This window comes from Mesorhizobium sp. M0598 (assembly GCF_040320865.1).
In the GTDB taxonomy this organism is placed as follows: Bacteria; Pseudomonadota; Alphaproteobacteria; order Rhizobiales; family Rhizobiaceae; genus Mesorhizobium.
Genome location: NZ_JAMYQL010000001.1, coordinates 1 through 115,343 on the forward strand (window position 1 = coordinate 1; position 115,343 = coordinate 115,343).

The 115,343-nt window shown below is 63.2% G+C and carries 97 protein-coding genes, 1 tRNA gene and 2 pseudogenes (1 of these 100 running past the window's edge); 49 read left to right on the top strand and 51 right to left on the bottom strand.

Translation table 11 applies throughout. From position 1 onward, the window contains the following. Positions 1-235: 235 nt before the first annotated feature. The 3 genes from NKI59_RS00005 to NKI59_RS00015 all read right to left on the bottom strand — a co-directional run bounded on the left by NKI59_RS00005 (position 236) and on the right by NKI59_RS00015 (position 9,715). A complete protein-coding gene (locus NKI59_RS00005) occupies positions 236-1,735 on the bottom strand; it encodes a helicase HerA domain-containing protein (protein ID WP_352701615.1) in 1,500 nt (499 codons plus the stop codon). Between the two features lie 149 nt (positions 1,736-1,884). Beyond that, on the bottom strand, positions 1,885-3,951 hold the full coding sequence (locus tag NKI59_RS00010) for a PAS domain-containing hybrid sensor histidine kinase/response regulator (protein WP_352701617.1): 2,067 nt from the start codon (positions 3,949-3,951) through the stop codon (positions 1,885-1,887). Between the two features lie 52 nt (positions 3,952-4,003). Further along, on the bottom strand, positions 4,004-9,715 hold the full coding sequence (locus NKI59_RS00015; RefSeq protein ID WP_352702246.1) for a HAMP domain-containing protein: 5,712 nt from the start codon (positions 9,713-9,715) through the stop codon (positions 4,004-4,006). Between the two features lie 287 nt (positions 9,716-10,002). On the opposite strand from NKI59_RS00015, the gene NKI59_RS00020 reads away from it, so the two are divergent. Further along, a complete protein-coding gene (locus tag NKI59_RS00020) occupies positions 10,003-10,305 on the top strand; it encodes a hypothetical protein (RefSeq protein WP_352701619.1) in 303 nt (100 codons plus the stop codon). A 229-nt stretch (positions 10,306-10,534) separates the two neighbouring features. Here NKI59_RS00020 and NKI59_RS00025 read toward each other — a convergent pair. Further along, positions 10,535-10,610: transfer RNA gene (locus NKI59_RS00025), tRNA-Ala, on the bottom strand. A gap of 163 nt (positions 10,611-10,773) precedes the next feature. Further along, positions 10,774-11,163 carry a TIGR02300 family protein gene (locus NKI59_RS00030; protein WP_352701622.1) on the bottom strand — a complete coding sequence of 130 codons (390 nt, stop codon included), beginning with the start codon at positions 11,161-11,163 and terminating at the stop codon, positions 10,774-10,776. Positions 11,164-11,357: 194 nt separating this feature from the next. Here NKI59_RS00030 and aroA point away from each other — a divergent pair, with 194 nt between their 5' ends. From aroA to rpsA, 4 genes are all read left to right on the top strand, one after another. Then, the gene (gene aroA, locus NKI59_RS00035; protein WP_352701624.1) at positions 11,358-12,716 is read left to right on the top strand and encodes a 3-phosphoshikimate 1-carboxyvinyltransferase; all 1,359 of its coding nucleotides are present in this window, start codon (positions 11,358-11,360) and stop codon (positions 12,714-12,716) included. A 244-nt stretch (positions 12,717-12,960) separates the two neighbouring features. Continuing rightward, positions 12,961-13,890, top strand: coding sequence for an IS110 family RNA-guided transposase (locus NKI59_RS00040; RefSeq protein ID WP_352701626.1), 930 nt, complete (start codon positions 12,961-12,963; stop codon positions 13,888-13,890). Between the two features lie 223 nt (positions 13,891-14,113). Further along, positions 14,114-14,764, top strand: coding sequence for a (d)CMP kinase (gene cmk / locus NKI59_RS00045; RefSeq protein ID WP_352701628.1), 651 nt, complete (start codon positions 14,114-14,116; stop codon positions 14,762-14,764). Positions 14,765-14,969: 205 nt separating this feature from the next. Then, the gene (gene rpsA, locus NKI59_RS00050) at positions 14,970-16,667 is read left to right on the top strand and encodes a 30S ribosomal protein S1 (RefSeq protein ID WP_023676278.1); all 1,698 of its coding nucleotides are present in this window, start codon (positions 14,970-14,972) and stop codon (positions 16,665-16,667) included. A gap of 104 nt (positions 16,668-16,771) precedes the next feature. On the opposite strand, the gene NKI59_RS00055 is transcribed toward rpsA, so the two are convergent. From NKI59_RS00055 to NKI59_RS00065, 3 genes are read right to left on the bottom strand one after another with little or no spacing between them, the layout of a single operon-like run. Next, complete coding sequence (locus tag NKI59_RS00055; protein WP_352701630.1) at positions 16,772-17,479, bottom strand: SDR family NAD(P)-dependent oxidoreductase; 708 nt, start codon at positions 17,477-17,479, stop codon at positions 16,772-16,774. 57 nt (positions 17,480-17,536) lie between these two features. Continuing rightward, positions 17,537-19,117 carry a 5-guanidino-2-oxopentanoate decarboxylase gene (locus tag NKI59_RS00060; protein ID WP_352701632.1) on the bottom strand — a complete coding sequence of 527 codons (1,581 nt, stop codon included), beginning with the start codon at positions 19,115-19,117 and terminating at the stop codon, positions 17,537-17,539. After that, a complete protein-coding gene (locus NKI59_RS00065) occupies positions 19,114-19,962 on the bottom strand; it encodes a dimethylarginine dimethylaminohydrolase family protein (protein WP_352702248.1) in 849 nt (282 codons plus the stop codon). The genes NKI59_RS00060 and NKI59_RS00065 overlap by 4 nt, the downstream gene beginning before the upstream one ends. Before the next feature lie 217 nt (positions 19,963-20,179). Between NKI59_RS00065 and NKI59_RS00070 the strand changes: the two genes are divergently transcribed. From NKI59_RS00070 to NKI59_RS00090, 5 genes are all read left to right on the top strand, one after another. Further along, positions 20,180-20,989 (top strand): ABC transporter ATP-binding protein, encoded by an 810-nt coding sequence (locus NKI59_RS00070; protein ID WP_352701635.1) that lies wholly within the window; start codon positions 20,180-20,182, stop codon positions 20,987-20,989. A gap of 51 nt (positions 20,990-21,040) precedes the next feature. Then, the gene (locus NKI59_RS00075; protein WP_023676273.1) at positions 21,041-21,835 is read left to right on the top strand and encodes a transporter substrate-binding domain-containing protein; all 795 of its coding nucleotides are present in this window, start codon (positions 21,041-21,043) and stop codon (positions 21,833-21,835) included. 212 nt (positions 21,836-22,047) lie between these two features. Further along, entirely contained in the window at positions 22,048-22,713 is a 666-nt protein-coding gene (locus tag NKI59_RS00080; protein ID WP_352702250.1) for an ABC transporter permease, read from the top strand. A 14-nt stretch (positions 22,714-22,727) separates the two neighbouring features. Then, a complete protein-coding gene (locus NKI59_RS00085) occupies positions 22,728-23,534 on the top strand; it encodes an ABC transporter permease (RefSeq protein WP_352702253.1) in 807 nt (268 codons plus the stop codon). A gap of 92 nt (positions 23,535-23,626) precedes the next feature. Continuing rightward, the gene (locus NKI59_RS00090; RefSeq protein WP_352540382.1) at positions 23,627-24,628 is read left to right on the top strand and encodes an Ldh family oxidoreductase; all 1,002 of its coding nucleotides are present in this window, start codon (positions 23,627-23,629) and stop codon (positions 24,626-24,628) included. Positions 24,629-24,685: 57 nt separating this feature from the next. On the opposite strand, the gene NKI59_RS00095 is transcribed toward NKI59_RS00090, so the two are convergent. Then, positions 24,686-24,958: a hypothetical protein gene (locus NKI59_RS00095; protein ID WP_352701638.1), complete on the bottom strand. Its 273-nt coding sequence runs from the start codon at positions 24,956-24,958 to the stop codon at positions 24,686-24,688. A 243-nt stretch (positions 24,959-25,201) separates the two neighbouring features. Here NKI59_RS00095 and NKI59_RS00100 point away from each other — a divergent pair, with 243 nt between their 5' ends. Next, the gene (locus NKI59_RS00100) at positions 25,202-26,176 is read left to right on the top strand and encodes a complex I NDUFA9 subunit family protein (protein WP_352701641.1); all 975 of its coding nucleotides are present in this window, start codon (positions 25,202-25,204) and stop codon (positions 26,174-26,176) included. Positions 26,177-26,197: 21 nt separating this feature from the next. Here the strand turns inward: NKI59_RS00100 and NKI59_RS00105 are convergent, their stop codons facing one another. Beyond that, the gene (locus NKI59_RS00105) at positions 26,198-27,571 is read right to left on the bottom strand and encodes a cytochrome P450 (protein WP_352454722.1); all 1,374 of its coding nucleotides are present in this window, start codon (positions 27,569-27,571) and stop codon (positions 26,198-26,200) included. A 183-nt stretch (positions 27,572-27,754) separates the two neighbouring features. On the opposite strand from NKI59_RS00105, the gene NKI59_RS00110 reads away from it, so the two are divergent. The 4 genes from NKI59_RS00110 to NKI59_RS00125 all read left to right on the top strand — a co-directional run bounded on the left by NKI59_RS00110 (position 27,755) and on the right by NKI59_RS00125 (position 34,832). Next, the gene (locus NKI59_RS00110) at positions 27,755-28,324 is read left to right on the top strand and encodes an NADPH-dependent FMN reductase (protein WP_352454723.1); all 570 of its coding nucleotides are present in this window, start codon (positions 27,755-27,757) and stop codon (positions 28,322-28,324) included. 58 nt (positions 28,325-28,382) lie between these two features. Further along, the gene (locus NKI59_RS00115; protein ID WP_352701643.1) at positions 28,383-31,049 is read left to right on the top strand and encodes a caspase family protein; all 2,667 of its coding nucleotides are present in this window, start codon (positions 28,383-28,385) and stop codon (positions 31,047-31,049) included. A 146-nt stretch (positions 31,050-31,195) separates the two neighbouring features. Next, entirely contained in the window at positions 31,196-33,667 is a 2,472-nt protein-coding gene (gene gyrB / locus NKI59_RS00120) for a DNA topoisomerase (ATP-hydrolyzing) subunit B (RefSeq protein WP_352578576.1), read from the top strand. Between the two features lie 247 nt (positions 33,668-33,914). After that, complete coding sequence (locus tag NKI59_RS00125; RefSeq protein WP_352701644.1) at positions 33,915-34,832, top strand: hypothetical protein; 918 nt, start codon at positions 33,915-33,917, stop codon at positions 34,830-34,832. A 98-nt stretch (positions 34,833-34,930) separates the two neighbouring features. Here the strand turns inward: NKI59_RS00125 and NKI59_RS00130 are convergent, their stop codons facing one another. From NKI59_RS00130 to NKI59_RS00180, 11 genes are all read right to left on the bottom strand, one after another. Beyond that, a complete protein-coding gene (locus NKI59_RS00130) occupies positions 34,931-36,451 on the bottom strand; it encodes a hypothetical protein (RefSeq protein ID WP_352701646.1) in 1,521 nt (506 codons plus the stop codon). Positions 36,452-36,543: 92 nt separating this feature from the next. Next, the gene (locus NKI59_RS00135) at positions 36,544-37,941 is read right to left on the bottom strand and encodes an NAD(P)(+) transhydrogenase (Re/Si-specific) subunit beta (RefSeq protein ID WP_352454727.1); all 1,398 of its coding nucleotides are present in this window, start codon (positions 37,939-37,941) and stop codon (positions 36,544-36,546) included. Between the two features lie 6 nt (positions 37,942-37,947). Next, on the bottom strand, positions 37,948-38,370 hold the full coding sequence (locus NKI59_RS00140; protein ID WP_502901014.1) for an NAD(P) transhydrogenase subunit alpha part 2: 423 nt from the start codon (positions 38,368-38,370) through the stop codon (positions 37,948-37,950). Next, positions 38,370-39,644 (bottom strand): Re/Si-specific NAD(P)(+) transhydrogenase subunit alpha, encoded by a 1,275-nt coding sequence (locus NKI59_RS00145; protein ID WP_352701651.1) that lies wholly within the window; start codon positions 39,642-39,644, stop codon positions 38,370-38,372. The genes NKI59_RS00140 and NKI59_RS00145 overlap by 1 nt, the downstream gene beginning before the upstream one ends. An 81-nt stretch (positions 39,645-39,725) precedes the next feature. Next, complete coding sequence (locus NKI59_RS00150) at positions 39,726-39,950, bottom strand: aa3-type cytochrome c oxidase subunit IV (protein WP_023676259.1); 225 nt, start codon at positions 39,948-39,950, stop codon at positions 39,726-39,728. A 173-nt stretch (positions 39,951-40,123) separates the two neighbouring features. Then, entirely contained in the window at positions 40,124-40,273 is a 150-nt protein-coding gene (locus NKI59_RS00155; protein WP_013528205.1) for a DUF3096 domain-containing protein, read from the bottom strand. A gap of 119 nt (positions 40,274-40,392) precedes the next feature. Further along, entirely contained in the window at positions 40,393-41,175 is a 783-nt protein-coding gene (locus tag NKI59_RS00160) for an N-acyl amino acid synthase FeeM domain-containing protein (RefSeq protein WP_023676258.1), read from the bottom strand. A 150-nt stretch (positions 41,176-41,325) separates the two neighbouring features. Further along, entirely contained in the window at positions 41,326-43,647 is a 2,322-nt protein-coding gene (locus tag NKI59_RS00165) for a putative bifunctional diguanylate cyclase/phosphodiesterase (RefSeq protein WP_352701653.1), read from the bottom strand. A 152-nt stretch (positions 43,648-43,799) separates the two neighbouring features. Next, entirely contained in the window at positions 43,800-47,279 is a 3,480-nt protein-coding gene (locus NKI59_RS00170; RefSeq protein WP_352701656.1) for an indolepyruvate ferredoxin oxidoreductase family protein, read from the bottom strand. A 225-nt stretch (positions 47,280-47,504) separates the two neighbouring features. Further along, entirely contained in the window at positions 47,505-48,035 is a 531-nt protein-coding gene (locus NKI59_RS00175) for a hypothetical protein (protein WP_352452209.1), read from the bottom strand. Continuing rightward, positions 48,028-48,636: a CGNR zinc finger domain-containing protein gene (locus NKI59_RS00180; RefSeq protein ID WP_352701658.1), complete on the bottom strand. Its 609-nt coding sequence runs from the start codon at positions 48,634-48,636 to the stop codon at positions 48,028-48,030. The genes NKI59_RS00175 and NKI59_RS00180 overlap by 8 nt, the downstream gene beginning before the upstream one ends. A gap of 138 nt (positions 48,637-48,774) precedes the next feature. Here NKI59_RS00180 and NKI59_RS00185 point away from each other — a divergent pair, with 138 nt between their 5' ends. The 4 genes from NKI59_RS00185 to NKI59_RS00200 all read left to right on the top strand — a co-directional run bounded on the left by NKI59_RS00185 (position 48,775) and on the right by NKI59_RS00200 (position 53,289). Then, positions 48,775-49,680, top strand: coding sequence for a branched-chain amino acid ABC transporter permease (locus NKI59_RS00185; RefSeq protein ID WP_023676253.1), 906 nt, complete (start codon positions 48,775-48,777; stop codon positions 49,678-49,680). Positions 49,681-49,884: 204 nt separating this feature from the next. Continuing rightward, a complete protein-coding gene (locus tag NKI59_RS00190) occupies positions 49,885-50,469 on the top strand; it encodes a TRAP transporter small permease subunit (protein ID WP_023676252.1) in 585 nt (194 codons plus the stop codon). Continuing rightward, entirely contained in the window at positions 50,469-52,247 is a 1,779-nt protein-coding gene (locus NKI59_RS00195) for a TRAP transporter large permease (protein ID WP_352635057.1), read from the top strand. The genes NKI59_RS00190 and NKI59_RS00195 overlap by 1 nt, the downstream gene beginning before the upstream one ends. Positions 52,248-52,263: 16 nt before the next feature. Further along, positions 52,264-53,289, top strand: a complete 1,026-nt coding sequence (locus NKI59_RS00200) for a zinc-dependent alcohol dehydrogenase family protein (RefSeq protein ID WP_023676250.1) — start codon at positions 52,264-52,266, stop codon at positions 53,287-53,289. A 387-nt stretch (positions 53,290-53,676) separates the two neighbouring features. On the opposite strand, the gene NKI59_RS00205 is transcribed toward NKI59_RS00200, so the two are convergent. Continuing rightward, entirely contained in the window at positions 53,677-54,786 is a 1,110-nt protein-coding gene (locus NKI59_RS00205; protein WP_023676249.1) for a TRAP transporter substrate-binding protein, read from the bottom strand. Positions 54,787-55,070: 284 nt separating this feature from the next. Between NKI59_RS00205 and NKI59_RS00210 the strand changes: the two genes are divergently transcribed. After that, entirely contained in the window at positions 55,071-55,844 is a 774-nt protein-coding gene (locus tag NKI59_RS00210) for a gamma-glutamyl-gamma-aminobutyrate hydrolase family protein (protein WP_352701660.1), read from the top strand. 14 nt (positions 55,845-55,858) lie between these two features. On the opposite strand, the gene NKI59_RS00215 is transcribed toward NKI59_RS00210, so the two are convergent. From NKI59_RS00215 to NKI59_RS00235, 5 genes and pseudogenes are all read right to left on the bottom strand, one after another. Next, a complete protein-coding gene (locus NKI59_RS00215; RefSeq protein WP_031211664.1) occupies positions 55,859-56,254 on the bottom strand; it encodes a hypothetical protein in 396 nt (131 codons plus the stop codon). A 154-nt stretch (positions 56,255-56,408) separates the two neighbouring features. Further along, entirely contained in the window at positions 56,409-57,389 is a 981-nt protein-coding gene (locus NKI59_RS00220) for a 2-hydroxyacid dehydrogenase (RefSeq protein WP_023676246.1), read from the bottom strand. Beyond that, positions 57,386-58,408 (bottom strand): LacI family DNA-binding transcriptional regulator, encoded by a 1,023-nt coding sequence (locus NKI59_RS00225; protein ID WP_023676245.1) that lies wholly within the window; start codon positions 58,406-58,408, stop codon positions 57,386-57,388. The genes NKI59_RS00220 and NKI59_RS00225 overlap by 4 nt, the downstream gene beginning before the upstream one ends. Positions 58,409-58,476: 68 nt before the next feature. Then, positions 58,477-59,361 carry a DMT family transporter gene (locus tag NKI59_RS00230; RefSeq protein ID WP_036238364.1) on the bottom strand — a complete coding sequence of 295 codons (885 nt, stop codon included), beginning with the start codon at positions 59,359-59,361 and terminating at the stop codon, positions 58,477-58,479. Positions 59,362-59,558: 197 nt separating this feature from the next. Beyond that, a pseudogene (locus tag NKI59_RS00235) lies at positions 59,559-59,962 on the bottom strand (DUF2000 family protein). A gap of 52 nt (positions 59,963-60,014) precedes the next feature. Here NKI59_RS00235 and NKI59_RS00240 point away from each other — a divergent pair. Next, the gene (locus tag NKI59_RS00240) at positions 60,015-60,887 is read left to right on the top strand and encodes an AraC family transcriptional regulator (RefSeq protein ID WP_352691501.1); all 873 of its coding nucleotides are present in this window, start codon (positions 60,015-60,017) and stop codon (positions 60,885-60,887) included. A gap of 1 nt (position 60,888) precedes the next feature. Here NKI59_RS00240 and NKI59_RS00245 read toward each other — a convergent pair whose 3' ends face one another. Beyond that, complete coding sequence (locus NKI59_RS00245; protein ID WP_254816029.1) at positions 60,889-61,371, bottom strand: MarR family winged helix-turn-helix transcriptional regulator; 483 nt, start codon at positions 61,369-61,371, stop codon at positions 60,889-60,891. Between the two features lie 203 nt (positions 61,372-61,574). Further along, positions 61,575-62,297 (bottom strand): intradiol ring-cleavage dioxygenase, encoded by a 723-nt coding sequence (locus NKI59_RS00250; protein ID WP_352620710.1) that lies wholly within the window; start codon positions 62,295-62,297, stop codon positions 61,575-61,577. Positions 62,298-62,494: 197 nt separating this feature from the next. On the opposite strand from NKI59_RS00250, the gene NKI59_RS00255 reads away from it, so the two are divergent. Beyond that, positions 62,495-63,562 (top strand): CobW family GTP-binding protein, encoded by a 1,068-nt coding sequence (locus NKI59_RS00255; RefSeq protein WP_352590975.1) that lies wholly within the window; start codon positions 62,495-62,497, stop codon positions 63,560-63,562. A gap of 249 nt (positions 63,563-63,811) precedes the next feature. Further along, on the top strand, positions 63,812-64,786 hold the full coding sequence (locus NKI59_RS00260; RefSeq protein ID WP_352590972.1) for a WD40 repeat domain-containing protein: 975 nt from the start codon (positions 63,812-63,814) through the stop codon (positions 64,784-64,786). Between the two features lie 8 nt (positions 64,787-64,794). Here the strand turns inward: NKI59_RS00260 and NKI59_RS00265 are convergent, their stop codons facing one another. Continuing rightward, positions 64,795-65,250 (bottom strand): hypothetical protein, encoded by a 456-nt coding sequence (locus NKI59_RS00265; RefSeq protein WP_348625924.1) that lies wholly within the window; start codon positions 65,248-65,250, stop codon positions 64,795-64,797. Between the two features lie 157 nt (positions 65,251-65,407). On the opposite strand from NKI59_RS00265, the gene NKI59_RS00270 reads away from it, so the two are divergent. The 3 genes from NKI59_RS00270 (at position 65,408) to NKI59_RS00280 (ending at position 69,035) form a co-directional block, all read left to right on the top strand. Continuing rightward, entirely contained in the window at positions 65,408-66,790 is a 1,383-nt protein-coding gene (locus tag NKI59_RS00270) for an aspartate aminotransferase family protein (protein WP_352590969.1), read from the top strand. A 14-nt stretch (positions 66,791-66,804) separates the two neighbouring features. Next, complete coding sequence (locus tag NKI59_RS00275; protein ID WP_352590966.1) at positions 66,805-68,226, top strand: glutamine synthetase family protein; 1,422 nt, start codon at positions 66,805-66,807, stop codon at positions 68,224-68,226. Positions 68,227-68,312: 86 nt separating this feature from the next. Then, a complete protein-coding gene (locus tag NKI59_RS00280) occupies positions 68,313-69,035 on the top strand; it encodes a UdgX family uracil-DNA binding protein (RefSeq protein ID WP_352470171.1) in 723 nt (240 codons plus the stop codon). A 1-nt stretch (position 69,036) separates the two neighbouring features. Here the strand turns inward: NKI59_RS00280 and NKI59_RS00285 are convergent, their stop codons facing one another. From NKI59_RS00285 to NKI59_RS00300, 4 genes are all read right to left on the bottom strand, one after another. Next, the gene (locus NKI59_RS00285) at positions 69,037-70,302 is read right to left on the bottom strand and encodes a glycerate kinase type-2 family protein (RefSeq protein WP_352590963.1); all 1,266 of its coding nucleotides are present in this window, start codon (positions 70,300-70,302) and stop codon (positions 69,037-69,039) included. Between the two features lie 175 nt (positions 70,303-70,477). After that, entirely contained in the window at positions 70,478-70,984 is a 507-nt protein-coding gene (locus NKI59_RS00290) for a heme-degrading domain-containing protein (RefSeq protein ID WP_352590960.1), read from the bottom strand. A 74-nt stretch (positions 70,985-71,058) separates the two neighbouring features. After that, the gene (gene guaD / locus NKI59_RS00295) at positions 71,059-72,372 is read right to left on the bottom strand and encodes a guanine deaminase (protein WP_352590957.1); all 1,314 of its coding nucleotides are present in this window, start codon (positions 72,370-72,372) and stop codon (positions 71,059-71,061) included. After that, positions 72,369-73,586, bottom strand: a complete 1,218-nt coding sequence (locus NKI59_RS00300; RefSeq protein WP_352701662.1) for a urate hydroxylase PuuD — start codon at positions 73,584-73,586, stop codon at positions 72,369-72,371. Before NKI59_RS00300 ends, guaD begins: the two co-directional genes overlap by 4 nt. A gap of 141 nt (positions 73,587-73,727) precedes the next feature. Between NKI59_RS00300 and NKI59_RS00305 the strand changes: the two genes are divergently transcribed. The 4 genes and pseudogenes from NKI59_RS00305 to dps all read left to right on the top strand — a co-directional run bounded on the left by NKI59_RS00305 (position 73,728) and on the right by dps (position 77,621). Beyond that, positions 73,728-74,648 carry a LysR family transcriptional regulator gene (locus tag NKI59_RS00305; protein ID WP_352590951.1) on the top strand — a complete coding sequence of 307 codons (921 nt, stop codon included), beginning with the start codon at positions 73,728-73,730 and terminating at the stop codon, positions 74,646-74,648. Between the two features lie 75 nt (positions 74,649-74,723). Continuing rightward, positions 74,724-75,737 carry an LLM class flavin-dependent oxidoreductase gene (locus NKI59_RS00310; RefSeq protein ID WP_352590948.1) on the top strand — a complete coding sequence of 338 codons (1,014 nt, stop codon included), beginning with the start codon at positions 74,724-74,726 and terminating at the stop codon, positions 75,735-75,737. After that, positions 75,734-76,986 (top strand): annotated as a pseudogene (locus NKI59_RS00315) (LLM class flavin-dependent oxidoreductase). The gene NKI59_RS00310 and the pseudogene NKI59_RS00315 overlap by 4 nt, the downstream one beginning before the upstream one ends. A gap of 146 nt (positions 76,987-77,132) precedes the next feature. Further along, a complete protein-coding gene (gene dps / locus NKI59_RS00320) occupies positions 77,133-77,621 on the top strand; it encodes a DNA starvation/stationary phase protection protein Dps (protein WP_023676226.1) in 489 nt (162 codons plus the stop codon). Between the two features lie 43 nt (positions 77,622-77,664). Here the strand turns inward: dps and NKI59_RS00325 are convergent, their stop codons facing one another. The 5 genes from NKI59_RS00325 to uraH all read right to left on the bottom strand — a co-directional run bounded on the left by NKI59_RS00325 (position 77,665) and on the right by uraH (position 83,504). Next, positions 77,665-78,162, bottom strand: a complete 498-nt coding sequence (locus NKI59_RS00325; RefSeq protein WP_352634926.1) for a hypothetical protein — start codon at positions 78,160-78,162, stop codon at positions 77,665-77,667. 66 nt (positions 78,163-78,228) lie between these two features. Then, positions 78,229-79,233: a xanthine dehydrogenase accessory protein XdhC gene (gene xdhC / locus NKI59_RS00330; RefSeq protein WP_352702255.1), complete on the bottom strand. Its 1,005-nt coding sequence runs from the start codon at positions 79,231-79,233 to the stop codon at positions 78,229-78,231. A 62-nt stretch (positions 79,234-79,295) separates the two neighbouring features. After that, entirely contained in the window at positions 79,296-81,647 is a 2,352-nt protein-coding gene (xdhB, locus tag NKI59_RS00335) for a xanthine dehydrogenase molybdopterin binding subunit (RefSeq protein ID WP_352691496.1), read from the bottom strand. Then, the gene (gene xdhA, locus NKI59_RS00340; RefSeq protein WP_352634922.1) at positions 81,647-83,128 is read right to left on the bottom strand and encodes a xanthine dehydrogenase small subunit; all 1,482 of its coding nucleotides are present in this window, start codon (positions 83,126-83,128) and stop codon (positions 81,647-81,649) included. Before xdhA ends, xdhB begins: the two co-directional genes overlap by 1 nt. Before the next feature lies 1 nt (position 83,129). Beyond that, complete coding sequence (uraH, locus tag NKI59_RS00345) at positions 83,130-83,504, bottom strand: hydroxyisourate hydrolase (protein WP_352620696.1); 375 nt, start codon at positions 83,502-83,504, stop codon at positions 83,130-83,132. Between the two features lie 172 nt (positions 83,505-83,676). On the opposite strand from uraH, the gene puuE reads away from it, so the two are divergent. From puuE to NKI59_RS00410, 13 genes are all read left to right on the top strand, one after another. Next, the gene (puuE, locus tag NKI59_RS00350) at positions 83,677-85,110 is read left to right on the top strand and encodes an allantoinase PuuE (RefSeq protein ID WP_352701665.1); all 1,434 of its coding nucleotides are present in this window, start codon (positions 83,677-83,679) and stop codon (positions 85,108-85,110) included. 63 nt (positions 85,111-85,173) lie between these two features. After that, positions 85,174-86,022, top strand: a complete 849-nt coding sequence (locus NKI59_RS00355; protein WP_502897028.1) for a bifunctional allantoicase/(S)-ureidoglycine aminohydrolase — start codon at positions 85,174-85,176, stop codon at positions 86,020-86,022. Beyond that, positions 86,019-86,522, top strand: coding sequence for an ureidoglycolate lyase (locus NKI59_RS00360; RefSeq protein WP_023676220.1), 504 nt, complete (start codon positions 86,019-86,021; stop codon positions 86,520-86,522). Before NKI59_RS00355 ends, NKI59_RS00360 begins: the two co-directional genes overlap by 4 nt. Continuing rightward, positions 86,522-87,115 carry a nucleoside deaminase gene (locus NKI59_RS00365; protein WP_352454754.1) on the top strand — a complete coding sequence of 198 codons (594 nt, stop codon included), beginning with the start codon at positions 86,522-86,524 and terminating at the stop codon, positions 87,113-87,115. The genes NKI59_RS00360 and NKI59_RS00365 overlap by 1 nt, the downstream gene beginning before the upstream one ends. An 85-nt stretch (positions 87,116-87,200) precedes the next feature. Next, entirely contained in the window at positions 87,201-89,183 is a 1,983-nt protein-coding gene (locus tag NKI59_RS00370; protein WP_352701667.1) for a CocE/NonD family hydrolase, read from the top strand. Between the two features lie 154 nt (positions 89,184-89,337). Continuing rightward, on the top strand, positions 89,338-90,924 hold the full coding sequence (locus tag NKI59_RS00375; RefSeq protein WP_352701670.1) for an ABC transporter substrate-binding protein: 1,587 nt from the start codon (positions 89,338-89,340) through the stop codon (positions 90,922-90,924). A 16-nt stretch (positions 90,925-90,940) separates the two neighbouring features. Continuing rightward, complete coding sequence (locus NKI59_RS00380) at positions 90,941-91,900, top strand: ABC transporter permease (RefSeq protein WP_352681491.1); 960 nt, start codon at positions 90,941-90,943, stop codon at positions 91,898-91,900. 11 nt (positions 91,901-91,911) lie between these two features. Then, positions 91,912-92,739 carry an ABC transporter permease gene (locus tag NKI59_RS00385; protein ID WP_352452240.1) on the top strand — a complete coding sequence of 276 codons (828 nt, stop codon included), beginning with the start codon at positions 91,912-91,914 and terminating at the stop codon, positions 92,737-92,739. Then, positions 92,739-94,424, top strand: a complete 1,686-nt coding sequence (locus tag NKI59_RS00390) for an ABC transporter ATP-binding protein (RefSeq protein ID WP_352681493.1) — start codon at positions 92,739-92,741, stop codon at positions 94,422-94,424. The genes NKI59_RS00385 and NKI59_RS00390 overlap by 1 nt, the downstream gene beginning before the upstream one ends. Before the next feature lie 92 nt (positions 94,425-94,516). Then, positions 94,517-95,356 (top strand): alkaline phosphatase family protein, encoded by an 840-nt coding sequence (locus tag NKI59_RS00395; RefSeq protein WP_352681495.1) that lies wholly within the window; start codon positions 94,517-94,519, stop codon positions 95,354-95,356. Positions 95,357-95,489: 133 nt separating this feature from the next. Beyond that, positions 95,490-96,053, top strand: a complete 564-nt coding sequence (locus NKI59_RS00400; RefSeq protein ID WP_352452243.1) for a sigma-70 family RNA polymerase sigma factor — start codon at positions 95,490-95,492, stop codon at positions 96,051-96,053. Beyond that, on the top strand, positions 96,050-96,718 hold the full coding sequence (locus tag NKI59_RS00405; RefSeq protein WP_352590901.1) for an anti-sigma factor: 669 nt from the start codon (positions 96,050-96,052) through the stop codon (positions 96,716-96,718). The genes NKI59_RS00400 and NKI59_RS00405 overlap by 4 nt, the downstream gene beginning before the upstream one ends. Next, on the top strand, positions 96,708-98,147 hold the full coding sequence (locus tag NKI59_RS00410; RefSeq protein WP_352590898.1) for a S8 family serine peptidase: 1,440 nt from the start codon (positions 96,708-96,710) through the stop codon (positions 98,145-98,147). Before NKI59_RS00405 ends, NKI59_RS00410 begins: the two co-directional genes overlap by 11 nt. A gap of 5 nt (positions 98,148-98,152) precedes the next feature. Here the strand turns inward: NKI59_RS00410 and NKI59_RS00415 are convergent, their stop codons facing one another. Next, positions 98,153-98,647, bottom strand: a complete 495-nt coding sequence (locus NKI59_RS00415) for a DUF8737 domain-containing protein (protein ID WP_352701673.1) — start codon at positions 98,645-98,647, stop codon at positions 98,153-98,155. 81 nt (positions 98,648-98,728) lie between these two features. Here NKI59_RS00415 and NKI59_RS00420 point away from each other — a divergent pair, with 81 nt between their 5' ends. Beyond that, entirely contained in the window at positions 98,729-99,637 is a 909-nt protein-coding gene (locus tag NKI59_RS00420) for a LysR family transcriptional regulator (protein ID WP_352701676.1), read from the top strand. A gap of 72 nt (positions 99,638-99,709) precedes the next feature. Here the strand turns inward: NKI59_RS00420 and NKI59_RS00425 are convergent, their stop codons facing one another. Beyond that, positions 99,710-100,732 (bottom strand): substrate-binding domain-containing protein, encoded by a 1,023-nt coding sequence (locus tag NKI59_RS00425; RefSeq protein ID WP_031213013.1) that lies wholly within the window; start codon positions 100,730-100,732, stop codon positions 99,710-99,712. A 362-nt stretch (positions 100,733-101,094) separates the two neighbouring features. Here NKI59_RS00425 and NKI59_RS00430 point away from each other — a divergent pair, with 362 nt between their 5' ends. From NKI59_RS00430 to NKI59_RS00450, 5 genes are all read left to right on the top strand, one after another. Further along, positions 101,095-102,450 (top strand): ABC transporter substrate-binding protein, encoded by a 1,356-nt coding sequence (locus tag NKI59_RS00430; RefSeq protein ID WP_352452249.1) that lies wholly within the window; start codon positions 101,095-101,097, stop codon positions 102,448-102,450. Positions 102,451-102,677: 227 nt separating this feature from the next. Then, positions 102,678-103,691, top strand: coding sequence for a carbohydrate ABC transporter permease (locus NKI59_RS00435; protein WP_023680221.1), 1,014 nt, complete (start codon positions 102,678-102,680; stop codon positions 103,689-103,691). Between the two features lies 1 nt (position 103,692). Then, positions 103,693-104,847 (top strand): carbohydrate ABC transporter permease, encoded by a 1,155-nt coding sequence (locus tag NKI59_RS00440; protein WP_352701678.1) that lies wholly within the window; start codon positions 103,693-103,695, stop codon positions 104,845-104,847. Positions 104,848-104,851: 4 nt separating this feature from the next. Then, on the top strand, positions 104,852-106,516 hold the full coding sequence (gene bglA, locus NKI59_RS00445) for a beta-galactosidase BglA (protein WP_352697178.1): 1,665 nt from the start codon (positions 104,852-104,854) through the stop codon (positions 106,514-106,516). A 27-nt stretch (positions 106,517-106,543) separates the two neighbouring features. Further along, positions 106,544-107,656 carry an ABC transporter ATP-binding protein gene (locus NKI59_RS00450; protein ID WP_023680224.1) on the top strand — a complete coding sequence of 371 codons (1,113 nt, stop codon included), beginning with the start codon at positions 106,544-106,546 and terminating at the stop codon, positions 107,654-107,656. A gap of 180 nt (positions 107,657-107,836) precedes the next feature. Here the strand turns inward: NKI59_RS00450 and NKI59_RS00455 are convergent, their stop codons facing one another. From NKI59_RS00455 to NKI59_RS00500, 10 genes are all read right to left on the bottom strand, one after another. Then, entirely contained in the window at positions 107,837-108,076 is a 240-nt protein-coding gene (locus NKI59_RS00455) for a DUF680 domain-containing protein (RefSeq protein ID WP_023680225.1), read from the bottom strand. Between the two features lie 68 nt (positions 108,077-108,144). After that, positions 108,145-108,351, bottom strand: coding sequence for a DUF680 domain-containing protein (locus tag NKI59_RS00460; protein ID WP_023680226.1), 207 nt, complete (start codon positions 108,349-108,351; stop codon positions 108,145-108,147). A 71-nt stretch (positions 108,352-108,422) separates the two neighbouring features. Beyond that, entirely contained in the window at positions 108,423-108,626 is a 204-nt protein-coding gene (locus NKI59_RS00465; RefSeq protein WP_023680227.1) for a DUF680 domain-containing protein, read from the bottom strand. Between the two features lie 442 nt (positions 108,627-109,068). Further along, on the bottom strand, positions 109,069-109,815 hold the full coding sequence (locus tag NKI59_RS00470) for an FAD-binding oxidoreductase (RefSeq protein WP_023680228.1): 747 nt from the start codon (positions 109,813-109,815) through the stop codon (positions 109,069-109,071). Then, positions 109,812-110,423 (bottom strand): molybdopterin-dependent oxidoreductase, encoded by a 612-nt coding sequence (locus tag NKI59_RS00475; RefSeq protein WP_023680229.1) that lies wholly within the window; start codon positions 110,421-110,423, stop codon positions 109,812-109,814. The genes NKI59_RS00470 and NKI59_RS00475 overlap by 4 nt, the downstream gene beginning before the upstream one ends. Before the next feature lie 133 nt (positions 110,424-110,556). After that, on the bottom strand, positions 110,557-112,095 hold the full coding sequence (locus tag NKI59_RS00480; protein ID WP_023680230.1) for a DegQ family serine endoprotease: 1,539 nt from the start codon (positions 112,093-112,095) through the stop codon (positions 110,557-110,559). Between the two features lie 357 nt (positions 112,096-112,452). After that, positions 112,453-113,178 (bottom strand): MBL fold metallo-hydrolase, encoded by a 726-nt coding sequence (locus NKI59_RS00485; protein WP_352590860.1) that lies wholly within the window; start codon positions 113,176-113,178, stop codon positions 112,453-112,455. A gap of 16 nt (positions 113,179-113,194) precedes the next feature. Next, positions 113,195-114,361, bottom strand: coding sequence for a diphosphate--fructose-6-phosphate 1-phosphotransferase (locus NKI59_RS00490; RefSeq protein ID WP_023680232.1), 1,167 nt, complete (start codon positions 114,359-114,361; stop codon positions 113,195-113,197). A gap of 79 nt (positions 114,362-114,440) precedes the next feature. Beyond that, complete coding sequence (locus NKI59_RS00495; protein ID WP_023680233.1) at positions 114,441-114,761, bottom strand: putative quinol monooxygenase; 321 nt, start codon at positions 114,759-114,761, stop codon at positions 114,441-114,443. A gap of 218 nt (positions 114,762-114,979) precedes the next feature. Beyond that, a protein-coding gene (locus NKI59_RS00500; RefSeq protein ID WP_352701680.1) for a L,D-transpeptidase crosses the window boundary here: on the bottom strand, positions 114,980-115,343 show its final stretch. 401 nt of this gene lie beyond the right edge of the window; 364 of the gene's 765 nt are visible here — the last part of the coding sequence; its start codon lies beyond the right edge, outside the window; it ends in the stop codon at positions 114,980-114,982.

A 115,343-nucleotide genomic window follows, 5' to 3' on the forward strand; every position in this document is an offset into this window, starting at 1 on the left:
GATGGATGCGTAGGGACGGTCATCGGATGCTCCTCTCAAGCTGAAGGTTGACACTTCATGCTCGGAGGCCGATGGCCGTCCGTCACCCCTGATCGATTAAAGCCTCACCGACGCTGCCAACGAAGCTCACGCCTCAACCCCGCGCCCCTCCCGCGAGCGGGTTCGTTCCCTGGCGCAAAACAGACTTAGCCCCAGCCTGATGAGCGGTGCTTTCTCAGTGTGAGTTCGTCCCCGCTCACACCGCCACCCTCCCCTGCTCCGCCTCCGCCGCATTCGGATCGCCCGGCGCCGTCGCCCAGGCCAGCTCCACCAGCGTCACTGTCCGCCGTCCGACCCCGTCGAGCTGGCAGACGATCAGCCCCTGTTCCTCGATATAGCTCAGCAGGCGCCGGGCGCGGCGTAGCGAGTGCGAGCCGTAGGCGCGGGCGATTGCCGCGTCGCTCGGGCAGGGCCAGCCCTCCTTGGCGGCGCGAGCGATCATCATGAACACGCCTTGCATGTCCTCGGGCAGCAGCGAGGCGCGCGCCGAGACGTCCTGCCAGGCGTCGTCGCCTGCCATGTCGGAGCCGAGGCCGGCGCGGGCGCGGGTCAGCATGCGGCGGAACTCGGGCAGGTCCGGCACGACCGAGGCGAGGCCCTCGATGCGGCAGCGGACCACGAACTCCTGATAAAGCACGCCGATGACCCGGAAGCCGGCATCGGGTTGCGCCAGCGCGGCGCGCAGCACCCGGTCGACGCGCTCGCGCCGCTCCGCCAAATCCTCGGCGCTGATCGGCGGCTCCACCGGTTCGGGGCGGATTTCCAGCGCCGCCGATTTTGCTGCCATCAGCTGATCGAGCAGGTCCGGCGACGAGCGGCGCTGCGGCCGCACGGTTTCCGGCGGCGGCGCCGCCAGGATGATCGCGCGGGCATCCTCCAACGCCGCTTCCGGCAGCGGCATCAGGCGCGGGGTCGCATTGCGTGGACTCGTATCCGTCGGGCCGATGCGCAAGCCGAGCGGACGGCGCGACAGCGCCGGGCCGAGCGCCATGAATTGCCCGCGCTCCAGGTCGCGAAAAGCCTCGGCCTGGCGGCGCTCCATGCCGAGAAGGTCGGCGGCACGCGCCATGTCGATATCGAGAAAAGTCCGACCCATGAGGAAATTGGAAGCCTCGGCGGCGACGTTCTTGGCAAGCTTGGCCAGCCGCTGGGTGGCGATGATGCCGGCCAGCCCGCGTTTGCGGCCGCGGCACATCAGATTGGTCATGGCGCCGAGCGAGAGCTTGCGTGCCTCGTCCGAAACCTCGCCGGCGACGGCCGGCGCGAACAGCTGCGCCTCGTCCACCACCACCAGCATCGGGTACCAGTGGTCGCGGGCGACCTCGAAAAGCCCGCCGAGGAAGGCGGCGGCGCGCCGCATCTGGTTCTCGGCGTCGAGCCCCTCGAGATTGAGCACCGTGGAGACGCGGTGGATGCGCGCCCGCTCGCCGGCGCTCTGCAGGCCGCGCTCGGTATGCTCCTCGGCGTCGATCACCAGATGGCCAAAACGGTCGCCCAGCGTCACGAAGTCGCCTTCGGGGTCGATGATGGTCTGCTGCACCCAGGGCGCGCTCTGCTCCAAGAGCCGGCGCAGCAGGTGGGACTTGCCGGAGCCCGAATTGCCCTGCACCAGAAGCCGCGTCGCCAGCAGTTCCTCAAGATCCAGCGCCGCCGGGGCGCCTGCGCTCGTCTGGCCCATCTCGATCGCAACGGTCATGTCTCGACTCTCCTTGCGGAGAGGCTTATCAACCGCATCACAGCCCGTCGAGCGCGCCATGGCCGGCGCTCCGTGTTGCGCACAGGCTGGATGTCGCGGACGATCGAGGATACGGAACGTACCGTTTCGATTCGATGAGGCTTGTCTCTTCAGGTCGAAAACCGGTACCCGCCTTTCACCGGCTGGGCCTGCCTGGCTTTCTGCGAGCCGGCGCGCGCGGCCGCCGCTAGAATGCTCTCCACCAGATCCTTTTCGCGCAGCGGTTTGCCGAGCAGCGGCACGTCGGGGGGCCGGTCGGCGATCGCGTCGGCATCGGCATATCCCGTTATCATCACCGCCGGCCAATCGGCCCGCAGATTGCGGGCGAACCGAATGACCTCCAGGCCCGAGACGAGCGGCATGGCAAAATCGGTGACGATGACATCGAAATCGTACGGCGCCCGCTCGATCATCGCCAGCGCTTCCGCACCGCCCCCGGCACAGGTCACCGCAAAGCCGTGTTGGCGAAGCGATTGCGCCGTCAGTTCCCGTAGTACATTGCTGTCGTCGATCAGCAGGACCGATGGATAGTCCTCGCCGGCATTCACGACGGTGTCGTCGGCATCGGATTTCTCGGGGATTTCGACCGGGCGCTCGATTGAACGCGGCAGCCAGAGCTGGACGGATGTTCCACTGCCGACGGTGCTTTCAATGCGAAGCGTGCCGCCCGATTGCTTGACGAAACCATGCACCGTGCTCAGACCGAGGCCAGTGCCTTTGCCGACCGGTTTTGTGGTGAAGAACGGTTCGACGACCTTGGCGAGAATGTCAGCCGGTATGCCCGACCCCGTGTCCTTGACCGTGACCACGACATAGTCGCCCGCCGAAATATCCTCGGCTGCACTGCGTAGCGTTCGATTTTGCGCCTCCACGATTATCGTGCCGCCGGACGGCATGGCATCGCGCGCGTTGAAGACCAGGTTCATCAGCGCGAGCTCCAGCTGGCTGGCATCGACATGCGCCGGCCACACAGTGTCGTCGACAAGCCAATCGAAACGGATCAGGCCGCCCAGGACCGGGGCCACCAACCCGTTCATTGTATCGCCGAGCGCGGCGAGGCGCACGGCCTGCGGCCTCAGCGTCTGGCGGCGCGAGAAGGCAAGCATGCGGTTGACGAGCTCGGCGCCTTGTTTTGCCGACCGGCGTGTCAGTTCCAGAACCTGCCTGGTCTGTCCGTCGAACTCGGCATGGCGCTCGAGCAATCCCAATCCGCTGAGAATTGCGGCAAGCAGATTGTTGAAATCATGCGCCAGGCCGCCGGTAAGCTTGCCGATCGCGTCGAGGCGCTGCGACTGCAGCAGCTGGTCCTCAAGCTCGCGCCGCTCGGTAACGTCCAGCAATGTGCCGAGGATCTCGGGCTTCCGGCCGTCGGAGCCATTCGACAGGACGCCCTGGTCGAGAAAAATCCGGTAATTGCCGTCGGCGCATTGCCAGCGGAATTCGCAGGTGTAGGAGCCGGTGGCCTTGGCTGCGAGCAGGACCTCCCTCACTCTCGGCAGATCGTCGGGATGAACGCGGCTCAGGCCGAAGCCTGGATCGGCGGTCAGCCGTTCCGCAGGAAAGCCGGTCAGGCGTTCGACCCCTTCGGTGACAAAGCTGGCGCCGAACGGCGGCTCCGCCGCCCTTGCGTGGAAGCAGACCGGAAGAGAGCTCAAAATGGCATGCTGCCGCTCCTGTGCGCTGCGCAGCGCCCGCTCGGCCTCGAGCTTTTCCTTCTGCGCTTGCAGTGCCTGGGCCAGCAGCCGTTGCTCGGCAGCCGCCTTTTGCTGGATTTCGAGCGTCTTCTCATGAAGTTCCACGAACACGGCAACCTTGGAACGCAGCATGGCCGGGTCGAAAGGCTTGAACACGTAATCCACCGCGCCGGCGTCGTAGCCGCGCAGCATGTGCGCGTCTTCCTTGTTGATGGCGGTGAGAAAAATTATCGGCGTTCGCCTGGATTGCTCGCGCTGGCGGATCAATCCCGCGGTCTCGTAGCCATCCAGCCGGGGCATCAGCACGTCCAGCAGGATGACCGCGAAATCCTCCTTCAGCAGTGCGCGCAACGCCTCTTCGCCCGACTGCACGCAAACGACTTCACCGATAGGGGCCAGAACCTCGCCGATCGCCAGCAGATTGCGCTCATCGTCATCCACGGCCAGGATGCGCGCCTTTGCCGGCCCCGCTGCCGGCGCCATGACCTCCAGCTTCCTTGCTCCGTTTCTCGACAGCTTCTGCATCGAGCGGCCGTCAGTTCACTGCCATGAGCGTCTTTTCCGGACCATGGACACGGGATCGCGAACGGCCGATCCAGACACGCAGCAATGCCAACAGAAGATCGAGGTCGACAGGCTTGGCGATGTAGTCGGAGGCGCCGGCGTCGAGGCACTTCTGCCGGTCGCCCTTCATTGCCTTGGCTGTGACCGAGATCAACGGGATATGGGCGATCGCCGGCATGCTGCGGATCTGCCGCATCGTCTCGTAGCCATCCATTTCCGGCATCATGATATCGATCAGTGCCGCATCGATGTCCGGGCTCTGCTCCAGAAGCGCGATACCTTCCCGGCCGCGCTCCGCATGCAGCACCTGGATGTCATAGGTCTCGAGAACGCTGGTAAGCGAATAGATGTTGCGGATGTCGTCGTCGACGATGAGGACCTTTGCGCCGGCGAGGTCGAATTTGTCCGGCTGTTCGGCTGCCGCACCATCGTTTTCGTGGCCTCGCCCGGGGAGTGTTGCCGACATCAGGAGAGCCAGCTGCGCGAAATTCTCCGCCCGCGGAACATCCACCAATGCCGGATGCAAGGCGAGCGACTGTTGCAGCGCTTCCGGATGAGGCGCAAAGAACAGCAGTCGCGACACCGACTGCCCGAACAGGACGGCAATCTCATCCAGCATCTGCGCGTTGTCCTTGGCCGAGCGGCCAAAGCCGAGCACAACGGCATCATAGTTGGCGATGCCGATTTCGTCCGCATTCGCCGCGACGCGGCCGATCGCCGTAACCGAGGTGACGCCGTCGCGGATCACCTCGATCAGCGAAAGGCGGCGCTCGGGATCGGGATCGGCAATCAGGACGCGGCTCTGGACGCGGAGCTTTCTGGAATGAATATCCTGGAAGACCTTCATCAGTTCGTCCGACGATACAGGCTTGGTTGAAATGCTGGATGCCCCCTTGCGGGCAAGCACCTCGATGTCTTCGGCGCCCGAGATGACATGAACGGGAATGTCCTTGGTTTTCGGGTCATGGCGAAGCAGATCGAACAACACCCAGCCGTCGATATCCGATAGTCCGAGATCGAACGTAATCGCGTCGGGAACCAGCTTGCGTGCCAAAGCCAGCGTGCCGGAGCCCGCAGTCGACAGGACGCCTTTCAGCCCGGCCGAACGTGCAAGGCCGAGCAGCAAACCGCCGAAGGTCGGGTCGTCCTCGACGATCAGCACGACCCGATCTTCAGACGAGATCGTGTCGCGGTCATCGAGCAATTCGGAGGACGGGGGGCTCGGCTGCGCTGTCGTCGCGGCCACTTCCATCGCCGGCAGCAACGCCGCTTGCGGGGCCAAGGCCATCCGGGGTCCGTCGAATGGAATGACCAGAGTGAACGTCGAACCCTTGCCCGGCGTGCTCTCGACCCGCAATTCGCCGCCGAGCAGCCGGGCAATCTCCCGGCTGATCGAGAGCCCAAGCCCGGTGCCGCCATATTTGCGGCTTGTGGTGCCATCGGCCTGCTGGAAGGCCTCGAAAATCAGCTTCTGCTTGTCCTGCGGAATACCGATGCCGGTATCGCTGACCATGATCGCGAGCGCCTCCATCGGTTGCACCGAGCCGTTGTGACGGCCCGTCTTTTCGGCTCGGAAATTCAAGCGAACCTCGCCTTGCGAGGTGAACTTGAAGGCGTTCGACAAAAGGTTGAGCACGATCTGCTGCAAGCGCTTCTCGTCGGTGCGGACGGTCTCCGGAAGCTCGGGGTCGACATTGATGGTGAAGCCAAGTCCCTTGTCGGTCGCCAACTGCCGGAAGGTTCGCTCCATATGCTGGCGAAGATGCACCACTGGCATATCGTTGATATCGATCGAGACGGTGCCCGATTCGATCTTCGACAGGTCGAGGATGTCGTTGATGAGGCTCAAGAGGTCGGTGCCGGCCGAATTGATGGTGCGCGCGAACTCGACCTGCTTGTCGTTGAGATTGCCCTGCTGGTTGGTTGCGAGCAGGTTTGAAAGGATGAGCAGCGAGTTCAGCGGCGTGCGCAGTTCGTGGCTCATATTGGCGAGGAATTCCGACTTGTATTTCGAGGTAAGCGCCAGCTGCTCGGCTTTCTCCTCCAGCGCCCGCCGCGCCATCTCGATTTCCAGGTTCTTGTTCTCCACCTGCTTCTTTTCGTTCTCGAGCAGCTGCGCCTTTTCCTGCAGCTCCTCATTGGTGGCGTGCAGCTCCTCCTGCTTCTTGGTCAGTTCGGTCTGACGCGCCTGCAATTCCGAGGTCAGCAGCTGCGACTGCTTGAGCAGGCCTTCGGTGCGCATGGTGGCGGCGATGGTGTTGAGAACGATGCCGACGGATTCCATCAGCTGGTTGAGGAACGACTGGTGCGTGTCGCGGAATTCGCTGAACGAGGCGAGTTCGATGACGGCCTTCACCTCGTCCTCGAACAGAGCCGGAAGAATGATCACGTTCGCCGGCGCGGCATTGCCAAGGCCGGAGGTAACGCGCAGGAAATTCGGCGGCACATTGTCCAGCATGATGGCGCGCTTGTCGGCGGCACTCTGCCCGACAAGGCCTTCGCGCAGATCGAGGCGTTGCTTGATGTCCGCCTTGCTTTCGGCGCCATAGGAGGCGGCGAGCTCCAGATAGAATTCATCCTCGTCGCGGTTGGTCACGTAGAACACGCCATATTGCGCATTCACAAGCGGGGCGAGTTCGGACATGATGAGGCGCGAGATCGTGGCCAGGTCGCGCTCGCCCTGCAGCATGCGCGAGAAGCGGGCGAGATTGGTCTTCAGCCAGTCCTGCTCGGCATTCTTCAGCGTCTGGTCCTTCAAATTGCGGATCATCTCGTTGATGTTGTCTTTCAGCGCCGCCACCTCGCCGGAGGCCTGGACGCTGATCGAGCGGGTCAGATCGCCCTTGGTCACCGCCGTCGACACCTCGGCGATGGCGCGCACCTGGGTGGTCAGGTTGGCCGCGAGCTGATTGACATTGTCGGTCAGGTCGCGCCAAAGGCCGGCAGCGCCGGGCACCCGGGCCTGGCCGCCGAGCTTGCCTTCGATGCCCACTTCGCGGGCGACGTTGGTCACCTGGTCGGCGAAGGTCGCCAGCGTCTCGATCATGCCATTGATGGTGTCGGCGAGCGAGGCGATCTCGCCCTTGGCATCGACCGTCAGCTTGCGCTTGAGATTGCCTTGCGCGACCGCGGTCACGACATCGGCGATGCCGCGCACCTGGTTGGTCAGGTTCGTCGCCATCAAGTTGACGTTGTCGGTCAGGTCCTTCCAGGTGCCGGCAACGCCCTCGACCCGCGCCTGGCCGCCGAGCTTGCCCTCGGTGCCGACCTCGCGGGCGACACGCGTCACTTCGCCGGCAAAGGAGTTCAGCTGGTCGACCATGGTGTTGATCGTCGATTTCAGCTCCAGGATCTCGCCCTTGACGTCGACGGTGATCTTCTTCGACAGGTCGCCGCGCGCCACAGCGGTGGTCACCTCGGCGATGTTGCGGACCTGGCCGGTCAGGTTCTCGGCCATCGAATTCACATTGTCGGTCAGATCCTTCCAGGTGCCGGCAACGCCGCGCACCTGCGCTTGGCCGCCGAGCTTGCCTTCGGTGCCGACCTCGCGCGCAACGCGCGTCACCTCCGAGGCAAAGGAATTCAGCTGGTCGACCATCGTATTGATGGTGTCCTTGAGCTCGAGGATCTCGCCGCGCACATCGACCGTGATCTTCTTCGACAGGTCGCCCAGCGCCACCGCAGTCGTCACCTCGGCGATGTTGCGCACCTGGCCGGTCAGGTTGGCGGCCATCGCATTGACATTGTCGGTCAAGTCCTTCCAGGTGCCGGCAACGCCGCGCACCTGCGCCTGGCCGCCGAGCTTGCCGTCCGAACCGACCTCGCGCGCCACGCGCGTCACCTCGGAAGCGAAGGAATTCAGCTGGTCGACCATCGTGTTGATGACGTCCTTGATCTGCAGGATCTCGCCCAGCGCATCGACGGTGATCTTCTGGGTCAAATCGCCGGTCGCAATTGCCGTCGCCACCTTGGAGACGTCGCGCAACTGCACGGTCAGATTTCCGGCCATGGCGTTGACGTTGTCGGTCAGGTCCTTCCAGGTGCCGCCGACACCCTCGACATGCGCCTGGCCGCCGAGCTTGCCTTCCGACCCCACTTCGCGCGCCACACGCGTCACTTCCGAGGCGAAGGAATTGAGCTGGTCGACCATCGTGTTGACGGTATCCTTGAGCTCCAGGATTTCGCCCTTGACGTCGACGGTGATCTTCTTCGACAGGTCGCCGCGGGCAACGGCGGTCGTCACCTCGGCGATGTTGCGAACCTGGCCGGTCAGGTTGGCGGCCATCAGGTTGACGTTATCGGTCAGGTCTTTCCAGGTGCCGCCGACCCCTTTCACCTCGGCCTGGCCGCCGAGCTTGCCTTCGGTTCCGACCTCGCGCGCCACACGCGTCACTTCCGAAGCGAAGGAATTGAGCTGGTCGACCATCGTGTTGATGGTGTCCTTGAGCTCGAGGATTTCGCCCTGCACGGCGACAGTGATCTTCTTCGACAAGTCGCCCGAAGCGACGGCGGTCGTCACCTCGGCGATGTTGCGGACCTGGCCGGTCAGGTTCTCGGCCATCGAATTGACGTTGTCGGTCAGGTCCTTCCAGGTGCCGGCGACGCCGCGCACCTGAGCCTGGCCGCCGAGCTTGCCCTCAGTGCCGACTTCGCGGGCGACACGCGTCACCTCGCCGGCAAATGAGTTCAGCTGGTCGACCATGGTGTTGATGGTCGATTTCAGTTCGAGGATCTCGCCCTTGACGTCGACCGTGATCTTCTTCGACAGGTCGCCAAGCGCCACAGCCGTCGTCACCTCGGCTATATTGCGCACCTGGCCGGTCAGGTTCTCGGCCATCAGGTTGACGTTGTCGGTCAGGTCCTTCCAGGTGCCGCCGACACCTTCGACGCGCGCCTGGCCGCCGAGCTTGCCTTCTGTACCGACTTCGCGCGCGACGCGCGTCACTTCCGAGGCGAAGGAATTGAGCTGGTCGACCATCGTGTTGATGGTGTTCTTGAGTTCGAGGATTTCGCCTTTCACGTCGACGGTAATCTTCTTCGACAGGTCGCCGGAAGCGACGGCGGTCGTCACCTCGGCGATGTTGCGCACCTGCCCGGTCAGGTTCGTCGCCATGGCGTTGACGTTGTCGGTCAGGTCCTTCCAGGTCCCGGCCACACCTTTCACGCGGGCCTGGCCGCCGAGCTTGCCTTCGGTGCCGACCTCGCGCGCCACGCGCGTCACTTCCGAGGCGAAGGAGGCCAGTTGCCCGACCATGGTGTTGACGATCTTGCCGATGCGCAGAAACTCGCCGCGCAGCTGCCGGCCGTCGATTTCGACCATCATCATCTGCGACAGGTCGCCTTTGGCGACCGCGCCGATGACGCGCGCCACTTCGGCCGTCGGCTGAACCATGTCCTCGATCAGATCGTTGACGGAACGGACGCTCGATTCCCAGCTGCCGGTGGCGTTGCGGACACGGCCGCGTTCGCCGATCCGGCCATCCTTGCCGACGACCTTGCTGAGGCGTTCGAACTCGCGCGTGACCTGATCGTTGAGTTCTACGATTTCGTTGAAGGTGTCGGCGATCTCGGAATCAAGGCCGGCGTAGACATTGTCGATACGAACGGAGAAATCACCGCTCCGAAAAGCCTTCAGCGCGTTCAGTATTTGACGGTGGTCCAATTGCCTTGTGGATGCAAGCACGCTCACAGCGCCCCTCCCAGCTCACGGATTTCTTGAATGTCCTAGTGAAACTGTCCCCTGCGGCCGACACAACTCCCCGCAAGCGCAACAACGCGGCGTGCTCCATTTGGTTCCAGACGAAATTGCCGCGATGCGGCCCGAATTTCGCGGCCGAATTCATGAAACGACGAACAACAAAGATCCATAGTGATTGTATCGATCACTATTTCTGTCCAACGGAACATCTCGAAAAAACTCTCGTTGGTATAGATCGCGATAGAGCGATGCAACTCGATGGAGACACTAAGATGATGAAAATTCTCTCTGCATCCCTACTTGCTATCGGCCTGGCCACATCTGCCATGGCACAATCCATGGGCTCCGGGACCAATAACGACCCCAATACCGGCGTCAACACAGGCACTTCCGGCGGCAACACCGGGACCGGCAGCGCAACTACCCCGAACACGATCGATCCGAACGCAACGAACGCCACCACGCCGCAGACAAACGGTATGGAGGACCGCTGTAAGGATACGGCGAGCAGCGATACCGACAACAATACCCCCAGCGGCGCCATGACGTCGGATATGCAGAACTGCAATAAGTAACGGAGTTTTGCTCAGCCCTCATTTCAGCCCGCTGCCTGGTCCAGACCGGTGCTCGCGGTTCAAACCACAGCCAGAAACATGCACAGACCGGGCAGGGGCTCATTACTTCTGAATGGATCGGCGAGCCCAAGCCGGGCGGCCGATTAACTAGTCTCAGCTAGGTTCTGCGACAGGCGGCGGCCAGCCCGGACGGGCGGGCGGCCGTTCTGCTGATTTTCGCGGAGAGAACTGGTGGAGCCAATCGGAATCGAACCGACGACCTCTTGAATGCCATTCAAGCGCTCTCCCAACTGAGCTATGGCCCCACTCCGGCAGTTCACCGGCGCCGTTTCCGGCGAAGAGATCCGGCGCGGGTTCTAGACCGCGCCGTTAGTGAAGGCGGCTTCTAACCCCGCCTTCAGTCAATATCAAGCCTTCAAGAACCGCTTTTTCTAGGCAGCGCCGCGAAAGCCGGCGAATGCGGTTCGCTCAGACTTCGTCGTCGTCTTCGCCGACGCCGATCATGTCGGCAACGTCGTCGTCTTCTTCCTCCTCGTCGGCGAGGAACGTGTCATCCTCGTCATCGCCAAGGTCAACGTCGTCTTCGTCAGCGCCGAGATCGGGAAGCTCGTCGGCCTTCGCGTCCTCGTCCGCCTCTTCGAGCGAGACGACCTCGACGCCCTCTTCCTCCTCGGCGTCCACTTCCTTCTCGGCAACTTCCTCTTCCTCCTCGAGGGCGGCGATCTTGCCTTCCTCGAAATAGGAGCGCGGATAGCTCTTGCCCGTGTAAGGCGAGACGATCGGGTCCTTGTTCAAGTCATAGAATTTTCGACCCGTCTCCGGGTCGATGCGTTTGGTGCCAAGTTCGGGTTTTGCCACAGCAAGCCTCGTCGATGAAAGTTTGGTCCCCTTAACCAGAGTTTACGGCGCTGTCAAAGCGAAAAGCCGGCGTCCCAAAAAGCTTGAATTCGAAGGCCTTCATACCAAGGGGATGACCATTTCGGTACGCCATGATAGGAGACCCCGCAAACCAGCAGAAAATGGCCGGCCGCCGGCGTTTCCAGGAAAGAACCATGTCGCACACTGCCGCCCCGAAGCAGGCCACCGCCCGCAAATCATCTGGCCTTTCAGGCGCGGCACGGGTGCCGGGCGACAAGTCGATCTCGCACCGCTCGTTTATGTTCGGTGGCCTGGCCTCCGGCGAAACCCGCATCACCGGGCTGCTGGAAGGCGAGGATGTGATGCGTACGGGCGCTGCCATGAAGGCCATGGGCGCCCATATCGAGAAGCATGGCACTGAGTGGGTGATCCGCGGTACCGGCAACGGCGCGCTGCTGCAGCCGGAAGGCCCGCTCGATTTCGGCAATGCCGGCACGGGCTCACGCCTCACCATGGGCCTGGTCGGCACCTATGACATGGAAACCACCTTCATCGGCGACGCCTCGCTGTCCGGCCGGCCGATGGGCCGGGTGCTCGAACCGCTCCGCCAGATGGGCGTGCAGGTGCTGAAGGCGACGCCCGGCGACCGCATGCCGATCACGCTGCACGGGCCCAAGCACGCCGCGCCGATCACCTACCGCGTGCCGATGGCATCGGCACAGGTCAAGTCGGCGGTGCTGCTGGCTGGGCTGAACACGCCGGGCATCACCACCGTCATCGAGCCGGTTATGACGCGCGACCACACCGAAAAGATGCTCAAGGGGTTCGGCGCCAATCTGTCGGTCGAGACCGACGAGCGCGGCGTGCGCCACATTTTCATCGAAGGCCAGGGCAAGCTCACGGGACAGACGATCGCGGTGCCTAGCGACCCCTCCTCGGCCGGCTTCCCGCTGGTGGCGGCGCTGATCGTGCCGGGCTCGGACATTACAATCGAAAACGTGCTGATGAACCCGACCCGCACCGGACTTCTGTTGACGCTGCAGGAAATGGGCGCGCGCATCGACATAATCGACCCGCGCAACGAAGGCGGCGAGGATGTTGCCGATCTGCGCGTGCGTTACTCCGAGTTGAAAGGCGTCACCGTGCCGCCCGAACGGGCGCCGACCATGATCGACGAGTATCCGGTGCTTGCCGTGGCGGCCAGCTTCGCCGAGGGCGAAACGCTGATGCTTGGCCTGGAAGAGCTGCGGGTGAAGGAATCCGACCGGCTGTCGGCGGTCGCCAACGGGCTGAAGCTCAATGGCGTCGATTGCAGCGAAGGCGAGGCCTCGCTTGTCGTGCGCGGAAAACCCGGCGGCAAGGGCCTCGGCCAGCATCCCAACGGACAGGGCACTGTCGTCCAGACCCATCTCGACCACCGCATCGCCATGAGCTTCCTGGTGATGGGGCTGGCGACGGAAAAACCGGTAACCATCGACGACCAGGCGATGATCGCAACGAGCTTTCCGGAGTTCATGGGGCTGATGAAGGGGCTGGGTGCGGAGATCGAGTAACTTGATAGCAATCAATAGCCTTGGGGGTTGGGGCCAAACTGGAACGTCGGCGGGACAGCGCCCCCCTTGTAACTTGTTTCTTGCCGACTCTGCTATGAAGGCAGGTGCGGTGGCGGACGGGAGACCGGAGCATCTTTGGGTGATCGAGCCCGTGGGAGAGCAAGGGTCTTCGTCCGCCGTTCCATCGAACCCGAACAGTCGCCTGGGCCGCAAGCGAAGCCCGATTAGGCAAGGATGGGACAGGATGGAAATCATTGTTGGCATCGACGTTTCCAAGGATCGGCTCGACGTGCATGTTTTGCCGTCCGGCGAGGCGTTCTCGGTGGAGAATGACCACGCCGGGGTGGAGGATCTGGTTCGGCGGCTGGCAGCCCTTTCGCCGGCCGTTGTCGGATTGGAGTCGACAGGCAGCTTCGAGAGACTGGCGGTCGCCGCCTTGGCAGGCGCCGGCCTGGCGATTGTCGTGGTCAATCCGGCGCAGGTGCGCGCCTATGCCAATGCACTCGGCAAGCGGGCCAAGACCGACCCGATCGATGCCGCCGTCATTGCCGCTTTCATCGCCGCGACCAGGCCGCAATTGCGGCCATTGCGCGACGCCGAAACCGAGGCCCTGGCCGAGCTCGTCGCCCGCCGGCGTCAGATCGTGCAGATGATCGTAGCGGAGGAGAACCGTGCTCGCACGGTCATCGCGAAACAGGCGCAAAAGAGCATCCACCGGCTGCTCGTCGCGCTTCGGCGTGAGCTGGCGAGCCTCGATGGCGACATTGACGGTCATATCCGCAAGTCTCCAGTCTGGCGGGTCAATGAAAAGCTGCTCTCCTCCGTGCCGGGCGTCGGTCCTGTCGTTGCCCGCAGCCTGATTGCCGAAATGCCGGAACTGGGCAGCCTCGATCGCCGCCAGATCGCCGCGCTCGCCGGCCTTGCGCCATGGACGAGGCAGTCCGGCAAATGGCGCGGCAAGAGCTTCATCGGCGGCGGCAGGAGCCATGTGCGCGCCGTCCTCTTCATGGCCGCCCTCGTCGCCATCAGGCATAACCCCACGCTCAAGGCTTTCCGCGACCGCCTGATCAAGGCCGGCAAGCCGAAGATCGTCGCCGTCGTGGCCACAATGCGCAAGCTTCTCACGATCCTCAACGCAATCGTCCGGGACCAAAAACCATGGCAAACAGCTTGACAGCCAAGACAGTCGCTCTGTCCTGCCGGACATCTCCCCCACAAGGAGGGAGATTGGCAGCTTCGGCGCTCCGCTCAATCCTGCGACGTAGACAATTGGCGAAAGCCGCGATGGCCGCCGATCTCCCCCCAAGTGGGGGAGATGTCCGGCAGGACAGAGGAGGGCGCGAAGGATCGCCACGCCTATCTGGATCATTGCGCTTTTCGATTCCGGTGGGCGGCCAATGACCTCAACTTTCACCATCGCCATCGACGGCCCTGCCGGTGCCGGCAAAGGCACCCTCGCCCGGCGGCTCGCCGACCACTACCGGCTGAACCTGCTCGACACAGGCCTTACCTATCGCGCAGTGGCGCATGCGCTGCTTCGGCTCGGCCTGCCGCTCGACAATGTTTCGGCCGCTGAAACCGCGGCCCGGCAGGTCGATCTGGCAAAGCTCGACCGCGCCATGCTTTCGGCACACGCGGTCGGCGAGGCGGCTTCGAAAGTGGCAGTGATCCCGTCGGTGCGGCGCATCCTGGTCGAGAAACAGCGTGACTTCGCAAGAACACCGCCTGGTGCGGTGCTCGACGGCCGCGACATCGGCACCGTCGTCTGTCCCGATGCCGACGTAAAACTCTATGTCACGGCCAGCGCCGAGGTGCGGGCAAAGCGGCGGCTGGACGAAATCGAGAGCATCGGCGGCACTGCCAATTTCGACGAAATCCTTGCCGACATCGTGCGCCGCGACGAGCGCGACATGGGCCGCATGGACTCGCCCTTGAAGCCGGCGGCCGATGCGCACTTGCTCGACACGTCGGAAATGGCTATAGAAGCCGCGTTTCTGGCAGCTCAGGCGATCATCGACGATGTCCTGGCCAAGAGAAACGAAGCCTGAGCCGGGTTTTCCTGCCGCCGCCGATTGCCGGCGACAAAAAGACTTCCCATATCGGGTATGAACCAGCCTGCTAGCATTCTTCATGCGCCGGAATTGCCGCTCAAGGGCGGCCAAGGGCTTTTTGCCCGGAACGCCGGCAGGCCAACGCAACGCTAACCCACGGCGCCCGCCCCGCGACAGATTGCGGGGCATTCCAGGAGAAACTATGTCAGTTGCAAATCCCACTCGCGATGATTTCGCGAGCCTGCTCGAAGAATCATTTTCCGCCGGCCATTCCGGCGAAGGCCAGGTCGTCAAGGGCATCATCACCGCCATTGAGAAGGACATGGCCATCATCGACGTCGGCCTCAAGGTCGAAGGCCGCGTGCCGCTGAAGGAATTCGGCGTCAAGGGCAAGGACACGACGCTCAAGGTCGGCGACACGGTCGAGGTCTATGTCGAGCGTATCGAGAACGCGCTTGGCGAAGCCATGCTGTCGCGCGAAAAGGCCCGCCGCGAAGAGAGCTGGGTCCGTCTCGAAGAGAAGTTCACCAAGGGCGAACGCGTCGAAGGCGTCATCTTCAACCAGGTCAAGGGCGGCTTCACCGTCGACCTCGACGGTGCCGTGGCCTTCCTGCCGCGCAGCCAGGTCGACATCCGCCCGATCCGCGACGTCTCGCCGCTGATGCACAACCCGCAGCCCTTCGAGATCCTCAAGATGGATCGCCGCCGCGGCAACATCGTGGTGTCGCGCCGCACCGTGCTCGAGGAAAGCCGCGCCGAACAGCGTTCGGAAATCGTGCAGAACCTCGAAGAAGGCCAGGTGGTCGAAGGCGTCGTCAAGAACATCACCGACTATGGTGCGTTCGTCGACCTCGGCGGCATCGACGGCCTTCTGCACGTCACCGACATGGCATGGCGCCGCGTCAACCATCCGACCGAAATCCTCAATATCGGCCAGACGGTCAAGGTGCAGATCATCCGCATCAACCAGGAAACCCACCGCATCTCGCTCGGGATGAAGCAGCTCGAGAGCGATCCGTGGTCCGAGATCGGCACCAAGTTCCCGATCGGCAAGAAGATCAAGGGTACCGTCACCAACATCACCGACTACGGCGCGTTCGTCGAGCTGGAGCCGGGCATCGAAGGCCTCATCCACGTTTCGGAAATGTCGTGGACCAAGAAGAACGTGCATCCCGGCAAGATCCTGTCGACGACGCAGGAAGTCGACGTGGTGGTGCTCGAAGTCGATCCGGCCAAGCGCCGCATCTCGCTCGGCCTCAAGCAGACGCTGGAGAACCCGTGGGAGGCCTTCGCGCGCAGCCACCCGGTCGGCAGCCAGGTTGAGGGCGAGGTCAAGAACAAGACCGAGTTCGGCCTGTTCATCGGCCTCGAAGGCGACGTCGACGGCATGGTCCACCTTTCCGACCTCGACTGGACCCGTCCTGGCGAGCAGGTGATCGAGGAGTACAATCGCGGCGACATGGTCAAGGCGCAGGTGCTCGACGTCGACATCGACAAGGAACGCATCTCGCTCGGCATCAAGCAACTGGCCAAGGATACGGTCGGCGAAGCAGCGACGTCAGGCGAACTGCGCAAGAACGCAGTCGTCACCTGCGAGGTTATCGGCGTGAAGGATGGCGGTCTGGAAGTGCGGCTGGTCGACAGCGGCATCGAGACCTTCATCAAGCGCTCCGACCTCAGCCGTGACCGCGACGAGCAGCGCCCCGAGCGCTTCACCGTCGGCCAGAAAGTCGACGCCCGCGTCATCGCCTTCGACAAGAAGACCCGCAAGCTGCAGGTCTCGATCAAGGCGCTGGAAATCGCCGAAGAGAAGGAAGCGGTCGCCCAATACGGTTCGACCGACTCCGGCGCTTCGCTGGGCGACATCCTGGGTGCCGCGCTGAAGAAGCAGGGCAGCTAAGCCAAGACCGCGCCTCGCGCGGGTTATAAACGAAACAAAAAGCCCCGCCGGAACGATCCGGCGGGGCTTTTGCTTGTGACCTTTGCTTGCGACGGACCTCAGGCTCAGGCCCGGCCGTAGAGTGGCACCAGCGTGCCGCTGATCGCCATGTTGGCCGGCGAGGCAAGGTAGGCAATGGCCTCGGCCGCCGCTTCAAGGCTGACCCATCTGCTGAAATCTGCGTTCGGCATGTCAGCCCGGTTGGCCGGCGTGTCGAGTGTCGAAGGCGCCACGGCGTTGACCAGGATGCCGTTGCCCTTCAGCTCTTCGGCTATCGCCACGGTCATCGCGGCGACTGCCGCCTTGGCGGCGGCATAGGCCACCTTGCCGGAGCCGCGCCGCGGATCGAGCCCGGCTCGCGCGGTGACATTGACGATGCGGCCCGGCACGGAAGATCCCAGCATCGAGCGTATCGCCGCGCGGCAGCACAGAAAGGTGGTGCGGGCATTGGTGTCCATCATCTCGGCGAAGGAGGCGGGTTCGATCTTCTCGACCGGCGCCGCGGTGAAGCCGCCGGCAAGATGCACCGATGCCCATAAATTTGGAACGCTGGCATAGAAGGCGTCGACCTTGGCAGGGTCGGCAAGGTCGACATTGTGCGCCAGCCTGACGCGGTCATGCGCCGGAAAGGGAAAATGCGCAGGCGCGGCAGCGTGGGCATTGGGCACATGGCAGATCGCGCCCTGCTCCAGCAGTTTTCCTACGACCGCGCCGCCAAGGGCACCGGTGCCGCCGGTCACCACGATATGTCTGCCGTCCAGTGTTTCCGTCATATTCGACCGCTCCGTCATTGCGCGCCGCCGATGCGGAAGGTCGCGCCTTTCGCGCGATCACTCAACCGAAATCTCGATGACGTAAGGTCGTCCAGTCGCCCGCGCGCGCCCAAGCGCGTCCGCCAAGCCGCCGGTACCGGAAATCCGCTCGGCGGCAATGCCGTAGGCTTCGGCCAATTTGCAGAAATCCGGCGGTGCCGGGGAGACGCCGACCGGCTCGACGCCGACGTCGAGCATCGAGGTTTCGATCTCGCGGTAGCCACGATTGTTCCAGACTGTGAAGATCACCGGCGCCGCCGCGTCGAGCGCGGCGCCCAGTTCCGGCAGGGTGAACTGGAAGCCGCCGTCGCCGGTGAGGCAAACGACCGGCGCCTCAGGCCTGGCAAGGACGGCACCGATCGCCGCCGGCGGGCCATAGCCGAGCGCGCCGAAGCCGGTGGCGGCGTTGAACCAGCCGCCCGGCCGGTCATGATCGTAATAGAGGTTGGCGGCGTAGACCGGCTGGGTCGAATCGCCGACGATGATCGCGCCAGGCAGCGCATCGCGGATCGTCTCGACGGCGCGCAGTTGCGCCTGCATGGCCGGGCCAATCTCGGCAAAGGCCGCCTGCCGCGTCGCGGCGGCGCGGGCTGAACCATCATCCAATGGCGTCTCGTGCGTGCCGATTTCGGCAAGCAGCGCCTTGAGCGCCGCTCCGCAATCGGCTTGGATCGAAATCCGCGCAGGCCGGCGGGCAAGCTGGTCGGCGCCGATGTCGATGCGGATCAGGTTGGCGGGCAGGACAAAACCGCCGTCGCCATAGCCATCATAGTCGGTCGGACCGAATTCGGTGCCGGCCGCAATGACCAGGTCGGCATCGGCGATCAGCGCACGCACCGCCTTCAGGCTGGGGCTGGCCGGCACGCCAAGTGGATGACGATAGAGCAGGCCGCGCGCATTAGCGGTCTGGACGACCGGCGCTCCCAGCCTCTCGGCCAGGTGCTGCAACGGCGCTTCGGCGGCCTTGGCGCCGCCTCCGGCGAGGATAAGCGGCCGGCGGGCAGACGCGCACAGCCTTGCCGCCTCTGCAATCGCCACCACATCCGGCTCGGGCGGCGCTGAATTCCGCAGCAGCGGCACGATGCCGTTGGCCGGCATGGTCATGACATCGGTCGGGATCTCAATATGCACCGGACCCGGACGCGAGGATGAGAACAGCGCAAAGGCGCGGGCGAGCACGCCGGGCAGTTCGCCGGCCTCGGTGACACGGTGCGAAAACAGCGCCACCTTCTCCATCATGCCGCGCTGGTCCGGCAGTTCATGCAGATGGCCAAGGCCTTTGCCCAGCGTCGGTGTGGCGTTGACGCCCGAGATTACCAGCATCGGCACCGAATCGGCGCGCGCCTGACCCATGGCGGTGATGGTGTTGGTCAGCCCCGGCCCGGTGATGACGAACGCGATACCCGGCCTGCCGCTGGCGCGCGCGTAGCCGTCAGCCATGAAGCCGGCGCCCTGCTCGTGGCGCGGCGTGACGTGACGGATCTTCGATCGCGCAAGCCCGCGATAGAGCTCGACCGTGTGTACGCCGGGAATGCCGAAGACGGTGTCGACGCCGTGCGCTTCGAGCAAGGTGATGAGCGCTTCGCCGATGGTCGTCATTGTCTTAGCACCGGGCGCGTGAGGCACGTAGGGCCGCCCTCGCAGGCAATGCATAGCGCATCGGCCTCGAATGTCGAGACCGTACAGCCGGCGGCTTGCATGGCAGCCGCCGTCTTCGGAAAACCGGCAACGGCGATAACCTGGCGCGGCGCGGTCGGCAGCACGTTGAGGCTGAGCCCATTCGAGGCGAAGAATTCGTCGGCGTCGCCCTCGACCAGCCGAATGGCGCGTTCGCGCAGCATCTGGTGGAAGGCGACCGGCAGGAGGGGCGCATAGACCAGCGCCAGATCGTCTGCGAGCGGGCTGATCACCGACATCAGGTGCAGGCAGGCCTCCTCGCCCTGCCAGAGCGGCAGGTCGAAGCCATAGACCTGGATGCCCTTGGGTGAAAGCAGGTTGGAGAGCTGCTGGATGCCGTGCTGATTGGTGCGCACGCCGCGGCCAACCGCGAGCGTGTTTGCATCCACCCACACGCAGTCGCCGCCCTCGACCTGGCCGGGAGCCTCGATACGGCCGAGGATGGGGACGCCCATGCGCCGGTAGGCTGCCTCGTGCAGGCCGGGCTCTGGCCGGCGCAGCGCCTTGCCCATGGCAAGGATGACCGCGCCATGGTCGGTCATCAGCGACGGATCGTGGGTAAAGACCGAATCGGCAAGCCCGTCATCGGCGTCGCTCAGCCATTCGATTTCGGCGCCTGAGACAGAAATCAGCCTGGCCAGTGCATCATGCTGGGCCGCCGCTTTTTGCGGATCGAAGCCGGGGCCATAGTGCCACTCCAGCGCTTCGGCCCGACGCATGGCGCTGGCAGCGGAGCACATCAGCACGCGCTGCAGCGGCCCGGCCATCGACTGCGACCCGTATGCTTTGCCCACTAAGTTCTCCTGAAACGCGCCCCTCCTGCCAATAGCCACTCGGCAGGCCGTGATCAATGGTCCAAAAACTGCGGTTGACGGAGGCAAGCGGAACGGTCCATCTTGAGAATCGGAACGCAGTCCAGTGACGGGTAATGGGTAAAAAATTCCAGCAAGCACTGCCTCGGCTGCTACGCGGGGCGCCGCGACGATGACAGCGCCGGCCACCGCCCTGAAGCATACGGCGCAGAACGGCGCCGCCGAAGCCATCCACGTCGAGAACCTGCACAAGAATTTCGACAAGCTGCATGTATTGAAGGGCGTTTCGCTGTCGGCGCGCGATGGCGAGGTGATCGCCATCATCGGCGGCAGCGGCTCGGGCAAATCGACGCTGCTGCGCTGCATCAACTGCCTGGAGAACCCGACCAGCGGCATCATCCGGGTCAATGGCGAAGAGATAAAGCTGAAGGCCGACAGCTACGGCCACACCGTGCCCGCCGACCGCAAGCAGATCGAACGCATCCGCTCCAAGCTCGGCATGGTCTTCCAGAACTTCAATCTGTGGAGCCACATGACGTTGATCGAGAACGTCATCGAGGTTCCCGTGCATGTGCTCGGCGTCATGCGCGATGTGGCGATCGGCGAGGCGGAAAAATTGCTCGCCCGCGTCGGCCTGGCCGAAAAACGCGACGTCTATCCCGCTTATCTGTCGGGCGGCCAACAGCAGCGCGCCGCGATCGCCAGGGCGCTGGCCATCAATCCGCGCGTCATGCTGTTCGATGAGCCGACCTCGGCGCTCGACCCGGAGTTGGTCGGTGAGGTGCTGAAGGTGATCGGCGACCTGGCGCGCGAAGGCCGCACCATGGTGCTGGTTACCCATGAGATGAAGTTTGCCCGCGAGGTCGCGACGCATGTCGTCTACCTCCACAACGGGCTGGTCGAGGAAGAAGGGCCGCCGGAACAGATTTTCGGCGCGCCGAAATCCGAAAGGCTGAAGCAGTTCATCCGCAACATCAGTTAAACTGTGGGCGGACGAAAACCGGGAACAACAACAAAACTGGGAGTCATGACGATGAAGATTATTCTCAAGACCTTTGCCGCAGCGCTGCTGCTCGGCGTTGCCGCGATGGGCGTGGCCAAGGCCGATCCGGTCAAGATCGGCGTCGCCGCCGAACCCTATCCGCCCTTCGCCTCGCCGGACGCTTCCGGCAAATGGGTCGGCTGGGAGATCGAATTCATCGATGCCGTCTGCGCCGAGGAGAAGCTCGACTGCGTCATCACCCCCGTCGCCTGGGACGGCATCATTCCGGCGCTGACGACCAAGAAGATCGATCTTATCGCCGCCTCGATGTCGATCACCGCCGAGCGCGAGAAGACGATCGCCTTCTCGGACAAATATTACAACACCCCGACTGCGATCATCGGGCCGAAGGACCAGAAGTTCGGCTCAACACCGGAGGACCTCAAGGGCAAGATCATCGGCGTCCAAGTCTCGACCGTACACGCCGACTACGCCAAGAAGCACTTCGCCGACGCGGCGGAAATCAAGGAATACCAGACCCAGGACGAGGCCAACCAGGATCTTGCCGCCGGCCGGGTCGACGCGGTGCAGGCCGATTCCATTGCCCTCGACGCCTTCCTGAAATCGGACCAGGGCAAGCAATGCTGCGATCTGAAGGGCATGGTCGCGCCGGATCTGGCCATTCTCGGGCCCGGCGTCGGCGCCGGCGTCCGGAAGGAAGACACCGAGTTGAAGGAAAAGATCAACGCCGGCATCAAGGCCATCCGCGCCAATGGCAAATATGACGAGATTTCGAAGAAGTACTTCGACTTCGACATTTACGGCGCCGACACGCAGTCGAACTGACGACCTCATCCATGAGCGACTAACCACGCGGCCCCGATAGAGCCGCGTGGTTAGTCGAAATCCATCGACGCGTGCTTCCGCGGGCGGAGATCGCCGGCGGTTTTAGCGCCAGCAATTCGAGGGCGACGCTGATCGACGCATTTGTTCCGGCTTGGGCCGCCTCTGCCATCGCGCTTCTCTCGCCCACGCCACCGGGCTGGGGTGGAACGCTCATGGTCGGGCTGTTCCATACGATCGAGATCGCGGTCGGCGCCACCTGTCTCGGCCTTTTGATCGGCATCGGCGGCGCCTCCGGCAAGCTGTATGGTGGTCCGGTGGTGCGCGATCTCCTGGCAGTCTATACGACCGTCGTGCGCGCCGTGCCGGAGCTGGTGCTGATCCTTCTGCTCTATTACGCCGGCACCGACCTGATCAATCAGATGCTGACGGCAATGGGCTATCAGCGCATGGACATTAGCGGGCTGGCGGCCGGCATTGCCGTGCTCGGCTTCGTCCAGGGCGCCTATTCGACCGAGGTGATCCGCGGGGCGATCCTCGCCATTCCGCAGGGCCAGATCGAAGCCGCGCGCGCCTATGGCATGTCTCCCGGCCTGCTGCTGCGGCGCATCACGCTGCCGGCGATGCTGCCGTTCGCCATACCCGGTCTTGCCAATCTTTGGCTGATCGCCACCAAGGACACCGCCCTGCTGGCGGTCGTCGGCTTTTTCGAGCTGACATTGGCGACACGGCAGGCGGCCGGCGTCACCAAAGCCTATCTGACATTCTTTGTCGCCGCCGGCGCGATCTACCTTCTGTTGACGCTGGTCTCCAACCTGATCATCGGCCGCATCGAGAGCTGGGCCCGCCGCGGCATGCCGTCGCTCAAGGAGGCCCGTTGATGGCTGGCCCGGTGATGACTGGCGAAGCGGCCGTCGAGATAGCCGCACGCGCTTCGCTGTGGCTGAAGCCGCATCGTATCGCGCTGATCCTGATCGCGCTGGGGCTGGTTTTGGCGGCGGCCGTCTTCATGCGCTGGGACTGGCTGCCGAAATATTACGGGATGGGATTGCTCGGCATCTGGCGCGCGCTGTGGATTCTTGCCGTCACCTGCACGCTGGGCTTCCTGCTCGCCATGCCGCTCGGACTGGCACAAGCCGCAGGCTCTTTCTGGTTCGCGGCGCCCGCCAAGGCCTTCTGCACGGTCATCAGGGGAACGCCGCTGCTGCTGCAGCTCTGGTTGCTCTATTACGGGCTGGGCTCGCTGTTTCCACAATATCCATGGATTCGCGAGTCCTGGATGTGGCCCTATCTGAGGCAGGCATGGCCCTATGGCGTGCTCGGGCTGACGCTGTCCTTCGCCGGCTATGAGGGCGAGGTGATGCGAGGCGCTTTTGCCGGCGTACCGAAAGGCCAATTGGAAGCCGCCCGCGCCTTCGGCATGAGCCGCTGGAGGATTTTCCGGCGAATCTGGCTGCCGCAGGCCTTCTACCGCGCGCTTCCGACACTGACGGGCGAAATCGTGCTGCAGCTGAAATCGACGCCGCTGGTGGCGACCATCAGCGTGATCGACATATTCGCCGTCTCTTCAAAGGCGCGTCAGGATACCTACCTCACCTATGAACCCTTGCTGCTCCTGGCGTTGATCTATATGGCGATCACCGGCATTCTCGTCTTCACCCTGGGCAAGATCGAGGCGCGGATTCCGAACAAGATCGGTTAGCGAATAGGGAGTAGTGAATAGCGAATAGTTTTGCTGATTTCCCTACTCGCTACTCCCTATTCGCTACTCGCTGAAATTTCAGGGCAGCTACGATGCAACTCAGTCTCGACCAGGCGACAGGGCTGTGCCGGATGGCCGCACTTGGCGCTGGCGCCAACGAAGAGGCGGCGCAGTCGCTGGCTGCCTCGATCGTCGCGGCCGAGGCGGAAGGACTGTCGACCGTTGGGCTGTCGCACTTCATCGATTATCTCGAAGCGCTGGAAGCCGGCCGCATCGACGGCAACGCCGATCCGGTGATCACCAGGCCGGCGCTCGCGGTCTATCTCTCCGATGCGCGCGGCGGACTGGCGCATACCGGTTTCGACCGCACGATCGATGAACTCGCCAAGGCGGCGCGGCTGTTCGGCGTCGCGATTTTTTCGCAGAAGAATGCCTATACGTGCGGCGCGCTCGGCTATTTCACCGGAAGGCTGGCCGCGCAGGGATTGGTGTCGTTCGCCGCCACCAACGGCCCGGCCGTGCTTGCCGGCTCGGGCTCGGTCAAGCCGGTCTACTGCACCAACCCGATGTCCTTTGCGGCACCCGCCGCGGACGGGGCGGCGCTGGTCATCGACCAATCGTCGAGCGCCACCGCCTTCGTCAACATCCGCAAGGCGGCCGAGGACGGCAAGAAGATACCCGAAGGCTGGGCACTGGATGCGAGCGGCAATCCGACCACGGACCCGGCAGCTGCAATGAAGGGCGCCATGCTTGCCTTCGGCGGCCAGCGCGGCGCCAACATCGCGCTGATGGTCGAGGTGCTGGCTGCGGGCCTGTCGGGCGCCAACTGGTCGCTCGATGCGCCATGGTTCAGCGGCGGGCCGGACAGTCCGGGGACCGGCCTGTTCGTGCTTGCCGTCGAGCCCAAGCTGCTCGATCCGGACTTCGAAAAGCGGATGAAGGATCAGCTCGACCGGCTGCGGCGGCGCTATGGCGTGCATGTGCCGGGGCGTGCCCGGGCCGAGGCCGCGGAGAAGGCGGCGGCGCGCGGCATAAGCGCGCCGAAAGCCGTGGTGCAACGCATTTCCGAATTCGCCGCGCGCTATTCGTCCTGAAGAAATTCGTTTGTCCGATGAGCGGCTGACGAGGCCGGCCGATCCGGCAGCGCGAGCCTACTTCCCGCAATGATGATCGTTGATCGCGTTCACCGCATTCGCGTCCGGTCCTACCCTGTTGTAGGAGCAGGGTTCGGCGGCCGTCGTGAGCAGGTGGTTGTCATAGTAGCGCGGGCCACCGAACAGAATGTCGATGATGTCGCCGTTGGCAGGAACGTAGCGTTCGGGTTGCGCTTGGTGGTGATGCCGGTTTGCCGCGAATGCCGAGGCACCAATGCTGCAGCCTGTTGCGAAAGCCAGAGCGAAGATCGCAACGCGTTTTGTCGTCATCGGCAATATCCTCCATTCGGAATCAAATCATACATCTAAAATCGCCGACCGAACAAAGGTTCCTGTTCCTAATGGAGTTGCCGTAAAGCCGGGCCTCGGCGGCGTTTTCTGCCATTTCGAACGGATCCGGAAAATCATGCTTCAACACTGCCGGGCGACCGATGGTCGCCCTTTGCCTTTGGCGCGAAACCGACTATGAAACGGCTTCAATCAAGCCATCTGGATAGCCCGCCGGAGCCAGCCATGACCGAAATCCTTCAGACCCCAAAGCTCGTCGTCGTTTTCGGCGGCTCCGGCTTTGTCGGTCGTCATGTCGTGCGGGCGCTGGCCAAGCGCGGCTACCGCATCCGGGTTGCCTGCCGCCGGCCCGATCTCGCCGGTCATTTGCAACCGCTTGGCAATGTCGGGCAGATCCAGCCGGTGCAGGCCAATGTCCGGGTGCGCTGGTCGATCGACCGCGCCGTGCAAGGCGCCGACCATGTCGTCAATCTGGTTGCGATCGCGCATGAGGCCGGCCGGCAGAAATTTACTGCCGTCCACGAGTTCGGCGCGCGCGCTATTGCCGAAGCGGCGCGCGCCGTCGGCGCCGGCCTCACCCACATCTCGGCTCTGGGAGCGGACCTCCACGCGCAATCGGACTATGCGCGTACCAAGGCGCTCGGCGAAAAGGCCGTTCTTGAGACGGTCCAAGACGCCGTGATCTTGCGGCCATCGATCAATTTCGGGCCGGAGGACGGTTTCTTCAACCGCTTTGCCAACATGGCTCGCTTTTCCCCAGTGCTGCCGCTGATCGGCGGCGGGCAGACGAAATTCCAGCCGGTCTATGTCGGCGACGTCGCCGAAGCGGTGGCGCACTCGGTCGACGGCAAGGTCCAGGGCGGCCGGATCTATGAACTCGGCGGGCCGCAGGTGCTTACCTTCAAGGAATGCATGCAAGAGCTGCTTGTCATCATCGAACGCAAGCGGTTTTTGCTGCCCGTTCCATGGTGGCTGGCGAACCTCCAGGCATCAATTCTCGGACTGCTGCCCAATCCGTTGTTGACCAAGGACCAGGTCCTGCTGTTGCGCCAGCACAATGTGGTGTCGGATGCCGCCGTCAAGGACAACAGGACGCTCGCCGGCCTCGGTATCCAGCCGCGGTCGATCGGAACCATCCTGCCCAGCTATCTCTGGCGCTACCGCGCCGCCGGCCAGTTCCAACGCAAGTCCGCCGCATAACACGAACGGACGTCGGGTTGCCTACGCCGCGCGCCTGGTAACCTGCATAGGCAGCCCGCCTTGCGGCTGCGTCGTCAGCTTCTGCACCGGCCAGGGGCGGGTTTGCGCGGTGGTATCGAAACGATAGCGCGACAGCATGATCGCCAACGCGATGATTGCCTCCTGCATGGCAAAGCTGGCGCCGATGCAGACGCGAGGCCCGGCGCCGAACGGCAAATACTGGAAACGGTCGATCTTCTCGCGGTTTCCCGGATGGAAGCGTTCCGGCATGAAGGCGTCGGGCCTGTCCCACAGCTTGCGATGGCGGTGGACGACCCACGGCATCACCAGCACCGCGGCACGTCGCGGTATGTAGAGGCCGTTCCAGGTTTCGGGCTCGATCGGTTCGCGGTTGATCGATGGCGCCGGCGGATAGAGCCTGAGCGCCTCTTCGAAGGCGGCACGGGTGAGCGGCATAGCGTCGAGCCATTTCGTCGGGTCGGGCTCACGCGCCAGCACGGCATCGATCTCGTGCTCGATCTTTTCGCGCTCCCACGGCGCTTCGGCAAGGCAGTAGAGCGTCCAGCCGAGCGCCCTGGCCGTAGTCTCGTGGCCGGCGCCGATAAAGGTGATGATGTTGTCCTCGACCTCGGCCCGGGTCAGCCCGCCCGGTCCCTCCGCTTTCAACAGCAGCGTGAGAAAATCCTGCGGCACCGTGTCCGGATCACGCTTCAACCGCGCCTCGCGCATCTGCACCGTGTCGGTGACGATCTTGCGGAAGTAGGCCATGGTCTTGCGGCCGCGGATGCGGGTCAGACGCGGCAGCCAATCGGGTGCCCGCAACAGATCGAGCGGATCGACCCGACCCATGGTCTCGAACAGGCGGTCGATCTCCTTGGCAAAGCTGCCCGGCTCGCCTGAAATCTCACCGGAAAACAGCGTCTCGGCCAGGATGTCAAAGGTAAGCAGCGTCATGTCGTGAGCGATGTCGAACGTGCCGCCGCCCTCGTAGCGCGTGACGAACTCCCGCGTGCGCCTCAGCATCGGCTCGGCAAAACCGAAGATATGGCGCGGCGTGAACACCGGCGCCATGGCCTTGCGTGAACGCCTCCACACCTCGCCCTCGGCGGTCAGCAAGCCGTCGCGCAGGATCGGCCGCAGGATCAGCTGGCGAACCGTCGCCATCTTGTAGTTCTTGGCGTTATCGACCAGCACGTGGCGAATGAGACCGGGGTCGTTGGCGATGACCAGCGGCCCGCCGATGCCGGTCACCGAAATCCAGGGCTCGTTGTAGGTCGGCTCGCCCCACAGTTCGAGCGGATTGCGGTAGACGATGCGGATCATCTCCAGCGTCGAGGGCGGCGCGGTGCGCGGCTTCGGCGCCGGCGGGACGAAGGGGACGGGCTGACTGTCCATGACTTGCTCCGCTGACACCTCAATGTAGTGGCGGGCAAGGCAGGCGTCCATGTGAGCGGACGACAAGGTGATGCATCCGCTCTCTGGAATGTGACCCGGGCACCGGAAAGTGCCTGCTTGCTGTGTCCGGCTGCGTGTCTTAGGTGGCAGCACCACAGATGTCAGAACCGGCGGGAGCCTGCCTTGAAGCACCAGTTGAACGTCATCATCGGCAGCACGCGGCCGGGCCGCGCCGGACCCGCTTTCGCAAAGTGGCTGGAGAGCTTTGCGCGCGAGCATGGCAAATTCGAGCCGGTGCTCACTGACATCGCCGCATTCAACCTGCCGGTGCTGGACGAGCCGCATCATCCGAGACTCGGCAAATACGAAAACAGCCACACGAAAGCCTGGTCGAAAGCAATCGACGCCGCCGACGCATTCGTCTTCGTGGCGCCGGAGTACAATTATTTCACCGCTCCCGCGATCGTCAACGCGGTCGACTACCTGCTCAGGGAATGGCGATACAAGCCGGCCGCCATCCTCAGCTACGGCGGTGTCTCCGGCGGCTTACGAGCGGCGCAGGCGGTCAAACCGTTGCTGACCGCCGTCGGTGTCATGCCGATTCCGGAAGGCGTGGCGCTGCCGATGTACCAGAAGCTGCTCGACGAGACCGGCGCCTTCCTGCCCAGCGAGCAGGTGCTCGGCGGGGCCAGGACCATGCTGGACGAGCTGTTCCGCTGGAGCGAAGCGCTGAAGCCGATGCGGGTTGGCTGACAACGCGAACGGCCCGGCTTGCCGATGCCGTAACTTGCTCATGCCATAAAGAGATGGAATGCTCCGGCAAATGACCGGGCCGGGGCGGTTCGATTTGCGTTTTCTGTTTGCCTTGCTGCTGATCCTCTCGACGGCCTCCGCTGCAATGGCGGAGCGGCGCGCTGCGCTGGTCATCGCCGAGAACGACTACCGGCTGATCCGGCCGCTCGCCAATCCCGTCAATGACGGCGAGATCATGGAAACGGTGCTGAGGAAGCTCGGTTTCGAGGTCTTCCTCGAAACCAACCGTGACCTGCGGCGCATGCGCCGGGCGCTTGACGATTTCCGCGAGGATGCCAAAGGCGCCGACGTGGCGCTGGTGTTCTTCTCCGGCCACGGCGTCGAGATAGCCGGCGAGAATCGGCTCCTGCCGGTCGATGCAGACGCGTCGTCGCTCGCTACGCTGGAAAGGACCAGCCTGCCGCTGGAGGAGATCCGCGCGACCGTCGCCGCCACCAGCAAGGTCGGACTGATCGTGCTCGATGCCTGCCGCAGCGATCCGTTTGCGGCTACGGGCGGCGAAGGCCGCGGCGCAACGGCGCTGGTAAAAGAGGTCAGCGACAAGGTCCGGCCGGGTCTTGGCCGCATCGGGCGGGCAGAAAACATCCTGTTTGCCTTCTCGGCGGCACCCGGCGAGACCGCCGCGGATGGGACGGGCCAGAATTCGCCGTTTACCGCGGCGCTGACGAAATACCTCGGCACCGAAGGTCTCGAGATCCGCTCCGTGCTGACGCTCGTGCAGCAGGAGGTCTACGACCTCTCGCGCGGTAAGCAATTGCCCTATGTCGAGAGCGGCCTGCCGCAGCTGTTCTTTGCCGCCTCGGCCAAGGAGAAATTGCCGGAGCGCGAACGCTTGTTGCTGGCCATGGCCGAGGTGACGCCTCAGATGCGCGGCGAGGTGGAGAAGATCGCCAGCGACGCCGACATGCCGCTGGCACCGCTCTATGGCGCGTTGATCAGTTCCGATGCCGGCCACCTCTCCGCGGACAGTCTGAACGCCAGGCTGCGTGAGGCAGCCGACGCCTTCGTCAAGGTGCGGAACGAAATGCAGACGCTTGGATCCGACGATCTCAGAGTGTCGGCGTTGCGCCGGCAGGCCGAAGAGCAGCTTTCGCTGGGAGCGTTCGATGCGGCGCGGAAAAAGCTCGCCGAGGCAGCCGAGATCGACAGTGTCTCTCGCAACGCTTTGAAGGCCAATTTCGTCAGCCGCACGCTCTCCGAGGCCGCAACGCGCTATTTGTCCGGCGGGGCCGCGCGCGCCGACCTCGACTACGCCACAGCCATCAGGGACTATGAGTCCGTGCTGGCGCTTTATGGCGAAGCCGGACAGGTGGTGCTGTCGCTCGACGACGCCGACCGCTTGATCCGCACGCTGGACGAGCTCGGCAAGCTCTATACCACGGTCGGCAATATCGATGCGGCTGGCCGTGCCTTCGAGGCGCTGCAAGCCGATCTCGAGCGGCGGTCGCATCATGAAACCGATCCCAACGTGAAGCGCGACTTCGCCGTCAGCCACGTCAAGCTGGGCAACGTGCGGATGGCGCAAGGCAATCTGCCGTCAGCGCTGCAGAATTATGAGACCGCCAAGACCATTCTGCAGGGCCTGACCGAGGCAGAACCGGACAATCTGGAGTGGTTCGGCGACCTCGCCATGGCCGACGACAAGATCGGCAACGTATTGGCGACGCAAGGCGATCTGGCCGGCGCCGCAGAGGTCTACCAGGAAAGCCTGTCGATCAAGAAGCAGCTCGCCGCCGGAGAGCCCGACCGTGCCGAACTGCAGCGCGACCTGACCATCACCTACGATGAGATCGGTCACCTTGCCCATATCGCAGGCCAACTGGACAACGCACAGGCGGCCTATGAAGAGAGCCTGAAGGTGCGGCTGGCGCTGGCGGCGGCCAACCCGGGAGACGCCGACCGGCAGCGTGACGTCTCGGTCAGCCACGATACGATAGGCGACCTGCTGCGCGAACGCGGCGACGCCGCCGGGGCGCTGGCGGCCTACAAGGAAGGTCTGGCGATCGTCAAGCAACTGGCGAAACGCGATCCGGACGACACCGAGTTGAAGCGCGACCTGTCGGTCGGCAACGCCAAGATCGGCAATGCGCTGAGCGACCAGCAGAATTGGCCGGCGGCACTTTCGGCTTATCGTGAGGCACTTTCGCAGGCCAGCGCGCTCGCCGCCGGCGACCCGAACAACACCGAATGGCAGCGCGACCTGTCCGTGTGCATCGAGAAAGTCGCCGGCGTCCTGGCGATACAGGGCGACCACAAAGGCGCGCTGAAAGCCTATCTGGACAGCTACGCGATTGCGCAGAGGCTGGCCAAGCTCGATCCCGCCAATTCCGACTGGCAGCGGGACTTGTCGATAACGCTGTCCGAAGTCGCCACGCTGCGCCTCAGGCAGCGCGACGTCAGGGGCGCCCGGCAAGCCCTTCAGGACAGCCTGGCCATTCGCGAGAAACTTGCCCGGTCCGATCCGGACAACGCCACCTGGCAGCGCGACCTGGTGGTCGCCTATATCGACTACGCCCAAGTCGCAAAGGACCCGAAGGCTGTGCTTTCCAAGGCGCTCGACATGACGCTCGAGCTCGACCGGAGCGGGCGGTTGGCACCGCGCCACAAGTTCATGATCAAGTTTTTACGTGAGCGGCTGGCCAGGATCGAAGCCAGGCGCCGGTAGCCGGCTCACGCGATGGTCATTCCGTTCCGAAATGCCTGCAAACCTTGGAAAAACCGCCTTTTGCGCCTATATCTACGACATTAGAAATGCGCGATTCGAAGCCGATTTTTCGCGCTCTGCACACGGCATCAATCAGACAGGTTTTCATGAGCGACCAGACCGACATCGCCAACGGCGTTGAAGCCGAATACGGCGCCGATTCCATCAAGGTTTTGAAGGGCTTGGATGCCGTTCGCAAGCGGCCGGGCATGTATATCGGCGATACCGACGACGGCTCGGGCCTGCACCACATGGTCTATGAAGTCGTCGACAACGCCATCGACGAAGCACTGGCCGGCCATGCCGACCTGGTGACGGTGACGCTCAATCCGGACGGATCGGTGACGGTCATCGACAATGGCCGCGGCATTCCGACCGATATCCACACCGGCGAAGGCATTTCAGCGGCCGAAGTGATCATGACGCAGCTGCATGCCGGCGGCAAGTTCGACCAGAACTCCTACAAGGTCTCAGGCGGCCTGCACGGCGTCGGCGTGTCAGTCGTCAACGCCCTGTCGGCCTGGCTGAAACTGAAGATCCGCCGCAACGGCCAGATCTACGAGATGAGCTTCACGCATGGCAATGCCGACGCGCCGCTGCGCATCACCGGCAGTTATGAACAAGACAAGGTCCCCGGCACCTATGAAGGCCGCAGCGGCAGCGAAATCACGTTTTTGCCGTCGTCCGAGACCTTCACCATGGTCGAATTCGACTACGGTACGCTGGAGCATCGGCTGCGCGAACTCGCCTTCCTGAATTCCGGCGTGCGCATCGTTTTGACCGATGCCCGCCATGCCGACATCATGCGCCATGAACTGCATTACGATGGCGGGCTGGAAGAGTTCGTCCGATATCTCGACCGGACGAAGAAGCCGTTGCTCGACAAGCCGATCTCGATCCGCGCCGAGCGCGACGGCATCACGGTCGAAGTCGCCATGTGGTGGAACGACAGCTACCACGAGAACGTGCTGGCCTTCACCAATAATATCCCGCAACGCGACGGCGGCACGCATCTGGCAGGCTTTCGCGGTGCGCTGACACGCCAGATAACCGGCTATGGCGACTCTTCGGGCCTGACCAAGAAGGAAAAGGTGGCGCTGATCGGCGACGATTGCCGTGAAGGGCTGACGGCGGTGCTGTCGGTCAAGGTTCCCGACCCGAAATTCTCCTCGCAGACCAAGGACAAGCTGGTGTCGTCCGAGGTCCGCCCGGTGGTCGAAGGGCTTGTCAACGAAGCGCTCGGCACCTGGCTCGAGGAGCACCCGACCGAGGGCAAGGCGGTCATCGAGAAGGTCATCCAGGCCGCTGCCGCGCGCGAAGCCGCGCGCAAGGCACGCGACATCACCCGCAAGAGTTCGCTCGGCGTTACCTCGCTGCCCGGCAAGCTGGCCGATTGCCAGGAGCGCGATCCGGCGAAATCCGAGATCTTTATCGTCGAGGGCGACAGCGCCGGCGGCTCGGCCAAGGGCGGCCGCTCGCGCCAGAACCAGGCCATTCTTCCGCTGCGCGGCAAGATCCTCAATGTCGAGCGCGCCCGCTTCGACCGCATGCTCGGCTCCGACATGATCGGCACGCTGATCACCGCGCTCGGCACCTCGATCGGCAAGGACGAGTTCAACGCCGACAAGCTGCGCTACCACAAGATCATCCTGATGACCGACGCCGATGTCGACGGCGCCCACATCCGCACCTTGCTGCTGACCTTCTTCTTCCGCCAGATGCCGGAACTGATCGAACGCGGTCATCTCTACATCGCGCAGCCGCCGCTCTACAAGGTGACGCGCGGGAAGAGCTCGCAATACATCAAGGACGAAGCCGCCTTCGAGGAATTCCTGATCGGCTCCGGGCTGGAAGAAGCGTCGCTTGCGCTCAGCACAGGCGAGGTGCGGGCCGGGCAGGACCTGCGCAGTGCCATCGACGACGCCTTGGCTGTCCGCCAGCTCATCAACGGATTGCACACGCGCTATAACAGAGGCGTGGTCGAGCAGGCAGCGATTGCCGGCGCGCTCAACCCGGAGATCTTCACCGACCTCCGCCGCGCCAATGAGACGGCCGAGCGTGTTGCCCGCCGTCTCGACATTATCGCCGAGGATACCGAGCGCGGCTGGATCGGCCGCATGTCGACCTCGAACGAGGGCATCGGCGGCTATGTCTTCGAGCGAACGGTGCGCAGCGTCAAGGAGTTCGCGCATCTCGACCTGGCGCTGATCAATTCCGCCGACGCACGCCAGCTCGACCGCTATGCGCCGCGCCTGGCGGAAATCTATGGCGAGCCGCCGGTGCTGCGCCGCAAGGATGTCTCGGAAACCATTTCGGGGCCACTGGCACTGCTCAATGCCGTGTTTGCCACCGGCCGCAAGGGCCTGACCATGCAGCGCTACAAGGGCCTTGGCGAAATGAACGCCGAGCAGCTCTGGGAAACGACGCTTGACCCGAATGTGCGCTCGCTCTTACAGGTCAAGGTCAATGACGCAACGGATGCGGACAGCTTGTTTTCGCGGCTGATGGGCGACGAGGTCGAGCCAAGGCGCGAATTCATCCAGGAAAACGCGCTGTCGGTCGCCAATCTGGACATCTGAGCCAAGGCCGAGATGCCCAGCCGCTAGGCATGAAGTTGCATTGGTGCGCATTGACGCACCAATACGCCTGCTGCATCGCAAACAAGATCACTGAGGATCGCCCGGAACGGAAAGTCTTTCAAGGCATTGTAGTTGATCACAATCGCCGCAGGAGGCATCCATGGGACGTGGCATTTTGCTCTGGCTTCTCGGAGTCCCGATTCCGATTATTATTCTGATCATGCTGTTTGCACGGTAGGAGGCTTCCATGCCGTCCACCCTAACGACTGTCGACGTTTCCGCACCGACGGAATCCGCTTCCCCCGCTGTCAGCTGGGGGCCAATCGTCGCCGGCGCCTTTGCTGCGTCGACGCTTACCTTCATCTTGATGCTGCTCGGCTCCGGGCTTGGGCTGAGCATGGTGTCGCCATGGTCCGGCTCGGGTGCGTCAGTCACCACTTTCGCCGTTTCCACCGCCGTCTGGCTGATCGTCGTGCAGTGGCTGTCGTCGGCCCTGGGCGGCTACCTCGCCGGACGCCTGCGCACCAAATGGGTCGGCATCCACACCGATGAAGTCTTCTTCCGCGATACCGCTCACGGCTTCCTGGCCTGGGCGCTGGCGACGCTGCTCGTCGCCGGCGTGCTCGGCACGGCGCTTTCGGCCGCGATAGGTACCGGTGTCCAGGCTGCTTCGACTGTGGCATCGGGCGTGGCAATGGGCGCTTCGGCGGGTGCTGCTGCGAACGCGAGTGGCGCCTCGCCTGACAACGCCACGTCTTATTTCGTCGATACGCTGTTCCGCCCGGCCGATCCGGCAAGGCTCGCTGCCGCCAATCCGGAGAGCGACGCTGCGGCAACCGCGCAGGCATCGCGCATTCTGATCGCGAGTGCCGCAGCAGGCGAAATATCGGCCGACGACAAGACCTATCTGTCGCGGCTGGTGGCCGCCCGCACAGGCCTGTCCGAAGCGGATGCCACCGCTCGCGTCGATGCGGTAATCGCCAGAGCGCAGGACGCCAAGGTCAAGGCCCAGCAGGCGGCCGACACCGCCAGAAAGGCAGGCGCCACCTTCTCGCTGATTGGCGCGCTGTCGCTGGTCGTCGGGGCCTTCATTGCCAGCGCGGCTGCAGCACTTGGCGGCAGGCAGCGCGACGACGAGGAAGCGATTTTCCTGACCAATCGTTGATCGGTGACTAAGCGAACTCGGTCCGCTTCGGGAAGATTACGCCCGAAGGGGACCTTGCTTTGAACTGCCGCCGCGGCATGTCGTGCGCTGCTCGCCGCCTACAGCTCAGCTTCCAGTTTGCGGCCGAGATCGACCGCATCGCGCAGCACGGCAAGGTGCGAGCGCGGCTGTACGCCGGCCGGCGCGTTGACCTCGACGCCGCTCGCCGTCAGCGACCAGTAGAGGCTGTGCGTGAAGACGCGGCCGCCCGAGCCGCGCAGCTCGACCTGGATGTTTTCCACGCCGGGACCAAAATTTTCCGTCATCCGCCCTGAAATCGGGTCGCCGGTCAGCCAGCCATTGCCCCTGTCGAAAATATTGGTCCAGCGCGTCGCGGCAAACACCGCGCCATGATGCACCGCCCGCTGCGGCTTGCCGGAATGGCTGCGCCCTTCCTGGTAGAGCATGGTCCCGCCCGCCGCCCTGTCGGCGATCGGCGGGCATGCCGAAAACAGGCGCTCGGCGATGCCGCGCCTGAATTCGGCGAGGTTGTAGGTCACCAGAAACTCGCTGTGGGTCAGCGGACTGCCGAGCGTGACGAAATCGCTGATCTTCCACGGCAGCGGATGATCGGCGTCGCCGACGCGAAGCTGCCGGTAGAGCTCCCATTGGCTGCGCCGGAATGCGGGGAGGTCATCGAGGCTGTCGGGCCAAGCGGAAGCATCGGCGTCCAGCGTCGCCTTGTCGACGGCGTGGATCGCCTTCAGCCTCGCTTTGTCGCGAATGGCTTCCAACTTTCTAGGCCTGAAATCGGCCCACAATATCTGCAACAGATCATAGGCGATGATCGACCCGAGGCTGTGCGAGACCAGCACGATGCGGTCATAGGCATCGTCCATCATGAGACGCTTCAGCAGCTTGAGGCCACGCTCGCGGACCAGCGCCCGCTTCTCGACCGTTGCCGCTTCGGCCCGCACATAGGCGGCGACGTCGCCGAAATAAGGCAAGCCAAACTGGTCCACCGACCAGATGACGAACGACGCCAGAACCGTGACAAGCACACCGGTCGTCCAGGAGATGTAGCCTTGCCAGGTCGACGTTGCGAGCGCCAGCGCCGCGCCGAGGACGACGATGGTGGCCAAAAGCGTGACGACATAGAGTTTGAGCACATCGCGCGGAATATCGGCCGGCTTGCGCCAGAGCAGGGTCGTCACCCAGGCAGCAAGGCGGCTTCGGGTCGTGCCCTGGGTGATGTCGGCCCAGTAAAGCTCATAGAAATCGGTGCGGCGGCCATCGACATCATAGGGCGTGGTGATCCGGCGGAGTTCGTGCGAATTGGTCCGGCTGTCGGGCGTGATCCAGCTCTGGTTGATCTTCGCACCCATCGGGTCGGCCGGATCGGGGACATGGGCATAGAACGGTGCACGGGCCGGATCGTGGCTCCATACGGCCTGGACAAACTCCCTCAACGTGTCCATGGGCCGCTGCTCGCCCATGCCGTGCACGACCACTGCCGCCTGGCTGCGCTTGCGTGGCGCCTTCTCTGCTGCGGTCAGATCGGCAGCCGGCGATGCAGTAGAACCAGGGTCGGGCACCAGCACCTCCACGATGACGCCGTTAGCAAGACGACGGGTCGGCATCGTAGCTTCAGAACCGGTAACAGCCAAGAAAAAGCCCGGCGCGGAGCCGGGCTGTATTCGACGATCGGCAGTGAGTTGGCAGCGACGCCGTTTCAGTGATCCATCGCTTTGACGATCTCCTCGGTCATCTTCTTGGCGTCGCCGAGCAGCATCATGGTGCCGTCCTTGTAGAACAGCGTGTTGTCGATGCCGGCATAGCCGGAGCCGAGCGAGCGCTTGACGAACAAGCAAGTGCGCGCCTTGTCGACGTCGAGGATTGGCATGCCGTAGATAGGTGAGGACTTGTCGTCGCGAGCCGAGGGATTGGTGACGTCGTTGGCCCCGATGACATAGGCGACGTCGGCCTGCGCGAACTCAGAGTTGATGTCCTCCAGCTCGAACACTTCGTCATAAGGCACGTTGGCTTCGGCCAAGAGCACGTTCATGTGGCCGGGCATGCGGCCGGCAACCGGGTGGATGGCGTATTTGACGTCGACGCCGTTGGCCTTGAGCTTGTCGGCCATCTCGCGCAGCGCGTGCTGCGCCTGGGCGACGGCCATGCCGTAGCCCGGCACGATGATGACCTTTTGCGCATTCATCATCAGATAGGCGGCATCCTCGGCCGAGCCCTGCTTGACCGTGCGCTCGATGCCGTCGTTGGCAATGGCTGATGTCTCGCCGCCGAAGCCGCCGAGGATGACCGAGATGAAGCTCCGGTTCATGCCTTTGCACATGATGTAAGACAGGATGGCGCCCGACGAGCCGACCAGCGCGCCGGTGATGATCAGCGCCAGATTGCCGAGCGTGAAGCCCAGGGCGGCCGCGGCCCAGCCCGAATAGGAATTCAGCATCGACACGACCACCGGCATATCGGCGCCACCGATCGGGATGATGAGAAGCACACCCAGCACCAGCGAGGCGGCAACGATCAGCCAGAACACCACCTTGGACTCGGCGGTGACGAGCAGCACGATCAGCACGATCAGCGCAATGCCCAGGGCCGCGTTGATGAAGTGGCGGCCACCGATCATGATCGGCTTGCCCGACATGCGGCCGTCGAGCTTCAAGAAGGCGATGACCGAGCCGGTGAAGGTGATGGCACCTATGGCAACGCCGAGGCTCATCTCGATCAGTGCCTGGGCATGAATGTCGGCGACGGTGCCGATGCCGAAGCTTTCCGGTGCATAGATGGCGGCGGCCGCCACCATGACCGCGGCAAGACCGACCAGCGAGTGGAAGGCGGCGACCAGCTGCGGCATCGAGGTCATGGCAATACGCCGTGCCGTGACCGCACCGGCCGAGCCGCCTATCAGCAGCCCGAGCACTATGAGGCCGAAACGCCCGGCCGAAGGGGTCGCCAGCGCCAGCGTCGTGGCGATGGCGATGCCCATGCCGATCATGCCGTACATGTTGCCCTGGCGGCTGGTGGTCGGATGCGACAGGCCGCGCAATGCCAGGATGAACAGGATGCCGGAGACCAGATAGAGAAAGGAGGCGAAGTTGGCGTTCATAGCAGCCTACTTTTCCTTCTTCTTGTACATGGCCAGCATGCGCTGGGTGACGAGAAAGCCGCCGAAGATGTTGACCGATACCAGCATCAGCGCAACGAAGCCGAAGCCGGTGGCAAGCCCTGAGGCCGAGATGCCGACGGCCAGCAGCGCGCCGACGACGATGACGGAGGAAATGGCGTTGGTGACCGCCATCAGCGGCGTGTGCAGTGCCGGCGTGACGGACCACACGACGTAGTAGCCGACGAAGATCGCCAGGACAAAGATGGCGAAGCGAAAGATGAAGGGATCGATGGCACCGCCGGACAGCGCGTGAGCGGCGTCACCCGCCGCCTCGGTCCCGGGCGCGGCCGCCAGGTTCTGCACCGCAAGCCGCACGGCAGCTGTCGCTTGGTCGAGCTGGTCGAGGGCTTTCTGCAGAGTCTGATCCATCACGCGATCCCTCCGGTGGTCTTGGGCTTCCTCGAAGCCGCCGTTTTCTTCGCAGCCGGCTTCGCCGAAGCCTCGGCAACCATCGTCCTGGCCGGAATGGCCGGTGGTTCGACATATTGGCCCTTTGGCGGCTCCTGCTCAGCCTTTGCGAAAGCCGGATGCACGATCTTGCCAGCATCGGTCAGCATCGTCGCCTTGACCAGTTCGTCGTCGTGGTTGATGGCAAGCGTCTTCGCCGCCTTGTCGACCAGCGTCTCGAGGAAGGCATAGAGGTTCCTGGCATAGAGAAGCGAAGCGGAGGCGGCGACGCGACCGGGAACGTTGAGATGGCCGACGATCTTTACTCCGTTGGCCGTGGTCACCACCTTGCCGGCTTCGGCGCCCTCGACATTGCCGCCGCGCTCGACCGCAAGGTCGACGATCACCGAGCCCGGCTTCATCGAGGCGACCATTGCCGCCGAGACCAGCTTCGGCGCCGGACGGCCGGGGATCAGCGCCGTGGTGATGACGATGTCCTGCTTGGCGATGTGCTCGGCGGTCAACGCCGCCTGCTTGGCCTGGTACCCCTTCGACATTTCCTTGGCGTAACCGCCGGCCGTCTCGGCCGCCTTGAACTCCTCGTCCTCGACGGCCAGGAATTTTGCGCCGAGCGAGGCGACCTGCTCCTTGGCGGCCGGGCGCACGTCGGTGGCGGTGACCACGGCGCCGAGGCGGCGCGCGGTGGCGATGGCCTGCAGACCGGCGACGCCGACGCCCATGACGAACGCCTTCGCTGCCGGTACGGTGCCGGCCGCCGTCATCATCATCGGTAAGGCCCGGTCATATTCGGCAGCCGCGTCGATCACCGCCTGATAGCCGGCGAGGTTGGCCTGGCTGGATAGAACGTCCATCGACTGGGCGCGGGTGATGCGCGGCATGAACTCCATGGAGAAGGCAGTAACACCGGCCTTGGCAAGGGCAGCGACGGCAGCGTCGTTGCCGTAAGGATCCATGATCGCGATGATAGCGGCGCCGGACTTGTAGCCCTTCAGCTCGGCGTCCATGGGCCGGCGCACCTTCAGCACGACATCGGCCTTGGCAGCATCGCCGACCTTGCCGATCGCGGCGCCCACCCGGGCGAACTCCTCGTCGGGAATGCGCGACGCTGTGCCGGCGCCGGTTTCGACAATCACGTCGAAACCCAGTGCCGCCAGCCGCTTCACCGTGTCGGGGGAGGCCCCGACGCGCGGCTCGTTTGCGTCGAGCTCACGAGGGATGAAAACCGTCTGTCCCACCGTATGATCCTTTCGGCCGGAACCCTGTTACCGCAAGACACCGACCGACCCCGGCGGCGCCTTCGACAAAGGTTGGAGGAGTTATCGGAGAATAAAGGCGCCGATGGCCAGGATCAGCACGAACAGGATAGTCCCCGAGAAGAAGCCGCCCACAAAGAAGCCGAACGCCATGGCAAGAAGCACGGCGGCGCAAAATAGCGACCCATATTTGGCCAGCATCACAAAGCCGGCATAGGTGCGGTCGTGCTCGGCATAGTCCATCTTCGCGCCCAGTTCGACAGGACCGGTCGGCGTGTGTTCAGCCATTGGAATACCCCTTCGAAGACATCTTTCAGGCACATAGCGAAAAGCCGCGTTAAGGGCAATGGCGCTATTGCCGCATCGCCGCAGCCAACAATCTCAAGCAAAACTTGAAATCGCTGCGCGAAGCGCGGCGATACCAATCACAATGGATGGCAGGTCCGCTATTGCCGATGTCGTTAGCCGGCGAGATGCGGGAACAGACCGAGCAGGCCGACAACGATCAGATAAAGGGCGACGATATAATTGAGCAGCCGCGGCATCACCAGGATCAGCACGCCCGCAATCAGCGAGATAAGCGGGGTAAGGGCGAGCGTGGAAATGGTCATATCGGTTCCTTTGATCGGATCGCTATCGAAGCGATGCTTGGCGGATGCCGGCCATGCCGACCTACCACCAGCACCCTTGCCCAGAACGCCGAAGCGACCGGAAGGCTCCATGGGCTCGTTCAGGCGGCTTCGCGAAAATACTTGGCGGTGGGCAGGATGGTCAGCGGGGCGAGTTCGCCGGCACCGGGCGTATCGAACAACATGCGCTGCTCCATTGGCGTCGAACGGAAGAACGGAAAGCGAGCGTAGGTTTCATTCTTGATCGCCAGGACATCGGCTTGATAAAGCAGCGCGAAACAGTTGATCACGCCGGCATAGGGCCGCGCATCGCCAATCGGTCGCGCCCGATAGATGCGCTTGTAGAAAGCCGCATGGTCCTCGCGGATCATGGATATGCAATAAGGCGCGCCGAAATGGAAGCAAGCCATGCCCGCAAGGCGCAGCGTCACATACGGGATCTGCGGGTAAAGCCGTGACCATTCGGCGTCCACGGCAAAACGGCTCGGGTCGATAAAGACTTCGCCTGCCGCCAGACGCGGCATCAACAAGTCCTTGTAGACGCTGAGCGCTGGTGATGTGGCGTTATCAGCAGACACGTTATGCAGGCGCATTGTGCTGACCAGCCGCCCCTCGATGTAGATTCCGAACGTATGGCAATTGGGCAGTTCGTCAAACTCGTCATGGACCTGACGGGACGCATTCTCGGGCACCAGATCGTTCATCCGATAGGAATTGTAGCGCAGCCTGTAAATGCTTTCGAAGTCCTCGCCGCTTTCACAGCGTCGGTACTCGGTCCGGTCAAGCAGCGCATAAACATGTTGCGCGAAGCTGGACATGGTCTCGGACGCATCTTTCCCACCAGCGCCCGCCGCATGGCCGAGCGAACTCAACTGGGCACACATGAACTCTATTCCCCGCGATTACGGCCACCAGCCGACACTACGGACGGGTCATGAGATGTAAAGATGAAAATAAGTAGGAGCTCGTTTACCGCTCGTTAAGGTTAACAATTAATAAAATTATACTAAAATACGCGGTTTTTCAGCGCGAAGTCAGCGCCGCGGCGCCTTCCTTGCCGTCTGGATGTCCTTGGCGAAGGGCCAGACGGTGCTCGACATCGTCTCGATGCCGGACGCGCTGAGTGCCGACCCGAACAGAAAGCCCTGGACCAGGTCCGGCTTGACCTGCAATGCCAGGATCTTGAGCTGTTCGAAGGTCTCGACACCTTCGACGGTAACCGAAAGTCCCAGCGGCCGTGACAGGTTGACGATGCCCTTGAGCAATTCGAGCGACCGGCTGTTCTGAGTGACATCCATCAGGAACGAGCGGTCGATCTTGATTTTGTCGAGCGGCAGTTTGTGGAGATAGCTGAGGCTCGAATACCCGGTACCGAAATCGTCGAGCGCAATGCGCACGCCGAGCCGCTTCAACTCCTCGATATATTGGCGTGTCAGCGACTTGTCGTCGAGCAGCGCCGTCTCGGTGACCTCGATCTCCAGACGTCCGGCGGAGAGACCGGATTCAGCCAGTGCGTCGCGAACCTTCTGGATGACATCACGGTTGCGGAAATCCTTGGCCGAGAGATTGACCGACACGCTGGTCTGGGCCGGCCATTTGGCGCATTCCGTGCAGGCCGCATGCAGGACGAAGGTGCTGATGTCGGAAATAATCCCCATTTCCTCCGCCAGCGGAATAAAGATACCGGGGGAAATCGGCCCGAGATCGGGATGATCCCAGCGGCACAGCGCTTCGCAACTGGCGATACGCATCGTGCTCATCGCCACGATCGGCTGATAGACCACCCGCAATTCGTTGTTTTCCACGGCGCTGCGCAGGTCCGCCTTCATCAGCTGACGGCTGCGGAAGGCAGCATCCATGGAGGCCTCGAACAGCCGCCAACCGTTCTTGCCAAGCTCCTTGGCCTTGTAGAGTGCAAGGTCGGCTTTGACGATCATGGCGTCAACGTCGGTATCCTTGACCCGCGACAGCACCGCGCCGCCGCTGGCCTGGATGCGTAATCCGTGGCCGGCGACATCGACCTCGCCCTGTAGATTGACAAAGATCTCATCAACCTGGCCGGTCAGGTGGCTTTCATCCTCGACGCGCTCGAAGAAGATCATGAACTCGTCGCCGCCGAAGCGGCTGACGGTGATGCCTGGCCCAGCGACTGCCGCCAGCCGCTCGGCAACGGCGTAGATCAATCCGTCGCCGACCGGATGGCCGAGCGTGTCGTTGACGCTCTTGAAATCATCGAGATCGAGCACCACCAGCCCGCAGAGACGCTCGGGATCCCCTGGGGCCATGGCTTCCACCACCAACTCGTGGAAGTAGGCGCGGTTGGGCAGGCCGGTGAGACTGTCGTAGCGCGCCATGAAGCGGATCTTGTCTTCCGCCTCGACCCGGGCGGTCACATCCTCGAAAGTGACGACGCCCAGTTCCTGGCTGCCTTCGCGCGCCGAAAATTCATAGTGCTGGCCGTTGGTGAGCGAGACCAGGACCTTGCGGTCGCGGCCCTCGCGCAACGCACGCGTCAGCTGGGCTTCGATGTAACGGCAATCTTTCGGCGCCAGCATGCCGCCTGCAGCGCCGCGCATCAGCAGACCGTGGATCGAGCGGCCTAGCAGCGCATCGGCCGATTTGAGCGACATCAGGTGCGCGGCTTCGGCATTGGCCACCGCCACCCGGCCGTCGGGACCAAGCATGACAAGGCCATGCGACATGGTGTTGAGCGCGCGGTTGAAACGCTGCGCGATGCGGTTCGCCTTCTTTTCCTCCGACAGGGCGGTAAACAGGACTTCGCGGACGATGTCGGCGAACCGCTTGATCGCAAACAGAAAAGGGGCCGACATCAGACCGAGGATGATGTGGTAGATATCGCCGCGCAGGATAAAGCCAAGCGATATGGGCCATGTGGTGGTTATGATAAAAATCATGACCATGCGCGGCGAGCCATAATTGCGGCCGGCAATCGACGTGACCGATGCCAGAGTGACGCAGACAGAGGCTATTTCGGCATAGTTGTCGTGGCTGTCATTTGCCAGATAGATACTGACGAAACAGAACGCGCCAAGCATGAAACCATGCATCGAACCGAAAATTATGTAATCGTTTTCGCGATCATGGGCTTCTTCCCACGTCGTCGGGGAAGGAAGTCGCCCGTATTTTCGGATGTTGCGAAGGCGCAGAGTACCGACAATGATGAGCCCAGCGGCAACTAGAAGATACGCCAAGTCCATGGTCTTCCAATAGACCAGAATGACGAGGAGTGTCTGCGCAACAAGGCCGATCGACAGCGTGAACCCGTCGCGAAACAGCGTTTCCACGAACGGAATGTAAACGTCGACCGGAATCTCGTTTTTTCGTCTCAGATTCACGCCTGGATCCCAACCCTGGGGAACCCAGCAGTGTCACATTGGCCTTAAGAAAGGTTTAGAGCAGCGGTTCGGGCTCTATTGGCATTCATTGGTGACGCAGCGGAAGCAGGGAAACTACAGTTCAGGTAAACAAGGCGTATCACAGCGCTGAATTATTCGGCGGCTTGAAGTTGCGGCCGCAGCGGCGCCGTCGAGAGGCGGTCGAGCAGACGCTGGCGTTCGCCGGCGGCTTTTTCGGCACTGGCCTGCTTGACGTGGCCAAAGCCGCGGATGAGCGCCGGCACCGAGACAAGCGCGGCGGCGGCCTCGATCTTGCCCGGCGCCAGCGCGCCGGCGACAAGCGCCAGGTCGGCTTCATAGAGGGCAAGAAGCTGCCGCTCCATACGCCTCTCGGCGCTGTAGCCGAACAGGTCGAAAGCGGTACCGCGCAGCCCCTTCATCGCCGCCAGCAGGCGGAACCCGTTCATCATCCACGGACCAAAGCTCGACTTCTTCGGCTTGCCGTCACTGCCGCGCCTGCCCATGATCGGCGGTGCGAGATGGAATTCAAGCTTGCCGTGGCTCTGGAACTGCTTTGCGAGCTCTGCAGCAAAGGAGCCGTCCGTATAAAGCCGCGCCACCTCGTATTCGTCCTTGATCGCCATCAGCTTGAACAGGTTCTTTGCGGCAGCCTCGGTCACCACGGTCGAACCGGGCACAGCATTGGTTTCGGCCTTGCGCAGCGCCGCCAGTCTGTCGGCATAGCGCTTGCCATAGGCGGCGTTCTGATAGGCGGTCAGGAAGGCGACGCGGCGAGTAATTATATCGTCCAGCGTCTCGGCAATGGCGCCATGCTGCGTGGCCTTGCCCGGCTGGGCAAGAAGGCTGCGGACGAAATCCGGCTGGTGGGCGGCGCGGCGGCCCCAGCGAAATGCCGCGATATTCATCGCTATCGCCTCGCCGTTGAGCTCGATCGCCTTCTCGACCGCCTCCGCCGACAGCGGCAAGCCGCCGTGCTGGAAGGCGAAGCCGAGCATGAACATGTTGGCGCCAAGCGAGCTGCCGAACAGCGCGGTGGCGGTGCGGGTAGCGTCGAAGAAATGCGTCCTGTCGTCGCCCGCGGCCGTTCTTATCGCTTTCTTCAGCCGCTCGACGGGCAGCGAGAAATCGGCCGAACGGGCGAACTCGCCCGGCATGATCTCGGCAGTGTTGGCGAGGAAGATGGTATGGCCTTCGCGCACCGCGGCCAACACCTTCTTGGCACCCGAAACGACGAGATCGCAGCCGAGCACGAGATCGGCCTTGCCGGCCGATACCCGAATGGCGTGGATGTCGTCCGGCGTGCGGGCGATGCGGACATGGGTGAACACCGAGCCGCCCTTCTGGGCGAGGCCGGCCATGTCGATCATGCCGCAGCCCTTGCCTTCCAGGTGCGCGGCCATGCCCAGCACCGCGCCTATTGTGACGACGCCGGTGCCGCCGACACCGTCGATGATCGCCGCCCAGCCTTGTTCACCGAGCGTAAATTGCGCCGGCGCCGGCACCCCCGCGAGCGGGTCGGCCGCGCCGGCTATGCCTTCGGCTTTCCTGATTTTGGCGCCGTGAACGGTGACGAAGGAGGGGCAGAAGCCGTTGACGCAAGAGAAGTCCTTGTTGCAACTCGACTGGTCGATCTTGCGCTTGCGGCCGAATTCGGTCTCGACCGGCTGGATCGAGACGCAATTCGACTGCACGCCGCAATCGCCGCAGCCTTCGCAGACCAGCTCGTTGATGAAGATACGCTTGTCGGGATCGGGGAAGGTGCCGCGCTTGCGGCGGCGACGCTTCTCGGCGGCGCAGGTCTGGTCGTAGAGCAGCACCGAGACGCCTTTGACCGAACGCAACTCGCGCTGGACGAGATCGAGGTCGTCGCGGTGATGGATGGTGGCGCCGGCGGGAAACTCCACCTTGCCGGTATATTTGTCCGGCTCGTCGGTGACGATGGCGATGCGCTCCACGCCCTCGGCGCGCACCTGCCTTGCGATCCTGTCCACCGTCAGGCCGCCCTCGTGCGGCTGCCCGCCGGTCATCGCGACGGCGTCATTGTAGAGGATCTTGTAGGTGATGTTGGCGTCGGTCGACAGCGCGAAGCGGATCGCCAGCACACCCGAGTGGTTGTAAGTGCCATCGCCCAGATTCTGGAAAATGTGCTCGCGCTTCGAGAACGGCGCCTGGCCGACCCACTGCGCCCCCTCGCCGCCCATGGCGGTGAAGCCGACGGTGTTGCGGTCCATCCACAGCGCCATGAAATGACAGCCGATTCCGGCGGCGGCGAGCGAGCCGTCCGGCACCTTGGTCGAGGAATTGTGTGGGCAGCCGGAGCAGAAGAAGGGCGTGCGCGAGGCGATGTCTGACGTGTCGGCCAGCATCGCCTGGAACTGGCGCAACTTCGCCACCCGCGCGGCGATTTCTTCCGACGGGCCGATCGTTCGCAAAATCCTCTCGCCGAGCGCGATGGCAATATCGTTGGGGTCGAGCGCGCCCTTGGCCGGGAACAGCCAGTCGCCGCGCTCGTCCTTCTTGCCGACGATGACCGGCTGCGTCGCGGTGCCGTAAAGGTTCTCGCGCAGTTGCACCTCGATCAGCGAGCGTTTCTCCTCGACGACGACGATGGTATCGAGGCCGCGAGCAAAGTCGGCGATGTGTTGCAGGTCGAGCGGCCACGGGCAGCCGACCTTGAACAGCCTGATACCGATGCGACTGGCGGCCGCCTCGTCGACGCCGATATCCTCCAGCGCCTGGCGAACATCGAGATAACTCTTGCCGATGGTGACGATGCCAAGCTTGGCGCTGGTGCCGCCCGAATAGACGATCCGATTCAGCCCATTGGCGTGGATGAAAGCTGAAGCGGCGGCGCGCTTGTATTCATGCAACCGCTCCTCCTGGCCGAGCATGTCGATCTCGTTACGGATGTTGAGGCCGCCGGGCGGCATGTCGAAGTCCGGGATGACGATATCTAGCCGGTCGAGCGCGGCATCGACTGAGGCTGTCGATTCGATGTTGTCCTTGACGCATTTGATCGCCGCCCAGGTGCCGGCAAAACGCGACATGGCAAAGCCGTAGAGGCCGTAGTCGATGATCTCCTGGACGCCGGCCGGATTAAGGATCGGCACCATGGTGTCGACGAACAGGAACTCGGTGGCATGCGCGTTGGTCGAGGATTCGGCCATGTGGTCGTCACCCATCAGGGCCAGCACGCCGCCATGTTTCGACGACCCGGCGAGATTGGCGTGGCGGAACACGTCGCCGGAGCGGTCGACGCCCGGACCCTTGCCGTACCAGACCGAAAAAACGCCGTCATGGGTACCCTCGCCCAGCAATTCGGCCTGCTGCGAGCCCCAGCAGGCGGTGGCGGCAAGCTCCTCGTTGAGACCGGGCTGGAAGACGATGTCAGACTGCGCGAGCTGGTTCCTGGCCTTCCACAGCTGCATGTCGAGGCCGCCGAGCGGCGAGCCGCGATAGCCGGAGACGAAACCGGCGGTGTTCAGGCCAGCCCGGCGGTCGCGCTCGCGCTGCATCAGAAGCATGCGCATGACTGCCTGGGCACCCGACAGGAAGATGCGCTCCTTTGCCAGGTCGAACTTGTCGTCGAGCGCGACATTGTGCAGCGTCATCAGGCATTTCCTGTGCGGAGGCCGCGCCTGGAGGTGCGCGGCCAACGTCGGAGTCGAGTGCCCACAGTCTTTCTTCCCTTGCCGGGGAGGTCAAACAAAATCGAAGGTGCCAGGCGGTCCGCAACAAACGATCCGTGCGCGGCCGTGTGGCGCCACGAAACGCCTGTCGGGGAGGATGGCCGAGCATGAAAAATTCCGGCGGCGCTCAGTGCCGCTGGTGATGCATCATGCAGCCTTTGGGCAACTGGGCTTCGGTTCACCGGGCAGCTTGCCGTCGACATGGCCGGCCAAGTCCTTGTTGAGCTCGTAGACTGGCCCGACCACCAGAGGCCGGTCGGGCAGGACCGACTGGTCGAGCGAGGACGTCAGAGTGGTCGCGAAACTCTGCAGCAACTTGCCGCTGGAATCCTCGATGCGGATCGACACCGCATAGGGCTTGTCCTTGACAACGCAGGTAAGCGGCGGGCTGGTGAGCGTCACATGCGGCAGCTTCGGCCATATTTTCTGGGTGACGATGATCGGATCACCACCGGCCGGGTTCTGGAAGGAGACCACAGCGACCTGCCCCTCACCCACCGGCCGCAGCGGATTGAGGGTGATGACATAGGTGGCGATACCCAGCCGGTAGTTGAACTCGAACAGCTTCCCGGAAATGGCGAACAGCTGGTCCTTGCCGGAATCACGGCAGGCGCCGAGCGCGGCCGCCGCGAACAACGCCGCGACGACAATCATCGCGCGTGAGAATCTTCTAGACATTGGTGACCTCCCTGGCCGCGGTCCGGCGGCGATAGTGTCGGTTTGCCTTCTGGCGGTTGCCGCACACCGCCATGTCGCACCAGAGGCGGCTGGAATTGCGGCTTTTGTCGACAAACAGCCAGCTGCAGTTCGGACATATCCGCAGCCTCGCGATGGTGTCGCTACGCAGCAGCGACAGCGCCGAGACCGCAAGCGCGGCCTCGAAGGCAATCGGCGTCGCCGGATCACCGAACGGTTTTCCAGGCATGCCGATTTCGGTGCGGCTATGAGCGAGGCCATCGGCGCAGGCTTCCAAGAATTTCGGCACATCGCCGGTCGCGATCGCACCTTTCGATACCGCGCCGCGAAACAGCCGATCGGTCGTCTCCCGGATCGACAGCACCACCGGTGCGATCTTTTCAGGCGCCGGCGCTACGAGCCGCCTGCCGCCGAGCTCGGCGGCGCGAAAGGCACTCGCGGCTTCGGCAAAGCGGGCGATCTCGGCCGGATCGTCGAAACGGTCGAAAGTTTTCTTCGGATCGTTCCGCAAAACGACGGTGTTCGCCGTATCGAGCGCCAGCATGCCACCGGTAAAGCGGTGCGGAGTCCAGGATACTGTCATATGGCGAATCTAACTGATAACTCGCGTTTGACAAGTTAGATTCCGGGTGCAACGCTCGTCATAGGCGATCGCCGTACTGAGAATATCGTTCGTCCCAAACCTCTGCCCCGATTGCGGGGCATGCATAGAGGGTCTTGCATGCTCTATTTCTTCCAGCAGGTTCTGAACGGGCTGCATTCGGGCGCGCTCTACGCATTGCTTGCCTTCGGCTACGTGCTGACCAATGGCATCCTGCACCGTACCAATCTTGCCTATGGCGCGCTGTTCGCCTTTTGCGGGCATACGATGATCCTCACCGCGGCGTTCGGCTATCAGGCGCTGTGGCTGACGCTGTTTGCATCGGTCGCGCTCGGCGTAGCTGCGGCATTCCTTTATGCGGCGCTGCTCAGCCATGTCCTGTCGCGAAGTATCTTCGAACCGCTGGCCGACCGCTCGCCCAACGCCATCGTGGTGACGACGCTCGGCATATTGCTGGTCTTGTCGGAAGCCAGCCGCATCGCCGCCGATACCCATGACCTATGGTTGCCGCCAATGCTGGCCCAGACCATCGTCTTCGCGCAGAATGCCAGCTTCAAGGCGACGTTGACGCTGATCCAATTGCTCGATTGCGCCGCCGTACTGGCGGCCATAGCGCTGGCTGCTTGGGGCTTCGCATATTCGAGCTTCGGCCGGAGCTGGCGCGCCGTATCCGACGATCCCAAGGCGGCTGCGATGTGCGGCGTCGATGTCCGTGCGGTGTTTCGGCGTGCGGTGCTTTTCGGCGGCCTTTGCGCGGCACTGGCCGGCGTGCTCGCCGCCTTCTACTACGGTAACATCAGCTTCGGCACAGGGTTGGTCTACGGGTTGAAAATCCTGTTCGTGACCGCAGTGGGCGGCTATCTTTCGCCTTTGCGGGCGGCACTGGGCGCCGCCGCTTTCGGCATGGCCGAATCGCTATGGGCCGGCTATTTTCCGCTCGAATGGCGGGACGGCTGGATGTACCTGTTCCTCGTCGCCATGCTTGTGCTGATCGGCGCCGGCCGCGACCAACAGAAGATCGCCTGAGCCGCACCCGACTTTGCTTGAGTGAAAGCGCCGCATGTCCTTGGACATGCAAAGGACGCGGCAGCATTTTGCCGCCCGTCATCTCACAACTGTGTTTATGCGGGCTGTCCCGTGTTGACCCGCCGGACCACGCACTGCATACCGTTGGTCCACAGCGACGCGACGGACAGGGAACCGCCGCGCTCTGACACAAGGGAGGAATGCATGGCAGGGCTTCTCGCTCTTTCCAGAACCATTGACCGTTTGAACGAATTCATCGGCAAATGGGTTTCGTGGCTGATCCTGCTGGCGATCCTGGTAAGCGCCGCCAACGCCGTCATCCGCAAGGTGTTCGACATGTCCTCGAACGCCTGGCTGGAATTGCAATGGTATCTGTTCGGCGCCGCCTTCATGCTGGCCGCCGCCTACACGCTGAAGCAGAACGACCATATCCGCATCGATATCGTCTACGGCATGTTCTCGCGCCGCGTGCAGCACTGGATCGACCTTTTCGGTCACGTCTTCTTCCTGATGCCGTTCGTGACGTTGATGGTGGTCTATTTCGTTCCCTATGTGTCGCTGTCGTATCGCAGCGGGGAGATGTCGAACAATTCCGGCGGGCTGATCATCTGGCCGGCGAAGGCGATCCTGCTGGTCGGCTTTTTTCTGCTCGCGCTGCAGGGCATTTCCGAAATCATCAAGAAAATCGCCATCATGCGCGGTCAGATGGACGATCCCACTCCGTTCATATCGGTGCATGAGCAGGCCGAACTCGAAGCCAAGGCGCTCGTCGAAGAGGTGCGCTCGTGATCGAGTTCATCGCCCAGAACATGGCGCCGATCATGTTCGCCTCGCTGGTCGTCTTCCTGCTGATCGGCTACCCCGTCGCCTTCTCGCTCGCCGCCAACGGCCTGATGTTCTTCTTCATCGGCGTGCTTCTGTCGCCCTATTCGGGCGGCTCGATCAATCTCGCCTGGCCGTTGCTGCACGCGTTGCCGGATAATTTCTATGGCAGCCGGGTGATGTCGAACGATACGCTGCTGGCGATCCCGTTCTTCACCTTCATGGGCATCGTGCTCGAACGATCCGGCATGGCCGAAGACCTGCTCGACACGATCGGCCAGTTGTTCGGACCTGTCCGTGGTGGCCTCGCCTATGCCGTGATTTTCGTCGGCGCGCTGCTCGCCGCGACGACCGGCGTGGTGGCGGCCTCCGTCATTGCCATGGGTCTGATTTCGCTGCCGATCATGCTGCGCTACGGCTACGACCGGCGGCTGGCATCCGGCGTCATTGCCGCGTCCGGGACGCTCGCCCAGATCATCCCGCCGTCACTGGTGCTGATCGTCCTGGCCGACCAGCTCGGCCGCTCGGTCGGCGATATGTATAAGGGAGCGCTGATCCCCGGGCTCATTTTGACCGGCATCTACATGCTCTACATCCTGCTCATGTCGATCTTCCGGCCGAAGTCGATGCCGGCCCTGCCGCTGGAGGCCCGCACGCTCGGCCACGGCGCGCTGTCGCTGCTGGCGGCGCTGCTGGCGGCGGTGGTGGTTTCCTATGCGGCGTATCGCTACCTTGCGCCGAACCATGGCGGCAACGCCGATATCCTCGGCGCCACCATCGGCGTCATCTTCATCTATGTCGTCGCGATCGTCGACCAGCGCCTGAAGATCAACCTGATGTCCAGACTGGCACAGCAGGTGATCATCGTGCTGATCCCGCCGCTGGCGCTGATCTTCCTGGTGCTGGGCACGATCTTCCTTGGCATCGCCACGCCGACGGAAGGCGGCGCCATGGGCGCCGTCGGCGCGCTGGCAATGGCGGCGATGAAGGGGCGGCTGTCGCTCGACGTGGTCAAGCAGGCGCTGGCGTCGACGACCAGGCTGTCGTCCTTCGTTCTGTTCATCCTGATCGGCGCGCGGGTGTTCTCGCTGACCTTCTACGGCGTCAATGGCCACATCTGGGTCGAGCACCTGTTGACGTCGCTGCCGGGCGGTGAAGTCGGTTTCCTGATTGGCGTCAACATCCTCGTCTTCGTGCTCGCCTTCTTCCTCGACTTTTTCGAGCTTGCCTTCATCATCGTGCCGCTTTTGGCGCCAGCGGCTGACAAACTCGGCATCGACCTGATCTGGTTTGGCGTGCTTTTGGGCGTCAACATGCAGACCTCCTTCATGCATCCGCCCTTCGGCTTCGCGCTGTTTTATCTGCGCTCGGTCGCCGCGCGCGTGCCCTATCTCGACCGACTCACCGGCAAGCAGATCGCGCCGGTCACCACAGGGCAGATCTATTGGGGCGCAGTGCCCTTCGTCTGCATCCAGGTGATCATGATCGGCCTGACCATCGCCTTCCCGCAGATGGTGATGCACTACAAAGGCACTGTCGTCGATCCTGGCACCATCAACTACCAGGTGCCGGAAACGCCTGGCATCGGCTTGTCGCCGCTTGGCACGCCGCCAGCCAACGGCGGCACTGCCCCGGCCTCACCTTCCACACCGGATTTGTCGCAGCCGCCGAGCTTCGACGAAAAGCCGCCCGCGAAACCGGCGGCGCCGGCAATTGATCTGTCGCAACCACCGAGTTTCAACTGAGGAAGGCCCGGCAGCCATGAAGGCGGTTCGGTTGGAGCGAATGGGCAGCCTCGCCGTGTGCGAGGTCGAGAAACCGACCGCCGGGCCGAACGATCTGCTGGTGCGCATCGAGGCGTGCGGCGTCTGCGGCACCGACAGGCATCTTTTCCATGGTGAATTCCCGTGCACGCCGCCGGTGACGCTCGGGCATGAATTCTCCGGCATCGTCGAGGCGGTCGGACCTGCCGTATCCGGCTTTTCGGTCGGCGACCGCGTCACCGGCGATCCCAACATTGCCTGTGGCCGATGCGAGCATTGTCAGGCCGGCCGGGTCAATCTCTGCGGCAATCTACGGGCCATCGGCATCCATCGCGATGGCGGCTTTGCCGAATATCTTGTCCTGCCGCAGAAACAGGCCTTCGTCTTGCCAGGCGATCTGAAGCCTACGCATGGTGCTTTCTGCGAGCCGCTCGGCTGCTGCCTGCATGGCGTGGACCTTGCCGCGATCAAACCAGGCTCGTCGGTCGCGGTGCTCGGCGGCGGCGTGATCGGCCTGCTCACCGTTCAGCTGGCAAAGCTCGCCGGTGCGACGACCATTATCTTGTCGACCCGTCAGGCCTCGCGGCGGGCTCTTGCCGAGCAATTTGGCGCAACGGCGACGCTCGATCCCAGCGCCTTCGATGTCACCGATGCGATCGTCGGCCGGTCGGGTTTGATGCCGGGCGGCGTCGACGTGGTGTTCGAATGCGCCGGCGTGAAAGACACTGTTGAGCAGGCGATGCGGCTGGCCAAAGCGGGCGGCACCGTCGTCGTCGTCGGCGTGATGCCGCAAGGCATGAAAGTGGCGTTCGAACCGTTCGATCTGCTGTTCCGTGAGTTGAAGGTCCTGGGTTCCTTCCTCAACCCCTTTACCCATCGCCGGGCCGCCGATCTTATCGCCTCGGGGGCGATCGAAGTAGATCGGCTGATATCACGACAAGTCAGCCTCGACGAGGCGGTGGCGATCATTGCCAACCCGCCGGCGCCAGGTGAGGTCAAAGTCCTGGCAGTGCCTCAGAGCTGATCCATCGGGCCAGTTGCCACCGGCAGGCTTCGCGGTTCTGCGTCGCATCGATGGCTTCATCCTCAATCTGATAAAGCCGGGCTGATGAAGCCGGGGAAAGGCGACCCCGCCACCTATGCCGACGCCGGCTTACAACCGGGTGAGGTCCAGCAACTGATGCGTGGCCGCATCAAGTCGACAGTGTTCTATTGCCATGCTCCGGGCGGGAATACCGGTGGAAGTCAGTGCGTCCGAGGCTGACAGGAAGGAACACGGGGCGTGCTCAGGGTCCTTTGACAAGAACCACGTCTTCCTGGAGCGGAATGCATTCAAATAAAACCGGGCATCCGCTTTGTTTTAGCCCATTTCTGCGACGCCGAGTGGAGCCACTCGGCGTCGCAGAATGTTCTAGAGCTTGGCATTGCGCTGCTGGACCATCATGAAGGTGTCATAGTTGTACTCGGCCACCTGCGCCCAGAGATAATGCTCCTTGCGGAACGCCTTGATCGAATCCCAGATCTTCTTGAACGGCGCGTTCGAGGCTTCCATCTCGGCATAGACTTCGTTGGCCTTTTCGAAACAGGCGGCCATGATCTCCTGGCTGAACGGGCTCAACTTGGCACCGCCGGCAACCAGCCGCTTAACCGCCGCCGGATTGAGATAGTCGTATTTCTGCAGCATGTTGGCGTCGGCCGCTTGAGCGGCAGTATGCACCAGCGACTTGTAAGCCGGCGAAAGTTCGTCGTACTTCGCCTTGTTGAACATCAGATGGACAGTCGGTCCACCTTCCCACCAGCCGGGATAGTAGTAATAGGGCGCAACCTTGTAGAAGCCGAGCTTCTCGTCGTCATAGGGGCCGACCCATTCGGCGGCATCGATCGTGCCTTTTTCCAGCGCCGGATAAATGTCGCCACCGGCGATCTGCTGAGGAACCACGCCGAGCCTTTGCACCACTTTGCCGGCAAAACCACCGATACGCATCTTGAGGCCGGAAAGGTCGGCGACCGTTTTGATCTCCTTGCGGAACCAGCCGCCCATCTGCACGCCGGTATTGCCGCCCGGCAGCCCAAACAGACCCTGCGTCGCCAGGAACTCGTTGAACAGATCGATGCCGCCGCCATGATAGTGCCAGGCGTTTATGCCGCGCGCGTTGAGCGAAAACGGAACCGCCGCTCCCAGCGCCCAGGTCGGGTCCTTGCCCCAGTAATAGTATGCCACGGTGTGGCAGGCCTCGACGGTGCCGGCAGTGGTGGCATCGGCGGCCTGCAGGCCGGGAACGAGTTCGCCGGCGGCGAAGACCTGGACCTGGAAGTTGCCGTCGGTCGCCTCCGACAGCATCTTGGAAAACACTTCGGCGCCGCCATAGATCGTATCGAGCGACTTCGGGAAGGACGACGCCAGCCGCCAGGTCACTTTCGGATTGGACTGGGCGATGGCCGGCGCGGCAAGTGTCGCGGCAGCGGCCGCGGCGCCAACGCCGGCGGTGCCGGCCTTGCGGATGAACGAACGACGATCCATGAAGTTCCTCCCTTTTGGATCCACTGACCGACATTCGGGACACTTCGGCGCCCGGATCGGCTTCGAGCCGACAATACACAGGCAAGGAGTCGAGTCCAGCACGGCAGCCCGGTTTGAGCGGCGCATTTCGGGGAAATTCACGGCGTTGGGGCAGATCTTGCAACTATAGTCTAAGGTCGATTAACTGGCCTACGCGACACGCCGAAACTTGCCATGGAAATGCGCCTTCGGATCGCCTATTTTGCAGGCAGATAATTCGTTGCACCCGATGGGATCCGGACCAAATGCACCAGCCGCTCGTCGCCGTATCGACCGATGTCCGCCAGGTCGACAATTACACCTGGCATGCCGCGCCACAGCAATATCTCGAAGCGGCGCTTTCGGGTGCAGGCGTGTTCCCGCTGCTGGTACCGTCCTTCGGCGACCGGCTCGACTTCGACGAACTGCTTTCCGCCGTCGACGGCGTCATGGTCACCGGTTCCAAATCGAACGTTCATCCCTCGCTCTATGGCGGTGACGCCAGCGAAGCCAATGGTCCTTACGACTCCGCCCGCGACGCGACGACGTTGCCGCTGATCCGCCGGGCGGTGGAGCGCGGGGTGCCATTGCTCGCCATCTGCCGCGGCATCCAGGAGATGAATGTGGCGCTGGGTGGCACGCTGGCCACCGAAATCCAGGAACGCGCCGGTTCGCTCGATCATCGTGCGCCGGCAAGCGACAATCAGGACGAACGCTTCGCCATCCGCCAGAGCGTGGCGATAAAACCCGGCAGCTGCTTGGCCGGGGTCTTCGGCGCCGGCGACATCATGGTCAATTCGGTGCATCGCCAGGCCATCGGCCGACTTGGCCCAAAGCTGCAGGTCGAAGCGGTCGCCGCCGACGGCACCGTCGAGGCGGTTTCGGTGCGCGATGCACGGGCTTTCGCCGTCGGCGTCCAGTGGCATCCCGAATACTGGGTCAAATCGGACAGTATCTCGGTAAAGATATTTCGCGCCTTCGGCGATGCTGTACGTCTGCATCAGGCGGCGAAATCGGGTGCGCGCGCAGCCGCGGAATAGTCCTGCCGCGCTCGCTAGTTGCCGGCCGACGCCAGCGTCAGCAGCGGCAGCGCCGGCGCGTAGGATTCGTAACCATCGCCGTCGGCGACTGAGAACATGACGATCGGATCGGTGCCGTTGGCGCTGAGGGTGACCGTGCCGTCATCCTGCTCTCGCCAGAACTTCGCCTGCTCCACGCCGGGCAACACCCGGCGGCAATTTGCTGCGACCGTCAACAGCGACAGGCCTTGCGAAATCTCGGCGCCGCGGCTGACCGCACAAGACCCCTCGTCGCCATGGGCTACCAGCCTGTAGTTGCCGGATGAAGGCGGTGACTCACTGGCCGCACGGCTTTCACCGCTACCGGCGTAAAACAGTTGGGCGCTGCCGAACAGTACAGCGACAGCCATCAATGCAGGAAGCGTCTTCATCCTGGTTCTCCGCGCATTTCAAGCGCGCCGGTTCGAAGAGATCAGGGAGGCGCGCTTCCTCTTGCTGTCATGTCCTGTCAGGCGGACAGACACTGCGAAGGGACCAGAATGATTCCGAAGGGTTAAGCTGAAGTTAATAGATATGGCAGCCCGCTTACGGCCTTGCCTTGACATTTGCCGTCTCCGGCACCGGCGTCAGCGCCTTGCGCTGCGAAAACCACGAGACCAGATTTTCGACGCACAGGTCCGCCATGGCGCGGCGGGTGTGCTGCGAGGCCGAGCCGACATGTGGCAAAAGCGAGGTGTTGGGCGCGGCAAGCAACGCCGCTGGCACATTCGGCTCGTCGGCAAAGACGTCTAGCCCGGCAGCGGCGATGCTGCCGCTGGCAAGTGCGGCGGCAAGGGCTGGTTCGTCGACCGTGCTGCCCCGGCCGATGTTGACAAAGACGCCGTTCCGCCCAAGAGCCGAGAGAATTTCGGCATTGACGGCCTTTTCCGTCGAAGCCCCGCCGGGCGCCACCGAGATCAGTGTGTCGACCGCCTCGGCGAGACCTTTCAGCGTCGGGTGATAGTCATAGGACAGGCCTTCGACGCGGCGCCGGTTGTGATAGGCAATGGGCAGCCCAAAAGCGTCGAGCCGGCGGGCAATGGCGAGGCCGATGCGGCCCATGCCAAAGATACCGACTTGGCGCCCGCGCAAGGTCAGCCGGCTCAGCGGATAGTTGCCGTTGCGCAGCCAGCTTCCGTCGCGTAGCCAGGCCTCGGCGCGCGGCAGTTCGCGGATGGTATTGATCAACAGGCCGAGCGCCGTATCGGCGACCTCTTCGGTCAGCACATCCGGTGTGTTGGTGACCATGATGCCGCGCCGTGCGGCGTGGCGGACATCGACCGAATCATAGCCGACGCCGAAATTGGCGATAATCTCGAGCTTTGGCAGCGCGTCCATCAACGCGGCGCTTATGCCGCCAAAGGCGGCTATGCCGCGCACCGTAAGGCGCATCTCGTCGGTGACCAGCGACGGATCGGCGCGTTCGATCCGGACGCGGCTGAACACCCCGTCGATGCGGCCGACCGCATGATCGTTGAACTGGCCCGGCACCAGAATGGCGACAGCTTGCTGTTTGGTTTTTGTCATGCACGTTCCACCGGTTTGCCGGTCGACTGGCGCACATGCAGTTCCGGCTTGATCAGTTCCTGCGACGGCCGCACCGTCTGTCCGTTGAGTTTGTCGAGCAGCGCGCTGGCGGCGCGGCGGCCAACCTCGCGCTGGCCGTTCCAGACGGTGGTTAGCGCAGGCGTCGCGATCGCCGCCTCCTCGAGGTCGTCATAGCCGGTAACAGAGATGTCGATGCCCGGCACCAGCCCGGCGCGCGCAATGCCGTTCATCAGGCCGATGGCGACGAGGTCGTTCCAGCAGCAGGCCGCGGTCGGCCTGTCCTTCAGCGCCAGGAACTGCCCGGCGGCCTCGAAGCCGGCCTGCTTGGTGCGTGGGCCGGCGATGCGCCAGGACGGCCTGACCTCAAGCCCTGCCGCCTCCATGGCGTTGACATATCCCTGATAGCGGTCGCGGCCGGTCGAGGTCTGGTCGGTACCGCCGATCATTGCGATGCGCTTGTGGCCAAGCGAGATCAGATGATTGGTAGCAAGCCCGGTGCCATAGGCATCGTCGCCGCGAAACACCGGCACGTCGGCACCTTCGACGGTGCGTGCAATCAGCACTGCCGGGAGACCGTTCTCCTCGGCCATGATTATGTCTTCGGGCGGTGTGCCGATGGCCGGCGACATGATGACGCCGTCAGCGCCGAGCTGCAGAAGCGTGTCGATGAAGGTGCGTTGTTTCTCGAGTTGGTCGTAGTGGTTCGACAGGATGAAGGTTTGCCGGCTGCGGTCGAGTTCGCTCTCGATCGAACGCAATATCTCGGCAAAGAACGGGTTCATGATGTCGTGGACGACGACGCCGACTATGCCTGAGCGCGAGGTGCGCAGGCTGGCGGCGCGGCGGTTGTAGATATAGCCGATGGCGCGGGCATGTTCCTTGATGCGGTCGCGGGTGCCGCCGGCGACCAGCGGGCTGTCGCGCAAGGCCAGCGAGACCGTGGCCGTGGACACGCCGAGCGCATCCGCGATGGTGGAAAGCTTGATCTTCTGTGCCAGCGCCCTGCGCTCCCGAAGCAATTTAAACTGTTTAAAGGCCGGCTCTTATGCCATCGATCCCGCGCAAATCAAAGTTTTTTTGCCAGCGCTTCCGCCTCCGCGTCCAGCGTCGCGCGGTTGCGCACACGAAGCCGGTGCTCGCGGTGGACGATGTAGAGGCCGCTGGCGACGATGACTGTCGCACCGGCCAGCGTCCAGCGGTCGGGAAACTGGTTGAAGACGATCAGGCCGGAGATGATCATCCAGATCATCTGCGAATAGGGATAGGGGGCCAGGGCCGTGGTGGTGGCAAGGCGATAGGCCTGCACAAGAAGCCAATGGCCGATGGCGCCGAAGACGCCCAGCATCAGCAATATGAACCAGTGCCAGCCATCCTGCGGCAACGAAAGCGAAAACGGCAGTGTCGGCAGCAGCAGCACGGCCGGCGCCAGCGCCGAAAACAGGATGAGGCTTTCCGAGGTTTCCGTCGCCGACATGCGGCGCGTCATGATGACGTAGAAACTGTTCGATAGCATCGAGCCGAGCGCAAAGAGATGGCCGACGCCAAAAACCCCGATGCCCGGCCGGGTGATGATGAGGACGCCGACAAAGCCGCTCATGATCGCCAGCCAACGCCGCCAGCCGGCCCATTCCCCTAGCAACGGACCGGCAAGCGCGGTGATCACCATCGGGCCGAAGAAGTAGATCGAGGTGGTTTCCGCCAGCTGCAGCGTCCGCAGCGCGAGAATGTTGCATATCGTCGATCCGAACAGGAGCAGACCGCGCGTGAGATGCGCCGGCAGGTTGGCGGGACGAAAGCGCAGCGGCTCACGCCATCCGTGCAGAAAGACGCCGACGATCAGCACATGGACCGCGAAGCGGGTCCAGGCGACGATCAGCGCCGAGACGCCGGCCAGCACAAGGTACTTGCTGCTGGTGTCGAGGAAGGTGAAAAACACATAGACGGAAAGCATGCACAGGATCGCCGCCGGCGATGTCGCGCTTTCGTCTTGTCTTGGGGGAGCATTCAATTTCAGGCCGGACGGGAAGCAAGGCGGTCCCTCACCAATGCGGCAATTGTCGCCTGCGGGCAAGCCAAAACAGTCTGGCACAACGACAGCCGCCGACAGGCTCAGTTTGTTTCCCAGTGGCCGACCTAGTGGCCGACGACTCAGGCGTGCATGCGGGCGCCCTTGGTGATCTTGTCGACGAGCTTCTTTTCGGCGCGAAGCGCGATGCCGACCACCTTGGCATCCTCCGGCGCAAATTCGGCAAAGACGGCGCGGTTGGCCAGATCATACCCGGTCGAAAACATATCCTCGACATAGAGCGAAACCGTCACACCACGCTCCAGCGCCGCTGGATCGCGCCGAGCGTCTGGCCGTCCGCCGAAAGCACGATGACCGGCTGGATCGACAGCGGGTTGTAGATATTGCCGGCGCGATCACGGTAGGGGTCGCCGATAATGTCGGGAAATTGCGCGACGATGCCGCTGGTCAGAAAGGCGGTGACATTGAGCTTTTGCCAGACGGGAAGATCATCCTTGAGCACGATTGCAAATTTCGTATCGAACATGCGACAGTTTCCAATCCGAAAAGGGGGCCAATCCGAGGCTGCGAGTGAAGCGATGGCGCACGATCTAGACCGGGAAGCCTTTCAGGGTCTTGGACGTTTGTGCGTGGATGCAGCCGAGAACTGCATCGTACCGGCACCCGGTGCTGCCGGGATGGAACGCATCGAGGCCCGGTTCCACGGCAATGCCTTCGATCTCCATCGCCACGACACCTATGCGATCGGGGTGACGTTTTATGGCGTGCAGCGCTTCCGCTATCGCGGCCAAACGCATCAGAGCCTGCCTGGCCAGATCATTATCCTTCATCCCGACGAACTGCACGATGGCGGTGCCGGCACCGAAGACGGCTTGCGATACAGAATGCTCTATTTGGAGCCGTCCCTGATGCTCGATTGTCTCGGCGGCGGATCACTACCATTCGTCGGGAATGCCGTGGTGACAGACCGCGATCTCCGGGCGACGCTGCTTTCCGCGCTCGGGCCGTTGAATCAGGAACTGGACGAGCTGTTTGTCGTCGATTTCATGACGCAGCTTATGCAAAGCTTGGCCCGGCACGCCGGTCAGCCGACGAAACCGGTAGCGAAAACTGCGTGGCGCGCCGCCAGCCTGGCGCGCGACTATCTGGAGGAAAATGTCGCGCGGATTGTACGTTCGGATGAATTGGAGGCGATAACCGGATTGGACCGTTATGCCCTGTCGCGGCATTTCCGCGCCACCTTCTCCACCAGCCCGCACCGGTTCCTGTTGATGCGCCGGCTTCAACGAGCCCGTCGGATGATCGAAGCCGACGAGCCGCTGGCGCAAATCGCCATCGCAGCCGGCTTCAGTGATCAAAGCCATTTCAATCGGCATTTCAAGAAGGCGTTCGGCGTCACACCGGGACGCTGGTCGGCACTGACGCGGCAGCCGTCAGCGGCGAACGCGTGAGCTATTCAAGCATCTTGTCCTCGATATCGAGTTCGTCATCCGGGAGCACCATTTCGCCGTTCGACAGGTTCGCCTCGACGCGGGCAAGCAGCTTGAACAGCGCTTTCTGATCCTTCTTGTCGAGACCCTTCAATGCCTGCTTTTCGGTCTTCTTCACCGACTTCTCGATGGCGTGGATGATTTCGCGGCCGGTGTCGGTGAGGAAAATATGCGCCTGGCGGGCATCGGCGGACGAGGCCCGCTTCTCCAGAAAGCCCTGCGCCTGCAGCCGGTTGATGGTCTTGGTGATGGTCGGCGGACGCACGCCGAGGCGGCCGGCAAGGTTGCCGGGCGTCTGCCCGTCCTCGCGGTCGAGCGCCAGCATGATCTGGTCCTGGCCGGCATAGAAACCATGCGCCAGAAGCCGGGCGGCGAGCGCCGTGCGCGCCAGCCGCGCCGCCGAATGCAGCCGGCTCATTGTTGCAGTCTTGTCCGCCTTGGCCATGCTCATCCCTCCTCGGCCGAACCGGAGCGGGCAGCATAGAAGCAGGCCGCCGATTGGCAATGACGATCGAAAACATTCCGGCTCGGAAAATAGCTTTGCCGGCAAGCTTCGCGGTGTTCGCCGTGGCTAATGCCAGATGTTTATTTCAGTTAGATGACAAACGACTTTCCGCAATGGCTGGATGAGGACGTGACGAGGTGTTCTCAACCGGCTTTCACCGCGACCACCATCAACGCCTGATAGGCGTCCGCCATTTCCCGCAGCGCTGCCTGCGACAGCGGCCCGGCCTGCCGCGCAATGCCGTCCCGCGCGTTCGATGTATCGCGTTTGCCGGGGCGATCTTTATAAGGCGCGACGGTGGCGAATATCTGCTCGCTGAGGCTGTCGGGGAAGAACATCTGGCCGGTCATCACCGAGCGGTCGTCGGGGAAGATCTTGAAATGGATGTGGGTGGTGCGGCCGCGATACCAGCCGGGATAGATGGTGGCGAAAGAAGCGATGCCGCTTTCATCGGTTCTCTGCCAGCCGCGGAGAAAGCTCTGGCCGGACGTGTCGATATCCTGCCCGTCGCCCTGTCCGGGATAGCCGGAATAGCTGCCTTGGGCGTCGCAATGCCAGATATCGACGCGTGCGCCGGGAAGCGGCTGGCAGGCGGCGTCGACGATTTGCAGCCGCACATTGAGGCCGATGCCCTTCTTGCCCTCGGTGATATCGGCGCGTTCGAGCTTCGGGTCGAAATAGAACGGCCCTTCGGTGACCTCGGGCGTGATGGCGCAGACGCCGGCACCGGCTTCGAACAAAGCAAGCCCGGCATAGGGCGAAACCTGCCCGGCCCTTGCACCGGCGGGCAGGAATATGCCGCCAGCGGTAACCGCAACGAGACCGAGCGCCTGCCGACGGCTTAGTGGCAACGACTTGTCGGACATCTGGCGCCTCTTCAACGCGAACAGCTCCGTAAATGACCCCGCCTATCTAGGGCCCGCTGTCAGGCGGCGCCAATGAAAGTTCGGTAATGTGAGGAAAGTTCGGCAATACCAGCCCCTCTTTGGCCCACCGGTTTGCCTCGTGCAAAAGCCGAGCACACATCCTATATGGAGCCGACAATCCCTATTCGAGGCACAATATGAGCGACGCACAGACGCAGATCCCCGTAACCGTCCTCACCGGCTATCTCGGCGCCGGCAAGACGACACTGCTCAACCGCATCCTTTCGGAAAACCATGGCAAGCGCTACGCCGTCATCGTCAATGAATTCGGCGAGATCGGCATCGACAACGAGCTGATCGTGGAATCCGACGAGGAAATCTACGAGATGAACAATGGCTGCGTCTGCTGCACCGTGCGCGGCGACCTGATCCGCGTCGTCGAAGGCCTGATGCGCAGGCCTGGCCGCTTCGACGCCATCCTCGTCGAGACCACTGGCCTCGCCGATCCCGTGCCGGTGGCGCAGACCTTCTTCATGGACGACGACGTGCGTTCCAAGACCAAGCTCGATGCGGTGGTGGCGCTGGTCGACGCCAAGCACCTGCCGCTGCGTCTGAAGGATTCCCGAGAGGCCGAGGACCAGATCGCCTTTGCCGATGTCGTCGTACTCAACAAGACCGATCTGGTCACCCCCGAAGAGCTGAGCAAGGTGGAGGCGACGATCCGCGCCATCAACCCGGCGGCACGAATCCATCGCACCACACGCGCCAGCGTGGCGCTGTCCGAGGTGCTCGATCGCGGTGCGTTCGACCTGTCCCGGGCGCTGGAGAACGATCCGCACTTCCTCGAGGCGCATGACGATCACGACCATCATGATCATGATCATGACCACCATCACCATGATCACGACGGCCATGATCACCACGATCATGACGGGCATCATCATGCGCACCCTTCCGACATCCATGACGTGACTGTGCAGTCGGTGTCGCTGCGCGGCGGCGAGATGGACCCGAAAAAGTTCTTCCCGTGGATCGAGAAGGTCACCCAGATGGAAGGCCCGAACATCCTGCGGCTGAAAGGGATCATTGCGCTGAAAGGCGATGACGAGCGCTATGTCATCCAGGGTGTGCACATGATCATCGAGGGCGACCACCAGCGCGCCTGGAAGGACGACGAGAAGCACGAGAGCCGGCTGGTGTTCATCGGCCGCGAACTCGACGCCGAGCGACTGAAGACAAGCTTCGAGGCCTGCCAGGCGGCTTGATTTCCGGACTTTATAGCGCTAGCGCTGCCCTTCTCTCCTTCTCCCCTTGTGGGAGAAGGTGGCCGAGCGAAGCTCGGTCGGATGGAGGGGTGTTCCAGCTTGGCAAGGACGGCACTCCGTCCAGCACCCCTCAACCGTCTTGGCGCTGCGCGCCAATCCACCTTCTCCCACAAGGGGAGAAGGCGGAGCCTCGCCGACAGCCCGGCGGGGTTAGATGACAAGCAGAAATCTCGAACGGAATGATCTCTCATGCCGACAGTCGCCCCGCTCGATCTCGAAGGCCACTGCCTCGCCGCCGTGTTTCTCGGCGACGTGCCGCATTTTGCGCTGGCCGACGGCAAAATCCATCGGCTCGACCACGGCCACAAGATGGTGCAGACCAATGACGGAATGCTCGCCGCCTTCCATGATGCGGCAAACGACCGGCTGATCACCGGTGGTGAGGACGGCAGGATCTTTGCCGTGACCCCAGGCGGCAATACAACGGAATTGGCTACCGCAGGCAAAAAATGGATAACCAGCGTCGCCGCCGGGCCGCAAGGCGCTGTTGCCTATGCTTCGGGCAAGGTTGCCTATGTGCGCTTTGCCGACGGCAAAACCAGGGAATTCTCGCATCCGCGCTCAGTCGAGGGGCTTGCCTTCTCGCCCAAGGGCATGCGCTTCGGCGTTGCCCGCTACAATGGCGCGACGCTGCACTTCCCGGCTGCCGACGGCAAGCCGGTCGAGCTCGAATGGGCCGGCGCCCACACCGGCATCACCTTCTCGCCGGACGGCGGCTTCGTCGTCACCACCATGCAGGAAAACGCGCTGCATGGCTGGAAGCTCGCCGACGGCAAGCACATGCGCATGTCCGGCTACCCCGGCAAGGTGAAAAGCCTGTCGTGGAGCGCCAAGGGCAAATGGCTGGCGAGTTCCGGCGCGCCGGCGGCAATCGTCTGGCCGTTTTCCAGCAAAGACGGGCCGATGGGCAAGGCGCCGCTGGAACTCGGCACGCGCGGCAATGCGATGGTCACCTCCGTCGCCTGTCACCCGAGCCAGGACGTCGTTGCTATCGGCTATGATGACGGGATGGTGATGGCGGTGCGCTTCGCCGACGCCAAGGAAGTGCTGTTGCGCCGGCCGGGCAAGGGCGCCGTCACTTCGATGATGTGGGACAAGGAAGAGCGCCGCGTCGCCTTTGGCAGCGCTGCGGGCGACTGCGGCGTCATCGATATTTCGGCGTAGCCTGTTACTTACTCGGCTCCGCAAGATACTTTGCCGGTCAATTCAGCCTGCTTGCCGTCCTTTTCGGCATCGGCCGTTACATCATGGATTGAGAGCAAATAGCGACCGTCATAGACGCCTTCGTCGCTGGCCTTGGTCAGGATCGCCAGTTCGACATAGCCGTAGGCGTTTTCGACCTGCCGTTCGTGGTAGACGAGCAGCCGCAATTCCTTGTTGTCGAGCCAATATTGCGTGAGGTTCTGATCCTCGAACAATGTCTCGCGCAGACTGTCGGCAGCCGGCCTGCCCAGAATCTCGAGCTCGCCGCTAAAATTGAAGGTCGGCCCGCCCATGCCTCTGGTGATCCCGGCACCGACCTGAAATTTGACGGCTGCATCCTCGGCGGAACACCAGATGCCGCCGGACGCCAGAGCCGCACCAACCGACGACAGCAGCGTTGCTGCGCAGACGATCGCCCGCACCATCTTATGCCCTCCAGCCGAAGTACCATTGGCGCCCGAAGGCGGCTCGCGGTCAAGCGCCTGTTTTCATTCAAATGACCGCTGACCCAACACAGGGCAGCCGCCCGGCCAATTGCGGTGGCGGATGCCGATTGTCTAAAGTGCGACTGAGAGGGCCGGCATGAACGTCATGAACCATTCAAAGACTTGCATCGGCGGCATCGGCCCGGCCCGGATCGTCGAGTTGCGCGCGACCGAGGCAGAAGTCTTCCGCCGGGCGCGGCCAAAATCGATGGCGAAAATCGGCAATGGCCTGCCCGGCTTCTTCGGCGGCGTGCCGATGCATTGGATGAACGACTGGCCGACGCCATTCCCGATCCTGGTCGACAGTGCCAAGGGCGCTGCGATCACCGACATCGACGGCAATCGGCTGGACGATTTCTGCCTTGGTGACACCGGCTCGATGTTCGGCCATTCGCCGCCGCCGGTCGCCCGCGCCATCCGCCGGCAGGCCGGACGAGGACTGACCTATATGCTACCTTCCGAAGACGCGCTGGCCATCGGACCGTTGCTGCAGCAGCGCTTCGGTTTGCTGTCGTGGCAGATCGCGACGACGGCGACCGATGCCAACCGCTTCGCGCTGCGGGTTGCCCGCGCCGTTACCGGCCGGGAGAAGATACTGGTCTTCAACGGCTGCTATCATGGCTCGGTCGACGAGACGATGGTGCGGCTGGTCGCCGGGAAAGCGGTGAATCGACCGGGACTGGCCGGCGAATTCCGCGACCTGACCCGGGCGACAGATGTCGTCGAGTTCAACGATTTGCCGGCGCTCGAGGCGGCACTCCGGGGCAACGATGTCGCCTGCGTCATCGCCGAGCCGGTGCTGACCAATTCCTGCATGGTGCTGCCCGAAGCCGGCTTTCATGATGGCTTGCGGCGTCTCACCCGTGCGACCGGCACGCTGCTTCTAATCGACGAGACGCATACAATTTCGACCGGTCCCGGCGGCTATACAAGCAAATACGGGCTGGAGCCGGACCTGTTCGTGCTGGGCAAGCCGATTGCCGGCGGCGTACCGGCGAGCGTCTGGGGCATGAGCGAAGACGTTGCGGCCCGCTATGCCGCTTATATCAGTCGGAAAGAGCCCGGCTACTCCGGCATGGGGACAACGCTGTCGGCCAATCCGCTGCAATTCGCAGCGATGCGCGCCACGCTCGAATACGTCATGACCGACGAGAACTACAGCCATATGGACCATCTGGCGCGGCGGCTCGACGCCGGGCTGACCGCCGTCATCGATCGCTATCGTCTGCCCTGGCATGTTGCTCGCGTCGGTGCCCGTGTCGAGTTCATCTGCGCGCCGGGCCCGCTGAGGAACGGCGGCGAAGCGGAAGCTGCGCACGTGCCGGAGCTCGAGGCGGCAATCCATGTCGCGCTGGTCAATCGCGGCGTGCTGATCGCACCCTTCCACAACATGATGCTGATCTCTCCTGCGACCAGCGCCGCCCAGGTGAACCGGCTGATCACTGCCTTCGGCGCGGTTGCGGCAAAGCTTACGGCGTGAGACAAGCTTGCGGCATGAAACAAGCGCCCAAGCAAAGTTTGAACCTGGTCACGGCATCCCCTTCGGGCTCGACGCCCGCCGAGGCGCAGGCCTTTCTTGACGCTCATCCCGAGATCGAAGCGTTCGACATCGTGCTGACCGACGCCAACGGCGTCGGGCGCGGCAAGATCGTGCGCCGGCATGAGTTGATGAGCATCTTCGAGGGGGGCCGGCACATGCCGATCTCGATCCTCGGCCTCGACATCACCGGCGAGGATGTTCACGAGACCGGGCTGATCTGGACGACGGGCGACGGCGACCTGCGGGCGTGGCCGATCCCCGGCACACTGGTGCCGCTGTTCGGCACCCAGCCGCCGCGCGGCCAGGTGCTGATGGCGATGTACCATCTCGATGGCCAGCCGATGTCGTCCGACCCGCGGCTGGCACTCGCCCGCCAGGTAGACATCCTCGCGGCCAAGGGCCTGCATCCGGCCGGCGCCTTCGAGCTCGAATTCTTCCTGCTCGCCAACGAGCGCGACGCCGAAGGCAAGGTGCAGCCGGCGCACGCGGTGCTTGACGGACGCCGCTCGGCCAAGACGGAGGTCTATTCCGTCGACCATCTGCACGGCATGGAGCCGCTGTTTTCCGACATCTACGCCGCAGCCAAGGTGCAAGGCATCCCGGCCGAGACGGTCATCTCGGAATATGCGCCCGGCCAGTACGAGCTGACGCTCAACTACCGCAAGGATGTGATGCGGGCGGCCGACGATCTCGTGATGCTCAAGCGACTGGTGCGGGCGCAGGCGCGCCGTCATGGTGTCACCGCTTGCTTCATGGCCAAGCCGATCGAGAAATATGCCGGCTCGGGCATGCATTTTCATGTCTCGCTGTTGGACGATGCCGGCAAGAATGTCTTTGCCGAAACCGGCGGCGAAAGCTGGTCGCTGCCGCTGCTGCGCGGCCTCGGCGGACTGATCCAGACGATGGCGGAATCGATGCTGGTCTTCGCGCCGCATGCCAATTCATGGCGGCGCTTCGTCTCGCAATCCTATGCGCCGGTGGCGCCGACCTGGGGCGTCAACAACCGTTCGGTGGCACTGCGTGTGCCGGCCGGCGATGCCAAGAACCGCCGCATCGAGCACCGGCCATCGGGCGTCGACGCGAATCCTTACCTAGTGGCAGCAACGGTGCTGGCCGGTGTCGTCAAAGGCCTCGACGAAGGCCTCGATCCCGGTCCCGAAACCACCGGCAATGGCTACGAATCGGCCGTCACGCGCACGACGATGCCGGTCGACTGGCGTGCCGCGATCGAGGCGGCAAGGGCGTCGACCTTCCTCAAGGGCGCATTGGGCGAAGACCTGCACCGGACGTTCGTGGCGATCAAGCAGTCGGAATATCTGCGCGTGGCGCGCACGGTCAGCGAACTGGATTATCACCTCTATCTGCACGAGGTGTAGGGCATCACATCGTCGGCCATCCGCCGGTGAAGGCCCATGCGGAATAATTTCAACGGAACCTTCGGCGGGCTTTGCTCATTGCGTGTCTGATTGCAGGAGCGAGCAAGGCCGCCTTAGTCATGATCGCCAGGATGCAGACAACCCCGACGCCGCACCATGCCAAAGTGCAGGCAAGACGCTTGCCTGCAAGTAAGTCTCCGGAAACGACAGAAATCGACGCCAGGACGATTCCTGAACTGCGCGAAACGGCCAAGATCTGCCGCCGCTGTCCGCTATGGCACGACGCCACGCAGACCGTGTTCGGTGAGGGCCCTGATAAAGCTAAGGTGATCTTCGTCGGCGAACAGCCGGGCGACCAGGAGGACCTGGCGGGCAAGCCCTTCGTCGGTCCGGCGGGCAAGGTGTTCGACGCGATCCTGGACGATGCCGGCGTCGATCGGCTGAAAGTCTACGTCACCAACGCGGTCAAGCATTTCAAGTTCGAGCCGCGCGGCAAGCGGCGCATCCACTCCAAGCCGAACGCCGGCGAGGTGCAGGCTTGCCGCTGGTGGCTCGACAAGGAAATCGATCTGATCAAGCCCAATCTGGCGGTGGCGCTCGGCGCAACGGCGGCGCAGGCGCTGCTTGGTAAGGTGGTGCCGATCATGAAGATGCGCGGGGCCGTCGTGGAGCGTGACGATGGCTTGCGTGTCTTCGTCACCATCCACCCGTCCTTCATCCTGCGCATTCGCGAGCCGGCGGACAGGCAGGCAGAACGCGACCGGTTCCTGCAGGATATGAGAGCGGTGAAAAAGCTAATGGCCGCCTGAGCTATTTGATCAATATCGCCCGGAGATCGTTGACGTTTGTGCCGGTCGGACCGGGTACGAAAAGGTCATCTACGGCATTGAATGCCGTCCAGGCGTTGTTGCCGGCAAGCATGGCCTTGGCATCGACGCCCGCCTTATGCATCCGCGACACTGTCGAGCCGTCGGCGAAGGCGCCGGCATTGTCTTCCGAACCGTCAATGCCGTCGGTGTCGGCGGCCAGTGCGTGGACGCCCGCCATGCCGCTGATCCCAATGGCGAAGGCGAGCAGGAATTCCGAGTTGCGGCCGCCTTTGCCTTTCGCGCGCAAGGTCACGGTCGTCTCGCCGCCCGACAGGATCAGCACCGGTTTTGCGAATGGCCGGTTGCGCGTCGCCACTTCGCGCGCGATTGCAGCGTGGACGCCGCCGACCTCACGCGCCTCGCCCTCGATGGAATCGGAGAGAATGACCGCTTCGATACCTTGGTACCTGGCTTCGGCCGCAGCCGCTTCCAGCGATACGCCGGCCGAGGCGATCAGATGTACCTCGTTGCGCGAAAAACGCGGATCATCGACGCGCGGTGCATCGGCGGCCGGCGAATTGATGTGCGCCATCACTGAAGCCGGTAGTTTCATGTCATAGGCGGCGATCGACGCTAATGCATCTTCGCGGCTGCCGGAATCGGGAACGGTCGGGCCGGAAGCGACCAGCGCCGGGTTATCGCCCGGAATGTCGGAGACCACCAGCGACACCACCTTGGCTGGATAGGCAGCGGCCGCCAGCCTGCCGCCCTTGATCGTGGAAACATGTTTGCGGATGGTGTTCATCGCGGCGATCGGCGCGCCGGAGGCGAGCAGCGCCTCGTTGACGGCGATCTCGTCGGCCAGCGTCAGACCTTCGGCAGGTGACGGCAGCAGCGCCGAGCCGCCGCCCGAAATGAGCGCCACGACGAGGTCGTCCGCAGTCAGTCCCTGGACTTTTTCGAGCAGCCGCCGGGAAGCTTCGAGCCCTGCGGCATCCGGCACCGGATGCGCCGCCTCGATGATCTCGATGCGCCGGCAGGCCGCTCCATAGCCGTAGCGGGTGACGACCAGCCCTTCGATCGGCCCGTCCCACACTTTCTCGAAAGCCGCCGCCATCTGCGCCGAGCCTTTTCCCGCGCCGATGATGATCGTCCGTCCCTTCGGCCTTGCGGGCAAATGATCCTTGATCGTCCTCTGGGGATCGGCGGCGGCAACGGCGGCGTTGAAGATCGAAATGAGAAAGGACTTGGGATCGAGCGCGGTCATACTGAGCTACCACGGACGCTGTGCGAGCTTCTGCGGCGTTTGCGCTGCCCCTCACCCTTACCCTCTCCCCGTATAGAGACGGGGAGAGGGGATCGCCAGCGTTGGAGCGTTTCCCTTCTCCCCATCACTACGCGGGGAGAAGGTGCCGGCAGGCGGATGAGGGGCAGCGCCAACGTCACGATGTTGCTTCCGGCGGCAGGACCAACTCCTGGCTATCGACGCCCAAGTAGCTACACAGCGTATCGACGACCACTCCGTGGTCCTCGCGCTCCGGTAGACCGGAGACGGCGATCACGCCGATGACGCCAGCGCCCTTGACAGTGATGGGAAAGCCGCCACCGGCCAGCACATAGTCGGCAACGTCCAGCCCCTCGCCGGGCTTGAAGCTGCGGTCAGGGCGCTGCTGCTCCAGCACAATGCGGTAGGTGCTTTTCAGGAACCGCCGCACGACGTTGATCTTGCGCCGCGCCCAGTCCGGATTGGAGGCGTTCGAGCCGGGCATTGCCGCATAGAACAACGGCCGGTCGAAAGTTCTGATATCGACGATGATCGGCAGGTTTTCCTCGAGAGCCCGGTCGCGGATCGCCGAGCCGATCTCGAAAGCGACGGCTTCATCGAAGGCCGAAAAGACAAGCGTGGCTTCCTGTTTCTTGATCAGAGCGATGTCGTCCGCAACGGCCATGTCGTTCCCCTGTCGATCTCGCCTGTTGCTTTGGCGGATGGCTGCCGCCCGGTCAAGCCGGCCGCATACGACGGCTAAACCGCTATATCCGCCTTGGCCGCCCGGCCGGCGACATAGACCTCGCGCACGGCGCGGTCGTCGCCGAGCGTCTGCAGCAGAAACAATTCCTCGGCGAGCGTGTCCGCCGTCTCCACCCGCAGCCGCATCGCCGGCGTGGCGCGGGCGTCGAGCACGATGATATCGGCGTCGCTGCCTTCCTCCAGGGTGCCGATCTTTTCCGCAAGCGACAGCGCCTCGGCATTGCCGCGGGTCAATTGCCAGAACGACTGGAACGGATTGAGCTTCTCGCCGTTCAGCGCGATCACCTTGTAGCCCTCGTCCATGGTGCGCAGCATCGAATAGTTGGTGCCACCGCCGACATCGGTGGCGGCGGCGATGCGAAGCGGCTTCTCGCGGCGGCTATAGCGCTGATAATCGAACAGGCCCGAGCCGAGAAACAGGTTGGAGGTCGGGCAGAACACCGCCACCGAGCCGCTATCCGAAAGCGCATCCGCCTCGCGTTCCGACAGGTGGATGCAATGGCCGAACAGGCTTCTGCGCCCGAGCAGCCCATAGTGTTCGTAGATATCGGTGTAGTCCCGCGTCTGCGGGTACAATTGCTGCGTGAAGGCGATCTCGGCGTGGTTTTCCGACAGATGCGTCTGCATGTGCAGATCAGGATATTCGCGGCAGAGCGCGCCCGCCATCTCCAATTGCTCGGGCGACGAGGTGATGGCGAAGCGCGGCGTGATGGCATAGTGCTGGCGTCCCTTGCCGTGCCACTCATCGATCAACGCCTTGCTGTCGTCATAGCCCGATTGCGGCGTGTCGAGCACGCCGTCCGGCGCGTTGCGGTCCATCATCACCTTGCCGGCGATGTTGAGCATGTTGCGGTCGTGCGACTCGGCGAAGAACGCTTCGGCAGATTCCTTGTGTACCGAGCAATATGCCGCGACTGTCGTGGTGCCATGCCGCAATACTTCATCCAGGAACAGCCTGGCGATACGGCGGCCATGCTGGGCGTTCTGGAATTTTGTCTCTTCCGGAAAAGTGTAGGTGTTCAGCCAGTCGAGCAGCTCGGCGCCGAAGGAAGCGATGACCTGCATCTGCGGAAAATGCGCGTGCGCATCGATGAACCCGGGCAGCAGCAGATGCGGCCTGTGGTCGATTTTTTTTGTTCCCTCGCCCGCCTTTTTCTCGACCTCGGCATAGGCGCCCGCGGCAACGATCCTGCCGTCGCGCATCAGCAGGCCGCCATCTTGCTCGTAACGCCAGGCGGAATGGTCGTCGATGGTTTCGGGCCAGCGCAAAAACGACAGCGTACGGCCGCGCAGGAGCGTGCCGGTCATTTCCTTGCGCCTTCGAACCATGCCACCAGCAGTGCCCGTTCCTCGTCGGTGATCTGGGTGACGTTGGCGGGCGGCATGGCGTGGCTGCGGCCAGCCTGCAGGTAAATCTCGCCGGCGTGCTCGGCGATGCCGGCATCGGTATCGAGCATCACGCCCTTAGGCGCGTGGTAAATGCCCGCGTAGGACGGCTCCGCCGCGTGGCACATCGAACAGCGGCCAAGCACCGTATCGCGCACGGCGGGAAAATGCGCCGAGGCGACGTAGACCTGTGCAGCCGACGAGGCCTTCACCTCGCCGGTCAGCAGCTTCGGTGCCGTCGACAGCCAGATGATGACGACGAACAGGACGGCGGCCGCCAGCCAGGTCCAGGTCGGATTGCCTTTGCGCGCATGCCTGGTGTTGAAATAGTGCCGGATCAGCACGCCGATGATGAACACCAGCGAGGCGATGACCCAGTTGAACTCTGTCCCGAACGCCAGCGGATAATGGTTCGACAGCATCAGGAACAAAACCGGCAGCGTCAGGTAATTGTTGTGCAGCGAGCGCTGCTTGGCGATCTTGCCGTATTTCGGATCGGGCTTACGGCCGGCGATCAGGTCGGCGACGACGATCTTCTGGTTGGGGATGATGACCATGAAAACGTTGGCCGACATGATCGTCGCGGTGATGGCGCCGAGATGCAGGAAGGCGGCGCGGCCGGTGAACAGGTGGGTCAGTCCCCAGGCCATGAATACCAGCACCCCATACAGCACCAGCATCAGGCCGGTGTCGCTGTTGCCGAGCGGCGAACGGCACAAGAGATCGTAGACCACCCAGCCGACGCCGATCGTCGCCAGCGACAGCAAGATGCCTGTAGGCACCGACATGGCAAGCACATTCGGATCGATCAGGAACAGGTCCGCACCGGCATAGTAGACGACGCACAGCATGGCGAAGCCCGACAGCCAGGTGGCGTAGGATTCCCACTTGAACCAGGTCAGATGCTCGGGCATCTCAGCCGGCGCCACCAGATATTTCTGCACATGGTAGAAGCCGCCGCCATGCACCTGCCATTCCTCGCCGAAGGCTCCGGCAGGCATGCCCCGACGCTGGCGCAGCCCGAGATCGAGCGCGACGAAATAAAACGACGATCCAATCCAAGCGATACCGGTGACGACGTGCAGCCAGCGCACGGCGAAACTCAGCCAATCCCAGAATATCGCGAAATCCATCATGAAAGAAATCGTCCCTGCCGATCCACTGACTTTACGGACTGGAGCGCAAACGGAAAGGGCCGAGCTGCACGATGACTTTCAAAAAAAATTGGAAAATACTAGGCTGATCATACGCAGCCACATGAGAGCCACGGAAGCCGCATGGCCTATCTCGACAACATCGCCGTTTTCGTTCGCGTCGTCGAGCTCGGCAATTTATCGGCGGCTGGGCGCGACATGCGCATTTCGCCGGCGGTCGCTTCCAATCGGATCAAGGAGCTCGAGAAGCACCTGGGCGTCAGGCTGTTCAACCGCACGACGCGGCAGTTGATGCCGACCGAGCACGGCACGGTGTTCTACTCCGGCGCCAAGCAGGTGCTGGAGGCGGTCACCGAGGCCGAAGCTGCGGTCAGCGCGTTATCCGGGCAGCCGCGCGGCACCATAAAGGTGACAGCGCCGCTCGGCCTCGGGCGGCGGCTGGTAGCATCCGGAATCCCGGATTTCCACGACAGGTACCCCGATATCGAGGTGCGGCTCCGGCTTTCCGATCACAATGTCGATATCATGAAGGAAGGCATCGACGTTGCCTTCCGGCTGGGCATCATCGAGGATTCCAGCCTCAGGATGCGCGGCATCATGGAATGCGAACGCGTTCTGGTGGCGGCTCCGCAATATCTGGAAGCGCGCGGCGAGCCTACCGAGCCGCAGGAGTTGATCGGCAAGAAGCACGATTGCCTGATGCTGCGCTATTCCGGCGCGCGCGAATATGTCTGGACGCTGCAGACGCCGAACGGACCGCAAAAATTCGAGGTGCACGGCCCCTACGATACCGATGATGGCGACGTGCTGACCGGCTGGGCGCTGTCCGGCCGCGGCATCATCAACAAGCCGCGCTTCGAGGTCGAGCCGTTTATCCGCGACCAGCGGCTGAAGGTGATCCTGAGCAACACGCCGCCGACGCCGGTGCAGTTCGCCGCCGTCTACCCTCATAAGAAGCTGCAGGATCCGAAGGTGCGGCTGCTGCTCGATTTCATGGCCGAGCGCTGCCAGCGGCTGATCAGGGATATTCTGGCCGGCAAATGATCGCCGGCTGGCCGGTTGCTTTCCGTCCAGCCGGCGAGATAATTCTCAAGGAATCTCGCTCAACAGGGAAAAGCGATGGCCAACGGCGCCACAATGTGTCTCGCCGTTTCACTGTCTCCGGAAGCCGCTCCTTCCCATCCGCCCGACGCCGGCCCGGACTTCAGTCTGCTGACGCGGTTCGTGCAAGAAGCCGAAGCGGCCGGCCTGGACATGGTGTTGCTCGGCGATTCCGCACCGGTTGCAGGCGGGCCGAACCGGCAAATGCGCTTCGAAGCAACGACCTTGGTGGCGGCGCTGGCGACGGTGACAAGCAGGATCGGCCTTGCCGCCGCGGCGTCGACGGTCGCCCACCAGCCCTATAATCTCGCGCGCCGTTTCGCCTCGCTCGATATCATCAGCCATGGCCGCGCCGGCTGGAACGCGAGCATGATGCCCGAACCGCGCGAGGCGGCCAATTTCAGCCGGCCGGAAGGGTTTTCCGGCGACGATTTCCGCCTGCGCGCCGAGGAATTCATCGGCATCGTGCAAGGCTTGTGGAAAGGCTGGGACGCAGACGCGCTGCTGTTCGACAAAGTTGGCGGCCGCTTCTTCGATCCCGAGAAGATGCACCTTCTCGACCACAAGGGCGAATATTTTTCCGTGCGCGGGCCGCTCAACGTGGCGCGGTCGCCGCAGGACACGCCGATGCTGGTCATGTCCGGCCTGTCCGAGCCCGACACGGATATCGCCGCCCGCACCGCCGATGTCGTCCTGCTGGATGAGCCATCGATCGAGCCGGCGAAGGCTGGCGATCTGAAGCGCCGTGCGCTTGCCTTCGGGCGCAGTCCGGAGGCGCTGAAAGTGCTGATGAACGTTACCGTCAGCGCCGAAATAACCGCCGCGCCGGACCTGTTTGCGGACAGGCTCGAAGAGTGCTTTCGCTCGAAAGCCTGCGACGGTTTCAACATCGCCATGCCCTTCACATCGGCGCTCGACGATTTCGTCGGTCTCGTGCTGCCGGAGCTTCGCCGCCGCGGCCTTGTCCGGTCCGGCTACAGCGCGGCGACACTGCGCGCCCATCTCGGGCTTGCAGGGGAGGATCGGCAATGAGCGCCGGTCGAGGCCAGATGAAGCTCGGCGCCTTCCTGTGGGCGACAGGCCACCACATCGCCGCCTGGCGCCATCCGCAGGCGCATGTCACGGCCGGCATCGACATCGACCATTACGTCCAGTTGGCGCGGACGGCGGAAGCAGCCAAGTTCGACATGATCTTCTGCGAGGACGCCGCCGGCGTGCGCGAGGCCAATGTCAACATCGCCAGCCAAACGTCGCGCTCGATCGGCTTCGAGCCGATAAGCCTGCTTGCCGCGCTCGCCGTCCAGACGGAGCGCATCGGCCTCGTCTCCACAGCGTCGACGAGCTATAACGAGCCTTACGGACTGGCGCGGACCTTCCTGTCGCTCGACCATCTGAGCGGTGGCCGAGCCGGCTGGAACCTCGTCACTTCGGCGAGCCAGATCGAGGCCGCCAATTTCGGCTCGACCGGACTGCGCCCACATGCGGACCGCTACGAACGCGCGCGCGAATTCGCTGCCGTGGTTACCGGCCTTTGGCGAGGCCAGGGTGGACACGAAGGCAGAAGTTTTTCGGTGCGCGACCCGCTCGATCTGCCGCGCTCGCCACAAGGTGCGCCGGTCATGGTTCAGGCAGGAGCGTCGGACGAGGGCGCGATCTCGCCGCCCGGACCGCCGATGTGGTGTTCACTGCGGCGCAAACATTCGAGGAGGCAAAGGCCTTCTACGACGATCTCAAGGGACGGCTGGCGCCCCATGGGCGCGAGCCGGAGGACGTCAAGATCATGCCCGGCGTCGCGCCGGTCGTCGCGGCAAGCGAAGCGGAAGCCCGGGCAAAACATGATGAACTGCAGGAGCTGATACCGGACGATGTCGGCGTCGCGCTGCTTTCCAGTTATCTCAGCATATCCGATCTCGCGCGCTATCCCATCGACGGACCGCTGCCCGAGCTGCCGGCCAGCGAAGGCATGCAGAGCCGGCAGGCGCTCGTCATCGAGCAATCCCGCCGCGACAAGCTGTCCATTCGCCAGCTTGCCCGTCATTTCGCCGGCGCGCGCGGTCATTGGCGCGTCGTCGGAACTCCGGCCCAGATCGCCGACCAGCTCGAGGCACGCTTCGAGGGCGGCGCGGCAGACGGTTTCAACGTCATGCCATCCTATTTTCCCGGCGAACTCGAAGCCTTTGCCACGCTTGTCGTGCCGGAGCTGCGGCGGCGCGGGCTTTTCCGGAAGGATTATGAAGGTAGCACGCTGCGCGACCATCTGGGCTTGAAAACGCCGGCGTAAAACGACGAGCGGAACGAAAGTCGGAGATCGCCGTTTTGGGATGCTGTGCCGCGGCGATGAGGGCGTCTGCGCGCATATTCGATTGTCCATCCCAAACTTCGCCCTCTTTTCAAACCACGCGGACGCAACCGCCACAGGAGCCGATCATGGATGCCATCGCCACCCGCAATGACCTGCAATCCAATGCCAAGAAAGAGTGTATCGATCTTCTCAATGCCCGCCTCGCCGACGCCATCGATCTGGCCTTGATCACCAAGCAGGCGCACTGGAACGTCAAGGGACCGCAATTCATCGCCATCCACGAGATGCTCGACACGTTCCGCGAGGAGATCGACGGCCATGTCGACACCATTGCCGAGCGCGCCGTACAGCTCGGCGGCACGGCGCTCGGCACCTCGCAGGAGGTGTCGAAGGCGACTATGCTGGAGGCCTATCCGACCGACATCCACAAGACCCGAGACCATCTGGCGGCGCTGATCGACCGCTATGCCGCGACCGCCAAGCGGGCACGCGCCGCGATCGACGAAGCGGCTGGCGCGGGCGACGCCGATACCGCCGACATCTTCACCGCCTATTCGCGCTCGCTCGACAAATTGCTGTGGTTCCTTGAGGCGCACACGCAGGAGAAGGAATAGCTCTTTTTGGACGGCGCTATTTGCTCGGCGCGCCGGGGTTCGATTAGAAATTCCTCTCGAACTTCGGCACCTCAAGCTTCACCCGGCGATTTAGCTCATCGTGTCCGCCCTGGAACGCGGTGTAGCCAATGCTGGTTTTCTTGGAACGAAGCTGGAAATCTCCTGTCCATTTGCGACCAGCCCATTCGATGTCTTCCCACCGAATAAATCGAGGCGGCATGAATGGCTGCCGGATTCCTATTCCCTCGACATTCCAAAAGACTACGCGAACATAAAAGAACCAAATCCACCCGATCAGGCTCAGACCAAAGCCAACCAGTAGACCAAAAATCCAGGGAAGTTGCTCGCTCGGTGTTTCGCTGTGTCCGGCAACCACAACGACCGCGATAAAGCCCGCAAGCAGGACCGCAAACACATGCACAAACCAGGTGGCGCGGAGTGTTTGCCCGCCGGCGTGTCGCGCAGCGGGCGTTCGCGATCCTATTGTAGACGCCAAGAAAACTGCAAAAGCAGCCAGAAGAGCTATGACAAGCTGTTTCATCAATATGTGCTGCTCGTGTTTTTCTCGGCCTTACGCGCCAACTGCTCCAGTCTTTCGTTCATAGCATCAAAAAGTCTGCGACGATGATGCGGTCGACCGACCACCGCCCGGTGATTGGGAATATTTTGGCCCGTCGACGGGTAAATAATACCTCGCCAATGCCGTCATGATTTCGGCTGCGGCGAGTGCGGCGATCACCTGCGGGCGCTTGTCTTTCACCGTATCGCCGCCGATCGGCGAGACGAGGCGGGCAAATTCCGCGTCGCTTCCGTCCGCCGACTTAAGGAACCAGTTCCGGAAGGTCGCCTTCTTGGTTCTGGAGCCGATCATGCCGACATAGGCGGCATCCCGGCGTTTCAGCGCCTCGGCGACGATCAGGAAGTCCAGCGCATGGTCATGGGTGAGGACGACGAAGGCGGATCCAGCCGGGGCTTCGCGCACCATTGCCTCAGGCATCGGCGTCAGGCTTGTTTCTACCGCTTCCGGCATGCCCTCCAGCGCCTCGGCTCGCGTCTCGACAACGACGACATGCACCGGCAGCAAGGCCATCGCGGAGGCCAGCGCTTGGCCGACATGGCCGCCGCCGAAGATGTAGACATGCGGTAGCTGCGCTTCCTCGGCTTCCGCCGCCGCAACCAGCTTGGCTTCAAGCGCGGGGTCGACCAGCCGGATCAGCAGCTCGACCCTGCCGCCGCAGCACTGCCCGATCTCCGGGCCGAGCGCGATGTCGAGGGTATCCCTCCCCCTTGAGGGGAGGGTGGCGGCGAAGCCGCCGGGTGGGGTCGCCGCGGCAGTGCTCGACGCGCTGGCGGTGCCTTCTGAGACGACTCCCTCTGGCCGCTTCGCGGCCATCTCCCCCTCAAGGGGGGAGAAAAGCATCTGCCGCGCTTTGTCGATCGCCATGTATTCGAGCTGGCCGCCGCCGATCGTGCCGAAAGTGGCCGATCCCGAGACGAGCATGAGGGCACCCGTCTCGCGCGGCGTCGAACCTTTTGTCCCGGCCACCTCAACCAAGGCGACCCGGCCGGCACCGGCAAGAAAGGCTTTCAGGCTCTGCACTTTCGCGTTCATCATTCGCGTTCCCTATCGGGAAATATAGAGTTTTTCAGCCTGAATTGCACGTTTTCCGGGATTCAAGTGCCGGTCCTGGCTTCCCGCTTCAGCCGTTCGATCGCCATCAGCACACGCTCCGGCGTGGCCGGCGGGTCGAGGCGCGGGCAGATCTTGTGGCTGGCAACGCTCGCCACTGCGTCCGACAGCGCATGCAGCACCGACATTGCGAGCGGAAAGGGCGGCTCGCCGACCGCCTTGGAGCGGTGCACCGTCGGCTCGCCTGCTTGCGCCCAGTCGGCCAAAGTCACATTAAAAATCTTCGGCCGGTCCGACGCGAGCGGGATCTTGTAGGTCGATGGCGCATGGGTGCGCAGCCGCCCCTTGTCGTCCCACCACAGTTCCTCCGTTGTCAGCCACCCCATGCCTTGGATGAAGCCGCCCTCGATCTGGCCGAGGTCGATGGCGCGGTTCAGCGAGCGGCCGGTTTCGTGCAGGATGTCGGTGCGCTCGACGACATATTCGCCGGTCAGCGTATCGACCGAGACTTCCGAGCACGCGGCGCCATAGGCGAAATAGTAGAAGGGATGGCCCTCGCCCTTGTCGCGGTCCCAATGGATTTTCGGCGTCTTGTAGAAACCCGCCGCCGAAAGCTGGATGCGCGCCATATAGGCCTGCCTGACGAGATCGGCGAAGGCGATCTCCTGGTTGCCGATGCGCACGCGGTTGGGCAAGAACAGCACCTGGTCCCGCGGCACCTGGTATCTCTCGACGGCAAAATTGATCAACCGGTCCTTGATCTGGCGGGCGGCATTCTGCGCCGCCATGCCGTTGAGGTCGGAGCCGGAAGACGCGGCGGTGGCCGAGGTATTCGGCACCTTGCCGGTCGTCGTCGCGGTGATCTTGACCTGATCGAGGTCGATCTGGAACTCTTCCGCCACAACCTGCGCCACCTTGACATAGAGGCCCTGCCCCATCTCGGTGCCGCCGTGGTTCAGATGCACCGAACCATCGGTATAGACATGCACCAGCGCGCCGGCCTGGTTGTAATGGGTGGCGGTGAACGAGATGCCGAACTTGACCGGCGTCAGCGCCAGTCCGCGCTTGATGAAGCGGCTGTTGGCATTGAAAGCATCGATGGTGCGGCGGCGCCTCGCATAGTCGGAACTCGCCTCCAGCTCGGCGACGATGCGGTGGATGACGTTGTCCTCGACCGTCTGGTGATAGGGCGTGATGTTGCGGTCGCTGGTGCCGTAGAAATTCTTCTTGCGGATTTCGAGCGGGTCCTTGCCGACGGCAAACGCGACTTCGTCGATGACGCGCTCGGCGCCGACCATGCCTTGCGGGCCGCCGAAGCCGCGAAAGGCGGTGTTCGATACCGTGTTGGTGTAGAGCGGCGCCGATTGCGCGTGCACCGCCGGCCAGAAATAGGTGTTGTCGCAATGGAACAGTGCGCGGTCGGTGACCGGGCCGGAGAGGTCGGCCGAGAAGCCGCAGCGCGCCGCGAACATGAAATCTACGCCCAGAATATTGCCCTCGTCGTCGAAGCCGACCTCGTAGTCGACGAGGAAATCGTGGCGTTTGCCGGTGGCGATCATGTCGTCGTCGCGGTCGGGCCGGATTTTCACGGCCCGATGATGTTTCTTCGCGGCGATAGCGGCCAATGCCGCAAACTGATTGCCTTGCGTTTCCTTGCCGCCGAAAGCGCCGCCCATCCGGCGGATTTCCACCGTCACCGCGTGGCTCGGAACACCGAGCGCGTGGCTGACCATGTGCTGGATTTCGCTCGGGTGCTGGGTCGAGGAATAGATGGTGACGTCGTGGTCCTCGCCAGGAATGGCCAAGGCGATATGGCCTTCGAGATAGAAATGCTCCTGGCCGCCGATGCGCATCTTTCCCTTCAGCCGGCGCGGCGCCGCCTTGATCGCAGCCGCTGCATCACCGCGCTTCAGCGTCAGCGGCGGCGTGACCAGCTTATCCATCCGTGGATCGAGCTCACCGACATCGGCGACGAACGGCAATTCCTTGTATTCGACCTTGGCCAGCCTCGTTGCACGGCGCGCCTGCTCGCGGGTTTCGGCAATGACGCAGAAGATCGGCTGGCCAAAGAATTGTACCTTGCCGTCGGCCAGCACCGGCTCGTCGTGACGGCCGGTCGGCGAAATGTCGTTCTCGCCTGGCACGTCGCTCGCCGTCAGCACGTCGATGACGCCGGGTGCGGCGCGCACCGCCGACAGGTCCATGCTGGTGATGGTGGCATGCGTCGCCGTCGAAAGCCCAAGGCAGCCGTGCAGCGTGCCGGCCGGTTCCGGCATGTCGTCGATATAGACGGCCGTGCCACTGACATGCTTGTGCGCGGAATCATGGCGCTGGTCGGTGGCGACGCCGCCCGCGATTTTTTGCGCCTTCAGGTTTGGGGTGGCGTGCTTGTTCATCATGCCGCCTCGTGCCGTGATACCTGGATCGGCGCCCGGGTGCCGGTGGTTTCGGCAAAGAAGCGCAGCAGCAGGTTGCGCGCCGCCAGCGCCCGGTATTCGGCGCTTGCCCGCATGTCGGTCAGCGGCGTGAAATCGCCGGCGTACGCGGCCATCGCCGCCTCGACCGTCGCTTCCGTCCACGGCTTGCCAAGCAATGCCTTTTCCACGCCAAAGGCTCGCTTCGGCGTTGCCGCCATGCCGCCGTAGGCGATGCGCACATCCGCCACCGTGTCATCCGCGGCGAGCTTCAGGGTAAACGCCCCTAGCGCTGCTGTGATGTCTTCGTCGCGGCGCTTGGTGATCTTGTAGACGGCAAATTTCGTCTCGCTACCTGGCACCGGGACATGCACGGCCTCGACGAATTCGCCGGGCTGCCGGTCCTGTCGGCCATAGGCGATGAAAAACTCCTCGAGCGGGATCGTCCGCCGCTTGTCGCCGCGGCGCAGCGTCAGGCGGGCACCGAGTGCGATCAGCGGCGGCGGCGTGTCGCCGATCGGCGAACCGTTGGCGATATTGCCGCCGATGGTGCCCATGTTGCGCACCTGATCGCCGCCGATGCGATCGAACAGCGGGCCGAGCGCCGGGATGCGTTTCGCCAGCGTCGAGAAGGCTTCGCTATAGGTGACACCGGCGCCGATCGAGATGACGCCCTTGTTCTCGGAAATCCCGCACAGACCATCGAGATTGCCGATGAAAATCGCCGGCGCGATATCGCGCATGTGCTTGGTCACCCAAAGGCCGACATCGGTCGAACCCGCGACGATAGTGGCGCCCGGCTCCTTGACCAGCACGCTGGCCAGATCGTCGGCATTGGCCGGCACGATCAGCCGCTTGTTGCCGGAGCCGATCTCGATGCGCGAACCGTCCTTCATCGCTTCGAGCTTGGTCGTGACTGCCTTGCGCTCCGCCGCCAACGGATCCTTTGCCGCCGAGCCGTAGCTGGAGATGGCACGTGCGGCGCGCATGATCGCCTCGTAGCCGGTGCAGCGGCAGAGATTGCCTTGCAGCGCCTTTTCGATGGCGGCGTCCGACGGCTCCGGCGCCCGCATCCACAGAGCATAAAGCGACATGACGAAACCCGGTGTGCAGAAGCCGCATTGCGAGCCGTGGAAATCGACCATCGCCTGCTGCACGGGATGCAGTTTTCCTGCGTCGCCGCGCAGATGCTCGACGGTCACGACATGCGTGCCGTCTAGCGAGCCAAGGAAGCGGATGCAGGCATTGACGCTTTCATAGACCAGTGTTCCACCGGAGAGCCTGCCGACCAGCACCGTGCAGGCGCCACAGTCGCCCTCGGCGCAACCTTCCTTGGTGCCGCGCAGCGAGCGGTCGAGCCGCAGCCAGTCGAGCAGTGTCTGGTCGGGCGCGACCGTGCCGAGCGCGACGTCCTCGCCATTGAGGATGAACCGGATTTCGTTGCGTGTCTTGATCCCGGCCATCTCAGCTTCCCCGGTAAGTCGAATAGCCGTAAGGCGACATGAGCAGCGGCACATGATAGTGCACCGGCTCGGCCATACCGAAGCGGATCGGCACATGGTCGAGGAAGGCCGGTTCCGGCAGTTTTGTCCCTTGCCGGCGCAGATAATCGCCAGCCGCAAAGACCAGCTCGTATTCGCCGGTACGGAATTCCGCGCCGGCAAGCAGCGGAGCATCGCAACGGCCGTCATCATTGGTGACGACCGTTTTCAGATGCGTCCGGGCCTGACCGTCAAGATGATAGAGCTCGATCGACAGACCGGCCGCCGGTTTGCCGGCTGCAGTGTCGAGGACGTGGGTCGTCAGGCGCCCGCCTTCGGCTTTCGACGTTTCCGCCACTGGCTGCTCCATTCCCTGCACAGTCGAACACTATTCATGAATTGTGCGCCAATTAAAGGCGATGCATAAGTCCCGGTCGAGCGGAGCGCGACAAAAACACTTTCAAAAATTTCGGGGGAATGCGCAGGCACTCCTTTCGACTATCCTGATCACAATTCCGGCAGGAGCGAGAATGCGTTACGAACGAGACATGCGGGGCTATGGAGCCAATCCGCCGGATCCGAAATGGCCCGGCGGGGCGCATGTCGCCGTGCAGTTCGTCGTCAATTACGAAGAGGGCGGCGAGAATTGCGTCCTCCACGGCGACAAGGCTTCGGAGGCTTTCCTGTCGGAGATCGTCGGCGCCGCGCCCTGGCCCGGCCAGCGCCACTGGAACATGGAATCGATCTACGAATACGGCGCCCGTTCCGGCTTCTGGCGATTGCTGCGCCTGTTCAGCGCGGCGCAAGTGCCGGTCACCTGCTACGGCGTCGCCACGGCCCTGGCGCGTTCGCCCGATCAGGTTGCGGCGATGCAGGAGGCCGGCTGGGAGATCGCCTCGCACGGGCTGAAATGGATCGACTACCGCGACCATGCGCCAGAAGACGAGCGCCGCGACATGGAAGCGGCGATCCGGCTGCATTATGAGGTCACAGGCACGCGGCCGACCGGCTGGTACACCGGGCGCACCTCGATCAACACGGTGCGGCTGGCGGCGGAAGAGGGCGGCTTCGACTATGTGTCGGACACCTATGACGACGAACTGCCCTACTGGTTCGAGCACGTGGCGCCGGATGGCACGGCGAAACCGCAGCTGATCATCCCCTACACGCTCGACGCCAACGACATGCGCTTTGCCACGCCGCAAGGCTTCAACTCGGGCGACCAGTTCTTTGCCTATCTCAGGGATAGTTTCGATACGCTCTATGCCGAGGGCAAGGCAGGACGGCCGCGCATGATGAACATCGGCCTGCACTGCCGCCTCGTCGGCCGGCCGGGCCGGGTCGCGGCACTGAAGCGCTTCATCGACTACGTCAAATCACACGACAAGGTCTGGCTGGCACGGCGCATCGACATCGCAAAACATTGGCAGGAGACGCATCCGTTCCGGTTGCCGGCGCTGCGCCCGTCGAAAATGGAATTCGAGGCCTTCGTCCATACATTTGGCGGCGTGTTCGAGCATTCGCCGTGGATTGCCGAGCGCGCTTATGAGCTGGAGCTCGGCCCGGCGCATGAAAGTGCCGGCGGCCTGCACAATGCGCTCTGCCGCGTCTTTCGCGCGGCAAGCGAGGCCGATCGGCTTTCCGTGCTCAATGCGCATCCCGACCTTGCCGGAAAACTGGCGCAGGCCAAGCGGCTGACGGCGGAATCGTCGAGGGAACAGGCTTCGGCCGGCCTCGACGCGCTGACCGACAAGGAGCGCGAGCTGTTCGCAAAACTCAATGCCGCCTACGTCACCAGTTTCGGTTTCCCCTTCATTATTGCGGTGAAAGGCAAGACCAAGGGGGAGATCCTGGCCGAGTTCGAGGCGCGTATTGGCAACAGCCACGATGTCGAATTCGAAACCGCCTGCAGACAGGTCGAGCGCATCGCGCTGCTTCGTCTCAAGGACATGCTTCCGCAATAGGCTTTGGCTGCCGCGATAGGCCTTGGCGTCCGCAACAGGCTTGAATTTATGGATATGATGAAAATGGCCGAGCGAACCTATTATGCGCCGCAGGGCGGACATCCCGGCCAGAGCGAATTGCTGACCGGCCGCGCTGTGTTCACACAGGCCTATGCCGTCATCCCCAAGGGCGTGATGCAGGACATCGTCACCAGCGCCTTGCCGTTCTGGGATGGGACACGCGTCTGGGTGCTGTCGCGGCCGCTGTCGGGTTTTGCCGAGACGTTTTCGCAATATATCGTCGAGCTCGCGCCTGGCGGCGGCAGCGACCACCCTGAGCTTGACGCCGCCGCCGAAGGTGCGCTGTTCGTGGTCGAAGGCGAGCTAAGCGTTTCGCTTGCCGGCAAGAAACATAGCTTAAGGCCGGGCGGCTTTGCCTTCCTGCCGCCGGCGAGTGGGTGGACGGTGCACAATGAAAGCGGCGCCGCCGTCCGCTTCCACTGGATCCGCAAGACTTATGATTCAGTCGACGGCATCGAGCCGCCGCAAGCGTTCTTCGTCAACGAACAGGACATCGCGCCGACGCCGATGCCGGGTACCGAAGGCCGATGGGCGACCACGCGCTTCGTCGATCCGGCCGACATGCGCCACGACATGCATGTCACCATCGTCACGCTCGAGCCGGGCGCGGTCATTCCTTTCGCCGAGACGCATGTCATGGAGCACGGGCTTTATGTGCTGGAGGGCAAGGCGGTCTATCGTCTCAACCAGGACTGGGTCGAGGTCGAGGCTGGCGATTATATGTGGCTGCGCGCCTTCTGCCCGCAGGCTTGTTATGCCGGCGGGCCAGGCAAATTCCGCTATCTCCTCTACAAGGACGTCAACCGCCACGCCAAGCTTGGCAGCGCCGGCGTCGCGAGACCTACACCATGACCCGCATCGTCGCGCGGCCGCTGACCCGCGAGAATTTCGCCGAATTCGGCGACGTCATCGATATGGGCGGCGACAACCATTATCCGATCAATGGCGGCAAGGCCGAGCGCTACCATGACCTCGCCACCGCGGAAGCACGAGGGCCGAATGCGCGCGTGCTGATCTCGATGGTGCGTGGCACGCACTATGAGCTGCCGTTGAAGCTTACCATGGTGGAGCGCCATCCGTTTGGCAGCCAGGCCTTCATCCCGCTGTCACCACGGCCGTTCCTGGTCGTCGTCTGCCATGACGGCGAGGAGGGCCCGGGCGAGCCGCATGCCTTCATCACCGCGCCCGGGCAAGGCATCAACTATCCGCGCAATTTGTGGCACGGCGTGCTGACGCCGATCGGCGAGCCGCAGGACTTCCTGGTCGTCGACCGTGGCGGCGACGACTCCAATCTCGAAGAGTGCCATTTCTCGCACGCCTACGAGATACATCTTCCCGATGGGAGCCGGTGATGACCGACATTTCGCTGATCGACCGCCTGCTCGATGTCATAGAGCACGACATCGTGCCGAAGACGGCCGAGGGCGTCGCGCATGGCAACAAGTTGTTCGGCGCGGCGATCCTGCGCAAGGACGACCGTTCGCTGGTGCTTGCCGAAACCAACAACGAGACGGAAAACCCGCTCTGGCATGGCGAGGTGCACTGCCTGAAGCGCTTCTACGAAATGCCGAAGGCCGAGCGCGTCGATACCAAGGACGCGATCTTTCTTGCCACGCACGAACCTTGCTCGCTCTGCCTGTCGGCGATCACCTGGACCGGCTTCGACAATTTCTTCTATCTGTTCAGCCACGAGGACTCGCGCGACAGCTTCGACATCCCGCACGATTTGAAGATCCTGAAAGAGGTCTTCACCCTCGATCCCGGCGGCTACAATGCCGAGAATGCCTATTGGAAGAGCTTTTCGATCCGCAAATTGGTGCGCTCGCTGCCCGATCCCGAGCGCGGTCGGCTGGAAGCGCGCATCCACACAATATCAGCGCGCTATGACGAATTGTCCGGCGCCTATCAGGCCGGCAAGGACGAAAACGACATTCCGCTGAATTGACGCGGATTGACCAGCCGAATTCGTTGACTGGCCCATGACGCGCTCTCACAGGCTCCATCATCTGGCGCTCCTGGAGTTCGCCCGCATGAAAATCGTCACTGAATTCCCCCGAAACATCGTCGAATTTCCGGATATGGGGATCATCATGCCGGACGGCTGCCGGCTGTCGGCGCGGGTGTGGATGCCGGCCGATGCTGCCGACGACCCAGTGCCGGCAATCCTCGAACACCTGCCCTATCGCAAGCGCGACGGCACGATCTATCGTGATCAGCTGACGCATCCCTATTTTGCCGGCCACGGCTACGCCTCGATCCGCGTCGACATGCGCGGCAATGGCGATTCCGAAGGGCTGATGGACGACGAATATTCCGAGCAGGAATTGCAGGACGCTTGCGACGTCATCGCCTGGGCGGCGGACCAGCCCTGGTGCAACGGCAATGTCGGCATGATGGGCATTTCGTGGGGCGGCTTCAACTGCCTGCAGGTGGCGTCTAAGCAGCCGCCGGCGCTGAAGGCGGTCATCAGTCTCTGTTCGACGGTCGACCGCTATGCCGACGACATCCACTACAAGGGCGGCTGCCTGCTGATCGAGAATTTCGGCTGGGCCTCGACCATGCTGTCCTATTCGTCAAGGCCGCCGGATCCGTTGCTGGCCGGCGACAACAGATGGCGCGACCTGTGGCTGACCAGGCTGGAGAACCAGCCCTTCCTGGCACCGCTGTGGCTGAAGCACCAGCATCGCGATGCCTATTGGAAGCGCGGCTCGATCGGCGAGGACTATTCCGCCATCCATGCCGCGGTGCTGTCGATCGGCGGCTGGCATGATGGCTATCGCAATACGATTTCCCATCTCGCCGTCAATATCGAGGCGCCGGTCAAGGGCATCGTCGGCCCGTGGATCCACAAATACCCGCATTACGCCGCGCCCGAACCGCGCATCGGCTTCCTGCAGGAGGCCTTGCGCTGGTGGGACCGCTGGCTGAAGGACATCGACACCGGCGTCGAGGCCGACCCCGCCTACCGCGCCTATGTCATGGACAGCGTGCGTCCGGCGCGCTGGCATCCCGAGCGGCCGGGCCGCTGGGTCGCTGAATCGGAATGGCCGTCACCTAACATCAAGACGCAAGAGGTTGAGCTTATCGCTGAAGGCAACCACGCTATCGTCGCTTCGCCGCAAAGCTGCGGCCTCGCCGGCGGCGAATATTTCCCCTTCACCTTCGGCCCGGAACTGCCGGGTGACCAGCGCCCCGACGATGCGCTGTCGGTGTGCTTCGACCAGCCGGTGCTGACCGAAACGGTCGACATTGTCGGTGCTCCCGAAGTTGTGGTCAGGGTCTCGTCGGACCGGCGCCAGGCGAACATCGCGGTCCGGCTGTGCGACGTCCATCCGGACGGAGCATCGGAGCTGATTTCCTACGGCGTGCTCAACCTGACGCATCGCAACTCGCACGAATTTCCCGAAGCGCTGGTGCCCGGCGAGACCGTCAGCGCCCGGGTGGTGCTCGACCAATGCGCCTATCGCGTGCCGGCCGGCCATCGCTTGCGCGTTGCCGTTTCGAACGCCTACTGGCCGATGATCTGGCCGTCGCCGGAGCCGGTCCGGCTGGAATTGTCGGCCGCGACATTGATGCTGCCGGTACGCCCGCCGGCGACAGGCGACGAGGTCACCTTCCCCGCCCCCGAAAGCGCCACGCCCTGGGCAACCGAAACGGTCCGCGCCGCCAATTCCGAGCGTCATGTCGATCGCGACGAAAAGACCGGAATGATCACGCTTTCCATCGTGGACGATTTCGGTGAGGTGCGCGACCTGGAGCATGGCCTCGCCAATGGCAGCGTCGCCAGAGAGACATGGGCGATCCATCCCGACAATCCGCTGTCAGCCTCTGGCAAGACGCATTGGACCCAGACGCTGTCGCGAAATGGATGGTCGGTGCGCACCGAAACCTTCGCCGAAATGCGCTCCGACGCGCAAAGCTTCATAGTTAGCGCCAGAATTGAAGCCTATGAAGGCGAGAAACTGGTCTTCGGGCGCAACTTCGAGGAGAAAATCCCGCGCGCACTGCTTTGAGCGCTTATAGCGATTGGTCCAATTGCGACGCACGATTTACGCCACGGCATGTCGCATTCGGTCTTGCTTACCGCTTTCCCTTACGGTCATTATTCTCCCGATAGAAATGAGAAAAACGACCATAAGGTCAGACCAACAGAGTGAGGAACTCAACATGTCAAACGAACTGGAATTTCTCAGCCGGCGCGTTGCGTCCGGCAAGCTGAGCCGTCGCGATTTTCTCGGCCGGGCAGCAGCGCTTGGCGTCACCGCAACTTTCGCCAACTCGCTGCTATCCAGCGCTTCCCGCGCGGCGGGTCCGGTCAAGGGCGGCACGCTCAAGGCTGGCCTGGTCGGTGGCGAGTCCACCAACAGCCTCGATCCGGCGCTGTTTATGACGCAGGTGCCGTTCGCCTTCGGCAAGATGTGGGGCGAACTGATCGTCGAACTGTCTCCCGAAGGCAAGCTCGAGAACCGCATCGCCGAGGAGATCGGCTCGTCGGACGACGCCAAGACCTGGACGCTGAAGATCCGCGATGGCGTCGAGTTCCACAACGGCAAGAAGGTGACCGCAGAGGACGTGGCCGCCACCCTCGAACGCCATTCGGACGAGAAGTCAAAGTCCGGTGCGCTCGGTTACATGAAAGGCATCGAGAGCATCAAGGCCAGCGGCAAGGAAGTGGTGCTGACGCTGAAGGAGCCGAATGCCGACCTGCCCTACCTGCTTAGCGACTATCACCTGATCATTCAGCCGAATGGCGGCAAGGACAAGGCCGATGCCGGCATTTCAGCGGGTCCTTACAAGGTCACCACCAACGAGCCCGGCGTGCGCCATGGCGGCGAGCGCTTCGCCAATTATTGGCAGGGCGACAAGATGGGCCATGCCGACCAGATAGAGATCATCGTCATCAACGACGCCACGGCGCGTACGGCCGCTCTGCAGGGCGGCCAGGTCCACATGATCAACCGCGTCGAGCCGAAGATCGTCGATCTGATCAAGCGCGTGCCCGGCGTCACCATCCGCAACCATTCGGGACCCGGCCACTACGTCTTCATCATGCACTGTAACACCGCGCCGTTCGACAACAACGATTTGCGGATGGCGTTGAAGCTGGCGATCGACCGCGAGGAGATGCTGAACAAGGTGCTGCGTGGCTATGGCTCGCTCGGCAACGACTTCCCGATCAATGCATCGTACCCGCTATTCACCGAGATCGAGCAGCGCAAATACGATCCCGACAAGGCCAAGTTCCACTACAAGAAGTCGGGCCATGACGGTGCCGTCCTGCTCCGGACGTCGGACGTCGCCTTCCCCGGTGCCGTCGATGCTGCACAGCTGTTCCAGCAGAGTGCTGCCAAGGCCGGCATCACGCTGGAGATCAAGCGCGAACCGGGCGACGGCTATTGGTCGGAAGTCTGGAACAAGCAGCCCTTCTGCGCCTCCTACTGGGGCGGACGCTCGACGCAGGACCAGATGTACTCGACTGCCTATCTGTCGACGGCCGACTGGAACGACACACGGTTCAAGCGTCCGGATTTCGACAAGATGGTGCTGGCGGCTCGCGCCGAGCTCGACGAGGCCAAGCGCAAGGCAATGTACCACGACATGGCTGTGATGGTGCGCGACGAGGGCGGCCTAATCCTGCCGATGTTCAATCAGTTTATCGACGCGACGGGCGCCAAGGTTGCCGGGTGGGTGGATGATCCGCATCAGGAGTTGATGAACGGATATGCTCTGGCGAAGTGCTGGCTCGAAGCCTGAGCCCGGCCTTGCGGATATGTCCTCACCCATCGTGAAACTGGTGGCCCAGCGCATTGCGCTGGGCATTCTGCTGCTGTTGGCCGTTTCGGTCCTGATCTTCGCCGGCACCCAGATCCTGCCCGGCGACGTCGCGCAAGCCATCCTCGGACAATCGGCGACACCGGAGTCGCTCGCCAATCTGCGCGAGCAGCTCGGCCTCAATGATCCCGCTTACATCCGTTATTTTCGCTGGCTCGGCGGCATTCTGACCGGTGATCTCGGCACGGCTATGTCGAGCGGTCAGGATATCGCAACCTCTATCAAGGGAAGGCTGTGGAACACGCTGTTCCTCGCCTTCTGGGCGGCGGTCGTCGCGGTGCCGCTGGCGATCATCCTCGGGCTGATCGCGGTGCGCTACCGCAATGGCTGGGTCGACAAGCTGATCTCGGGACTGGCGCTGGCCTCGACGTCCTTCCCGGAATTCTTCGTCGGCTATGTACTCGTCTTTTTCTTCGCGGTGCAACATCAATGGTTTCCCGCCATTTCCACTGTCTATGACGGGATGCCTTTCGGCGAACGCATTCAGGCCATCGCACTGCCGGCGGCGGCGCTGACTCTGGTGGTGCTAGCCCATATGATGCGCATGACGCGCGCCGCGATCCTCAATGTCATGCAGTCGGCCTATGTCGAAACCGCCGAACTCAAGGGGCTTTCGGCCTTCGCGGTCATCCGCAGGCATGCCTTCCCCAATGCCATTGCGCCGATCATCAACGTCGTGATGCTCAATCTCGCTTACCTGATCGTCGGCGTCGTCGTGGTCGAAGTTATCTTTGTCTATCCAGGCATGGGCCAATACCTCGTCGACCACGTCACCAAGCGTGACGTGCCGGTGGTGCAGGCGGTCGGGCTGATCTTCGCCGCCGTCTACATCAGCCTGAACATCATCGCGGACATAGCAGCGATCGTCGCCAATCCGCGCCTCAGACATCCGAAATGAGGGGGGCGGGTATGCTCGTCATCAAACGCATCCCCATCCCGGCATTGGTCGGCATCGTGCTGACGGCGCTGTTCGTGCTGGCAGCAATTTTTGCGCCGTGGATCGCGCCGCATGGCAATGCCGAGATCGTCAGTGACGTCCCTTGGGAACCGATGTCGGCGGCGCATTGGCTGGGCACCGACAATCTCGGCCGCGATCTGTTGTCGCGCATGATCTACGGCGCCCGCATCACCCTGTTCATCGCGGTGCTGGCGACCGCGCTGTCCTTCTCGCTCGGCGCCATCCTCGGCTTTTCGGCAGCGGTTTTCGGCGGCTGGTTCGACACGCTTCTGTCGCGTCTCGTCGATCTCCTGATGTCAATTCCGACACTGATCATGGCCCTTGTCGTGCTGTCGGTGCTGCCATCCAATCTCGTGACACTGATCCTGGTCATGGGCATTCTCGACTCGACCCGCGTCTACCGCCTGTCGAGGGCGGTCGCCGTCGACATCAACGTGATGGACTACGTCGAGGCGGCCAAATTGCGCGGCGAAGGCAGCGGCTGGATCATCTTCCGGGAAATCCTGCCCAATGCGCTGTCGCCGCTGGTTTCGGAACTCGGCCTGCGCTTCATCTATGCCGTACTGTTCCTGTCGACGCTGTCCTTCCTCGGGCTTGGCGTACAGCCGCCGGACGCCGATTGGGGCGGCATGGTCAAGGAAAACAAGGATGGTATCGTCTTCGGCATAGGCGCCGCCCTCATTCCGGCGGCGGCGATCGCAGCGCTGGCGATTTCCGTCAATCTCGTCGCCGACTGGGTGCTCAACCGCACGACAAGCCTGAAGGGAGGACGCGGGTAATGGCTGACAAGCAACCGAAGCCCGGGCAACCGAAGCCCGGGCAACCGAAGTCCGGCGTGCTGCTCGACATCCGCAATCTGCGCATCGAGGCCACGGTATATCCGCCGGGTGAGGCGCCGAAGAACATCGTGCTGGTGCACGATGTCTCGCTGACGCTCGAAAAGGGCAAGGTGCTCGGATTGATCGGCGAGTCCGGCGCCGGCAAATCGACCATCGGCCTGTCGTCGATGGGCTACGGCCGCGGCGGCGTGCGCATCACCGGCGGCGAGGTCATCCTCAATGGCCGCGACATCCTGAAGGGCGGCAACGAAGGGTTCCGCAAATTGCGCGGCCGCGAGGTCTGCTATGTCGCACAATCGGCGGCAGCCGCCTTCAATCCGGCGCACAGGCTGATGGACCAGGTGGTCGAGGCAGCACTCCTGCACGGCACGGCGACGCGGGCCGAAGCCGAAAAGCGCGCCGTGGCGCTGTTCAAGAAGCTCAGCCTGCCGAACCCCGAAAGCATCGGCGAGCGCTTCCCCCACCAGGTCTCGGGCGGTCAGCTGCAGCGCGTGATGACGGCAATGGCGCTGTGCTCGGAACCCGACCTGATCGTCTTCGACGAGCCGACCACGGCGCTCGACGTGACGACGCAGATCGACGTCTTGGCGGCGATCAAGGATGCCATCCGCGACACGCATGTCGCGGCGCTCTACATCACTCACGACCTTGCCGTCGTCGCCCAGGTCTCGGACGAGATCATGGTGCTGCGCCACGGCCGGCTGGTCGAATGGGGCGGCACCCGCCAGATCATCAAGGAGCCGCGCCAGGAATACACCAACGCGCTAGTTTCGGTGCATGAGATCGAACACCAGGAGCAGAAGCCTGGCACGAGCCCGTTCCTGTCGGTCAAGAACATCACCGCCGCCTATGGCCGCAGTCACATCAAGGTGCTGAAGAACGTCTCGGTCGATATTTTCCCCGGCCAGACGCTGGCGGTGGTCGGCGAGTCCGGCTCCGGCAAATCGACACTGGCGCGCGCCATCACCGGCCTCTTGCCGCCCGAACAAGGCACCGTCACCTTCGACGGACGGCCGCTCGCCAACCGGCTTGCCGACCGGCCGAAAGAGGATCTTCGCCAACTGCAGATGATCTACCAGATGGCCGACGTGGCGATGAACCCGCGCCAGACGGTCGGCACCATCATCGGCCGGCCGCTGGAATTCTATTTCGGTCTGCGCGGAAGGCAACGTGATGCCCGTGTCGCGGAACTGCTCGACAAGATCGAAATGGGCAAAGGCTATGTCGACCGCTATCCGGCCGAGCTTTCGGGCGGCCAGAAGCAGCGCGTCTGCATCGCCCGCTCGCTCGCCGCAAAGCCGAAGCTGATCATCTGCGACGAGGTGACCTCGGCGCTCGATCCGCTGGTCGCCCACGGCATACTGGAGCTGCTCCTCGGGCTGCAGAAAGAGGAAAACGTCGCCTATCTGTTCATCACCCACGACCTGGCCACGGTCAAGTCGATCGCCGATTCAATCGCCGTGATGTATCGCGGCGAAGTGGTGCGCTACGGCGCCAAGAGCACCGTGCTGACGCCACCCTTCGATGCCTACACCGATCTTTTGCTATCGTCGGTGCCAGAAATGGAGATCGGCTGGCTAGAGAAAGCGATCAAGGGACGGCGCATGGCCAGCGCGGGGAACTAGCGGGCCGCGCTTTGAGCCCGACGATCCTGTCCGGGCGTGGATTGAACGGCAGGCCCGCCCTGACTTTCCGATCAAGCCGCATGGAGGCGCCCTTGGCGCTCAACACAAAACTATTGCTCATCATCCTCGACGGCGTGCCTTACCGGAACTGGCGACGGCTGATGGGCAATCTCGAAGGCTGGGTGCAATCAGGCGAAGCCCGCGTATGGAAAATGCGCTCCGTGCTGCCGTCGACCTCGGCATCCTGCTATGCCTCGATCCACACCGGCGTGCCGCCCCAAGTGCACGGTATCCTGTCGAACGAGAACCGGTTTCGGGTCGAACAGCCGGACATCTTTTCCCAAGTCAGCAGGGCCGGCGGCAAGACCGGTGCGGTCACCCACTCCTACTGGTCCGAATTCTTCCGGGCCTATCCGTTCGACCTGGTCGAGGACATGGAGTTCGACCAGCCGGGCAGGCCGATCAGCCATGGCCGGTTCCACACCATGACCGGCTACAATGCCAGGAACCAGATGACGCCGAGCGACGTCGACCTGTTCGCGACGTTGACCATGCTGACCAGGCGCTACGGCATCGACTACGGCATCCTGCACAGCTGTACTCTGGACTCGATGGGCCACCGCTTCGGCCATGACTGCCACGAGATGGATCATGCCGTCTATGCAATGGACGCCATGCTCGCCGGCTTTCTGCCAGGCTGGCGGGAAGCCGGCTACGAGGTGATCGTCACCGCCGATCATGGCCAGACCGATCGCGGCCATCATGGCGGCCACGACGAGGAGATGCAGGATTTCGCACTTTACTACTTCGGATCCGGCGAGGGTCCGGAAGCCAATACGCTGCTCGATCAGCTGCAGCTCGCGCCGACGGTGCTTGCGCGCCTCGGCGTGCCGGTGCCGGCGACAATGAAGGCAAAGCCGTTCCTGAGCTGAGCGCGCGCCCTCTTCTCCCTCTGGCAACGCTCCCGCTCTTCAGTTAGCCTCCGCAAATATACGGGCGGATGCGGTGAACCTTTTTGGGCCGATCAGCGACAGAGCAGGCAGGAGCCAGGCGGCTCGACCGGCGATGACGGCCGCGGAGACCGATCGCGCGCTTGTCGAGCGGGTCGCGAAAGGCGACCGTGCCGCCGTGCGGCTCCTGTTCATGCGCCACCACGCGCGGGTCTACCGCTTCGTGGCACGCCAGACGGGATCGGAACTGATGGCCGACGATATCGCGAACGAGGTGTTCCTCGAACTCTGGCGGCAGGCACCGGCCTTCGAGGGGCGCTCGGAGGTCTCGACATGGCTGCTCGGCATTGCCCGCTTCAAGGCGCTGTCCCTGCTGCGCAAGAAGAAGGAAGACTGGATCGACGACGATGACGCGGCCCAGGTCGCCGACGGCGCCGACACGCCGGAAGTCGTGACGATGAAGGAAGACAAGGCCGCCGCCTTGCGACGCTTTATCGATGCCATGCCGGAAGAGCACCGCACGGTGATCGACCTTGCCTATTATCACGGGCAATCGGTGAGCGAGATCGGCGAGGTACTCGGCATCCCGGTCGCAACCGTCAAGACCAGGATGTTCTACGCCCGCAAGAAACTCGGCGAAGCCCTCAAGGCCGCCGGTTACGACAGGGGGTGGCCATGAGCGCCGCTGAAAAAATGTCACGCCGCGACGAAATGGAAATGCTGCTGCCGTTTTATCTGAACGGCTCGCTGGAGGGCACCGAGCTCGAAGCCATCGAGGAATGGCTGGCGAGCGATCCGGCGGCGATGGCCGCACTAGGCGAGGCCGAGGCCGAATTCTCCGGCACCGCTGCCGCAAACGAGGCAATCCGCCCGCCGGCCGATGCGCTCAGCCGCTTTGCCAAGGCGCTCGACGCCGAGGCCGGCCCGTCCCGCGCGCCTGCGGCATCGTCCTGGCTGGCGCAAGCCTGGAGCCGCTTCATGGCGGTGCCCGCCGGCGTCGCCTGGGCCGCGGCCGCGGTGCTGCTGGCCCTGGTCGTAGCGCAATCCTTTGTGCAGACCGGCAACAGAGGTGGCGATTTCGAGATTGCCGGATCGGAGGACGATCTGGCCAAAATGCCGTTTGCCCTTGTGAAGTTCAAACCGGATGCGAAGCTGTCCGACATCATCGCTTTTCTCGACCAGAACCAGTTGAAGATCGCCGGCGGGCCGACCGCCGACGGTGTCTTCCGCCTCGGCGTTCCGGCCAAGACCGCCGCCGACTATCAGAAGCTGCTTGGCCTTATTGCCGCCCAGCCTTTCACCGAAGCTGCGCTGGAGGGAAGGAAACCGGCTGATGGCGGCTAAGGCGGTCATTCGATTGACGGCAGCGATGACAATCTTCGCCGCGTCCGCAATGGCGCAGACCAATGACCCGAACCTCACCCAGGCTGAGATCGACTGCCTGAACCGGGGAAATGCTGCCAACGCCGACTGCGCCAAGGATGGCGGCGCCGTGAAGGATGGCGGCAAAGCGCTGGCTCCTGGAATAACGGGCGCGGTGTTTCTTCCGGACTTGATTTTCGACCTGTTCCCCAATCCTGCCGTAGTCACCGAGGCGCCTATACCTCCTGGCAATACTGCAACCCCACCCGCCGTCGCGCCGGCAATACAGGCTGCCGCGCCGGGCGGTCCGGTCGTAGCACCCACCGATCTTGTCGCAACCGAGCCGCCGCGCGCCGTGATCGGCGATTTCGTGCCCGACGAGGTGCTGGTCACGGTCAATGGCGATGCCGGCGCGGTCCAGCAGATCGCGGCCTCGTTCGGCCTCGAGATACGCTCGCAGCGGCAGTCGCGGCTGCTCGGCAACACGCTGGTGCGCTTCGGCATTCCCGATGGCCGCCCGGTCGGCGTCGTGCTGGCGCAACTTGCCGCCGACGGCCGTACTTTGCGGCGTGAGGCCAACCACGTCTACTCGCTGCAGCAGGCGGCCAGCATCGTCAATTATGCGTTCGAGCGCATTGCGCTCGATGCCGACAAAGCCAGCGGCGAGAATGTGCGCGTCGGCGTCATCGACACCGGCATCGATGACGGCAATCCGGCGCTCTCCGGCGTCATCGCCGGGCAGTTCGATGCCATGCCCGACGTGCCGATCAAGGCGCGCGACCACGGCACTTCGGTCGATGGACTGATTGCCGGCACCGGCGCGTTCAAAGGCATGGCGCCGGGTGCCAGGATCTATCACGCCCGCGCCTTCGAGGGCGGCAAGTCGACCATGGACGTCATCCTTTCGGCGCTCGACTGGGCGGCGGAGCAGGATGTCCGCATCATCAATATGAGCTTCGTCGGTCCGAAGAACGACCTGCTCGGCATCGCCTGCCGCAATGCGCGCGCGTTTGGCATCGTGCTGGTTGCGGCCGCCGGCAATAACGGACCGAAGGCGCCCTATGGTTATCCGGCCGCCTTCGACGGCGTGATGGCGGTGACGGCCACCGATGCCAAGGACGGGCTGATGCCGCAGGCCAATCGCGGCGCCTATGTCTTCATCTCCGCTCCCGGCGTCGAGATGGTGGCGCCGAGCGGCGCCGGCTCGGACGTGGTGACCGGGACGTCCTTCGCCGCAGCGATCGTGACCGGCGCCGTCGCCAACCTGTTCCATGCCGCACCCGACCGTTCGGCCGACTGGGTCGAGAAAGCACTTGCCGTCACCGCAAGGGATCTCGGCGCGAAGGGGCGGGACAATGATTTCGGCTTTGGCCTGCTGAATACCAAGGCGGCCGAGGCGGCGAAGGAATAGCCCGCTCAAGTCGCGTTTTGCTGAGGACGTAGCAGAAAATAGAATGCGGCGATGTGCGTTATCATCAGCAGCGGTACGTAGATGATCGGGATCGCGTAGGTGGCGCCCAGTTCGCCTGCGCGTGCAGGAAGGCCGATCTGGACGGCATGGTAATAGTCGACGATGAGGTCGACCGTTCCGACGACGTTGAAGGCGACTACGAACGGCCAGAAGAGCGGGCGTATCCTCACTGTGAGCAGCGCCAGCATGGCCAGCACGCCAGTCGCGAAATCGCCGTAGGCGGCGAATACGGCGAAATCGGTGGGCAGATTGGGGCTTACGACACCTGGAACCATGAAGACGAGCCCGAAGAAGCGGAAGCTGTGCAGCGTAGCGATGGCGCGTTGCGCCGCGACCCGGTCCATCGACCTGAGCCACGGCAAACCGTACGCGCCGAAGCAAAGCAGCCACGCAACATAGCCGAGAACAAGATGGGTTTGGAACACCATTTCCGTGGACATTTGGCCTTCTCTCAACAGTTGATTCATGCGGCTTTAAGCCCGCTACCGCAATTCGACTATCCGGTGTAATCACAACAACCTATGAAGCAGAACTACACAGTCCGACATGGTGCGCTGGAGGGCGTCGAGGCGTTCCTGGCCGTCGCCAGGCGCCGTAACTTCCGCCGTGCCGCCGCCGATCTCGGCGTGACGCCATCCGCCGTGAGCCAAGCGGTGCGCGCGCTGGAAGCCCGCCTGGGCACAGCGCTGTTCGTCCGCACGACGCGGAGCGTTGGTTTAACCGAGCCTGGCCAGCGGTTCCTCGACCGTGCCGGCCCGGCATTCGAAGAGCTCGTCGCGGCCGGCGAGGCCGCCCGCGATATCGGCCAGCGGCCGACCGGTCTGCTGCGCCTGTCTGTGCCCCGCGCTATCGTGCCGCTGATGTTGGAGCCGCTGCTCGCGTCGTTCTGCCAAGCCTATCCTGAGATCGAACTGGAGATCGCCGTGAGCGACCAGATGGTCGATCTCGCGACCGGCGGGTTCGACGCCGGCATCCGCCTCGGGCAACTCATCGCCGCCGACATGGTCGCGGTGCGGCTGACCCCACCGTTCTCGTTCGTGGTCGTCGGCAGCCCTGACTATCTCGAGCGCTACGGCCGTCCCGAGCGTGTCGACGACTTGCGCCACCACGCCTGCTTACGCTTGCGCCGCTCGAATGGCGCTATCGCGCCCTGGTCCTTCATCGACGGCAACGGCGCAATCGAAGCGGTCGTCTCAGGCCCGCTGATTGCGCACGACTATTCGACATTGGTCGGGGCTGCGATGCGGGGCGTCGGGCTGGCGCAGACACCGCGACCACTCGCCGAAGGTCTGATAGCCGAAGGAAAACTCCAGTCGGTGCTGGACAGCGTCGCCACGACGACGCCGGGTGTCTTCCTTTATCATCCCGGCAAGCGCCAAGTCCTGCCGAAGCTGCGCGCCTTCATCGATCACCTCAAATCCGCGGCCTGAGACCAGGACGCACCCGCTGGTGCTGGCCAACAGCCGCCAAGAGTCGACCTCGGCCGTTCAGAGTGATTGCCTCTAGGCCGGCGCGCCGGCGACCGATCCCCTGACCACCAGGTCGACCGGCCAGACTTCGCCGCGAGCGCCCTCCTCCAGGCCGGAAATCCGCGCCGCCAGCCGTTCGGCGATGCGCGCGCCGGCGAGGCGGATCGACGAACGCGTCGTCGACAATGGCACCGAAAAATTTTCCGGCTTCAGCCAGGGAAAGACGTCGTCATGGGCGATCAGCGACAGGTCGCCCGGAATGGTCAGGCCGAGATCGCGCACCGCGCGCACCACGCCGAGCGCCATGATCAGGCTGGAGCAGGCGATCGCCGTCGGCGCGTCGCTTTGTTCCAGCAAGCGCCGGGCGGCGCGGTAGCCGTTCTCCTCGGTCATGGTGAGCGAACAGACATGCTGATCACGAAGCACCAGGCCGCTCGCCGCAAGCGCGCGGCGCACGCCGCGCTCGCGATGGATGGCGAAGGTCTCGCGATCGTCGCCATTGATCAGCGCCAGACGCCTATGACCGAGCTGAACGAGTAGCCGCGCCGCCTCGTGGAAGGCGCCCTCATTGTCGATGTCGGTGAACGGATAGTCGAAATCGAAGCCTTCGCTGCGGCCATGGACGATGAAAGGAATGCCGAGCGTATTGACCAGCGCCACCCGCCGGTCGGCCGGCCTCGGCGACGAGATATAGACCGCGTCGACCTGCCGGTTGGCGACAATGCGGCGGTACGTCGTCTCCTGGTCGTCGGCATCGGCCGGTGACAGCACCAGGTCGAGCTCGTGCGAACGCGCATAGTCGCCGAGGCCGGACAGGAACTCGACGAAATGCGGGTCGATATCGACCGTCGTTCCCGTCGGCAGCACATAGCCGATCATGCCGGTCTTGCCGGTCGCCAGCCGACGGGCGCTCGGATTGGGGCGATAGCCGTGACGCTTGGCGGCATCGACCACCCGCCGGCGCGTTTCCTCGTTGACTTCCGGGTAGCCGTTCAATGCGCGGCTCACCGTAGTCTGCGAAAGCGCCAGCATGTGGGAGAGCTGCTTGAGGTTCACCGGAGGCCTCCAAACCTCAAAGCGCTTTTAATCTGAATCGATCTGGCCGCTACGAACTGCGCCGCCGAGTGCAATGACCTTACGCACGGTTCGGACCGGTTTGAAGCCGAATTTGCTGCTGCACCGCCAGAAAACTGTGCTGCAGCGCACTTTCGCCGGCACTCGACCGTAGAAATTAAATCGATTAATTTGGCTTTCTCTTGACTCCGGATCAATTCAGTGGCGAGATCAGAATCACCAAAGCGCTTTGGAAGACCCTACGAAAGGTTGCAGTTCCTTTCCGACTGAGTCACAGTCCTGCAGCGCCGGCGAACGGAATGGAGGTTTCGTTCGGTGTTTGTCACCACTGGGAGGGAATACCGATGAAGAAAATGCTTCTGCTGGGCGCTGCGTTTGCCACGCTTGCGCTCGCCATGCCGGCGCAAGCCGAACTGAAGTTCAAGCCGGGCGAAGATCCCCGTTTCAACTGGGCCAACTACGAGGAGCTCAAGAAGGTCGACCTCAAGGGCGAGACGCTGACGATCTTCGGGCCGTGGCGCGGCGAGGACGAAGGGCTTATCCGCACCGTCCTCGATTACTTCTCCGAAGCCACCGGCGCCGAGATCAAGTACTCCTCGTCGGAGAATTACGAACAGCAGATCGTCATCGACACGCAGGCCGGCAGCCCGCCCAACATTGCCGTGCTGCCGCAGCCGGGCCTGATCCAGGATCTGGCATCGAAGGGCCTTTTGACGCCGCTCGGCGACGACACGGCCAACTGGGTCAAGGACAATTACGGCGCCGGCCAATCCTGGGTCGACCTCGGCACGTTCAAGGACAAGGACGGCAAGCCCGGCTTCTTCGCCTTTCCGTATAAGGCCGACGTGAAGTCGCTGGTCTGGTACTCGCCGGACAATTTCGAGGAAGCGGGCTACAAGGTGCCGAAGACGCAGGAAGAGCTTGCCGAGCTCGAAAAGAAGATCATCGCCGACGGCGGCACGCCATGGTGCATCGGGCTTGGTTCGGGCGGCGCCACCGGCTGGCCGGCGACCGACTGGGTCGAAGACATCATGCTGCGCACCCAGACGCCCGAGACCTACGACAAATGGGTTAAGAACGAAATTCCGTTCAACGATCCGGCAGTGGTCAACGCCATCGACATTTTCGGCAAGATCGCGACCGACGACAAGATGGTCGAGGGCGGCGCCAAGGCGGTTGCGGCGACCGATTTCCGTGACAGCCCGAAGGGCCTCTTCTCGGTGCCGCCGAAATGCTATCTGCACCACCAGGCATCGTTCATCCCGACCTTCTTCCCGCAAGGCACCAAGATCGGCGAGGATGCCGACTTCTTCTATTACCCGCCCTACGCCTCCAAGCCCGAGCTCGGCACTCCGGTGCTCGGCGCCGGCACGCTGGCCATGATCACTAAAGATAGCAAGAGTGCCCGCGCGTTCATCGAATTCCTGAAGCTGCCGCTCGCTCATGAGATCTGGATGGCACAGGGCGGCTTCGTGACGCCGTTCAAGTCGGTCAACAAGGACGCCTATGCTAGCGACGCGCTGAAGAAGCAGGGCGAGATCCTGGCCAACGCCTCGACCTTCCGCTTCGACGGGTCCGACCTGATGCCGGGCAAGATCGGCGCCGGTGCGTTCTGGACCGGCATGATCGACCTGGTCGGCGGCAAGTCCGCCCAGGACGTCGCCACTGACATCCAGAAAAGCTGGGACGCGATCAAGTAAGCGGCCGGCTTGAGTTCCCAATGTGATGTGGTCCGGGCCTCAAACGGCCCGGACCTTATCCGGTGCTTGGCGTCGCGTCGATTGTCGTGAGCACAATGCATTCCGGCATGACGCGCGCCCAGTGACCTGCTTTCCGGCTGGTCGCGCTCCAGACAACTGAATCGGCGCATGATCCCGTCGCCAAAGCCATTCTCGACTGGCGGATCCGTGCGCAGGGGGAGGGACCCATGGCGGCTCAGATTTTTTCGGCGATATTCGTCATCATCATCGGCGTGGGCGGCTGCGTCGCCTATTTCTGGGGCGCCAACAAGGCACTCGACACGATCTTTCCGGCACGCGGCGTTTCCGGCAAGGCGGCGATCAACAATCTGCGCCGGCAGGGGGTGATCCGACCCTGGCTGTTCGTCGGCCCGGCGATGATTATCCTCACTATCTACCTGATCTACCCGGTGGTGGAGACGCTGAGGCTGTCGTTCCTCGATCGCGGCGGCGCCCATTTCGTCGGCTTGGCCAACTATCAATGGGCGTTCGGCGACCGCGAGTTCCGCAACTCGATCCTCAACAACATCATCTGGCTGGCGGTGGTGCCGGCCGCCTGCACCTTCCTCGGGCTGATCATCGCCGTGCTCACCGACAAGATCTGGTGGGGCACCATCGCCAAAAGCCTGATCTTCCTGCCGCTCGCCATCTCGTTCGTTGGCGCCAGCGTCATCTGGAAATTCATCTACGAATATCGCGGCGACGGGCAGACGCAGATCGGTCTGCTCAACGCCATCATCCAGTATTTCGGCGGCCAGCCGCAGGTCTGGATCTCGCTGCCGTTCTGGAACAACTTCTTCCTGATGGTCATCCTGATCTGGATCCAGACCGGCTTTGCCATGGTAATCCTGTCGTCGGCCTTGCGCGGCATTCCGGAAGAGACGCTGGAAGCCGCCGTCATCGACGGCGCCAACCCTTTCCAGATCTTCTGGAAGATCATGGTGCCGCAGATCTGGGGCACCATCGCCGTGGTCTGGACCACCATCACCATCCTGGTGCTGAAGGTTTTCGACATCGTGCTGACCATGACCAACGGCCAGTGGAACAGCCAGGTGTTGGCCAATCTGATGTTCGACTGGATGTTCCGCGGCGGCGGCGATTTCGGCCGCGGCGCCACCATCGCCATCATCATCATGATAGCGGTCATTCCGATCATGGTCTGGAACATCCGCCAGGCGAACAAAGAGACGGAAGGACATTGAGATGGCCGCGTCGACCGGAAAGTCCTTTGTCAGCCGTTTCGGCGTCCATATCGCCGTCTTCATCTTCGTTGCGATCTGGACGATTCCGACGCTCGGCATTCTGGTCTCGTCGCTGCGCGACAAGGATCAGATCATCGCTTCGGGCTGGTGGAACTCGTTCACCAGTTCCAGCCAGACGGAAGCCGGACGGCTGCCGCCCGCCTCGGCGCAAGTCGAGAAGGACGGCAAGTTCGTTCTGCAAGGCAATGTCTTCGGCGACGGTCCGGCCCGCAACATCAGCGCCTTCGGCGTCAAGTCGGCAGCGCCGACGCAATATCCCGCCGGCACGACAGCCGATCTCGGCGACGGCGTGATCCTGCAACTCAATGCCGACGGCAGTTTCGTCATGACCTCGCCGAAGGCTTTCGAAGGCGAACGCGGCCAGCGCGTCTATTACGCCTCGTCGGCGCCGCCGAAATTCACCACCGACAATTACGACTCGGTGCTGTTTTCGGAAGGCATCGGCCGCTCCTTCATGAACTCGCTGACCGTCACCATTCCGGCGACCGTCATTCCAATCCTGATCGCCGCGTTCGCCGCCTACGCGCTGGCCTGGATGCGCTTTCCCGGCCGGGCCCTGCTCATCGCCGTCATCATTGGCCTCCTGGTCGTGCCGCTGCAGATGTCGCTGATTCCGCTGTTGAAGCTCTATAACGGCGTCGGCAGCTTCTTCGGCGTGCCGTCGAAGACCTATCTCGGCATCTGGCTGGCGCATACCGGCTTCGGCCTGCCTTTCGCCATCTATCTTCTGAGGAGCTATATCGCCGGCCTGCCCCGCGAGATCATGGAGTCGGCGCGTATCGACGGCGCCAGCGATTTCGAGATCTTCGTCAAGATCGTGCTGCCATTGTCGTTCCCGGTGCTGGCCTCGTTCGCCATCTTCCAGTTTCTCTGGGTGTGGAACGATCTGCTGGTGGCGATGGTTTTCCTTGGTACCGAGGGCGACCAGATCGTGCTTACCGCCAAGCTCAATGCGTTGCTCGGCTCGCGCGGCGGCGACTGGGAGATCCTGACGACATCGGCCTTCGTCACCATCATCGTGCCGCTGATCGTGTTCTTCTCGCTGCAGCGCTATTTCGTCCGCGGGCTGCTTGCCGGCTCGGTGAAAGGAGGTTGAGATCATGCAATCCGCTTTGAAGGCCACCCCGAAGCCAGATCTCGCTATAGATCGCGACTGGTGGCGAGGTGCCGTGATCTACCAGATCTACCCGCGCAGCTATCAGGATTCGAACGGCGACGGCATCGGCGACCTCAGGGGCATGATCGGCCGGCTGGCCTACATCGCCTCGCTCGGTGTCGACGCCATCTGGATCTCGCCATTCTTCAAATCGCCGATGAAGGATTTTGGCTACGACGTGTCGGATTATTGCGACGTCGATCCGATGTTCGGCACGCTGGCCGACTTCGACGCGCTGACCGCAGAGGCGCATCGGCTTGGCCTCAAGGTGATGATCGACGAGGTGCTCTCGCACACCGCCGACATCCATCCCTGGTTCAAGGAGAGCCGCTCGAGCCGGAGCAATCCAAAAGCCGACTGGTATGTCTGGGCGGATGCCAAGCCGGACGGCACGCCACCCAATAACTGGCTGTCGATCTTCGGCGGCTCGGCCTGGCAGTGGGACACCAGCCGCCAGCAATATTACCTGCATAATTTCCTGGCCGAGCAGCCCGACCTCAATTTCCACAGCCGCGCGGTCCAGGACGCGCTGCTCGACGTCACCCGCTTCTGGCTGGAGCGCGGCGTCGACGGCTTCCGCCTCGATACCATCAATTTCTATTTCCACAGCCAAGGCCTGGAAGACAATCCGCCGCTGCCGCCCGAGCAGCGCAACGACCAGACGGCGCCGGCCGTCAACCCCTACAACTACCAGGACCATCTCTACGACAAGAGCCGGCCTGAAAACCTCGGCTTCCTCGAACGCTTCCGCGCCTTGCTCGACGAATACCCGGCGACGGCCGCGGTTGGCGAGGTCGGCGATTCGCAGCGTGGGCTGGAAGTGGTGGCGGCCTATACGGCCGGCGGCAAGCGCGTGCATATGTGTTACTCCTTCGACTTCCTGGCGCCGGAGAAGATCAGCGCGGCAAAGGTACGCTCGGTGCTGGAAACCTTCGGCAAGGTGGCCAGCGACGGCTGGTCGTGCTGGGCCTTCTCCAACCATGACGTGATGCGTCCCGCCTCTCGCTGGGCAGCCGGCGAGCCCGACCCGACCGCCTACCTCAAGGTCATCTCGGCGCTGCTGATGTCGTTGCGCGGCTCGGTCTGCATCTATCAAGGCGAGGAGCTCGGGCTCAGCGAGGCCGAGCTCAGCTTCGAGGATCTGCAGGACCCATACGGCATCCGCTTCTGGCCTGAATTCAAGGGACGCGACGGCTGCCGTACGCCGATGGTTTGGGACGGCGCCGCCCGCAATGGCGGCTTCTCGACGGCAAAGCCCTGGCTGCCGGTGCCCAGCAAGCACCTTGCGCAAGCCGTCAATGTGCAGCAAGGCGACGACGGCTCGCTGCTCGAGCACTACCGGCGCTTCCTGGCTTTCCGCCGCGCCCATCCGGCACTGGCCAAGGGTGATATCGAGTTCATCGAAAGCGAGGGCGACACCGTCGCCTTCACCCGCCGTGAAAGCAACGAGCAGATCGTCTGCGCCTTCAATCTCGGAGCAAAGCCGGCCGAAGTCGATCTTGGCGGCCGCTCATTGCAGCCCTTGCCGGGACACGGGTTTTCGGGACAGACTGGCGCCGGCACTATCCGCCTCGGCGGCTACGGCGCCTGGTTCGGGCGTATCGACTGAATTCAAGGAAGAACTGGAGGGTACACCATGGCCGATGTCACGCTAAGGCAAGTGAGGAAATCATATGGCAATCTCAACATTCTGCACGGCGTCGACCTCGACATAAAGTCGGGCGAATTCATCGTCTTCGTCGGCCCCTCGGGTTGCGGCAAGTCGACCTTGCTGCGCTGCATCGCCGGGCTGGAGGAGATCACCTCGGGCGAGCTCAAGATCGACGGCGAGATCGTCAACGACGTGCCGCCGTCAAAGCGCGGCATCGCCATGGTGTTCCAGTCCTATGCGCTTTATCCGCACATGACCGTCTACGACAACATGGCCTTCTCGATGAAGATCGGCAAGGAAAGCAAGGCCGAGATCGACAAGCGGGTGCGCCAGGCGGCCGAGATCCTGCAGCTGACCAAATATCTCGACCGTCTGCCCAAGGCGATGTCGGGCGGCCAGCGCCAGCGCGTCGCCATCGGTCGCGCCATCGTGCGCAATCCCAAGGTCTTCCTGTTCGACGAGCCGCTATCCAACCTCGACGCGGCGCTGCGTGTCGCCACCCGCATCGAGATCGCCAAGCTCAAGGAGTCGATGCCGGCCACAACGATGATCTACGTCACCCACGACCAGGTCGAGGCGATGACGCTGGCCGACCGCATCGTAGTGCTGAAGGAAGGCCATATCGAACAGGTCGGCACGCCGATGGAGCTCTACAAGCGGCCCGGCAATCTGTTCGTCGCCCAGTTCATCGGCTCGCCGGCGATGAACATCCTGCCGGCGACGATCGACAAGACCGGCAACCCGACGGTCGTCAGCCATGTCGGCGGCCGCAAGGCGACGGTGCCGATCGCAACGCCTGCCTCGGCGAAAGGCGCTGCGGTGAGCTTCGGGGTGCGGCCGGAGGATCTGATGATTGCCACCGGCGCCGACTATTTGTTCGAAGGGACGGTCGATTACGTCGAGCAGCTCGGCGAGGTCCAGCTCGTCTATGTCGACATCGGCCGCGCCGACCTGCCGCTGGTGACCAAGCTGCCGGGCAATGTCGAGGTCAAGCGCGGAGCGACGCTGCGGCTGACGGCGGACGCCGGCGACCTGCATATTTTCGACGCGGACGGGCGCTCTTTCGCGCTCCATGAAGCAGAAGCAAAGGCGGCTTGAAGCAGGCGTTCTTCCGCCATGCAAAAAACAAGAGCGGCGGGCATGGCCCGCCGCTCTTGTCTGGAATTCCAGTTCGGCCGTTAGAGCGATTCATCGTTTCACGGAACGCCGAACCGCTCTATCTCTTTGTTTGGAGCAATTCCGGACGGAAAACCGTTTCACACTTTTCCTGGAATTGCTCTAGTTGTTGCCGAAGAGGTTGCGGTCGGCGCCCTGAGGCGCGGACTTGGGCACATCGCCAGACGAGTTCAGCAGCTTGTAGATCGGCGAGTTGCTGTCACGTACCGAATACGTCTGCGTGTTGTCGACGTTGACGGTCGACTGCTTGTTGATGTCGGTCCCGCCAACATTGTCGTTGCGGGCATAAGCGCTGCCGGCGGCAATCAAGAGAGCGGCGGCAGTAAGAACAATCTTTTTCATTTTGGGTACTCCTGGATTTTCGAAATCAAGCGGCGGGCATGCCGCCGCCTTGATGGTGGGATCGGCTGTTAGTTGTTGCCGAAGAGGTTACGGTCGGCGCCCTGGACAACCGGCTGCTTTTCAGCCTGGTCCGACGTCTTGACGGAAGCCGTGTAGGAGCTGTCGACCGAGACAGCAGGCTGGTTGGCTCCGTTGGAACCAAAGTTGTCGCTGCCCGCGAAGGCGCTGCCGGTGATGGCCAAAACGGCGGCGGCAGCAAGAACGATCTTTTTCATCTTAATACTCCTGAATTTTTCAGATCCCCGGACGGCGGATATGCCCGCCGCCCTGATGCTGGGATCGACTGTTAGTTGTTGCCGAAGAGGTTACGGTCGGCGCCCTGGACAGGCTGCTGGTCAGCATGAGCCGGCTTCTGAATGGAAGCCGTATACGAGCTGTCGACCGAAGCGGCAGGCTGGTTCGCACCCTTGGAACCAAAGTTGTCGCTGCCAGAGAAGGCGCTGCCGGTGATGGCCAAAACGGCGACGGCGGCAAGAGCGATCTTTTTCATTTTAGTACTCCAGTATCTCAGTTTTTCCGTCCGTCCAGCGGCGTGTCTTGGGAGGAATTCGCGTCGTTCGGACAGCCCCGATGTGGGAAAGGCGATGGCCAGTTTCCAATCACGAAGTTGTTTGGTGTGGACCAAGAATCTACACCTTGAAATTGTGCCAGAGATTCCCTTCGCCACAATTTTATTGCTAAATATCAAGTAGATAGCCCATAGTATCGGTCTGGCTGCAAGGTGACTTGGGGAGGCAGCGTTCACAGCGTCCTGCACGCATTGTCAACAGAAACGAACCGTTCGGTTCGATTTTTTAAACCGACAAAAGTCGCAGCCGAGGCTCTTTGTCGAATCGTTAACCATTTCGGCCAAACGCGGCGTCGGCGTTGCGGCTGCTTTTGGCCTGCTTTATGCCGCCCAACAAAGGCAGCAACCGGGCAAGCAGAACCGGTCAGACCCCGTAGCGTTCGGTGCGGATGAGTGCCGCAGGCACCCCGGCATCGATCAGTGCCTCGGCGGCGGCCGTCACGAATGCGTTCGAGCCGCAGACAAAGGCGAGCTTCGGCGGCGCGGGCAGCCTCGTCATGGCTTGCACCATCATCGCGGCGTCGACCCGCCGCGCATGATCTGCCGGACGGCGGGCCGGCTCGCGCGTCAGCGTCAGCACCAGGTCGAAGCCATCCCGGCGCTCGGCGAGGTCGATCAACTCGTCGCGAAAGATCACCTCGTCCCAGACCCGCGCCGAAAACACCAAGGTGGCGGCGACCAGCGATCCCCGCATCGCCCGGTGACGGACCATCGACATCAGCGGCACCACGCCCGACCCGCCGCCGACGAGCAGGAGCGGTCCGCCATCGCCGTCGGACCAGACGAAATGGCCGCCGAGCGGCCCGCGCAATTCGACCTCGTCGCCCACCGCCGCGATCTCGTGAAAGAACGGCGAGACCTCGCCGTCCTCGAGTTTTTCAATCGCCAGTTCGATGGTCTCGCCGGTCTCCGGCGCCGAGGCGATGGAGTAGGAGCGGCGCGCCTGATAGCCGTCCGGCGCTGTCAACCTGACATCGACATGCTGTCCGGCATGGTAGACGAAGGGCCGCGACGGCTGCAGGAAAAAGCTGGTGACGCGCGGCGTGCGCTTTTGGATGCGGGTGATGGTGACCGTCTGCCAGGGCGACTGCGCCGCCGGTGCGTCGCTCATGGATCGTTCGTGTAGCGCTGCTCGCGCCACGGATCGCCGTAGATATGATAACCTCGCAATTCCCAGAAACCCGGCTCGTCACGCTCGGTGAACTGCAACCCGTTCAGCCATTTGGCCGATTTCCAGAAATAGAGGTGCGGAACGAGCAGCCGGGCCGGGCCGCCATGATCGGGGGTGATCGGCTTGCCCTCGTAAAGCAGTGCCACCATCGCCTTGCCGCCGGTGAGATCCTTCGTTGGCACATTGGTGGAATAGCCGTCGAAACCCAGCGCCAGCGTGAAGGCGGTGGGCGGCTCGATGCCGGCGTCGGCAAGGATGTCGTCGACCAGCACGCCCTGCCACGCGGTGTCGAACTTGGTCCATGCGGTGACGCAATGGATGTCGCGCGTCATCTTGGTCAAGGGCAGCGCGTTGAACTCGGCCCAGTTCCACTTCTTGATCGGCCGCGGCCCGTGCTTAAGCGTAAACGACCAATCCTCGGTGCGGACATGCGGCGTCGGGCCGGCCGACAGGACCGGGAAACCTTGCTCGAGATATTGCCCCGGCGGGATACGTGCATCCGTATCCGTCGGCGGCTTTCGTCCGGAAGAGAAGCCTCGGGTAACCATCGAGAATATCCGTTTGCGCAAGGTCCAATCGACCTTTGTCAGTTTTCTCGAAGACGCGTGCGCGGGCAACCGAAATCTTGGCTCCGGCCTGGCGGCAATGCTCTACATCGATCTTGGCAGCGCGGCGCCCGCTTCAGCCACTGGCGAAGGGGACGGCGACGAACATCTGGGCGTCGCCACGCTCGACAAGCAGCAGCACCGATTTCTTGCCAGATTTGGCAGCCTGCACAATCGCCTGGTTAGCCTGCCTGGCGTTCCTCACCGGATGCTGGTCGACGGCGACGATGATGTCGCCGGGCTGGATGCCGGAAGCCGATGCCGCCTTGTTCGGGTCGACGCGCTCGACCAGCGCGCCGTGCTGGTTGCCTGCCAGGTTCATTGCCTGGCGCACATCCGGGGTGACGTCCATCAGGCCGAGACCGAGCGCCGGTGCGCGAAGGCCCTGCTCCGTCGACGGCTGACGCCGATCGCTGGTCACCGATCCCGTTGCCATGTCGTCTTCGTTGCGCCCGACCTCGACGGAGATCTGCAGGCTTTGCCCCTGGCGCCAGACATTGAGGGTTTCCCTCGTGCCGGGCGCAACGTCGGCGACGGTGCGCGACAGATCCCTTGGATCCTTTATGTCGCGGCCGGCGAAACTGGTAATGACGTCGCCGGTCTCGATGCCGGCCTTGGCGGCCGGCGATCCGTCGCTGACCTGCGCGACCAGCACGCCGGCTGCGTGATCGAGGCCGATGGCGCTCGCCATGTCAGGCGTCACCGGCTGGATCTGGACGCCGAGATAACCGTACTGGATGGAGCCGCCCTTCATCAGCTTGGCGACGACCTTTTGCGCCTGGTCCGAGGGGATGGCGAAGCCGACGCCGACGCTGCCGCCATTCGGCGAAAAGATCGCCGTGTTGATGCCGACGACATTGCCGTTCACATCCGTTAGCGGGCCGCCGGAATTGCCCCGGTTGATCGGTGCGTCGATCTGGATGAAGTCGTCAAACGGCCCGCTATGCAGGTCGCGGCCGCGCGCCGAGACGATGCCGGCCGTGACCGTGGTGCCAAGGCCGAAAGGATTGCCGAACGCGAGCACCTGGTCGCCCGGCATGAGCTTGTCGGAATCGCCCCATTTGATGATCGGCAAGGGCTTGCCGGCTTTGACCATGAGCACGGCAAGATCGTTCTTGGCGTCATGACCGATCAATTTGGCGGGAAGCTCGGTGCCGTCGTCGAGCGTCACCTTGATCGACTGGGCGCCGTCGACGACGTGATTGTTGGTGACGATGGTGCCGTCGGCGCCGACGATGAAGCCTGAGCCGAGGGCCTCGGTGCGCGGCGCCTGTTCCGGCGGTGTCTTGGGGGCGGGCTGTCCCTGGTCATCGAAGAAATGGCGGAAATAGTCGTCGAAAGGCGAGGTTCCGCCAAAGGGAGAGGCGTCGCTCATGGTGTCCGGCTGTTGTACTTTCATGACCGTCGCGATGGTCACCACTGCCGGTTTGTCGGCCGCCACGACCGGAGCGAACGAACCGCTGGGCGCCGTCATTCCGGTGACAGGTGGGGTCACTGTTGCCGCCAGGACATCATTCAGCCTGGGAGCGAGGGGCAGGGCGAAGGGGCTGACGATCAGCGCGGCGCCCAGCAGAGCGGCGACGCGATGTCTGCGAAGGGTCTGGATTGGTGACATGGCCGTTGTCCGGGCGAGAGATTGATCGGGCGCCGCAGCGTTCCGTCACCGGAATGCTCTATCGGCGTGTCGGCCTTGCCTGTCTCGCCTGGCACGGCGGCCGACCGGATCGACAGCCCCGCATCTAGGGCGCCGATCGTGGTTTCCAGATAATATTACGAAGATTTAATTTCCGGCTGGCAGCCGCCTTGCCGGGCTGGCGCCGAAACCCGAAAACAAAAACCCGCCTTGCGGCGGGTCATTGGGGCGAATCAGCACCATACCCAGATTACTAGCATAGCTGCCGGCACAAAGCAAGAACAAAATAGCTGCGCAAGACAAATCGCTTCAGATTTGCGCCGCCTCAGCCGAGGCCTCCTATTCGCCTTTCCGGTCGGTCCGGCTGAGATAGGTGGTGGCGATCTCGCGCATCCGCCTGCCGTCGAAGCTCGGTCCATGACCGCCATGGCCGATGCGGATCGGCAGCTCGAGCAGGCGCTGCATCGTGCGGCGATAGGCGGCACGATCCGAATCCGGCAGGTCGTCGATCAGCATGGCGTCGTAGATGGCGTCGCCGGCGAAGAACAGGCCGTCAGCCTCGTCGAACAGCGCGATCGAATCCGGAGAGTGGCCGGGCAGATGCAGGACGCGGAATTGGCGGTCGCCGAGGTCGATCCTATCGCCCTCGTCCAGGGTCCGGGCCAGAGGCGCCGGCTGAATCCTGTAATCGGCCGCCTTCCAGCCCTTTGCCGGCAGCCTGGAGACGGCGCCTTCCAGATCATGGAACATGTAGGCGTAGGTCACCGCTTCATCCATGCTGTCGAACTGTGCGGCGCTGTGGCGCGGCCCTGCCCGCAACGGAAACTCGTGCAGCGAGCCGACATGATCGAGATGGATATGCGTGGCGACGACGAGCAGCGGCTTGCCGGACGGCGTGTCGATCTGCGGCGCCAGCGGGCAGATCCCCATGCCGGTGTCGACCAGCAGGTCGACATCGCGGCCGCGCAGATGCCAGATGTTGGCGCGCACGAATTCGTGCACGAAGGGCTCGGTCAGCATCGTCGTCTTGGCGTCGACGATGGTTTTGCTGAACCAGCTGTCCATCAGATCAAGGCCGGCATCAGACGAACGGCTTGCCGACCTTGTACTTTTGCGGGACCAGCCGCTTCAGATAGGCCATCCCCGCATCGGACAGCCGGTTGACATCCGGCAGCATGAAATCATCCGGCATATGGCGCGTCTTGCCGGCGACGTTCTTCAGCGGCACCTTCTTCAGCACGGTTTTCTTGCCGTCATATTGCAGCGCCACCGAACCGCCCCCCTCGTCGGCCACCGTGACCGCGAAGGCACCGGCATCGAAGGCCTCCTGCGCGTCCACCGCGCTGATGGCGCCGACATAGCCGCGCGGCATATAGCCGAGCGCATCGACGCGCGCCCGCTTGCCCGGCAATCCTTCGGCGAGCGCGCGCTCCAAGGCTGCCGGCAGGTCGCTGCCCGACAGCTTGACGTTGCCGTGCTGGTCGCGCTCCAGCCTTTCCGGCGGCACCAGGCTTTCGACCAGCGCTTTGCCGTCGGCGGTGCTGACGCCTTCGGAGACGGCAACGATGCAGCGCTTGTGGCGGTCGAGCGTTGCACGAACGTCGTCGATGAAGCCCGCCGCGGAGAACGGCCGCTCCGGCACGTAGACGAGATGCGGGCCGCTGTCCTGATCGAGCTGCCAGGCCGCGGACGCGGCCGTCAGGAAACCGGCATGCCGCCCCATGACGATGCCGACATAGATGCCCGGCAGAGCGCGGAAATCGAGATCGACCGAAAGGAATGCTCCAGCGACGAACTCGGCCGCCGACATGAAGCCGGGCGTGTGATCGTTCTCCTCGAGATCGTTGTCGATGGTTTTCGGCGCGTGGACGAAGGCGATCTTGCCGCCGGCGGCGTCGGTGAGGATCTGCTGCGTGCCCGAGGTGTCGTTGCCGCCGATATAGATGAAGGCATCGGCGCCGGCGTTCTTCAAGCCGTTGAGGATGAGGTCGCAATAGGCGGCATCCGGCTTGTCGCGCGTCGAACCAAGCGCGGCGCTCGGTGTCGCCGCGATCAGCCGCAGGCGGTCCTCGGGGATGGCGGAAAGATCGACGTAATTGCCGTCACGAATTCCGCGCACGCCGTGGATGGAACCAAGCACCTTGGCGCCGGGATGCCGCTTGCGGATTTCGAGCGTGGCGCCCACCACGGTCTGGTTGATGACGGCGGTCGGGCCGCCGCCTTGCGCGATGACAAAAGTTCCGGCCATTGTTCACGTCTCCCGGGCGGTGAAAATCGCAGGCACATTCGCCTGTCTTGCGGCATCGCGCAACGGCAGAGGCAGTGGGTCAGTTTGAAATCGGGCCACTCTTCGCCTGCAGCGCGATAGGATCCGTTTCGATGAGCCGAAGTGACCTGACCATACTCGCCGTCTGCGCCTTGTATTTGAGAAAGTGCGACGTGGTCAGGTGGGCCTCATAGGCCGCCTGATCGGCGTAGCATTCGATCACGCGCACCTTTTCAGGCGTGCCTTTTACTGCCACCGCATGAAGGAAAAGCACGCCCGGCTCGACGCGTACAGAAGCCTCAATCTCTTCGGCAAGCAGGGCCCTGTAGCTGCCGATCTGCTTAGGATCGATTTCCAGTTCGGCTATCCTGACAATCGGCATCAATTGCTTTCTTGCTTCTTGCAGGGACCACGCATGGTCGGCTTCTCCGCTTCGCTCGCCTCGATCAGCGCAACGATGTCGCGATCTCCCAAAACTTGTCAGTCACGCGAGCGGACATGGCTGGGCAAGGCGAAGCGTCGCATGAATTCGCACAAAATTGTAGTACATGGGTGTGCAGCGCTAGCCGGCAGAGTAATCGCTCGAGCCTTGGCCGCCGGTCAGACGACGACGACCGGATTCTTCTTGGAGACGCGGCTGTAGAGATCGATGATGTCCTGGTTGATCAGCCGCACGCAGCCCGACGACATCGCCTGGCCGATGCTCCACCATTCGGGCGAGCCGTGGATGCGATAGCCGGTGTCGCTGCCGTTCTGATAGATGTAGAGGGCACGCGCGCCGAGCGGATTGTCGAGGCCGCCCGGCTGTCCGCTTTGCCATTTCACCAGTTCCGGCCTGCGGGCGATCATCTCGGGCGGCGGGGTCCAGACCGGCCATTCCTTGCCGTACTGGATGTTGGCGCGGCCGGACCAGCGGAACCCGTCCTTGCCGATGCCGACGCCGTAACGGATCGCATCGCCGCCG

What these genes read in the sequence shown, in the direction of transcription:
- gyrB (WP_352578576.1), top strand. Translation starts at nt 31,196, where the DNA reads ATGAGCGACCAGACCGACATCGCCAACGGCGTTGAAGCCGAATACGGC.
- NKI59_RS00065 (WP_352702248.1), bottom strand. Translation starts at nt 19,962, where the DNA reads ATGGCCGGGCCGCTGCAGCGCGTGCTGATGTGCTCCGCTGCCAGCGCC.
- NKI59_RS00095 (WP_352701638.1), bottom strand. Translation starts at nt 24,958, where the DNA reads ATGACGACAAAACGCGTTGCGATCTTCGCTCTGGCTTTCGCAACAGGC.
- NKI59_RS00370 (WP_352701667.1), top strand. Translation starts at nt 87,201, where the DNA reads ATGAAAATCGTCACTGAATTCCCCCGAAACATCGTCGAATTTCCGGAT.
- NKI59_RS00455 (WP_023680225.1), bottom strand. Translation starts at nt 108,076, where the DNA reads ATGAAAAAGATTGTTCTTACTGCCGCCGCTCTCTTGATTGCCGCCGGC.
- NKI59_RS00405 (WP_352590901.1), top strand. Translation starts at nt 96,050, where the DNA reads ATGAGCGCCGCTGAAAAAATGTCACGCCGCGACGAAATGGAAATGCTG.
- NKI59_RS00485 (WP_352590860.1), bottom strand. Translation starts at nt 113,178, where the DNA reads ATGGACAGCTGGTTCAGCAAAACCATCGTCGACGCCAAGACGACGATG.
- puuE (WP_352701665.1), top strand. Translation starts at nt 83,677, where the DNA reads ATGCGTTACGAACGAGACATGCGGGGCTATGGAGCCAATCCGCCGGAT.
- NKI59_RS00240 (WP_352691501.1), top strand. Translation starts at nt 60,015, where the DNA reads ATGGCGCACGATCTAGACCGGGAAGCCTTTCAGGGTCTTGGACGTTTG.
- xdhB (WP_352691496.1), bottom strand. Translation starts at nt 81,647, where the DNA reads ATGAACAAGCACGCCACCCCAAACCTGAAGGCGCAAAAAATCGCGGGC.
- NKI59_RS00365 (WP_352454754.1), top strand. Translation starts at nt 86,522, where the DNA reads ATGACCGACATTTCGCTGATCGACCGCCTGCTCGATGTCATAGAGCAC.
- NKI59_RS00215 (WP_031211664.1), bottom strand. Translation starts at nt 56,254, where the DNA reads ATGAAGACGCTTCCTGCATTGATGGCTGTCGCTGTACTGTTCGGCAGC.
- NKI59_RS00180 (WP_352701658.1), bottom strand. Translation starts at nt 48,636, where the DNA reads ATGACAGTATCCTGGACTCCGCACCGCTTTACCGGTGGCATGCTGGCG.
- NKI59_RS00100 (WP_352701641.1), top strand. Translation starts at nt 25,202, where the DNA reads ATGACCGAAATCCTTCAGACCCCAAAGCTCGTCGTCGTTTTCGGCGGC.
- NKI59_RS00300 (WP_352701662.1), bottom strand. Translation starts at nt 73,586, where the DNA reads ATGATGGATTTCGCGATATTCTGGGATTGGCTGAGTTTCGCCGTGCGC.
- xdhA (WP_352634922.1), bottom strand. Translation starts at nt 83,128, where the DNA reads ATGGCCGGGATCAAGACACGCAACGAAATCCGGTTCATCCTCAATGGC.
- bglA (WP_352697178.1), top strand. Translation starts at nt 104,852, where the DNA reads ATGCAATCCGCTTTGAAGGCCACCCCGAAGCCAGATCTCGCTATAGAT.
- NKI59_RS00140 (WP_502901014.1), bottom strand. Translation starts at nt 38,370, where the DNA reads ATGGATCAGACTCTGCAGAAAGCCCTCGACCAGCTCGACCAAGCGACA.
- NKI59_RS00305 (WP_352590951.1), top strand. Translation starts at nt 73,728, where the DNA reads ATGGCCTATCTCGACAACATCGCCGTTTTCGTTCGCGTCGTCGAGCTC.
- guaD (WP_352590957.1), bottom strand. Translation starts at nt 72,372, where the DNA reads ATGACCGGCACGCTCCTGCGCGGCCGTACGCTGTCGTTTTTGCGCTGG.
- NKI59_RS00495 (WP_023680233.1), bottom strand. Translation starts at nt 114,761, where the DNA reads ATGCCGATTGTCAGGATAGCCGAACTGGAAATCGATCCTAAGCAGATC.
- NKI59_RS00325 (WP_352634926.1), bottom strand. Translation starts at nt 78,162, where the DNA reads ATGAAACAGCTTGTCATAGCTCTTCTGGCTGCTTTTGCAGTTTTCTTG.
- NKI59_RS00005 (WP_352701615.1), bottom strand. Translation starts at nt 1,735, where the DNA reads ATGACCGTTGCGATCGAGATGGGCCAGACGAGCGCAGGCGCCCCGGCG.
- NKI59_RS00460 (WP_023680226.1), bottom strand. Translation starts at nt 108,351, where the DNA reads ATGAAAAAGATCGTTCTTGCTGCCGCCGCCGTTTTGGCCATCACCGGC.
- NKI59_RS00080 (WP_352702250.1), top strand. Translation starts at nt 22,048, where the DNA reads ATGGTCGGGCTGTTCCATACGATCGAGATCGCGGTCGGCGCCACCTGT.
- NKI59_RS00285 (WP_352590963.1), bottom strand. Translation starts at nt 70,302, where the DNA reads ATGACCGCGCTCGATCCCAAGTCCTTTCTCATTTCGATCTTCAACGCC.
- NKI59_RS00190 (WP_023676252.1), top strand. Translation starts at nt 49,885, where the DNA reads ATGGCAGGGCTTCTCGCTCTTTCCAGAACCATTGACCGTTTGAACGAA.
- NKI59_RS00270 (WP_352590969.1), top strand. Translation starts at nt 65,408, where the DNA reads ATGAACGTCATGAACCATTCAAAGACTTGCATCGGCGGCATCGGCCCG.
- NKI59_RS00250 (WP_352620710.1), bottom strand. Translation starts at nt 62,297, where the DNA reads ATGTCCGACAAGTCGTTGCCACTAAGCCGTCGGCAGGCGCTCGGTCTC.
- NKI59_RS00170 (WP_352701656.1), bottom strand. Translation starts at nt 47,279, where the DNA reads ATGACGCTGCACAATGTCGCGCTCGACGACAAGTTCGACCTGGCAAAG.
- NKI59_RS00155 (WP_013528205.1), bottom strand. Translation starts at nt 40,273, where the DNA reads ATGACCATTTCCACGCTCGCCCTTACCCCGCTTATCTCGCTGATTGCG.
- NKI59_RS00450 (WP_023680224.1), top strand. Translation starts at nt 106,544, where the DNA reads ATGGCCGATGTCACGCTAAGGCAAGTGAGGAAATCATATGGCAATCTC.
- cmk (WP_352701628.1), top strand. Translation starts at nt 14,114, where the DNA reads ATGACCTCAACTTTCACCATCGCCATCGACGGCCCTGCCGGTGCCGGC.
- xdhC (WP_352702255.1), bottom strand. Translation starts at nt 79,233, where the DNA reads ATGAACGCGAAAGTGCAGAGCCTGAAAGCCTTTCTTGCCGGTGCCGGC.
- NKI59_RS00265 (WP_348625924.1), bottom strand. Translation starts at nt 65,250, where the DNA reads ATGGTGCGGGCGATCGTCTGCGCAGCAACGCTGCTGTCGTCGGTTGGT.
- NKI59_RS00380 (WP_352681491.1), top strand. Translation starts at nt 90,941, where the DNA reads ATGTCCTCACCCATCGTGAAACTGGTGGCCCAGCGCATTGCGCTGGGC.
- NKI59_RS00185 (WP_023676253.1), top strand. Translation starts at nt 48,775, where the DNA reads ATGCTCTATTTCTTCCAGCAGGTTCTGAACGGGCTGCATTCGGGCGCG.
- NKI59_RS00010 (WP_352701617.1), bottom strand. Translation starts at nt 3,951, where the DNA reads ATGGCGCCGGCAGCGGGGCCGGCAAAGGCGCGCATCCTGGCCGTGGAT.
- NKI59_RS00150 (WP_023676259.1), bottom strand. Translation starts at nt 39,950, where the DNA reads ATGGCTGAACACACGCCGACCGGTCCTGTCGAACTGGGCGCGAAGATG.
- NKI59_RS00430 (WP_352452249.1), top strand. Translation starts at nt 101,095, where the DNA reads ATGAAGAAAATGCTTCTGCTGGGCGCTGCGTTTGCCACGCTTGCGCTC.
- dps (WP_023676226.1), top strand. Translation starts at nt 77,133, where the DNA reads ATGGATGCCATCGCCACCCGCAATGACCTGCAATCCAATGCCAAGAAA.
- NKI59_RS00310 (WP_352590948.1), top strand. Translation starts at nt 74,724, where the DNA reads ATGGCCAACGGCGCCACAATGTGTCTCGCCGTTTCACTGTCTCCGGAA.
- NKI59_RS00475 (WP_023680229.1), bottom strand. Translation starts at nt 110,423, where the DNA reads ATGGTTACCCGAGGCTTCTCTTCCGGACGAAAGCCGCCGACGGATACG.
- NKI59_RS00230 (WP_036238364.1), bottom strand. Translation starts at nt 59,361, where the DNA reads ATGCTTTCCGTCTATGTGTTTTTCACCTTCCTCGACACCAGCAGCAAG.
- NKI59_RS00160 (WP_023676258.1), bottom strand. Translation starts at nt 41,175, where the DNA reads ATGTGTGCCCAGTTGAGTTCGCTCGGCCATGCGGCGGGCGCTGGTGGG.
- NKI59_RS00085 (WP_352702253.1), top strand. Translation starts at nt 22,728, where the DNA reads ATGACTGGCGAAGCGGCCGTCGAGATAGCCGCACGCGCTTCGCTGTGG.
- NKI59_RS00135 (WP_352454727.1), bottom strand. Translation starts at nt 37,941, where the DNA reads ATGAACGCCAACTTCGCCTCCTTTCTCTATCTGGTCTCCGGCATCCTG.
- NKI59_RS00400 (WP_352452243.1), top strand. Translation starts at nt 95,490, where the DNA reads ATGACGGCCGCGGAGACCGATCGCGCGCTTGTCGAGCGGGTCGCGAAA.
- NKI59_RS00220 (WP_023676246.1), bottom strand. Translation starts at nt 57,389, where the DNA reads ATGACAAAAACCAAACAGCAAGCTGTCGCCATTCTGGTGCCGGGCCAG.
- NKI59_RS00470 (WP_023680228.1), bottom strand. Translation starts at nt 109,815, where the DNA reads ATGAGCGACGCACCGGCGGCGCAGTCGCCCTGGCAGACGGTCACCATC.
- NKI59_RS00020 (WP_352701619.1), top strand. Translation starts at nt 10,003, where the DNA reads ATGATGAAAATTCTCTCTGCATCCCTACTTGCTATCGGCCTGGCCACA.
- NKI59_RS00420 (WP_352701676.1), top strand. Translation starts at nt 98,729, where the DNA reads ATGAAGCAGAACTACACAGTCCGACATGGTGCGCTGGAGGGCGTCGAG.
- aroA (WP_352701624.1), top strand. Translation starts at nt 11,358, where the DNA reads ATGTCGCACACTGCCGCCCCGAAGCAGGCCACCGCCCGCAAATCATCT.
- NKI59_RS00465 (WP_023680227.1), bottom strand. Translation starts at nt 108,626, where the DNA reads ATGAAAAAGATCGCTCTTGCCGCCGTCGCCGTTTTGGCCATCACCGGC.
- NKI59_RS00360 (WP_023676220.1), top strand. Translation starts at nt 86,019, where the DNA reads ATGACCCGCATCGTCGCGCGGCCGCTGACCCGCGAGAATTTCGCCGAA.
- NKI59_RS00105 (WP_352454722.1), bottom strand. Translation starts at nt 27,571, where the DNA reads ATGGACAGTCAGCCCGTCCCCTTCGTCCCGCCGGCGCCGAAGCCGCGC.
- rpsA (WP_023676278.1), top strand. Translation starts at nt 14,970, where the DNA reads ATGTCAGTTGCAAATCCCACTCGCGATGATTTCGCGAGCCTGCTCGAA.
- NKI59_RS00415 (WP_352701673.1), bottom strand. Translation starts at nt 98,647, where the DNA reads ATGTCCACGGAAATGGTGTTCCAAACCCATCTTGTTCTCGGCTATGTT.
- NKI59_RS00070 (WP_352701635.1), top strand. Translation starts at nt 20,180, where the DNA reads ATGACAGCGCCGGCCACCGCCCTGAAGCATACGGCGCAGAACGGCGCC.
- NKI59_RS00480 (WP_023680230.1), bottom strand. Translation starts at nt 112,095, where the DNA reads ATGTCACCAATCCAGACCCTTCGCAGACATCGCGTCGCCGCTCTGCTG.
- NKI59_RS00130 (WP_352701646.1), bottom strand. Translation starts at nt 36,451, where the DNA reads ATGCCGACCCGTCGTCTTGCTAACGGCGTCATCGTGGAGGTGCTGGTG.
- NKI59_RS00205 (WP_023676249.1), bottom strand. Translation starts at nt 54,786, where the DNA reads ATGGATCGTCGTTCGTTCATCCGCAAGGCCGGCACCGCCGGCGTTGGC.
- NKI59_RS00115 (WP_352701643.1), top strand. Translation starts at nt 28,383, where the DNA reads ATGCTCCGGCAAATGACCGGGCCGGGGCGGTTCGATTTGCGTTTTCTG.
- NKI59_RS00210 (WP_352701660.1), top strand. Translation starts at nt 55,071, where the DNA reads ATGCACCAGCCGCTCGTCGCCGTATCGACCGATGTCCGCCAGGTCGAC.
- NKI59_RS00375 (WP_352701670.1), top strand. Translation starts at nt 89,338, where the DNA reads ATGTCAAACGAACTGGAATTTCTCAGCCGGCGCGTTGCGTCCGGCAAG.
- NKI59_RS00090 (WP_352540382.1), top strand. Translation starts at nt 23,627, where the DNA reads ATGCAACTCAGTCTCGACCAGGCGACAGGGCTGTGCCGGATGGCCGCA.
- NKI59_RS00410 (WP_352590898.1), top strand. Translation starts at nt 96,708, where the DNA reads ATGGCGGCTAAGGCGGTCATTCGATTGACGGCAGCGATGACAATCTTC.
- NKI59_RS00435 (WP_023680221.1), top strand. Translation starts at nt 102,678, where the DNA reads ATGGCGGCTCAGATTTTTTCGGCGATATTCGTCATCATCATCGGCGTG.
- NKI59_RS00055 (WP_352701630.1), bottom strand. Translation starts at nt 17,479, where the DNA reads ATGACGGAAACACTGGACGGCAGACATATCGTGGTGACCGGCGGCACC.
- NKI59_RS00075 (WP_023676273.1), top strand. Translation starts at nt 21,041, where the DNA reads ATGAAGATTATTCTCAAGACCTTTGCCGCAGCGCTGCTGCTCGGCGTT.
- NKI59_RS00385 (WP_352452240.1), top strand. Translation starts at nt 91,912, where the DNA reads ATGCTCGTCATCAAACGCATCCCCATCCCGGCATTGGTCGGCATCGTG.
- NKI59_RS00255 (WP_352590975.1), top strand. Translation starts at nt 62,495, where the DNA reads ATGAGCGACGCACAGACGCAGATCCCCGTAACCGTCCTCACCGGCTAT.
- NKI59_RS00440 (WP_352701678.1), top strand. Translation starts at nt 103,693, where the DNA reads ATGGCCGCGTCGACCGGAAAGTCCTTTGTCAGCCGTTTCGGCGTCCAT.
- NKI59_RS00275 (WP_352590966.1), top strand. Translation starts at nt 66,805, where the DNA reads ATGAAACAAGCGCCCAAGCAAAGTTTGAACCTGGTCACGGCATCCCCT.
- NKI59_RS00390 (WP_352681493.1), top strand. Translation starts at nt 92,739, where the DNA reads ATGGCTGACAAGCAACCGAAGCCCGGGCAACCGAAGCCCGGGCAACCG.
- NKI59_RS00245 (WP_254816029.1), bottom strand. Translation starts at nt 61,371, where the DNA reads ATGGCCAAGGCGGACAAGACTGCAACAATGAGCCGGCTGCATTCGGCG.
- NKI59_RS00200 (WP_023676250.1), top strand. Translation starts at nt 52,264, where the DNA reads ATGAAGGCGGTTCGGTTGGAGCGAATGGGCAGCCTCGCCGTGTGCGAG.
- NKI59_RS00490 (WP_023680232.1), bottom strand. Translation starts at nt 114,361, where the DNA reads ATGGCCGGAACTTTTGTCATCGCGCAAGGCGGCGGCCCGACCGCCGTC.
- NKI59_RS00260 (WP_352590972.1), top strand. Translation starts at nt 63,812, where the DNA reads ATGCCGACAGTCGCCCCGCTCGATCTCGAAGGCCACTGCCTCGCCGCC.
- NKI59_RS00040 (WP_352701626.1), top strand. Translation starts at nt 12,961, where the DNA reads ATGGAAATCATTGTTGGCATCGACGTTTCCAAGGATCGGCTCGACGTG.
- NKI59_RS00060 (WP_352701632.1), bottom strand. Translation starts at nt 19,117, where the DNA reads ATGACGACCATCGGCGAAGCGCTCATCACCTTGCTCGAAGCGCACGGC.
- NKI59_RS00355 (WP_502897028.1), top strand. Translation starts at nt 85,174, where the DNA reads ATGGCCGAGCGAACCTATTATGCGCCGCAGGGCGGACATCCCGGCCAG.
- NKI59_RS00125 (WP_352701644.1), top strand. Translation starts at nt 33,915, where the DNA reads ATGCCGTCCACCCTAACGACTGTCGACGTTTCCGCACCGACGGAATCC.
- NKI59_RS00175 (WP_352452209.1), bottom strand. Translation starts at nt 48,035, where the DNA reads ATGTCTAGAAGATTCTCACGCGCGATGATTGTCGTCGCGGCGTTGTTC.
- NKI59_RS00290 (WP_352590960.1), bottom strand. Translation starts at nt 70,984, where the DNA reads ATGGCCGTTGCGGACGACATCGCTCTGATCAAGAAACAGGAAGCCACG.